This window comes from Bosea beijingensis (assembly GCF_030758975.1).
Taxonomy (GTDB): domain Bacteria; phylum Pseudomonadota; class Alphaproteobacteria; order Rhizobiales; family Beijerinckiaceae; genus Allobosea; species Allobosea beijingensis.
In genome coordinates this window covers 1963768-2075179 of sequence record NZ_CP132359.1, presented here as the reverse complement: position 1 = coordinate 2075179, position 111412 = coordinate 1963768, and the positions used below count along the sequence as shown (strand labels likewise).

General features: G+C 67.0%; 111 protein-coding genes and 1 tRNA gene (2 of these 112 running past the window's edge). 50 read left to right on the top strand and 62 right to left on the bottom strand.

Annotated features, from left to right (window positions below; all coding sequences use genetic code 11):
• The 5 genes from Q9235_RS10020 to Q9235_RS10000 form a co-directional block, all read left to right on the top strand.
• On the top strand, positions 1-377 hold the 3' portion of the coding sequence (locus tag Q9235_RS10020) for a hypothetical protein (RefSeq protein WP_306226802.1). Its footprint begins 178 nt before the window's first position; 377 of the gene's 555 nt are visible here — the last part of the coding sequence; its start codon lies off the left edge, out of view; the stop codon is at positions 375-377.
• A gap of 41 nt (positions 378-418) precedes the next feature.
• Positions 419-1528 (top strand): isobutyryl-CoA dehydrogenase, encoded by a 1110-nt coding sequence (locus Q9235_RS10015; RefSeq protein WP_422678359.1) that lies wholly within the window; start codon positions 419-421, stop codon positions 1526-1528.
• Between the two features lie 138 nt (positions 1529-1666).
• Positions 1667-2554 (top strand): 3-hydroxyisobutyrate dehydrogenase, encoded by an 888-nt coding sequence (gene mmsB / locus Q9235_RS10010; protein WP_306226798.1) that lies wholly within the window; start codon positions 1667-1669, stop codon positions 2552-2554.
• A gap of 43 nt (positions 2555-2597) precedes the next feature.
• Positions 2598-3554 carry an NAD(+) diphosphatase gene (gene nudC / locus Q9235_RS10005; RefSeq protein WP_306226796.1) on the top strand — a complete coding sequence of 319 codons (957 nt, stop codon included), beginning with the start codon at positions 2598-2600 and terminating at the stop codon, positions 3552-3554.
• A 28-nt stretch (positions 3555-3582) separates the two neighbouring features.
• Entirely contained in the window at positions 3583-4029 is a 447-nt protein-coding gene (locus Q9235_RS10000; RefSeq protein ID WP_306226793.1) for a PaaI family thioesterase, read from the top strand.
• Positions 4030-4056: 27 nt separating this feature from the next.
• Here Q9235_RS10000 and Q9235_RS09995 read toward each other — a convergent pair whose 3' ends face one another.
• Together Q9235_RS09995 and Q9235_RS09990 are read right to left on the bottom strand one after the other, a co-directional pair.
• The gene (locus Q9235_RS09995) at positions 4057-4911 is read right to left on the bottom strand and encodes a prephenate dehydratase (RefSeq protein ID WP_306226790.1); all 855 of its coding nucleotides are present in this window, start codon (positions 4909-4911) and stop codon (positions 4057-4059) included.
• Between the two features lie 56 nt (positions 4912-4967).
• Positions 4968-5702 (bottom strand): 3-deoxy-manno-octulosonate cytidylyltransferase, encoded by a 735-nt coding sequence (locus Q9235_RS09990; protein WP_306226787.1) that lies wholly within the window; start codon positions 5700-5702, stop codon positions 4968-4970.
• Between the two features lie 203 nt (positions 5703-5905).
• On the opposite strand from Q9235_RS09990, the gene Q9235_RS09985 reads away from it, so the two are divergent.
• From Q9235_RS09985 to Q9235_RS09960, 6 genes are all read left to right on the top strand, one after another.
• Positions 5906-6448: a c-type cytochrome gene (locus Q9235_RS09985; protein WP_306226785.1), complete on the top strand. Its 543-nt coding sequence runs from the start codon at positions 5906-5908 to the stop codon at positions 6446-6448.
• Between the two features lie 177 nt (positions 6449-6625).
• On the top strand, positions 6626-8494 hold the full coding sequence (locus Q9235_RS09980; RefSeq protein WP_306226784.1) for an extracellular solute-binding protein: 1869 nt from the start codon (positions 6626-6628) through the stop codon (positions 8492-8494).
• Between the two features lie 7 nt (positions 8495-8501).
• A complete protein-coding gene (locus tag Q9235_RS09975) occupies positions 8502-9590 on the top strand; it encodes a microcin C ABC transporter permease YejB (RefSeq protein ID WP_306226783.1) in 1089 nt (362 codons plus the stop codon).
• Between the two features lie 2 nt (positions 9591-9592).
• Positions 9593-10768, top strand: coding sequence for an ABC transporter permease (locus tag Q9235_RS09970; protein WP_306226782.1), 1176 nt, complete (start codon positions 9593-9595; stop codon positions 10766-10768).
• A complete protein-coding gene (locus Q9235_RS09965) occupies positions 10765-12393 on the top strand; it encodes an ABC transporter ATP-binding protein (RefSeq protein ID WP_306226780.1) in 1629 nt (542 codons plus the stop codon). The genes Q9235_RS09970 and Q9235_RS09965 overlap by 4 nt, the downstream gene beginning before the upstream one ends.
• A gap of 2 nt (positions 12394-12395) precedes the next feature.
• The gene (locus tag Q9235_RS09960) at positions 12396-13613 is read left to right on the top strand and encodes a phosphopentomutase (protein ID WP_306226777.1); all 1218 of its coding nucleotides are present in this window, start codon (positions 12396-12398) and stop codon (positions 13611-13613) included.
• Between the two features lie 3 nt (positions 13614-13616).
• Here the strand turns inward: Q9235_RS09960 and Q9235_RS09955 are convergent, their stop codons facing one another.
• Both Q9235_RS09955 and Q9235_RS09950 read right to left on the bottom strand, forming a co-directional pair.
• Positions 13617-15074: a methyl-accepting chemotaxis protein gene (locus tag Q9235_RS09955; RefSeq protein WP_306226774.1), complete on the bottom strand. Its 1458-nt coding sequence runs from the start codon at positions 15072-15074 to the stop codon at positions 13617-13619.
• A complete protein-coding gene (locus Q9235_RS09950; protein WP_306226771.1) occupies positions 15071-15445 on the bottom strand; it encodes a hypothetical protein in 375 nt (124 codons plus the stop codon). Before Q9235_RS09950 ends, Q9235_RS09955 begins: the two co-directional genes overlap by 4 nt.
• A 178-nt stretch (positions 15446-15623) precedes the next feature.
• Here Q9235_RS09950 and Q9235_RS09945 point away from each other — a divergent pair, with 178 nt between their 5' ends.
• Complete coding sequence (locus Q9235_RS09945) at positions 15624-16052, top strand: TadE/TadG family type IV pilus assembly protein (protein ID WP_306226767.1); 429 nt, start codon at positions 15624-15626, stop codon at positions 16050-16052.
• A 35-nt stretch (positions 16053-16087) separates the two neighbouring features.
• On the top strand, positions 16088-17824 hold the full coding sequence (locus Q9235_RS09940) for a pilus assembly protein TadG-related protein (RefSeq protein ID WP_306226765.1): 1737 nt from the start codon (positions 16088-16090) through the stop codon (positions 17822-17824).
• 6 nt (positions 17825-17830) lie between these two features.
• On the opposite strand, the gene Q9235_RS09935 is transcribed toward Q9235_RS09940, so the two are convergent.
• The 6 genes from Q9235_RS09935 to Q9235_RS09910 all read right to left on the bottom strand — a co-directional run bounded on the left by Q9235_RS09935 (position 17831) and on the right by Q9235_RS09910 (position 22204).
• Positions 17831-18235 carry an arsenate-mycothiol transferase ArsC gene (locus Q9235_RS09935; protein ID WP_306228187.1) on the bottom strand — a complete coding sequence of 135 codons (405 nt, stop codon included), beginning with the start codon at positions 18233-18235 and terminating at the stop codon, positions 17831-17833.
• A gap of 41 nt (positions 18236-18276) precedes the next feature.
• Positions 18277-18765: a UPF0262 family protein gene (locus tag Q9235_RS09930; protein WP_306226763.1), complete on the bottom strand. Its 489-nt coding sequence runs from the start codon at positions 18763-18765 to the stop codon at positions 18277-18279.
• A gap of 103 nt (positions 18766-18868) precedes the next feature.
• Complete coding sequence (gene hisD, locus Q9235_RS09925; protein ID WP_306226760.1) at positions 18869-20161, bottom strand: histidinol dehydrogenase; 1293 nt, start codon at positions 20159-20161, stop codon at positions 18869-18871.
• Between the two features lie 38 nt (positions 20162-20199).
• Positions 20200-20646 (bottom strand): DUF2948 family protein, encoded by a 447-nt coding sequence (locus tag Q9235_RS09920; protein ID WP_306226757.1) that lies wholly within the window; start codon positions 20644-20646, stop codon positions 20200-20202.
• A 45-nt stretch (positions 20647-20691) separates the two neighbouring features.
• Positions 20692-21981 carry a UDP-N-acetylglucosamine 1-carboxyvinyltransferase gene (murA, locus tag Q9235_RS09915; RefSeq protein ID WP_306226756.1) on the bottom strand — a complete coding sequence of 430 codons (1290 nt, stop codon included), beginning with the start codon at positions 21979-21981 and terminating at the stop codon, positions 20692-20694.
• Positions 21982-22042: 61 nt separating this feature from the next.
• A complete protein-coding gene (locus Q9235_RS09910) occupies positions 22043-22204 on the bottom strand; it encodes a hypothetical protein (RefSeq protein ID WP_306226754.1) in 162 nt (53 codons plus the stop codon).
• A 425-nt stretch (positions 22205-22629) separates the two neighbouring features.
• Between Q9235_RS09910 and Q9235_RS09905 the strand changes: the two genes are divergently transcribed.
• The 4 genes from Q9235_RS09905 (at position 22630) to Q9235_RS09890 (ending at position 29068) form a co-directional block, all read left to right on the top strand.
• Entirely contained in the window at positions 22630-23571 is a 942-nt protein-coding gene (locus tag Q9235_RS09905; protein WP_306226751.1) for an enoyl-CoA hydratase-related protein, read from the top strand.
• 147 nt (positions 23572-23718) lie between these two features.
• On the top strand, positions 23719-26055 hold the full coding sequence (locus Q9235_RS09900; protein WP_306226747.1) for a putative bifunctional diguanylate cyclase/phosphodiesterase: 2337 nt from the start codon (positions 23719-23721) through the stop codon (positions 26053-26055).
• A 107-nt stretch (positions 26056-26162) separates the two neighbouring features.
• Positions 26163-27608 (top strand): FAD-dependent oxidoreductase, encoded by a 1446-nt coding sequence (locus Q9235_RS09895; protein ID WP_306226744.1) that lies wholly within the window; start codon positions 26163-26165, stop codon positions 27606-27608.
• 11 nt (positions 27609-27619) lie between these two features.
• The gene (locus tag Q9235_RS09890) at positions 27620-29068 is read left to right on the top strand and encodes a sensor histidine kinase (RefSeq protein ID WP_306226741.1); all 1449 of its coding nucleotides are present in this window, start codon (positions 27620-27622) and stop codon (positions 29066-29068) included.
• A gap of 10 nt (positions 29069-29078) precedes the next feature.
• On the opposite strand, the gene Q9235_RS09885 is transcribed toward Q9235_RS09890, so the two are convergent.
• Positions 29079-29708 carry a S24 family peptidase gene (locus tag Q9235_RS09885; protein ID WP_199089264.1) on the bottom strand — a complete coding sequence of 210 codons (630 nt, stop codon included), beginning with the start codon at positions 29706-29708 and terminating at the stop codon, positions 29079-29081.
• Positions 29709-29874: 166 nt separating this feature from the next.
• On the opposite strand from Q9235_RS09885, the gene Q9235_RS09880 reads away from it, so the two are divergent.
• Together Q9235_RS09880 and Q9235_RS09875 are read left to right on the top strand one after the other, a co-directional pair.
• A complete protein-coding gene (locus Q9235_RS09880) occupies positions 29875-30219 on the top strand; it encodes a DUF952 domain-containing protein (protein WP_306226738.1) in 345 nt (114 codons plus the stop codon).
• A complete protein-coding gene (locus Q9235_RS09875) occupies positions 30216-31304 on the top strand; it encodes a quinone-dependent dihydroorotate dehydrogenase (RefSeq protein ID WP_306226736.1) in 1089 nt (362 codons plus the stop codon). The genes Q9235_RS09880 and Q9235_RS09875 overlap by 4 nt, the downstream gene beginning before the upstream one ends.
• 3 nt (positions 31305-31307) lie before the next feature.
• On the opposite strand, the gene Q9235_RS09870 is transcribed toward Q9235_RS09875, so the two are convergent.
• From Q9235_RS09870 to Q9235_RS09860, 3 genes are all read right to left on the bottom strand, one after another.
• Positions 31308-31562 (bottom strand): DUF6460 domain-containing protein, encoded by a 255-nt coding sequence (locus Q9235_RS09870; protein ID WP_306226733.1) that lies wholly within the window; start codon positions 31560-31562, stop codon positions 31308-31310.
• A 103-nt stretch (positions 31563-31665) separates the two neighbouring features.
• Positions 31666-32346, bottom strand: coding sequence for a response regulator transcription factor (locus Q9235_RS09865; protein ID WP_306226732.1), 681 nt, complete (start codon positions 32344-32346; stop codon positions 31666-31668).
• Between the two features lie 147 nt (positions 32347-32493).
• Entirely contained in the window at positions 32494-34131 is a 1638-nt protein-coding gene (locus tag Q9235_RS09860) for a cisplatin damage response ATP-dependent DNA ligase (RefSeq protein WP_306226730.1), read from the bottom strand.
• A gap of 107 nt (positions 34132-34238) precedes the next feature.
• On the opposite strand from Q9235_RS09860, the gene Q9235_RS09855 reads away from it, so the two are divergent.
• A complete protein-coding gene (locus Q9235_RS09855; protein WP_306226729.1) occupies positions 34239-35021 on the top strand; it encodes an SGNH/GDSL hydrolase family protein in 783 nt (260 codons plus the stop codon).
• 7 nt (positions 35022-35028) lie between these two features.
• On the opposite strand, the gene Q9235_RS09850 is transcribed toward Q9235_RS09855, so the two are convergent.
• Complete coding sequence (locus Q9235_RS09850; protein WP_422678357.1) at positions 35029-36093, bottom strand: ligase-associated DNA damage response exonuclease; 1065 nt, start codon at positions 36091-36093, stop codon at positions 35029-35031.
• Positions 36094-36122: 29 nt separating this feature from the next.
• Between Q9235_RS09850 and Q9235_RS09845 the strand changes: the two genes are divergently transcribed.
• The 4 genes from Q9235_RS09845 to Q9235_RS09830 all read left to right on the top strand — a co-directional run bounded on the left by Q9235_RS09845 (position 36123) and on the right by Q9235_RS09830 (position 40693).
• Positions 36123-37082 (top strand): methyltransferase domain-containing protein, encoded by a 960-nt coding sequence (locus Q9235_RS09845; protein WP_306226726.1) that lies wholly within the window; start codon positions 36123-36125, stop codon positions 37080-37082.
• A gap of 234 nt (positions 37083-37316) precedes the next feature.
• Positions 37317-39803: a ligase-associated DNA damage response DEXH box helicase gene (locus Q9235_RS09840; protein ID WP_306226724.1), complete on the top strand. Its 2487-nt coding sequence runs from the start codon at positions 37317-37319 to the stop codon at positions 39801-39803.
• 41 nt (positions 39804-39844) lie between these two features.
• Positions 39845-40507 carry a ligase-associated DNA damage response endonuclease PdeM gene (gene pdeM, locus Q9235_RS09835; RefSeq protein WP_306228185.1) on the top strand — a complete coding sequence of 221 codons (663 nt, stop codon included), beginning with the start codon at positions 39845-39847 and terminating at the stop codon, positions 40505-40507.
• Between the two features lie 111 nt (positions 40508-40618).
• Positions 40619-40693, top strand: a tRNA-Thr gene (locus tag Q9235_RS09830).
• Between the two features lie 469 nt (positions 40694-41162).
• Here Q9235_RS09830 and ggt read toward each other — a convergent pair.
• Complete coding sequence (gene ggt / locus Q9235_RS09825) at positions 41163-42770, bottom strand: gamma-glutamyltransferase (protein ID WP_306226723.1); 1608 nt, start codon at positions 42768-42770, stop codon at positions 41163-41165.
• Between the two features lie 25 nt (positions 42771-42795).
• A complete protein-coding gene (locus Q9235_RS09820) occupies positions 42796-44025 on the bottom strand; it encodes a metal-dependent hydrolase family protein (RefSeq protein ID WP_306226721.1) in 1230 nt (409 codons plus the stop codon).
• Positions 44026-44215: 190 nt separating this feature from the next.
• On the opposite strand from Q9235_RS09820, the gene Q9235_RS09815 reads away from it, so the two are divergent.
• The 6 genes from Q9235_RS09815 to Q9235_RS09790 are packed head-to-tail and all read left to right on the top strand — an operon-like array spanning position 44216 to position 50099.
• A complete protein-coding gene (locus Q9235_RS09815; protein ID WP_306226719.1) occupies positions 44216-45064 on the top strand; it encodes an ABC transporter permease in 849 nt (282 codons plus the stop codon).
• Positions 45064-46161 (top strand): ABC transporter ATP-binding protein, encoded by a 1098-nt coding sequence (locus Q9235_RS09810; RefSeq protein WP_306226718.1) that lies wholly within the window; start codon positions 45064-45066, stop codon positions 46159-46161. Before Q9235_RS09815 ends, Q9235_RS09810 begins: the two co-directional genes overlap by 1 nt.
• Before the next feature lie 42 nt (positions 46162-46203).
• Positions 46204-47250 (top strand): ABC transporter substrate-binding protein, encoded by a 1047-nt coding sequence (locus Q9235_RS09805; RefSeq protein WP_306226716.1) that lies wholly within the window; start codon positions 46204-46206, stop codon positions 47248-47250.
• 4 nt (positions 47251-47254) lie between these two features.
• On the top strand, positions 47255-48109 hold the full coding sequence (locus Q9235_RS09800; RefSeq protein WP_306226714.1) for an ABC transporter permease: 855 nt from the start codon (positions 47255-47257) through the stop codon (positions 48107-48109).
• A gap of 13 nt (positions 48110-48122) precedes the next feature.
• Positions 48123-48842, top strand: coding sequence for a GntR family transcriptional regulator (locus Q9235_RS09795; protein WP_306226712.1), 720 nt, complete (start codon positions 48123-48125; stop codon positions 48840-48842).
• Between the two features lie 45 nt (positions 48843-48887).
• Positions 48888-50099 carry a M24 family metallopeptidase gene (locus tag Q9235_RS09790; RefSeq protein WP_306226711.1) on the top strand — a complete coding sequence of 404 codons (1212 nt, stop codon included), beginning with the start codon at positions 48888-48890 and terminating at the stop codon, positions 50097-50099.
• A gap of 372 nt (positions 50100-50471) precedes the next feature.
• Here Q9235_RS09790 and Q9235_RS09785 read toward each other — a convergent pair whose 3' ends face one another.
• Positions 50472-51257: a hypothetical protein gene (locus tag Q9235_RS09785; RefSeq protein WP_306226709.1), complete on the bottom strand. Its 786-nt coding sequence runs from the start codon at positions 51255-51257 to the stop codon at positions 50472-50474.
• A gap of 473 nt (positions 51258-51730) precedes the next feature.
• Positions 51731-52729 carry a helix-turn-helix transcriptional regulator gene (locus Q9235_RS09780; protein WP_306226708.1) on the bottom strand — a complete coding sequence of 333 codons (999 nt, stop codon included), beginning with the start codon at positions 52727-52729 and terminating at the stop codon, positions 51731-51733.
• A gap of 385 nt (positions 52730-53114) precedes the next feature.
• Between Q9235_RS09780 and Q9235_RS09775 the strand changes: the two genes are divergently transcribed.
• On the top strand, positions 53115-53504 hold the full coding sequence (locus tag Q9235_RS09775; RefSeq protein ID WP_306226706.1) for a RidA family protein: 390 nt from the start codon (positions 53115-53117) through the stop codon (positions 53502-53504).
• On the opposite strand, the gene Q9235_RS09770 is transcribed toward Q9235_RS09775, so the two are convergent.
• From Q9235_RS09770 to Q9235_RS09760, 3 genes are read right to left on the bottom strand one after another with little or no spacing between them, the layout of a single operon-like run.
• Positions 53483-54700 (bottom strand): cyanate transporter, encoded by a 1218-nt coding sequence (locus tag Q9235_RS09770; protein ID WP_306226704.1) that lies wholly within the window; start codon positions 54698-54700, stop codon positions 53483-53485. The two genes, Q9235_RS09775 and Q9235_RS09770, sit on opposite strands and share 22 nt — an antisense overlap.
• Before the next feature lie 4 nt (positions 54701-54704).
• Positions 54705-55178 carry a nucleoside deaminase gene (locus tag Q9235_RS09765; protein ID WP_306226702.1) on the bottom strand — a complete coding sequence of 158 codons (474 nt, stop codon included), beginning with the start codon at positions 55176-55178 and terminating at the stop codon, positions 54705-54707.
• A 13-nt stretch (positions 55179-55191) separates the two neighbouring features.
• Positions 55192-55785, bottom strand: a complete 594-nt coding sequence (locus Q9235_RS09760) for an ankyrin repeat domain-containing protein (protein ID WP_422678305.1) — start codon at positions 55783-55785, stop codon at positions 55192-55194.
• 270 nt (positions 55786-56055) lie between these two features.
• On the opposite strand from Q9235_RS09760, the gene Q9235_RS09755 reads away from it, so the two are divergent.
• Complete coding sequence (locus Q9235_RS09755) at positions 56056-56913, top strand: LysR family transcriptional regulator (RefSeq protein ID WP_306226700.1); 858 nt, start codon at positions 56056-56058, stop codon at positions 56911-56913.
• A gap of 6 nt (positions 56914-56919) precedes the next feature.
• Here Q9235_RS09755 and Q9235_RS09750 read toward each other — a convergent pair whose 3' ends face one another.
• The 9 genes from Q9235_RS09750 to Q9235_RS09710 form a co-directional block, all read right to left on the bottom strand.
• Entirely contained in the window at positions 56920-57804 is an 885-nt protein-coding gene (locus Q9235_RS09750; RefSeq protein ID WP_306226699.1) for a DMT family transporter, read from the bottom strand.
• Positions 57801-59090, bottom strand: a complete 1290-nt coding sequence (locus Q9235_RS09745; RefSeq protein ID WP_306226697.1) for an ArgE/DapE family deacylase — start codon at positions 59088-59090, stop codon at positions 57801-57803. Before Q9235_RS09745 ends, Q9235_RS09750 begins: the two co-directional genes overlap by 4 nt.
• 27 nt (positions 59091-59117) lie before the next feature.
• The gene (locus tag Q9235_RS09740; protein WP_306226694.1) at positions 59118-60725 is read right to left on the bottom strand and encodes an ABC transporter ATP-binding protein; all 1608 of its coding nucleotides are present in this window, start codon (positions 60723-60725) and stop codon (positions 59118-59120) included.
• An 8-nt stretch (positions 60726-60733) separates the two neighbouring features.
• On the bottom strand, positions 60734-61570 hold the full coding sequence (locus tag Q9235_RS09735; RefSeq protein WP_306226692.1) for an ABC transporter permease: 837 nt from the start codon (positions 61568-61570) through the stop codon (positions 60734-60736).
• 157 nt (positions 61571-61727) lie between these two features.
• Entirely contained in the window at positions 61728-62705 is a 978-nt protein-coding gene (locus tag Q9235_RS09730) for an ABC transporter permease (protein WP_306226691.1), read from the bottom strand.
• 165 nt (positions 62706-62870) lie between these two features.
• Positions 62871-64439, bottom strand: coding sequence for an ABC transporter substrate-binding protein (locus Q9235_RS09725; RefSeq protein WP_422678304.1), 1569 nt, complete (start codon positions 64437-64439; stop codon positions 62871-62873).
• Positions 64440-64562: 123 nt separating this feature from the next.
• Positions 64563-65357 carry a bestrophin-like domain gene (locus Q9235_RS09720; protein WP_306226690.1) on the bottom strand — a complete coding sequence of 265 codons (795 nt, stop codon included), beginning with the start codon at positions 65355-65357 and terminating at the stop codon, positions 64563-64565.
• Positions 65358-65471: 114 nt separating this feature from the next.
• Positions 65472-66080, bottom strand: coding sequence for a helix-turn-helix transcriptional regulator (locus Q9235_RS09715; RefSeq protein ID WP_306226689.1), 609 nt, complete (start codon positions 66078-66080; stop codon positions 65472-65474).
• A 153-nt stretch (positions 66081-66233) separates the two neighbouring features.
• Positions 66234-67004 (bottom strand): GntR family transcriptional regulator, encoded by a 771-nt coding sequence (locus tag Q9235_RS09710; protein ID WP_306226687.1) that lies wholly within the window; start codon positions 67002-67004, stop codon positions 66234-66236.
• Positions 67005-67063: 59 nt separating this feature from the next.
• On the opposite strand from Q9235_RS09710, the gene Q9235_RS09705 reads away from it, so the two are divergent.
• Complete coding sequence (locus tag Q9235_RS09705) at positions 67064-68002, top strand: PfkB family carbohydrate kinase (RefSeq protein ID WP_306226684.1); 939 nt, start codon at positions 67064-67066, stop codon at positions 68000-68002.
• 123 nt (positions 68003-68125) lie between these two features.
• Positions 68126-69265 carry a helix-turn-helix transcriptional regulator gene (locus tag Q9235_RS09700; protein ID WP_306226682.1) on the top strand — a complete coding sequence of 380 codons (1140 nt, stop codon included), beginning with the start codon at positions 68126-68128 and terminating at the stop codon, positions 69263-69265.
• 369 nt (positions 69266-69634) lie between these two features.
• On the opposite strand, the gene Q9235_RS09695 is transcribed toward Q9235_RS09700, so the two are convergent.
• From Q9235_RS09695 to pyrF, 3 genes are read right to left on the bottom strand one after another with little or no spacing between them, the layout of a single operon-like run.
• Complete coding sequence (locus tag Q9235_RS09695) at positions 69635-69943, bottom strand: DUF1330 domain-containing protein (RefSeq protein WP_061965366.1); 309 nt, start codon at positions 69941-69943, stop codon at positions 69635-69637.
• Between the two features lie 2 nt (positions 69944-69945).
• Positions 69946-70233: a DUF1330 domain-containing protein gene (locus Q9235_RS09690; RefSeq protein WP_306226679.1), complete on the bottom strand. Its 288-nt coding sequence runs from the start codon at positions 70231-70233 to the stop codon at positions 69946-69948.
• Between the two features lie 42 nt (positions 70234-70275).
• Complete coding sequence (pyrF, locus tag Q9235_RS09685) at positions 70276-70983, bottom strand: orotidine-5'-phosphate decarboxylase (RefSeq protein WP_306226678.1); 708 nt, start codon at positions 70981-70983, stop codon at positions 70276-70278.
• 179 nt (positions 70984-71162) lie between these two features.
• Here pyrF and Q9235_RS09680 point away from each other — a divergent pair, with 179 nt between their 5' ends.
• Positions 71163-71933, top strand: coding sequence for a sulfite exporter TauE/SafE family protein (locus Q9235_RS09680; RefSeq protein ID WP_306226676.1), 771 nt, complete (start codon positions 71163-71165; stop codon positions 71931-71933).
• An 11-nt stretch (positions 71934-71944) separates the two neighbouring features.
• Here Q9235_RS09680 and Q9235_RS09675 read toward each other — a convergent pair whose 3' ends face one another.
• The 3 genes from Q9235_RS09675 to epmA are packed head-to-tail and all read right to left on the bottom strand — an operon-like array spanning position 71945 to position 74752.
• Positions 71945-72607: a DsbA family oxidoreductase gene (locus Q9235_RS09675; RefSeq protein ID WP_306226674.1), complete on the bottom strand. Its 663-nt coding sequence runs from the start codon at positions 72605-72607 to the stop codon at positions 71945-71947.
• Positions 72608-72623: 16 nt separating this feature from the next.
• Positions 72624-73691, bottom strand: coding sequence for a lysine-2,3-aminomutase-like protein (locus tag Q9235_RS09670; RefSeq protein ID WP_306226672.1), 1068 nt, complete (start codon positions 73689-73691; stop codon positions 72624-72626).
• Positions 73688-74752, bottom strand: coding sequence for an EF-P lysine aminoacylase EpmA (epmA, locus tag Q9235_RS09665; RefSeq protein ID WP_306226670.1), 1065 nt, complete (start codon positions 74750-74752; stop codon positions 73688-73690). The genes Q9235_RS09670 and epmA overlap by 4 nt, the downstream gene beginning before the upstream one ends.
• A 116-nt stretch (positions 74753-74868) precedes the next feature.
• Here epmA and efp point away from each other — a divergent pair, with 116 nt between their 5' ends.
• The 3 genes from efp (at position 74869) to Q9235_RS09650 (ending at position 76541) form a co-directional block, all read left to right on the top strand.
• Entirely contained in the window at positions 74869-75438 is a 570-nt protein-coding gene (gene efp / locus Q9235_RS09660; protein ID WP_306226669.1) for an elongation factor P, read from the top strand.
• A gap of 89 nt (positions 75439-75527) precedes the next feature.
• On the top strand, positions 75528-76046 hold the full coding sequence (locus Q9235_RS09655; RefSeq protein ID WP_306226668.1) for a DUF1993 domain-containing protein: 519 nt from the start codon (positions 75528-75530) through the stop codon (positions 76044-76046).
• 15 nt (positions 76047-76061) lie between these two features.
• The gene (locus Q9235_RS09650; RefSeq protein WP_306226665.1) at positions 76062-76541 is read left to right on the top strand and encodes a GNAT family N-acetyltransferase; all 480 of its coding nucleotides are present in this window, start codon (positions 76062-76064) and stop codon (positions 76539-76541) included.
• A gap of 292 nt (positions 76542-76833) precedes the next feature.
• Here the strand turns inward: Q9235_RS09650 and Q9235_RS09645 are convergent, their stop codons facing one another.
• The 10 genes from Q9235_RS09645 to Q9235_RS09600 form a co-directional block, all read right to left on the bottom strand.
• A complete protein-coding gene (locus tag Q9235_RS09645) occupies positions 76834-77487 on the bottom strand; it encodes an MBL fold metallo-hydrolase (protein WP_306226662.1) in 654 nt (217 codons plus the stop codon).
• Positions 77488-77517: 30 nt separating this feature from the next.
• A complete protein-coding gene (locus Q9235_RS09640) occupies positions 77518-77841 on the bottom strand; it encodes a hypothetical protein (protein ID WP_306226661.1) in 324 nt (107 codons plus the stop codon).
• On the bottom strand, positions 77838-79454 hold the full coding sequence (locus Q9235_RS09635) for a fumarate hydratase (RefSeq protein ID WP_306226659.1): 1617 nt from the start codon (positions 79452-79454) through the stop codon (positions 77838-77840). Before Q9235_RS09635 ends, Q9235_RS09640 begins: the two co-directional genes overlap by 4 nt.
• Before the next feature lie 130 nt (positions 79455-79584).
• Complete coding sequence (gene ptsN, locus Q9235_RS09630; protein WP_257733829.1) at positions 79585-80046, bottom strand: PTS IIA-like nitrogen regulatory protein PtsN; 462 nt, start codon at positions 80044-80046, stop codon at positions 79585-79587.
• An 86-nt stretch (positions 80047-80132) separates the two neighbouring features.
• Positions 80133-80717 (bottom strand): ribosome hibernation-promoting factor, HPF/YfiA family, encoded by a 585-nt coding sequence (gene hpf / locus Q9235_RS09625; protein ID WP_306226657.1) that lies wholly within the window; start codon positions 80715-80717, stop codon positions 80133-80135.
• A 131-nt stretch (positions 80718-80848) separates the two neighbouring features.
• Positions 80849-82378 carry an RNA polymerase factor sigma-54 gene (gene rpoN, locus Q9235_RS09620; protein ID WP_306226656.1) on the bottom strand — a complete coding sequence of 510 codons (1530 nt, stop codon included), beginning with the start codon at positions 82376-82378 and terminating at the stop codon, positions 80849-80851.
• A 160-nt stretch (positions 82379-82538) separates the two neighbouring features.
• Positions 82539-83393 carry an LPS export ABC transporter ATP-binding protein gene (gene lptB / locus Q9235_RS09615; RefSeq protein ID WP_306226654.1) on the bottom strand — a complete coding sequence of 285 codons (855 nt, stop codon included), beginning with the start codon at positions 83391-83393 and terminating at the stop codon, positions 82539-82541.
• Positions 83394-83430: 37 nt separating this feature from the next.
• Positions 83431-84120: an LptA/OstA family protein gene (locus tag Q9235_RS09610; protein ID WP_306226652.1), complete on the bottom strand. Its 690-nt coding sequence runs from the start codon at positions 84118-84120 to the stop codon at positions 83431-83433.
• Between the two features lies 1 nt (position 84121).
• The gene (gene lptC, locus Q9235_RS09605; protein ID WP_306226651.1) at positions 84122-84898 is read right to left on the bottom strand and encodes an LPS export ABC transporter periplasmic protein LptC; all 777 of its coding nucleotides are present in this window, start codon (positions 84896-84898) and stop codon (positions 84122-84124) included.
• A gap of 158 nt (positions 84899-85056) precedes the next feature.
• Positions 85057-85671, bottom strand: a complete 615-nt coding sequence (locus Q9235_RS09600) for a ribonuclease D (RefSeq protein ID WP_306226649.1) — start codon at positions 85669-85671, stop codon at positions 85057-85059.
• 238 nt (positions 85672-85909) lie between these two features.
• On the opposite strand from Q9235_RS09600, the gene Q9235_RS09595 reads away from it, so the two are divergent.
• From Q9235_RS09595 to Q9235_RS09585, 3 genes are all read left to right on the top strand, one after another.
• Positions 85910-86338, top strand: coding sequence for a DUF805 domain-containing protein (locus Q9235_RS09595; protein ID WP_306226648.1), 429 nt, complete (start codon positions 85910-85912; stop codon positions 86336-86338).
• Positions 86335-87546: a succinyl-diaminopimelate desuccinylase gene (dapE, locus tag Q9235_RS09590; RefSeq protein WP_306226647.1), complete on the top strand. Its 1212-nt coding sequence runs from the start codon at positions 86335-86337 to the stop codon at positions 87544-87546. Before Q9235_RS09595 ends, dapE begins: the two co-directional genes overlap by 4 nt.
• A gap of 68 nt (positions 87547-87614) precedes the next feature.
• Positions 87615-88199, top strand: a complete 585-nt coding sequence (locus Q9235_RS09585; protein WP_306226646.1) for a hypothetical protein — start codon at positions 87615-87617, stop codon at positions 88197-88199.
• A gap of 12 nt (positions 88200-88211) precedes the next feature.
• On the opposite strand, the gene truA is transcribed toward Q9235_RS09585, so the two are convergent.
• From truA to def, 3 genes are all read right to left on the bottom strand, one after another.
• A complete protein-coding gene (truA, locus tag Q9235_RS09580; RefSeq protein ID WP_306226644.1) occupies positions 88212-88964 on the bottom strand; it encodes a tRNA pseudouridine(38-40) synthase TruA in 753 nt (250 codons plus the stop codon).
• 162 nt (positions 88965-89126) lie between these two features.
• Entirely contained in the window at positions 89127-90056 is a 930-nt protein-coding gene (gene fmt / locus Q9235_RS09575) for a methionyl-tRNA formyltransferase (RefSeq protein WP_306226643.1), read from the bottom strand.
• A 147-nt stretch (positions 90057-90203) separates the two neighbouring features.
• A complete protein-coding gene (def, locus tag Q9235_RS09570) occupies positions 90204-90740 on the bottom strand; it encodes a peptide deformylase (RefSeq protein ID WP_306226641.1) in 537 nt (178 codons plus the stop codon).
• Between the two features lie 114 nt (positions 90741-90854).
• On the opposite strand from def, the gene Q9235_RS09565 reads away from it, so the two are divergent.
• Positions 90855-92039 (top strand): DNA recombination protein RmuC, encoded by a 1185-nt coding sequence (locus Q9235_RS09565; protein WP_306226640.1) that lies wholly within the window; start codon positions 90855-90857, stop codon positions 92037-92039.
• A 381-nt stretch (positions 92040-92420) separates the two neighbouring features.
• Complete coding sequence (locus Q9235_RS09560) at positions 92421-94289, top strand: methyl-accepting chemotaxis protein (RefSeq protein WP_306226639.1); 1869 nt, start codon at positions 92421-92423, stop codon at positions 94287-94289.
• Between the two features lie 46 nt (positions 94290-94335).
• Here the strand turns inward: Q9235_RS09560 and Q9235_RS09555 are convergent, their stop codons facing one another.
• The 5 genes from Q9235_RS09555 to Q9235_RS09535 form a co-directional block, all read right to left on the bottom strand.
• Complete coding sequence (locus Q9235_RS09555; RefSeq protein WP_306226638.1) at positions 94336-94851, bottom strand: OsmC family protein; 516 nt, start codon at positions 94849-94851, stop codon at positions 94336-94338.
• 41 nt (positions 94852-94892) lie between these two features.
• Complete coding sequence (locus Q9235_RS09550; RefSeq protein WP_306226637.1) at positions 94893-95492, bottom strand: ATP-binding cassette domain-containing protein; 600 nt, start codon at positions 95490-95492, stop codon at positions 94893-94895.
• Positions 95493-95762: 270 nt separating this feature from the next.
• Complete coding sequence (locus tag Q9235_RS09545) at positions 95763-96545, bottom strand: ABC transporter ATP-binding protein (protein WP_306226636.1); 783 nt, start codon at positions 96543-96545, stop codon at positions 95763-95765.
• An 8-nt stretch (positions 96546-96553) separates the two neighbouring features.
• Entirely contained in the window at positions 96554-97384 is an 831-nt protein-coding gene (locus tag Q9235_RS09540; RefSeq protein WP_306226635.1) for an ABC transporter permease, read from the bottom strand.
• A 15-nt stretch (positions 97385-97399) separates the two neighbouring features.
• Complete coding sequence (locus tag Q9235_RS09535; RefSeq protein ID WP_306226634.1) at positions 97400-98362, bottom strand: aliphatic sulfonate ABC transporter substrate-binding protein; 963 nt, start codon at positions 98360-98362, stop codon at positions 97400-97402.
• Between the two features lie 302 nt (positions 98363-98664).
• Between Q9235_RS09535 and Q9235_RS09530 the strand changes: the two genes are divergently transcribed.
• The 3 genes from Q9235_RS09530 to Q9235_RS09520 all read left to right on the top strand — a co-directional run bounded on the left by Q9235_RS09530 (position 98665) and on the right by Q9235_RS09520 (position 102753).
• Positions 98665-101433 carry a [protein-PII] uridylyltransferase gene (locus Q9235_RS09530; protein ID WP_306228179.1) on the top strand — a complete coding sequence of 923 codons (2769 nt, stop codon included), beginning with the start codon at positions 98665-98667 and terminating at the stop codon, positions 101431-101433.
• Positions 101434-101525: 92 nt separating this feature from the next.
• Positions 101526-102128 carry a nucleotide exchange factor GrpE gene (grpE, locus tag Q9235_RS09525; RefSeq protein ID WP_306226633.1) on the top strand — a complete coding sequence of 201 codons (603 nt, stop codon included), beginning with the start codon at positions 101526-101528 and terminating at the stop codon, positions 102126-102128.
• A 4-nt stretch (positions 102129-102132) separates the two neighbouring features.
• Positions 102133-102753, top strand: a complete 621-nt coding sequence (locus tag Q9235_RS09520) for a trimeric intracellular cation channel family protein (protein ID WP_306226631.1) — start codon at positions 102133-102135, stop codon at positions 102751-102753.
• Here Q9235_RS09520 and Q9235_RS09515 read toward each other — a convergent pair.
• The 3 genes from Q9235_RS09515 to Q9235_RS09505 all read right to left on the bottom strand — a co-directional run bounded on the left by Q9235_RS09515 (position 102750) and on the right by Q9235_RS09505 (position 105334).
• Positions 102750-103373: an alpha-ketoglutarate-dependent dioxygenase AlkB family protein gene (locus Q9235_RS09515; protein WP_306226630.1), complete on the bottom strand. Its 624-nt coding sequence runs from the start codon at positions 103371-103373 to the stop codon at positions 102750-102752. The two genes, Q9235_RS09520 and Q9235_RS09515, sit on opposite strands and share 4 nt — an antisense overlap.
• Before the next feature lie 2 nt (positions 103374-103375).
• Positions 103376-104182, bottom strand: coding sequence for a 4-hydroxy-tetrahydrodipicolinate reductase (gene dapB, locus Q9235_RS09510; protein ID WP_306228177.1), 807 nt, complete (start codon positions 104180-104182; stop codon positions 103376-103378).
• A gap of 162 nt (positions 104183-104344) precedes the next feature.
• Complete coding sequence (locus tag Q9235_RS09505; RefSeq protein WP_306226628.1) at positions 104345-105334, bottom strand: Tim44 domain-containing protein; 990 nt, start codon at positions 105332-105334, stop codon at positions 104345-104347.
• A 193-nt stretch (positions 105335-105527) separates the two neighbouring features.
• On the opposite strand from Q9235_RS09505, the gene Q9235_RS09500 reads away from it, so the two are divergent.
• Both Q9235_RS09500 and Q9235_RS09495 read left to right on the top strand, forming a co-directional pair.
• On the top strand, positions 105528-105827 hold the full coding sequence (locus Q9235_RS09500) for a hypothetical protein (RefSeq protein ID WP_306226627.1): 300 nt from the start codon (positions 105528-105530) through the stop codon (positions 105825-105827).
• A 593-nt stretch (positions 105828-106420) separates the two neighbouring features.
• Entirely contained in the window at positions 106421-107560 is a 1140-nt protein-coding gene (locus tag Q9235_RS09495; protein WP_306226625.1) for an extensin-like domain-containing protein, read from the top strand.
• A gap of 9 nt (positions 107561-107569) precedes the next feature.
• Here the strand turns inward: Q9235_RS09495 and mepA are convergent, their stop codons facing one another.
• A complete protein-coding gene (mepA, locus tag Q9235_RS09490) occupies positions 107570-108508 on the bottom strand; it encodes a penicillin-insensitive murein endopeptidase (RefSeq protein ID WP_306226623.1) in 939 nt (312 codons plus the stop codon).
• A 117-nt stretch (positions 108509-108625) separates the two neighbouring features.
• On the opposite strand from mepA, the gene Q9235_RS09485 reads away from it, so the two are divergent.
• A complete protein-coding gene (locus Q9235_RS09485; protein WP_306226622.1) occupies positions 108626-109606 on the top strand; it encodes a Bug family tripartite tricarboxylate transporter substrate binding protein in 981 nt (326 codons plus the stop codon).
• Between the two features lie 91 nt (positions 109607-109697).
• Positions 109698-109868, top strand: a complete 171-nt coding sequence (locus Q9235_RS09480; RefSeq protein WP_306226621.1) for a DUF3309 family protein — start codon at positions 109698-109700, stop codon at positions 109866-109868.
• Positions 109869-109887: 19 nt separating this feature from the next.
• On the opposite strand, the gene Q9235_RS09475 is transcribed toward Q9235_RS09480, so the two are convergent.
• The 3 genes in view from Q9235_RS09475 to Q9235_RS09465 are tightly spaced (at most 37 nt apart) and all read right to left on the bottom strand, a layout consistent with a single transcriptional unit that may run on beyond the window.
• Positions 109888-110184: a hypothetical protein gene (locus Q9235_RS09475; protein ID WP_306226620.1), complete on the bottom strand. Its 297-nt coding sequence runs from the start codon at positions 110182-110184 to the stop codon at positions 109888-109890.
• Positions 110185-110221: 37 nt separating this feature from the next.
• The gene (gene lhpI, locus Q9235_RS09470) at positions 110222-111169 is read right to left on the bottom strand and encodes a bifunctional Delta(1)-pyrroline-2-carboxylate/Delta(1)-piperideine-2-carboxylate reductase (protein ID WP_306226619.1); all 948 of its coding nucleotides are present in this window, start codon (positions 111167-111169) and stop codon (positions 110222-110224) included.
• Positions 111169-111412: the 3' portion of a LapA family protein gene (locus tag Q9235_RS09465; protein ID WP_306226616.1), read on the bottom strand. The gene runs 95 nt beyond the window's last position; only the last 244 of its 339 coding nucleotides appear in the window; its start codon lies off the right edge, out of view; the stop codon is at positions 111169-111171. Before Q9235_RS09465 ends, lhpI begins: the two co-directional genes overlap by 1 nt.

The following is a 111412-nucleotide window of genomic DNA, read 5'->3' as shown; positions in this document are numbered from 1 at the left end:
TCTGGCAGGAGCGGCTGCAGGCGGCGCGGGAACGCAGCCGGATTTTCCACGAACAGGCGGTCGCGGAACGGGAGCAGCGGCGCGCTGAAACGGCCAGCCGGACGCCGCGTTCGGCAGCGCCGGTGACCGTCGAGACCTTCCTGCGCCTCGGCGACGTCGCCTATGGCGACGTGGTGGTGACCGACAAGGGGCCCCGCGTCTTCGTCGGCAAGACCGGGGAGCCGGCCACGGCGCAGGACTTCGTCGCGCTCGATTCGCCACGGTCCCCGCATCGCAGCCGAGCCGGGGCCTATGACGGGGCCTACCCGCAGCCCCAACGCCCCCAGGCCGCGAAGCCGCGGCCCGCCGCCCCCACCCAGCAGGAGCGCAAGCCTTGAGCCCGTTTTCCCTGACCGAGGACCAGATCGCCATCCGCGACATGGCGCAGGACTTCGCCGCCGAGACACTGGCACCCCATGCCGCGCGCTGGGACGAGGAGAAGCATTTTCCGGTCGAGGAGATGCGCGCCGCCGCGGCGCTCGGCATGGGCGGCATCTATATCCGCGACGATGTCGGCGGCTCCGGCCTGACCCGGCTCGATGCGGCGCTGATCTTCGAGGCGCTCTCGACCGGCTGCCCGACGGTCGCCGCCTATATCTCGATCCACAACATGTGCGCCTGGATGATCGACCGCTACGGCTCCGACGAGCAGCGCCAGCGCTTCCTGCCGAAGCTCTGCACCATGGAGCATCTGGCGAGCTACTGCCTGACCGAGCCCGGCGCCGGCTCCGACGCCGCCGCGCTGAAGACCAAGGCCGTGCTCGACGGCGACCACTATGTCCTCGACGGGCAGAAGCAGTTCATCTCGGGCGCCGGGGTCTCCGACATCTATGTCGTGATGGCGCGGACCGGCGAGGCCGGCCCCGGCGGCATCTCGACCATCGTCGTCGAGAAGGACACGCCCGGCCTGTCCTTCGGCGCCAACGAGAAGAAGATGGGCTGGAACGCCCAGCCGACGCGCGCCGTGATCCTCGAGAACTGCCGCGTGCCGGTGGCGAACCGGCTCGGCCCGGAGGGGATCGGCTTCAAGATCGCCATGGCCGGGCTCGATGGCGGACGGCTCAATATCGGCGCCTGCTCGCTCGGTGGGGCGCAGGGCGCGCTCGACCGCTCGCTCGCCTATGCCAGGGAGCGCAAGGCCTTCGGCTCGGCCATCGCCGATTTCCAGGCCCTGCAGTTCAAGCTCGCCGACATGGCAACCGAGCTGGAGGCGGCCCGCAGCCTGCTCTGGCGCGCGGCGGCGGCGCTCGACGCCAAGACGCCGGATGCGACCAAGCTCTGCGCCATGGCCAAGCGCATCGCCACCGATACCGGCTTCGAGGTCGCCAATCACGCCCTGCAGATCCATGGCGGCTACGGCTATCTCGCCGATTACGGCATCGAGAAGATCGTCCGCGACCTGCGCGTCCACCAGATCCTCGAAGGCACCAACGAAGTCATGCGCATGATCGTCGCGCGCGGGCTGGTCGGCCGGTCGAAGGGGAATTGACCGAAGGCGGTCATCCCGGACGCCGAAGGCGATCCGGGATCGCATGACGAGAAAGCGCTTTTTTCTGATGACGATCCCGGGTCTGCTCTTCGAGCAGCCCAGGATGACACCAAGAACGACGATAAGAGGAAACGCAACATGACCAACATCGCCTTCATCGGTCTCGGCAACATGGGCGGCCCGATGGCCGGGAACCTCGTCAAGGCCGGGCATAGCGTCAAAGCCTTCGATCTCGTGCAGGCCTCGAAGGATGCCGCCGCCGAGCTAGGCGTCGGCATCGCAGGTTCCGCCAAGGAGGCCGTGGCCGATGCAGAAATCGTCGTCACGATGCTGCCGGCCGGCAAGCATGTGCTCGCGGTCTGGGCCGATATCCTGCCGGCCGTGAAATCCGGCACGCTGCTGATCGATTCCTCGACGATCGATGTCGAGAGCGCCCGCAAGGCCCATGCGCTGGCGGCCGAGCGCGGCTGCCTCTCGCTCGACGCCCCGGTTTCGGGCGGCACAGGCGGCGCCAAGGGCGCGACGCTGACCTTGATGGTCGGCGGCAGCGAGGATGCCTTCGCCAAGGGCGAGCCGATCCTCGCCAAGATGGGGCGCAAGATCGTGCATTGCGGCGGCGCCGGCAACGGCCAGGCGGCCAAGATCTGCAACAACATGATCCTGGGCATCTCAATGATCGGCGTCTCCGAGGCCTTCGTGCTGGGCGAGAAGCTCGGCCTGTCGCATCAGGCGCTGTTCGATGTCGCCTCGACCTCGTCGGGCCAGTGCTGGTCGCTGACGACCTATTGCCCGGTGCCCGGCCCGGTGCCAACCTCGCCCGCCAATAACGAGTACAAGCCGGGCTTCGCCTCGGCGCTGATGCTGAAAGACCTGAAGCTTTCGCAGGAAGCGGCGCAGGCCGCGGGCGCCTCCACCCCGCTGGGCGCGGCCGCGGCGCAGCTCTTCGGACTGCACAATGCCTGGGGCGAAGGCGGCACGGATTTCTCCGGCATCATCCACCTTCTGCGCGGACGCGGGCAGGCGTGAGACGCGCTTGCGCGGCACGGCGTCGCGGGTCTAGACCCAAGGCATGAACGACGCTCTGCCTCGCCGCGAACGCTCCTCCTTCACCGGCTTCGCGATCAACCGGCTCGACCGGCGCGAAGACCTGCGCAACAAGTCCGATGCGGTGACGGCACTCCGCCGCCGCTCGGACACGCGGATCGCGGTCGTCGCCGGCGAGACGCCGATCCTGAAGCGCCTCGACGGCGAGGCGGTGACGGTCTGGTTCAGCCATGGCGAGACCGAGATGCTCGGCCCGGCGGCCGAAGAAATCTTCATGGGAATGGCCGAGGACGGAGCGCCCCGTTTCGGTCGCCTCATCGATAAGGCGCTCGCCGAGCCGTTGAAGGAGCGGGCCGAGCTGTTCGTCACCGACCTGCGCTCGGTCGCACTGAAGCGCATCGTGCCGGAGGACGAGGTCGGGCCGCTCGGCGAGGCCAAGGCGGTGCTCGACTGGCATGCCCGGCATCGCTTCTGCGCCCAGTGCGGCGGGCAGACCGTGGCCGGCGCTTCCGGCTGGCGGCGTGAATGCACCGCCTGCGGCGCGCTGCATTTCCCGCGCACCGACCCGGTCGTGATCATGCTGGTGACGCGCGGCGATGCCTGCCTGCTGGCGCGCCAGGCCCGGTTCGCGCCGGGCTCGTATTCCTGCATCGCCGGTTTCGTCGAGCCGGGCGAGACGCTGGAGGACGCGGTCAGGCGCGAGAGCTGGGAAGAGGCCGGGCTCAGGGTCGGCGCCGTCCGCTACCTCGCCTCGCAGCCCTGGCCCTTCCCGTCCTCGATCATGGTCGGCTGCATCGCCGAGGCGCTGGGCGACGAGATCACGCTCGACATGACCGAACTCGAAGATGGCCGCTGGTTCCCGCGCGCGGAGGTGCTGCAGATGCTGGAGGGCAAGCATCCCGACGGGCTGAGCTGCCCGCAACATATCGCCATCGCCAACACGCTGTTGCGGGCCTGGGCGCTGGACGGCGAACGGATCTAGCCCGTCACGCTAAGCTGGGGAGCCGGACATGACCTCTGATCTGCATGCGATCGAGGAGCGCATCCGATCGAGCTTCGCCAAGCAGGGCCTGATGGCGACGCTGGGAGCCAGTCTCGGCACCGTGGCACCGGGACGGATCGAGATCGTCCTGAGGCCCAGCCCGGCCGTGTCCCAGCAGCACGGCTTCGTCCATGCGGGTGCGGTCAGTGCCATCGCCGATTCCGCGGCAGGCTATGCGGCCTTGAGCCTGATGCCGCCCGGGCGCGGCGTGCTGACGACGGAGTTCAAGATCAATCTCGTCGCGCCGGCGATGGGCGAGCGGATCGTCGCGCGCGGCGAGGTGGTGAAGAGCGGCCGGACACTGACGCTGGCCCAGGCCAAGGTGTTCGCCGAGCCCGGCGGACAGGAGAAGCTCGTCGCCCTGCTGACCGCGACATTGATGGCCATCGAGGGCCAGGTGGGCGTCAGCGACTGACGCCCACGGTATTCCACGACATGGTCCTCACTCGCCGGCTTCCTCGATCGTCGAGCGGAAGTCGTTGGCAGGATAGACGCCCATGATCTTCATCTCCTTCGAGAAATAGGAGAGCTCGTCGAGGGCGCGCCGCAGCGCCGGGTCGTCGGGATGGCCCTCGACATCGGCATAGAACATCGTCGCCGAGAAATGGCCGTCGACCATGTAGCTTTCCAACTTGGTCATGTTGATGCCGTTGGTGGCGAAGCCGCCCATCGCCTTGTAGAGCGCAGCCGGGATGTTGCGGACACGGAACATCAGCGTCGTGACGGTCCTGGCGCCGCCCTGGCGGGCATATTCCGGATATTTCGAAAGCACGACGAAGCGCGTGGTGTTGTGCTTCTCGTCCTCGATATCCTCCATCAGGATGTCGAGGCCATAGACCTCGGCCGCGATACGCGGGGCGATGGCCGCGCGCGTCGGATCGTTGGCCTCGGCGACCTGGCGGGCGGAGCCGGCGGTGTCGGCGGCGACCTCGGCCTTGAGGCCGAGCTTGCGGATGATCTTGCGGCACTGGCCGAGCGCATGGATATGGCTCTGGACGGTCTGGATCGTGGCGAGCGTCCCACCCTTCGCCGCCATCAGATGGAAGCGGATCGGCAGGAAGTGCTCGCCGATGATGTGCAGGCCCGAGCGCGGCAGCAGGTGGTGGATATCGGCGACGCGGCCGGCGATCGAGTTGTCGATCGGGATCATGCCGTAGCGGGCCTTGCCGTCGCTGACGGCCGAAAGCGCATCCTCAAACGTGGCGCAAGGCAGGAGCTCGCAGTCCGGAAACACCTGGAGGGCAGCCTGCGAGGAGAAGGCCCCGGGTTCACCCTGATAAGACACGACGAAGGACATGGGACGACTTCAGGCTCCTCGGCTTCTTGTTGTGATGCGGCTCGGCCAGGCCGGCCTCAGCGCGACTTCAGGATCGCGCGGGCGCGATCGAGATCGGGGGGCGTGTCGACGCCGCGCGGCACATGGTCGATGACCATGACGTCGATGCGCATGCCATTCTCCAGCGCGCGCAATTGCTCCAGCTTCTCGCGCAGCTCCAGCGGCGATTGCGGCAGGCTGACGAAGCGGTCGAGCGCGGCGCGGCGATAGGCGTAGAGACCGACATGGTGATAGAGCGGCCCCTCGCCCGTCGGCGCCGTCGCCCGGGTGAAATAGAGCGCGCGCATGTGGCCCGGCGCGATCTCGCTGCCGATGAGCTTGACGACGCTCGGCGCCGTCTTCTCGTCCTCGTCGTCGATCACGCCCGCCAGCGTCGCGATATCCACAGCCGGATCGGCGAGCGGCTTCACCGCCGCGGCGATGGCGGAAGGCGCCAGGGTCGGAAAATCGCCTTGCACATTGACGATGATGTCGTAGTTCCGCTCGGGGTCGAGGATATCGGCGGCTTCCTTGATCCGGTCAGAGCCGGTCTGGTGGTCGGCACTGGTCATCACCGCCTTGCCGCCGGCGGCTTCGATCGCAGCCGCGATTTCCGGCGCATCGGTCGCGACCGCGACGTCTCCTGCTCCGGATTCGACCGCACGGCGCCAGACATGGACGATCATCGGCTCGCCATGGATATCGGCAAGCGGCTTGCCGGGCAGGCGCGTCGCCTGCATGCGGGCCGGAATCAGGATCAGCGGATTGGCCATTTTCTGAAGCGTGCTCGGCTGGGCTGCAGCCGGTGAAAGCCGGCGGCGGCAAAAAGTCTCAAACGGTGCGTGCTTATACGAGTTGCAATGAAGCGCGCAAAGCGGTTAAGCAACGGCGGAAGCTGGAGCCTTTCAAGACTCCAGCCAAGCGCTATCTCGTCTCCCGCGCCTTGGGCCGCGGAGGGCACCAGGGTTCGGACACGATGAATATCGAAGCCAACAAGATTGCCGGCGCGGTTCTCTCCACGCTGCTCGTCGTGATGGGCCTCAGCATGACGGCCGGCATCGTCTTCGCGCCGAAGAAGCCGGTCGTACCGGGCTTCGACCTGCCGAGCGAGGAGCCCGCCGCTGCCGGTGGCGCCGCCGCTGCGCCGGTAGCCGAGGAGCCGATCGCGGTGCGCCTCGCCAAGGCCGACCCTGCCAAGGGCGAGAGGGCAACCGCCGCCTGCAAGGCCTGCCACACCTTCGAGAAGGGCGGCGCCAACAAGGTCGGCCCGCATCTCTTCGAAGTCTATGGCCGCAACGAGGGCTCGGTCGCCGGCTTCGGCTACTCGGCCGCGATGAAGGGCCGCAGCGACAAGACCTGGGACGCCGAGGCGCTCGACCACTTCCTGAAGAGCCCGAAGGCCTATGTCCCCGGCACGATCATGGCGTTCGCCGGCATCGCCAAACCCGAGACCCGCGCCGATGTCGTCGCCTATCTGAACTCGCTGGCCGATGCACCGAAGCCGCTGCCGAAGCCCTGAGGCATCAGGCGAACGGCCAACACGCGATCACGAAGCCGGGCTTTGCCCGGCTTTTTCGTTTCTTCGCCTTGCTCCCGCCCCGCGCAAGCCCGCACAATCGTACTCCTGCCAGCCATTGCCGTAACCTTGCGCGCAGGCGACACAGGACAACGGCGAATCAGACGGAGACGCGAAACGATGGCGATGCGCATCACACGCCGCAGTTTGCTGGAAGCCGCAGGTACCGCGACCGTCGCGGGCGCCCTGCCCCAGCTTCCCGGAGCGGCGCTGGCGCAGGATGCCGAATCGCACGGGCTCTCGACCTTCGGCGAGCTCGCCCTGCCACCCGACTTTCCGCATTTCGCCTATGTGAACCCCAAGGCGCCCAAGGGCGGGTACATCGTCCAATCGATCAAGCGTGGCGGCGGAAACCAGAATCTTGAGACCTTCAACACGCTCAACATCTTCGTCTCGAAAGGCGACGGCGCGGCCGGCATCGATGCCTGTTTTGACAGCCTGATGGCCGGCTCCGGCGACGAGCCGGGCGCGCTCTATGGCTTGCTGGCGAAGAGCGTCTCGGTCTCCGCCGACAAGCTGACCTATCGCTTCCGCCTGCGGCCGGAGGCGCGCTTCCATGACGGCTCTCGTGTCAAGGCACAGGATGTCGCCTTCTCGCTGAACATCCTCAAGACGAAAGGACATCCGATCTATCGGATGATCCTGCAGGAGATGCTCTCCGCCACGGCAGAAGGCGACGACCTCGTCACCGTCAAGCTTTCGCCCCGCCGCAGCCGCGACCTGCACCTGATCGTCGCCGGCATGTCGATCTTCTCAGAGACGTTCTGGTCGACGCGGGACTTCGAGGCATCCACGCTGGAAGCGCCGCTCGGCTCGGGTCCCTACCGGGTCGGGCGCTTCGAACAGGGTCGCTATATCGAGTTCGAGCGCGTCGCCGACTACTGGGGCAAAGACCTGCCGGTCAATGTCGGCACCAACAATTTCGACCGGGTTCGCTGGGAGTATTTCCGCGATCGCAATGTCGGGTTCGAGGCCTTCAAGAGCGGCGTCATCACCTATCACGAGGAGTATACCTCGAAGCTTTGGGCGATCGGCTACGATTTTCCGGCCCTCAAGGAAGGCAAGGTCAAGCGCGAGATGCTACCGACGACGGAGCCCGTCGGCACGCAGGGCTGGGTCTTCAATCTCCGCCGCGAGAAATTCTCCGATCCCCGCATCCGCGAGGCGATCGGCCTGTGCTTCGACTTCGAATGGACCAACAAGAACGTCATGTACGGCCTGCGCGCCCGGACGACGTCCTATTTCGAGAACGCGGATTCGAAGGCTGTCGGCAAGCCTTCCCCCGAAGAACTCGCGTTGCTCGAACCCTTCAGGGGCAAGGTTCCCGAGGAAGTCTTCGGCGAACCCTTCGTTCCGCCGGTCAGCGATGGCTCGGGCAGCGATCGGAACCTGCTGAGGCAGGCGGATGAACTGTTCAGGAAAGCCGGCTGCAAACGCGACAAAGGCCGGCTCCTGCTGCCGAACGGCCAGCCCTTCGAGATCGAGTTCCTCGACCGCGAGGCCGCACTTCAACCTCATACGCAGCCTTACCTGGAGAATCTCGGGAAGCTCGGCATCAGGGCGCAATCGCGACTGGTCGACCCTTCGCAGCATCAACGCCGGCTCGACGAGCGCGATTTCGATGTCGCGATATCGTCCCTGACGGGCTCCGTCATACCCAGCGACAGCCTGCGCATCATCTACGGTTCGGAAGCGGCCAAGACGGCCGGGACCCGCAATATCGGCGGCATCGCCGACCCGGCGATCGACGCCATGATCGAGAGGATCGGGCGGGCGGACAGCTATGCCGAGGTCGTCGTGGCCGCCAAATGCCTCGACAGGCTGCTTCGGGCCGGCCGTTACTGGGTGCCGATGTGGTACAGCCCGAACGAGCTGGTGGCCTATTGGGACATGTACGACCGGCCGGCGACCAAGCCGAAATACTCCTCGGGCGCGCCGGGCATCTGGTGGTACGACCCCGAGAAGGCCAAGCGGATCGGAAAGGCGTGACCCGGGCATGCTGAGCTATATCGCCCGGCGCCTCGCGCTGATGGTGCCGACCCTGTTCGGCATCCTGCTCGTCTCCTTCGTCATCGTGCAGTTCGCGCCGGGCGGGCCGGTCGAGCGCGTGATCTCGCAGCTCCAGAACCCGAACAGCGGCGGCGCGGCCGACCGCGTCGGTGGGGGTCAGGGCGGCGATGCCGGCGCGCAGGGCGACGGGTCGGCCTATCGCGGCGCGCAGGGTCTCGATCCCGCCTTCATCAAGGAGCTGGAGAAGCAGTTCGGCTTCGACAAGCCGGCGCATGAGCGCTTCCTGAAGATGCTCGGCGACTATGCCCGCTTCGATTTCGGCCGCTCTTATTTCCGCGACGCGCCGGTGCTGCAGCTCATCAAGGAAAAGCTGCCGGTCTCGATCACGCTCGGGCTCTGGATGACGCTGATCTCCTATGCGATCTCGATCCCGCTCGGCATCCGCAAGGCGATGAAGGAGGGCTCGCGCTTCGACACCTGGACGAGCGCGGTCGTCATCATCGGCTACGCCATCCCGAGCTTCCTGTTCGCGATCCTGCTGATCGTGCTCTTCGCCGGCGGCTCCTTCTGGCAGATCTTCCCGCTGAGAGGCCTGACCTCCGACAACTGGGCGGAGCTCAGCCTGTTTGGGAAGGCCAAGGACTATCTCTGGCACATCGCCTTACCGGTGCTGGCCATGGCGCTCGGCGCCTTCGCGACCTCGACGCTTTTGACCAAGAACTCCTTCCTCGACGAGATCCGCAAGCAATACGTCCTGACGGCCCGGATGAAGGGTCTTAGCGAGCGGCGCGTGCTCTATGGCCATGTCTTCCGCAACGCGATGCTGATCGTCATCGCCGGCTTCCCGGGCGCCTTCGTCCACGCGCTCTTCGCGGGGTCGCTGCTGATCGAGACGATCTTCTCGCTCGACGGACTCGGCCTCCTCTCCTTCGAGGCGATCGTCAACCGCGACTATCCCGTGGTCTTCGCCAATCTCTACATCTTCTCGCTGATCGGCCTCGTCGTGCATCTGATCACCGACCTGACCTATAGCTGGGTCGACCCCCGCATTGATTTCGAGAGCCGGGAGGCGTGAGCATGAGCGACACGCTGATCGACGCTCCGCCGCCTGCCCTGCGCAGCGATATTCCGCTGGCGCCGGCCGAGGCCAAGCAGGGCTGGCTCAAGCTCTCGCCGATCAACCGGCGAAGGCTGAACAACTTCAAGGCCAACAAGCGCGGCTGGTGGTCGCTCTGGCTCTTCCTTGCGCTGTTCGTGCTCTCGCTCTTCGCCGAGTTCATCGCCAACGACCGGCCGCTTGTCGTGCGCTACAAGGACGAATGGCTGTTCCCGGTCGCGGTGAACTATCCGGAAGAGAAGTTCGGGGGCTTCCTTGCCACCACCGATTACCGCGACCCGGTCATCGCCAAGGAGATCGCCGCCAATGGCTTCGCGATCTGGCCGCCGATCCGCTATTCCTACCGCACGCATAATCTCGACCTGCCGGTGCCGGCTCCCGCGCCGCCGACCTGGCTGCTCAAGGACGAGCAGTGCAAAGCGATCGCGGAACGCAGCGGCGGCAAGACCTGCCGCGACCTCGAGTGGAACTGGCTCGGCACGGACGACCAGGGCCGTGACGTGGTGGCGCGCCTGATCTACGGCTTCCGCATCTCCGTGCTGTTCGGGCTGATCCTGTGCGCCTTCTCCTCGGTGATCGGCATCGCGGCCGGGGCTATCCAAGGCTATTTCGGCGGCTGGACCGACCTGATCTTCCAGCGCCTGATCGAGATCTGGACCTCGATTCCGGCGCTCTACCTGCTGATCATCGTCGCCGCGATCATCACGCCGAGCTTCTTCGTGCTGCTCGGCATCCTCCTGCTGTTCTCCTGGGTGGCGCTGGTCGGCGTCGTGCGCGCCGAATTCCTGCGGGCGCGCAATTTCGAGTATGTCCGGGCGGCCCGCGCGCTCGGCCTCTCCAACCGCACCATCATGATCCGGCACCTGCTGCCGAACGCGATGGTGGCCACACTGACCTTCCTGCCCTTCATCCTGAACGGCTCGATCACCACCCTGACCTCGCTCGATTTCCTCGGCTTCGGCCTGCCGCCGGGCTCCCCTTCGCTCGGCGAATTGCTGGCGCAGGGCAAGGCGAACCTGCAGGCGCCCTGGCTCGGCCTCTCCGGCTTCATCGTGATCGCGCTGATGCTGTCGCTGCTGATCTTCATCGGCGAGGCCGTGCGCGACGCCTTCGACCCGCGGAAGACCTTCGCATGACCGCGCCGCTACTCTCCGTCGAAGACCTCTCCGTCGCTTTCCGCCAGGGCGGGCGCGAGACGCTCGCCGTCGACCATGTCTCCTTCTCGATCGCCAAGGGCGAGACGCTCGCGCTTGTCGGCGAGTCCGGCTCGGGCAAATCGGTCTCGGCTCTGTCGATCCTGAAGCTCCTGAACTATCCGGCGGCGCATCATCCTTCCGGCAAGATCCTGTTCAACGGGCAGGATCTGATCGCGGCCGACGAGGACGCGATGCGCAAGGTGCGCGGCAACGACATCACCATGGTGTTCCAGGAGCCGATGACCTCGCTCAACCCGCTGCATACGATCGAGCGGCAGATCGGCGAGATCCTCGAACTGCACAAAGGGCTGCGCGGCGAGAAGGCCCGCACCCGCACGCTGGAGCTGCTCGACCTCGTCGGCATCCGGGATGCGGCGAGCCGGCTCGATGCCTATCCGCACCAGCTCTCGGGCGGGCAGCGCCAGCGCGTGATGATCGCGATGGCGCTCGCGAACGAGCCCGAACTGTTGGTCGCCGACGAGCCGACCACCGCGCTCGACGTCACCGTGCAGGCGCAGATCCTGAAGCTGCTCAAGGAGCTGCAGGGCCGGCTCGGCATGGCCATGCTGTTCATCACGCATGACCTCGGCATCGTCCGGCGCATCGCCGACCGGGTCTGCGTGATGCTGAAGGGCAAGGTCGTCGAGCATGGGCCCGTCGCCGAGATCTTCGCCAACCCGCAGCACGACTATACCAAGCGCCTGCTCGCGGCCGAGCCGAAGGGCCGCCCTGCCCCCGTCCCGGCGGACGCGGCGACGCTGCTGGAGGCCGGGCCGGTCAAGGTCTGGTTCCCGATCAAGTCCGGCCTGCTGCGCCGCGTCAGCGGCCATTTGAAGGCTGTCGACGGCATCTCGGTCAAGGTGCGCGAGGGCGAGACGCTGGGCGTCGTCGGCGAATCCGGCTCGGGCAAGACCACACTCGGCCTCGCCATCCTCAGGCTGATCTCGTCGGAAGGGCCGATCGTCTTCCTCGGCGACCGCATCGACGGGCTCTCCAGCAAGCAGGTCCGGCCGAAGCGCAAGGATCTGCAGGTCGTCTTCCAGGACCCCTACGGCTCGCTCTCGCCGCGCATGTCGGTGGCCGAGATCGTCGCCGAAGGCCTCGCGATCCAGCAACCGAACCTGAGCTATGAGCGGCGCCGCGAGATCGTGGCGCAAGCGCTCGCCGATGTGGGGCTGGACCCTGCAGCGATGGATCGCTACCCGCACGAGTTCTCGGGCGGCCAGCGTCAGCGCATCGCGATCGCGCGGGCCATGGCGCTCGATCCCAAGTTCGTGGTGCTGGACGAGCCGACCTCGGCGCTCGACATGTCCGTGCAGGCACAGATCGTCGAGTTGCTGCGCGGGCTGCAAGCCAAGCGCAAGCTGGGCTATCTCTTCATCAGCCACGACCTCAAGGTCGTGAGGGCGCTGTCGCATCGGGTCGTGGTGATGCAGAACGGCAAGGTGGTCGAGGAAGGCCCGGCCGAGGCGATCTTCGCCCAGCCACGCGAGGCCTATACCCAGGCGCTGCTGGCGGCGGCCCTCAACCTCGACACCGCCAGCACCACCGCGGTGAAGGACTGAGCATGGCCCGCGCGCTGCTCATCGTGCTGGACTCGGTCGGCTGCGGCGGCGCCGCCGATGCGGCCGCCTATGGCGATGCCGGCTCCGACACGCTCGGCCATATCGCCGAAGCCTGCGCCGATGGACGCGGCGACCGCGAAGGCCTGCGCAGCGGACCGCTCAAGCTCCCAAACCTCGTGCGGCTCGGCCTCGCCCATGCCTGCGAGGCCTCGACCGGCCGGTCGCTGGCCGGTGTCACGAAGCCAGCCAAACCCGAAGGGCGCTGGGGCTACGGTGTCGAGATCAGCCAGGGCAAGGATACGCCGTCCGGCCATTGGGAGATCGCCGGCTGCCCGGTGCCGTTCCAGTGGGGCTATTTCACCGATCTGGAGAATTCCTTCTCGCCAGAGCTGGTTGCCGGCATCGTCGCGCAAGGCGCCCTGCCCGGCATCCTCGGCAACAAGCATGCCTCGGGCACCGCGATCATCGACGAACTCGGGCCGGAGCATATCCGGACGGGCAAGCCGATCTGCTATACCTCGGTCGATTCCGTACTGCAGATCGCGGCGCATGAAGAGCATTTCGGGCTCGACCGGCTCTATGCCCTCTGCAAGGTGGCACGCGGCCTCGTCGATCCCCTGCGGATCGGCCGCGTCATCGCGCGGCCCTTCGTGGGCTCGCCGGAGGAAGGCTTCACCCGCACCGGCAATCGCAAGGATTTCGCCATCCCGCCGCCGGACGAGACGATCCTCGACCGCTTGACGGCGCAAGGGCGCACGGTCGTCACCGTCGGCAAGATCGGCGACATCTTCGCCCATCGGTCGACCGGCGCCGAGATCAAGCCCTTCGGCAATGCGGCCATGCTCGACGCGGCGCTGGAGGCCTGGGACGGGCTGCCGGATGGCGGGTTCTGCTTCGTCAATCTCGTCGATTTCGACACCGAGTTCGGCCACCGGCGCGACATTCCGGGCTATGCGGCGGCACTGGAAGCCTTCGATCGCCGCCTGCCGAGTATCGAAGCGGTTCTGAGGCCGGGCGACATCGCCGTCATAACAGCCGATCACGGCAACGATCCGAGCTGGCCCGGCACCGACCACACGCGCGAGCATGTGCCGATCCTCGCCTTCGGTCCCGGCATCGGCACCGAGCCGCTGGGGCGCCGCGGCAGTTTCGCCGATATCGCGGCGAGCCTCGGCAGCTTCCTCGGAATCGGGCCGGTCGGCCCCGGCCGCCCCTGGTAGACCTCAGCCCGTAGCGACCCGGCCGCAGAAGCTCGCCACGTCCTGGCGGATCTCCTGTGCCTGCTGCGCGAGCGCGCTGGCGGCGCTCTGCAATTGCTGGGCGGCGCCATGGGTCTGGCGGGTCATGACCTCGAAGCCGCCGGCGACATCGGCGCTGCGCTGCGCGCCCTCGAAGGACAGGCGGACCTGATGGGCGATCTCGGCCGTGGCACGGCTCTGCTCGTCAACCGAGAGCGCGATCGCATTGGCGACGCTCTCGACCTCGCCGATCGCCTCGACGATGTCGCGGATCGCCTTCAGCGAGCGCTGCGAGGCCTGCTGCATCGTGCCGATCTGCTGCGACACCTCGTCGGTCGCCTTGGCGGTCTGGGCCGAGAGCGTCTTGACTTCGCTGGCCACGACCGCGAAGCCGCGCCCCATCTCGCCGGCGCGCGCCGCCTCGATCGTGGCGTTGAGCGCGAGCATGCTGGTTTGCGCGGCGATGCCGCGGATAATCTCGACGACGGCGCCGACATTCTCGCTGCTCTGGGCGAGATGCTCGATCTCGGCGCTGGCGCGGCGGGCAAGCTCGGCGGCGATCTTCGAGCCATCGGCCGATTGCCCGGCATTGCGGCCGATCTCGCCGATGGAGGCGACGAGCTCGGTGCTGGCGGCCGAAAGATGATCGATGCTGTCCATCGTGCCGGCGGCGGAATCGGAGACCATCGCGGTCTGGCGCCGGACATGGTCGGAGGTCTCGGTCAGCGCCCCGGCCTCGGTGTTCATCGCCGCGGCAGAGTTGTCGAGGACGGCCATCGCCTGCTCCATCTGTGCGCGGAAACCGGCAACGACATCGCGCAGCATCTCGGCGCGCTGTCCGAGTTCCTCGGCGAGATTGCGCTCCTTCTCGCCGGCGGCGCGCTCGCGCTCCGCCACTTCCTGCGCCCGCGCCAGGTTCTGCTCGTTCACCGCGAACATGCGCTGCAGCGCCACGGCGAAGATCGACAGGAACGCCGTCTCGATGATGACGATCACCGCATGGAGCATCACGCGCCACAGGTTGCCGCCCTGATAGAAGACGGCCGCAGGCAAGGCGTATTGCAGCACGAGATGATGCGCGGCCGTCAATGTCGCGCCCATCAGGATCGGCCGCCAGTCGCAGAAGCCGGCGAGCAGCGCCAGGATCGCGAAATAGTACATGTGGATGTCCGGCTGCCAGGGGTGGCCGGCAAAGCTGAACACCAGGATCGAAACCTGCCCGATCAAGACGGCGGCGATGACGAGCTGAGTCACGATGGCCGGGCCGGCCAGGCGATAGACGAGCACGGCCGCAAGCGCCGCCAGCGCCGCCATCAGCACCGGGACGACGCCTGACGCGCCGTTGGCCCAGAAGCCCAGCGCGAGCAACGGCACATGCAGCAGCCCGAGCGCCAGCAGGGCCTGCGTGACCCTCTGGCGTACCGCTGACAGGGTCCAGTTCATGACGACGCTTCCGTTCGGCCGGGATTATCGAGGCATCCGGCAAGGCCCGCCAGAACGAGGGAGAACCACGCGCCTTTCGGCACGGCGGGTGCCTGCCCGTTCGATGTCGGCGCCACGACGACGACCGAACTCAACCGGCCACTGCGCAGAACGCGATGACCGGCCGCGAAGCTCAGCGCCACGGCTTCCGCACCATCGGTCCAGGGTGGAAAGATGATCGCGACCGGCTCGGTGCCGTCGGTCGCGCGCGGCAGGCTCGCGAGAGCTCCGAAGCTGACCAGCAGACAGACCAATCCAACGAGGACGCCGCCAGCGGGCGACAACCGCTCGGCGCGCGCCGCTTCGGGTTCCGCTGGAGATATCGAAGGCATTGGCGGGGATCACTCGGGGCAACGGCGACGTACAGCCGAAGCAACCGTAGCCGCGTAAAATTTTACTTAAGCCGTTCACCGGGGCTGAACGGCGATTGCTCGCCCAAGACCGCATTTACCTTTCATCAATAGGCGAGATTTACAACTTTTAGTTGTGTCTACTTACCGAGGAACGGCCATGCCGCCTGCCCTGTCCCGCTTCTCCCGGAACCAGCGCGCGACCACCGCCATCGAGTTCGCTTTCGTCGCGCCGATCCTGCTGCTGCTGCTCGTCGGCATCATGGGCTATGGCTATGTCTTCGGCATCTACCACAGTATCCAGCAGATCGCAGCCGAAGCGGCGCGCTCATCCGTTTCGGGCCTGAACGACACCGAGCGCTCCCAGATCGCCCAGGACTTCATTGCGGCCCATGCCGGCTCCTACGCTTTCATCGATCCCGCGAAGCTGAGAGTCCGGACCGGCCAGACCGGCCCGCAGATGCAGAGCTTCGAAGTCGCCGTCGCCTATGACATGAGCGGCTCTGTCTATGACAGCCTCAGCCGCCTGGCGTCGCTTCCACAACCAATGATTGAGCGTCGAGCCATCGTCCAGCGCGGTGGATATTGAACAGGTTTCGCGATTTCGCGGCCAGGAGGGCATGCATGCTCAGGCTCAGGAACTTCGTCGGAGACCAGCGTGGCGGCGCCGCCATTCTCTTCGCCGTTTCGGCGACTATGCTGTTCGGCTTCGGCGCCATGGCCGTCGATGTCGGCAACTTCTTCTACGAGAAACGCAAGCTCCAGACCGCCAACGACCTCGCCGCGCTCGCAGCGGCAAGCGATCTGCCCCGCGCCCAGGCCGCGGCCGGGGCCAGCACCATCCAGAACGGCTTTCCCCGCAACGCGATCCAGGCCTTGCAGACCGGCGTGTATACGCCCGACCCGAATCTGGCGCCCGGAGCGCGCTTCGTTCCCAGCTCGGCCACGGTCGCGAATGCGGTCAGGGTCGACATGCGGACAACCGCGCCGCTGCTGCTCGGCCGCGTGCTGACCTCGTCAACGGCCTCCGCACCAACGTCCGGCACCGTTCCGCGCCCTGCCGGCAGCACGCCGGCCGTGGCCAGCCTCAGCAGCGGCGACGTGCCGATCGGCTCCAGCGCCATCGCCTTCCAGGATTCCCAGGCCTCCTTCGCCGTCGGCTCCCGCCTGCTCAGGCTCGATGGCGGCCTGCTCAACAGCCTGCTGGGCGGCCTGCTCGGGGGCGGCGTATCGCTCTCCGTCATGGATTACGACGCACTGATCAAGGCGCGGGTCGACCTGTTCGACTTCTCGAAGCGCCTCGCCACCCGCCTCAACCTGACGGCGGCGACCTATGACGATGTGCTCAAGGCCGATGCCCGCCTCGGCGACGTGCTGGCGGCGATCGTCGACGCCTCCCGCGACCACGATACGCGCAGCGGCACGGCCACCGCGGCGCTGGGGCGTCTCGCATCCGCGTCCGCGAGCAACCTGCCGGTCAATCTGGCCTCGCTTATTTCCTTTGGCCCGGCCGGCGACAAGCCGCTTTCCGGGCCAAAGCCGCTCGCGGCCTCGCTCTCGGCGCTCGACATCGTCTCGGCCGTCGCCCAGATCGCCAATGGCAACCGCCAGGTCGATGTCGGGCTCAACCTCAACCTACCCGGCGTCGCGGCGGCCTCGCTCAAGCTCGGCATCGGCGAGCGGCCGGTCGGCACCAGCCTGGTGCGGGTCGGGCGCGCCGGATCGAGCGTGCATACGGCACAGACGCGCCTCCTGCTGACGGTCGATCTCGTCGGCTCGGGCGCAGCCTCGCTGGTCAGGGTGCCGCTCTATCTCGAGCTCGCCGCCGCCACGGCCCGGATCACCGGCATCCAATGCTCGCCCGGCGACGTCTCGACCTCGCGGGTCACGCTCGGCGTGACGCCGGCCGTGGTCGACGCCTGGATCGGGCAGGTCTCGATGGCGGAGTTCAACAATTTCAGCAGGGCGCCGAACCCGCCCGCCGCGGCCCTCGTCAACGCGGCCGGGCTCGCCAAGGTCACCGGCCGCGCCCATGTGACGATGACCAATCTCTCCGAGGCCACCGTCAGCTTCAGCTATCCGGAGATCCAGCGCAGCGAGAAGAAGACGACCTCGACCCGCAATTTCGTCGCCACCCTGCTGGGGCGGCTCGTCGGCGACCTGGAGCTGCGCGTGGAAGCGCTGGGGCTCGGCCTCGGCTTGCCCGGCCTGGATGGGCTCGTCAGCGGAATCATCGGCAATGCCGCGACGCCGCTCGACCAGATCCTCAACGGCGTGCTCGGCACGCTCGGGATCGGGCTCGGCCAGGCCGATAGCTGGGTCAGCGGCGTGCGCTGCGGCGGGGCCGTGCTGGTGCGATAAGTTCCGTCAGCTCTGGAGACGCTGCTTGATCCGCTTGATCAGGCCGTCCCTGACGTCGCGATAGGCGTCGAGCTTCTGCTCGCGCGAGCCCTGGAACACGGTGGGATCGACGGTCGGCCAGTATTCCACCTCGGCGGCATGGGTCCGCGTCAGGTCCAGCGCCTTGTGATGGGCCTCGGGCGAGAGCGTGATGATCAGGTCGAAATTCAGCCCTTCCCACTCCTCCAGCTCCTCGATCGATTTCGGCTTGTGGCGGCTGAGGTCGATGCCGATCTCGTCGAGAACCGTCGACACGAAGCCATCGATCTCGCCTTTGCGGGCTCCGGCCGACTGGACATAGATCGACTTGCCGAAAAAGTGCTTGGCCAGGGCCTCTGCCATGGGCGAGCGCACGGCGTTCATCGCGCACATGAAGAGCACGCTCTGGACCTTGCGCGGGGGCTCCAAGCGCGTCAGCCCTTCCAGTGTAGGGCATAGATCAGGGTGAAGAGGCGGCGCGCCGTGTCGAAATCGACCTCGACCTTGCTCGCCAGCCGCTCGGCCAGGATGCCAGCAGCCTCGTCATGCAGGCCGCGCCGGCCCATGTCGATCGCCTCGATCTGCGTCGGCGTCGAGGTCCTGATCGCCGCGTAATAGCTGTCGCAGACCAGTTCGTAGTCCTTGATGATGCGCCGGAACGGGCTGAGCGAGAGATGATGCGTCACCACCGGCGCGCCATCGGCCTGCTTGATCTCGAAGACGAGGCGCCGCTCGACCATGGCGAGATGCACGAGATACGGCCCGCCGTCATGCTCGGGAATGACGAAGCTGTTGCGCTCGATCAGGTCATAGATCGCGACGGCGCGCTCATGCTCCTGATCGGGCGTGCCGCGGCCAAGGGAGCTCTCGTCGAGGGTCAGGCCGACCAGGCGCTGGTTGGTGGCAGTCGAGACGTCGGACATCGCTCCTCCGGCCATGGCGCCGCCTGTCGGACGGAGCCGAGATCACTAAGCATGAGAGTATTGCTCTTGCGAAAAACCGGTTCCCACTTTTTCGCGCAATACTCTAGCGATTGAGTCTGATCGTCACGGATCGGCCGTGCGCCTGCAAGCCCTCTGCCTCGGCCAATTGCGTGGCGGCGGACGCGAGCGCGCGCAGGCCCTCGGGGCCGCATTTCAAGAGCGAGGTCCGCTTCATGAAATCGCCGACGCCGAGCCCCGAAGAGAAGCGGGCGGAACGGGCCGTCGGCAGGACATGGTTGGGGCCACCGACATAGTCGCCGATCGCCTCCGGCGTGTGGCCGCCCAGGAAGATCGCGCCGGCATTGCGGATCAGCCCCGCGAGCCGCTCGGGATCGGTCGTCATGATTTCGAGATGCTCGGGCGCGAGCCGATCGACCAGCGGCACGGCGGCTTCGAGATCGGCGACGAGCAGGATCGCGCCAAATTCCTGCCAGCTCTTGCCGGCGATCTCCGCGCGCGGCAGCGTCGCGAGCTGGGCGGCGACCGCCTTCTCGACCTCGGTGGCGAGCGCGGCATCGTCAGTCATCAGGATCGACTGGGCAGAGACATCATGCTCGGCCTGAGCCAGCAGGTCGGCAGCGATCCAGTCGGGATTGGCGCTGCGGTCGGCGATGACCAGCACTTCGGAAGGGCCGGCGATCATGTCGATGCCGACCTGGCCGAAGACGCGGCGCTTGGCGGCGGCGACATAGGCATTGCCGGGGCCGACGATCTTGGCGACCGGCGCGATCGCAGCCGTGCCATAGGCCAGCGCCGCGACGGCCTGCGCACCGCCGATGCGGTAGACCTCGTCGACGCCGGCAAGGCGGGCGGCGGCGAGTACGAGCGGGTTGGTTTCGCCGCGCGGCGTCGGCGCGACCATGACGATGCGCGGCACGCCGGCGACCTTGGCCGGGATGGCGTTCATCAGCACCGAGGAGGGATAGCTCGCCGTGCCGCCGGGAACATAGAGCCCGACCGCCTCGATCGCACTCCAGCGCCAGCCGGCGCCGACGCCCGCCGCATCCTCGACCCAGGAATCGGCCGGCTTCTGGCGGCGATGATAGGTCTCGATGCGCTCGCGCGCCGTTTCCAGCGCGGCCAGCAATTCGGGCGAGCAGGCGGCGACCGCCGCGTCGATCTCGGCCTCGGAGACGCGCAGGGTCTGTGGCGTCAGGTCGAGCGCGTCGAAGCGGGCGGTGTAGTCGATCAGCGCGGCGTCGCCCTTCTCGCGGACATCGGCAATGATGTCGGCGGCAACGCGATCGACCTCCTCCGAGACCTCGCGCTTGGCGGAGAGCAGCGCCGCGAAGCCCGCGGCGAAGCCGGCATCCCTGTCGTCGAGCCTGATCGGCATCGCTTGTCCTTGGATATCGTCGAGAAAGGGCTGGAGGTTCAGGCGCCGTCGGGATGGCCGGGCGTCGCCACGGCTTCCCAGACCGGGCCGAGATCCTTCATCTGGGCCTCGATGCATTCGACCGAGAGACGGATCGCCGCCCCTTCCGAGAAATGCAGGGTCACGTCGCCGGCCGGATCCTCGCCCAGGTCGAAGGTGACGGCGAGAAGGTTCAGGACCTTGTCGGGATCGTTCTTGTCGAGCTTGGCGCTGCGCACGGCCTGGACACGGTCGAAATGCAGCGCGGTCAGGCGGCGCCGGCGCTGGCCGCGCTGGGCACCTTCCCAATCGAAACGGCGCAGCGCGAGCGCGAAGCGCTTCTCGCGCGGGAGATAGACGAGGTCGGCCGCCTTCAGCACCGCATCCTGGAGATGGGCTGAGACAATCGCGAGGTCATCGGCATCGAGCGCGATGAGCTTCAGGGGATCGGCGGCATCGTCTGACATGGTCTTGTTCTGACGAGCCGCCCCGAGAAAATCAACCGCCGAGAATCAGCCGCTGATGCGCTCGACCAGCGCTCCGCAGCGGCCGAGCTTGGCCTCCAGCGCCTCGAAGCCGCGATCGAGATGGTAGACGCGGTTAATCGTGGTGTCGCCCTCGGCGGCGAGCCCGCCGATGACCAGCGAAACCGAGGCGCGCAGGTCGGTCGCCATCACCGGCGCGCCGGTCAGCTTCTCGACACCCTCGACATGGGCGACATCGCCGTCCAGCCGGATCTTCGCGCCGAGCCGGGCGAGTTCCTGCACATGCATGAAGCGGTTCTCGAAGATGGTCTCGCGGATGCGCGAGGTACCCTTCGCCCGGGTCATCAGCGCCATGAACTGCGCCTGCAGGTCGGTCGGGAAGCCCGGGAAGGGATCGGTGTCGATATCGACCGCCGTTAACCCGTGCCCGTTGCGGCGCACGCGGATGCCTTCATTGGTCGAGTCGACCTCGACCCCGGCCCTGGTCAGCACGTCGAGCGCCGATTGCAGCAGCTCGGGCCGAGCGCCTTCCAGCAGCACGTCGCCGCCGGTCATCGCCACCGCCATGGCATAGGTGCCGGCCTCGATCCGATCGGGCAGCACGGCATGATGCGCACCGCCGAGACGCGCGACGCCTGTCACGACGATGCGCGGCGTGCCGGCGCCCTCGATCTTGGCGCCCATCTTGACGAGGCAGGCGGCGAGGTCGGTGACCTCCGGCTCGCAAGCGGCGTTCTCGATCACGGTCGTGCCCTGGGCGAGGACGGCTGCCATCAGCGCGGTATGCGTGCCGCCGACCGTCACCTTCGGGAAGACGATCTCGCCGCCCCTGAGGCCTTTGGGCGCCCGTGCCAGCGCGTAGCCGTTCTCGATCGCTATCTCGGCGCCGAGCTTCTCCAGCGCCATCAGCAGCAGGTCGACCGGGCGGGTGCCGATGGCGCAGCCGCCCGGCAGCGAGACCTTGGCCTCGCCCATGCGCGCCAGGATCGGCGCGATCACCCAGAAGCTCGCGCGCATGGTCGAGACCAGTTCATAGGGCGCGCAGGTATCGACGATCTGGCGGGCGGTCAGCGCGATGGTCTGGCCGGTCTCGGCCGACTGGCCGATGCGCTTGCCGGCAACGGTGCGGTCGACGCCCTGGTTGGACAGGATCCGCGAGAGCGCGGTCACATCCGAGAGGCGCGGCACATTGGTCAGCGTCAGCGTCTCGTCCGTCAGCAGGCTCGCGATCATCAGCGGCAAGGCGGCGTTCTTGGCGCCGGAAATCGGAATGGCGCCATTGAGGCGCTGGCCGCCGGTGATGCGGATCTTGTCCATCGTCGGGTCCTGCTCGGCCGGCCAGGCTCAGGGCCGGCGGCGCGTGGGAGAATAAGGGAGTTCAGGTCCGGGAGTTGTCGGCCTGAGTGGGCGGCGCCGGCTCACGCGCTTGCGCTTCGTCCGAACGGCGAGCGCGAGCCTGGGCCTTGCGGCGCTTCAGGTTCTCGCGGAGCGCGGCGGCAAGGCGCGCCTGCTTCTCGTCCTCGGCTGTCTGGCGGGTCACGATGTCAGCTCGGTGTGGGGTGTTTGAACGCGGGAACGCGGCGAATTCGCGGCGGTATCGTTAGACCCTGAGCCGCCGCCGGACAAGCATGACGATGGCGGCGCGGCCCCTGCCCACGGCAGGGCGAAATCGTGCCGGAGCAGGCCAGCCCCGGACCCTGCCTCGGAGCGCGGGAATGATCCTTCCCTCTCAGACCGCTGCCGCTTTCCACTTGTTTCCCGGTCACAGCCTCTCCGCGAAATTTTCACTCCGACAGCCGCGGTGCGGCTCTTGCCTTGCCGGCAGTCCGGACGTTGGCAAGCGTCAGACCTGACGCTTGGTAAGGCAAAAAACCTTAATGCTATTAACCATTTCCGCGGGATTTCGTTTACACTTTGTTAAGCTCGTTTACGCTGCCGGCATCAAGGAGTTTGTGGGGTAGCGTCATGTTGCAGTCCTTGAAGTTGGGAGCCGGGGGCCTCGCGCCGACCCTGCTGGAGAGTTGCGAAGTCATCGATGCGATCCGCTACAAGGCAGGCTTCCTGCCGGAGGTGGAGATCGCCTATGAGCCGGATATCAAGACGCTGTGGGTCACGATCCGGCCGGAGCTGAAGCCTGTCTTCACGCTGCAGTTGCTGGACAGCCTGGTGAAGATCCAGAGCGCGATCGTGGCGCTCTGGGGCGCGCCGGACCAGTATCACCGCGCGCCGGTGCGCTTCCTCGCCTTCCGGGGCACGGGCCCGTTCTTCACGCTCGGCGGCGATCTCGATTTCTATCTGGACTGCCTGGCCAAGAACGACCGCGCCGCGCTGACGGAATATGCAAGGCTCTCGGCGGAAGGGGCGATCTTGAACTCCGGCGGCCTCAGCGGGCTGGTGGTGACGCTCTCGACGATCCACGCCAAGGCGATCGGCGGCGGCATCGACGCGCCGCGCTCATGCAATGTGATGATCGCCGAGGAACAGGCCTCGTTCGTCTACCCGGAGATCAAGTTCAACCACTTCCCGATCACGGCGGTGGCAATCCTGTCGCGGCGCATGGGCCAGCGCGCGGCCGAGCAGATGCTGCTCTCCGGCGAGGAGATGAGCGCGCAGGACTTCATGGCGGCGGGCGGACTCGAAGCGGTGGTCCCGACCGGCACGGGCGAGGACTGGATCCGCAAGTACTGCGCCGACTCCCTGCCGGTCCACGCCGCCAAGACAGCGCTGTTCTCGGCCTTCAACCGCCGCCATGGCGATCTGCGCGAAGAACTCGGCCATCTCGGCGAAATCTGGACGAATTGCATGCTGCGCCTGAGCCCGAGCGCGATCTCGAAGCTGCAGCGCATCGCCCAGACGCAGGACCGGATGCTGGCGCGCGTCTACCAACGCCACCTCGCGCCGGTCTGACGGGCGGCGGGTCGCTCGCCGCTCTGTCCACCGCCCCCGGAAAACCACACGAAGCATTTACCTCTGCTCTCGTACAACGCTCTGGCATGATGCGCGACGTGTGGATGTCGCGCATTGCGCCGTGTGGGGCGGCAAAGGCAGGAGTAGATGGCAGGCGCGCTCAAGCGACCGACGACGGCTGGCGGACGCGAGCAGGGCGAGGATATCGACCTGACCGGCTATACGCTGCTGGTCAGTTCGCTGTTCTCATCGCCGGCCTCGATCATCCCCGGCGGAATCGCGGGCATCTTGACGCCGTTCCTGTGCTGGGTCTCCACCGGCATGGACATCTTCATGAGCCTCACCATCCTGGTGACGCTCATCGTCATCCTGCGCATCATGACGGTGATCGCCTATCGCCGGCGCAACCACGCCCAGGACAGCTACGCGCAGACCCGCCGTTGGGACCGCGACTATTTCATCGGCGCGACGTTGTTCAGCGCCGTTCTCGGCTATAGCTGCTATGTCGCGCTGGTCCAGACGGACGACCCCGCCGCGCATATCACCTCGGTCGCCTCGACCATCGCGCTGGCCTCGGGCTATGTCGCGCGCAATGCCGGACGGCCGAAATTCGTCGCGGTGCAGCTCCTGACCTTCTGCATCCCGATGGCGATCGGCCTGATCGGCGCTCATAACCCCTATTACCGCTATATCGGCTATTTCGCCTTCCTCTACGTGGCGGCCAATATCGCGATCACAAACTCGCTGCACCGGAACCTGCTCGCGCTGAGCGACGCCAACAAGCAGTCCAAGGCGCTCGCCTCCGCCCTGCATTCGCAGAACCTGACGCTCGACGCAGCGCTCAACACGATGATCGACGGGCTGGCGATGTTCGACCGCAGCCTCAAGCTCGCCGTCAGCAACGCGCCGCACAGCACGCTCTACGGCCTGCCCGAGACGCTCGCCCTGCCCGGCACGCCCTTGACGGCGATCGCGCGCTTCCTGGTCGAGCGGCAGGTTATCAGCCAGGAGCAGTTGCGCGACATCCGCGCGGCGCTGTCGGAAGTCCAGGCGACCCAGCAGGCCACCAGCCGCGAACTGGTGACGCGCGGCGGGCTCGTCCTCGTCGTCACGCTCGCGCCTGCGGCCGAGGGCGGTATCCTGATGCTCACGGAGGATGCCACCGAGCGCAAGGCGACGGAGGCACGCATCGAGCAGATGGCGCGCTTCGACGAACTGACCGGGCTGGCGAACCGTTTCGAATACACCACGCAGATCGCCGAAACCTTCGCCAAGCTCGAGCGCACGGGCGACGGTTTCGCGCTGCTCTATCTCGATCTCGACGGCTTCAAGCAGGTCAATGACAGCCTGGGCCACGATATCGGCGACCATGTGCTGATGGAGACCGCGAGCCGCCTGCGCAGCGCGATCCGCAGCAACGACATGCTCGCCCGTTTCGGCGGCGACGAGTTCCTGCTGATCCTGCCCTCCGCGGACCATCTCGTCGTCACCGCCATCGCCCAGCGCATGATCGACGTGATGGCGCGGGCCTTCGATGTCGACGGCAAGACCGTCTACGTGACCGCCAGCATCGGCATCGCCATGGCGCCGCTCGACGGCGCCAATCCGGCCGACCTGCTGCGCCATGCCGACACGGCGCTCTACAAGGCGAAGTCCGCCGGCCGGAACATGCTGATGTTCTTCAACCCGGCCATGGCCGAGGAGATGATGGAGCGGCACGAGATCGAGGTCGATCTTCGCAAGGCCTGCACCGACGGCTCGCTCGAGCTCTACTATCAGCCGATCATCGACCTCAAGACCCAGAAGGTCGTGTCGCGCGAGGCGCTGATGCGCTGGCGCCACCCCACCCGCGGCATGGTTCCGCCGGGCGTCTTCATCCCGATCGCCGAGCAATCCGGCCTGATCGCCGGCATGGGCGACTGGGCGATCCGCCAGGCCTGCCGCGACGCCGCGAGCTGGGAGCCGGGCATCGGCGTCTCCGTCAACGTCTCGCCCCTGCAGTTCCGCGAGCCGCGCCGGATCGTCGAGACGGTCAAGGACGCTCTCCTCGCCTCGCAGCTCGAATCGCGGCGCCTGATGCTCGAAGTCACGGAATCGCTGCTGATCGAGGACGACAAGCTGGCGCTCTCGGTGCTCGACGAGTTGCGCGCGCTGGGCGTGACCTTCGCGCTCGACGATTTCGGCACCGGCTATTCCTCGCTCGCCTATCTCTCGACCTATCCCTTCGCACAGGTGAAGATCGACCAGAGCTTCGCGCGCGAGGTCCATACCAACGAGGCCTCCAAGGCCGTCATCGAAGCTGTCTGCCAGCTCGCACGCCGACTCCAGATGAACGTCGTGGTCGAGGGCATCGAGACCGAGCAGCAGCGCATCGCCGTACAATTACTGGGCGCCCATCGCGCCCAGGGCTTCCTGTTCGGCCGTCCGGAAGCGCTGGCCAGCATCAAGAGCCGCAACGGCAGCGGCAATCGCAGCGTTGCCTGAGCAGGCCTGCGTGTCGCTTTAATTCGGAAGCGGCTGCGCAACGGCCTTGATTCCGCCGGCCCGGCAACGCATCAGCGATCAGGGACGACAGCGAAACGGGACATCCGGTGAGCGACGGCACGGCCAAGGCGGCGAAACCAGCCGCGTTGACACCCGATATCTGCGTCATCGGCGCGGGCCAGAACGGCATCGCGCTGGCGATCGCCGCAGCGGCCTTCGGCGTTCCCGTGGTCCTGATCGAGCGGGACGCTACCGGCGGGGACATCGGCCCGCTCACCGCCCGCGCGCTGATCGAGATCGGAGCGCGCGCGCAGGCGCTGCGCGATGCCGGGCGCCTCGGCCTCTCGGCAGCGGAGCCACAGCCGCACCCGGCCGCTATCCACGATCATGTCCAGCGCGCACTGGCGGGCGACCGTGCCAATCACGCGGTCGAGCGATTGGCCACGCTCGGCATCACCGTTCTTCACGGCGAAGGCCGCTTCACCAGCCGCAGCACGGTCACCGTCGCGGGACAGCCGGTCAAGGCGCGCCGCTTCGTCATCGCCACCGGCGCGCAGGTCGTTCTGCCCGCAATACCGGGGTTCGATTCGGTGCCCGTTCTCTCTGCAGCCGATCTCGCCGGCCTGACCCGCTTGCCGGAGCGGCCGATCATCCTCGGCGGCGCGGGCGCCGCGCTGGCCCAGGCCCTGCGCCGCCTCGGCTGCGCCGCGACGCTGATCGCGTCTGAGGACTTGATAGCGGGCCATGACGACGAAGCCGCGGCGATCCTGCGGCGCCGGCTGCTGCGCGACGGGCTGGAGCTTCACGAGAAGGGCGAGCCGCTGCGGGCGGAGCGTGCGCGCTCCGGCCTTCGACTCGTCGTCGCAGCGCCTTCCGGCGAGGCGACGGTCGAGGGATCGCATCTCATCCTCTGCGGCCCGCGTCGACCCGCGATCGAGCAGCTCGACCTCGATCTCGGCGGCATCCGCCATGACGCCTCCGGGATCATCGTCGATCGGAGCCTGCGGACGAGCAATCGCCGCGTCTACGCCCTGGGAGCCTGCGCCGGCGGCGCGGCAACCGCTCCTTCCGATCGCGCCGGCGACGACCATGTCGGGCTTCTGCTGCGCGGCATCCTGTTCCGCCAGCCGGTGAAGATCGAGCCGCGAAGCGAGCCGCGCGTCGCCTGGAGCCAGCCACAGGTCGCCTCGATCGGACTTTCGGAGGCGGAGGCCCGCAAAGCGGCCGGGCAGATCCGCGTGCTGCGCTGGCCCTTCTCCGAGAATGCCGCCGCGCGGGCCGAGGGAGAGACCGAGGGCTTCGTCAAGGCGATCGTCGATCGCAAAGGCCGTATCCTCGGCATCACCATCGTCGGCGACGCGGCTGGCGAGTCGATCGCACCCTGGTGCATCGCGATGCGGGCGGGGCTCGGCGTCAGCGATGTCGCCGGCATGCCGCTGCCCGCCGCCGCGCGCTCCGATGCCTCGCGCCGCGCCGCGCTCGCGTTCCACGCGACATTGACCACGCGGCCGGGCTTACGCCGCCTCATCGGCTTTCTGCGGCGTTTCGGCTAAGATCGCCGACGATGCATGCTCCCAAGCCAGCCCTGTCGGTCAGCCAGCCGCGTGGCCTCACGCGCCTCGGCCTCTCGGCCAAGCTGCTGCTCGTCACCGTGCTCTTCGTCATGCTGGCGGAGGTGCTGATCTATCTGCCCTCCATCGCAAATTTCCGGCGCAACTGGCTGAATGACCGGATCGCCGCCGCGCAGGTCGCGGCGCTGGTCCTGGAAGGAGCGCCTGAAGACGGCCTGCCCGAGGGCAGCGAGAATCGCTTGCTGATGGGCGTGGGCGCGCGTGCGATCGCGGCCCGCGTCGGTGGAGCACGGCGCCTGCTCAGCCTCGATTCGATGCCGCCGCCGGAGGTTTCGCGTTCGATCGACCTGCGCAACCTGAGCTGGATGAACGCGATCGAAGAGGCGCTCGCCGTGCTCGTCTCACCTGCGACCATGCCGATCCGCGTGGTCGGCGAGGCCGTCGGCGGGGCCGATTTCGTCGAGATCGTCATCGACGAGGCCCCGCTGCGCCGGGCGATGCTGAAATTCTCCTGGAGCCTGCTGCTGATCTCGCTGCTGCTCACGGGCCTCACCGCGCTCGCCGTCTACATCGCGCTCAATGCGCTGATCATCGGGCCGATCCGGCATCTGGCGGCGAATGTCATGGAGTTCGAGGCCGATCCGGAAAACCCCCGGCGGATCATCGAGCCTTCGTTGCGAGCCGACGAGATCGGCGAGGCGGAACGCGCACTCGCACGCATGGAAGCGACGCTCGCCGACGAATTGCGCACCAAGAAACATCTCGCCGAGCTCGGCCTCGCCGTCTCCAAGATCAATCACGACCTGCGCAACATGCTGGCTGCGGCACAGCTCATGTCCGACCAGTTGATCGAGACCCGCGACGCCAAGATCCGCCGCTTCGCGCCACGCCTGATCGCGACGCTGGGGCGCGCTATCGATTTCTGCCAGGCCACCCTCGCCTATGGCCGCGCCGCCGAGGCGACCCCCGCGATCCGCGACGTACCCTTGCGCCAGCTCGTCGCCGAGCAGGCGGAGATGCTCGGCCTCGGCGAAGGCAAGCAGCCGCGCTTCGAGAATCGGGTGCCGCCCGAATTGTCGGCGCCCTGCGACCCCGACCAGATGGCGCGCGTGCTGACCAACCTGATGCGCAATGCGATCCAGGCGCTGACACGGGCGGGGGCAGAACCCGGCGACCTGCCAGTACTGACGGTCACGGCCGGGCCGGAGAACGGCTCGGTGGCGCTGCGCATCATCGACAACGGCCCTGGTGTGCCGGAGCGGGCGCGTGCCAACCTGTTCCAGGCTTTTCGCGGCTCGGTGACGCCGGGCGGGACCGGGCTCGGGCTCGCCGTCGCGGCCGAGCTGGTCCGGCTCCATGGCGGCTCGATCGCGCTGGAGCCTTCGGTCAAGGGCGCGGTCTTCGCGGTGATGCTGCCGGCGCGGCGCGCCAACGGGCACTGATAGGCGGCGCCTACTGGCTCGCCCAGATCACGCGCGCCATGAAGGCGATCTCGGCATTGTTCAGCACGCGGTCGGCATGCTCGGGGTTGAGCGAGGCGAGCTCGACCGTCTTGGCCGTCTGGCGCTTGAGCTGCTTGGCGAGCACCTCGCCCTCCACCGTCTTGACCACGACCCGGTCGCCACGCCGGACCGTCGCGGTCGGCGAGACGATGATGGTGTCGCCGTCACGGTAGAGCGGCAGCATCGAATCGCCGGAGATTTCCAGCGCATAGGCCTTCTCGTCGGCGACGCCGGGAAATGCGACCTCCTCCCAGCCCGTGCCGACCGGAAAGCCGCCATCGTCGAAGAAGCCGCCCGAGCCGGCCTGGGCGAAGCCGATCAAGGGAATCGTGCGGGCCGGGGCCGGCTCGCGCCGCAGTACCACGCTCATGAACTCGTCGAAGGAGGCGCCGGTCGCGACCAGGATCTTTGAAATCGATTCGGTCGAGGGCCAGCGCTCGCGCCCGTCGGGGGCGACGCGCTTCGAGCGATTGAAGGTGGTGGCATCGAGCCCGGCCTTGCGCGCCAGGCCCGAAGCGGTGAAGCCGTAGCGCTGGGCGAGCGTATCGATCGCCCCCCAGATCTGGTCATGTGACAGCATCGCGCAGGCCTCGCTTCGCTCTTGCCGTGGGGCGGGGATTGAAGATAGGAAATATCCCCTATCCGATAAGATTTCAATCCGAATCTCGCCGCAATCAGACAACGGCTTGCGGAATCCTCCTGCCAGTGATTAAGCCGATGATCGACATGTCCGCGCGAGAGTTCCGGTGCCCCTGATCTACAAGATATGCCCCGCCGCGCTCTGGTCGGAAGCCGAGGCCAAGGGCCGTTTCGACGGCGCTCCCGTCGATCACGCCGACGGCTTCATTCATTTCTCCACGGGCACCCAGGTCGCCGAGACCGCGGCAAAGCATTTCGCCGGACAGGACGGGCTCCTGCTCATTGCCATCGACGATGAGCGCCTCGGTTCGGCCCTGCGCTACGAGCCGTCGCGCGGCGGCGCCCTGTTCCCGCATCTCCATGCCCCGCTCGATCCAAAGGTGATCCGCTGGATCGCCCCCATGCCGCTGAAGGGCGACGGCAGCCACACCCTACCGGAGACGCTCGCATGATCGGTGGCCTGTTCAACCTCGCCCGGCCGCTGATCCACCGCATGGATGCGGAAACGGCGCATCGCCTGTCAGTCACGGCACTTGCCACGGCACCCGCCCTCAAGCCGGGCGCCGACGATCCCGTGCTCGCGACGGAGGCGTTCGGGCTGTCCTTCTCCAATCCGGTCGGTCTCGCCGCCGGCTTCGACAAGAATGCGGAGGCGATCGACGGCGCGCTGGGGCTCGGCTTCGGCTTCGTCGAGGTCGGTGGCGTGACGCCGCTGCCGCAACCCGGCAACCCCCGCCCCCGCGTCTTCCGCTTGCTGGAGGACGAGGCCGTCATCAATCGCTACGGCCTCAACAGCGAGGGCATGGAGGCGGTGGCGAAACGGCTGCAGGCCCGCCTGCGCCGCAATGGGCTCGTCGGCGTCAATCTCGGCGCCAACAAGGAATCGGCAGACCGCGCCGCCGATTATGCGACGCTGGCGCGCCGTCTCGCCCCTCTCGCCGACTTCCTGACGATCAATGTCTCCTCGCCGAACACGCCAGGTCTGCGCGACCTGCAGGCGGAAAGCGCGCTCGACGACCTCGTGGCGCGCACGCTCGCGGCGCGGGATGAGGTCGCGACCGTTGGCCAACGCACGCCGATCCTGATCAAGATCGCGCCGGACCTGACCCTGCCCGAGCTCGACGGCATGATCGCCGTCGCGCGCAAGCGCAATATCGACGGGCTGATCGTTTCGAACACCACGATCGCGCGCCCGGACAGCCTGCGCAGTGCCAGCAGGGCTGAGACCGGCGGGCTTTCCGGCAAGCCGCTCTTCACCGCCTCGACCCGCATCCTGGCCGAGGCCTTCCTGCGGGTCGAAGGGCAGTTCCCGCTGATCGGCGTCGGTGGCGTCGATTCGGCTGAGACCGCCTTCGCCAAGATCCGCGCCGGCGCGACGCTGGTGCAGTTCTACTCGGCGATGGTGTTCAAGGGGCCTGGGCTCGCCAAGGAGATCAAAACCGGCCTCGCTACGCGGGCACGGCGCGCCGGCCTCACGCGCCTGACCGCCCTGATCGGGCGTGATGCGGCTGCGATCGCGCGCGGCGAAAGGCTCTGAGGCTTACTTCCGCGCCGCGAAGAGCCGCATCAGCAGCCAGAGCGGCACGACGATCAGCGCGCCGGCGATGACCCATTGGCCGAGCTCGCGCACTGCGCCGAAGCCGAGCCCGGTGATCGAGCGCAGGAAGCGCGCGGCGGCCTCGTAGAGGCTATGCGGTGAGAGGCCGAGAAAGGCCATGGCCGCGCCGACCAGAAGCGAGATGAAGATCAGGCGGACGAGGACGCTGAGAGGCGAGCCGCCGAGAAACCGTTCCATGGAAGCAATCGTCATCCTGTTGCGCCCCATGACGATCCGGGGCGCTTCCGCGCTGTCTTACCCTGAAACAGGCCGCGCTTGAACGGGGACTGAACGGATAGCTTCAGGCGGTCGCGGAGGCGCCCGCCGTAGCCCAGGCGGTGCCAGCGATCTTCGAGGCGGCGATTACGGCCTGCGTGCGGCTGTCGACATCGAGCTTGGTCAGGATCGCCGAGACATGGGCCTTCACCGTCGCCTCGGAGACGCCGAGCTCATAGGCGATCTGCTTGTTGAGAAGTCCCTCCGACAGCATCATCAGCACACGCACCTGCTGCGGCGTCAGCGTCGACATGCGGCGGACCATGTCGGCGATCTCGGCATCGACCGGGGCGGAGAGATCGACGCCGGGCGGCGTCCAGACGCCGCCGTCGAGCACGACGCGGATCGCCTCGCCCATCTGCGCGACGTCCGCGGTCTTGGGCAGGAAGCCGAGCGCGCCGAACTCGATACAGCGGCGAATCACCGCCGGATCATCATTGGCGGAGACGACGATGACCGGGATTTCAGGATGGTCGGCGCGCAGGAAGAGCAGACCGGAAAAACCCTGCACGCCCGGCATGGTCAAATCGAGCAGGACGAGATCGGCATCGCCGCCGCTGGCCAGAGCCTCGGTCAAAGCCTCGAGCGAGCCGACCTCGCTGACCTCGGCGCCGCCGAGCGCGCTCGACACCGCCTGACGCAGCGCGCCGCGAAACAGCGGATGATCGTCCGCGATGACGATCCGCGTCGAAGGCTGCTTGCTCATCGCCCCACTCCTTAAAGCCTGCACCGTCCCCCGCCCGATAACGCGTGTCCCGCTTCGGGCCGGTGCATTCGTCCGACCCGGACATTTTGCCTCAGGCCGGCCGCGCATCACAAGCACTGCAAGCGCAAGGCTGCAACCCATTCCGCTTCAACCATTGGTCGGCAACAGCGCTTCGAGCACTTCGATATGGTCGGCCTCACGCGGCGGCTTGTCCCAGCGGATACGGTTGATCCGGGGAAAACGCATGGCCAGACCGGATTTATGCCGCGTCGAGCGCTGCAAGCCCTCGAAGGCGACTTCAAAGACGAGGCCGGACCCAGCCTCATGCGTGACCTCGCGCACCGGGCCGAAGCGATTCAGCGTGTTCTTGCGGACATATTTGTCGATCTCGATCAGTTCCTCGTCGGTGAAGCCGAAATAGGCCTTGCCGACCGGCACCAGTTCCTGCCCGCCATCCTCGCCCACACGCCAGACGCCGAAGGTATAGTCGGAATAGAAGGAGGAGCGTTTGCCATGGCCGCGCTGGGCATACATCAGCACGCAGTCGACGAGCCGGGCATCGCGCTTCCATTTCCACCAATAGCCCTTGGGGCGGCCGGGCAAATAAGGCGAATCACGACGCTTGATCATGCAGCCTTCGACCGCTTCCGCATCGGCGTCCGCCCCGGCCCCGGCCGGATCGGCGCGGGCCGCCGTCAGTTCGTCCCATGAGGCGAAGGGAATGACTGGTGAGAGATCGAAGCGGATGCTGGCGAGGCGCGAGAGAAAGGCTTCAAGCCGCTGGCGCCGCTCCTCCAACGGCAGGTTCCGGATATCCTCCTCGCCGTCGACGAGCAGGTCGTACACGCGGATATGAGCGGGGAACTCGCCCAGCATCTTCGCCGTGACGGTCTTGCGGTTGAGCCGCTGCTGGAGGGTGTTGAAGCTCTGGACGGCACTTTCGCGCATCACCAGCAACTCGCCGTCGAGCGCGCCGTCGATCGTCAGTTCCTCGACGAGATCGGGAAAGGCGCCGGCGATATCCTCGCCGGTACGGGAATAGAGCCGGGTCACGCGAGTGCCGTCGGCCTTGCGGCCGCTCACCGCCTGGACGCGGATGCCGTCCCATTTCCATTCGGCAGAGAATTCGGCCGGGTCGAGCTTGTCGAAATCGTCGTCCTCGATCGGATGCGAAAGCATGACCGGGCGGAACGGCGCGGGATCACGCGCCTCGGGCCGGGCGCCCCTGCCCTCCAGCCAGGCGAAAAGCTCGGCATAGGGCGGCTCCAGCCCATGCCAAACCTGCTCGACCTCGTCGGGTGGTACGCCACCGAGGCTGGCGGCCGCCGTCTTGGCGAGCCGCGCCGAGACGCCGATGCGCAAGGCCCCGGTGATGAGCTTGAGCAGGGCCCAGCGACCGGTCTCGTCGAGCGCATCGAGCCAGCCGGCGACGAGACGCGGCAGATCGGTCTTGCCGGCCTCTCGGAGGCTTTCGACCACCTCCGGCAGATGCGGCACCGCGTTGGCGCCGTGCCGGGCCGGCCATATCAGCGCGACCGTCTCCGAGAGATCGCCGACATAGTCATAGGACAGTGCGAAGAGCACCGGGTCGGTGCGCTCGGCGATCATGGTGCGGATCAGCCCGGCCTTGGCGTTACGGAATACGAGGCCGCCGGTCATCGCCGCCAGCGCATAGCCGCGATCGGGATCGGGCGTGGTGCGCAGGTAATTGGCAATCAGCGCGATCTTGGCATTGCGCCGCGGTTCATAAGCGAGCCGATCGAGCAGCCAGGCGAAGCGGTTCATGCTGTCGCTCCCGCGCCACACCCTGCTGGTTCGTTCGTGTTGCAGCGCATCGTTCAGATACCGTTCATGAAGCAAACCTTAACGGCAGCGCAGTAGCTGGGAGAGCCATGCCGATGCGCGCTGCGATGCGGTTTCTTGCCTTTGCCTTGCCTGTCATCGCTGCCACGTTTTCGGTCGGAGCTCCCGCACAAGCGGCGAGCTTCTCCTGCCGCGAGACGCCGATCGTGCGCTCGAACGCCGGGCTTGCGCCGCTTTCCACCAAGGTCTCGCAGGGCAAGGCGCTGACGATACTCGCGATCGGCTCGTCCTCGACCGAAGGCGTCGGCGCCAGCGCCAAGGACAAGACCTATCCCGCCCGTCTCCAGGCGCTGCTCGCCAAGTCCTGGCCGAACTCGCAGGTCGAGATCGTGAATGCCGGCATCGGCGGCGAAACCGCCCCGCAGACGCTCGCGCGCCTGAAGTCGGCGCTGGCCGCGCGTCCCTACGACCTGGTGATCTGGCAGGTCGGCACCAACGATGCCGTCAGGGGCGGCGATCTCGACGCCTTCAAGGCAATGATCGGCGAAGGCATCGCGCTCGTCCGCGATTCCGGCCCGGCGCTGACCATTCTCGATCCGCAGTTCTTCCCCTCGGTGCGCGATCCGCAGCGCTACGGCCAGTATGTCGAGGCCGTCGGCGAGGTCGCCCGCCGCGAGGCCGTGCCGGTCTTCGGGCGCTACGACGCGATGCGCGAATGGCATCGCTCCGATGCCGAGGCCTTCAAGGCCGCGCTCTGGACCGACGGTTTCCATATGAGCGATGCGGGCTATGACTGCCTCGCCCGCGACATGGCCAATGCCATGGTCGGCATGGCCGCGCCCGCGCGCCCGGTCGTCGCGGCTTCGCGCTGATCGGCTCTCAGGCGGAAGCTGCATTAGCCGCCTCCTCGACCGGATCGGCCTCGTTCTCGTCGCCATAGCCGACGAGATGCAGCGGCTTGGCCTTGAGGCCGGCCGTGCCGCACCAGTGGACGAGCGCGTCGGCCTCGCCATGTGTCACCCAGATCTCGCCGGCCTGGACCTCCTTGATCGTCGCGAGCAGGTCGTCCCAGTCGGCATGGTCGGAGATGACGAGCGGCAGTTCGACGCCTTTCTGGCGCGCCCGCGCCCTGATCCGCATCCAGCCCGATGCGAAGGCGGTAACCGGGTCCGGGAAGCGGCGCGCCCACAAGTCCTGCGTCGCACTCGGCGGGCAGATGACGATCTCGCCGCCCAGCGTCTTGCGATCGGTTTCCGAGACGAGCCTTATCTCGCCAAGCGGGATGCCTTCGGCTGCATAGAAGGCGGTGATCTTCTCGACGGCGCCATGGATATAGATCGGCCTGTTGTAGCCGGCCTCGCGGATCAAGGCCATGACGCGCTGCGCCTTGCCCAGCGAATAAGCGCCGACGATATGCGTACGCTCCGGGAAGAGCCTGACGGATTCCAAGAGCTTTGCCACCTCCCCCGCCGCCGATGGATGGCGGAAGACCGGCAGGCCGAAAGTCGCCTCGGTGATGAAGATGTCGCAAGGCACGGGCTCGAAGCCGGCACAGGTCGGGTCGCGCTCGCGCTTGTAGTCGCCGGAGGCGACGATGCGCAGACCCCGGCTTTCGACGGCGATCTGGGCGGAGCCGAGGACATGGCCGGCGGGCACGAAGGTGAAATCGACCTCGCCGATGCGGATGGCCTCGCCGGGCACCGCGACCTGCTGCGAGCCTGTAAAACCCTCGCCATAGCGCAGCGCCATGATGGCCAAGGTCTCGCGTGTCGCCAGCACGGCACCATGGCCGGCCCGAGCATGATCGGAATGGCCGTGCGTGATCAGCGCCCGCGCCACAGGGCGGACCGGATCGATATGGATATCGGCCGGCGGGCAATAGAGCCCGGCCGGCGTCGGCAGCAGCAATTCGGAGGGGCGCCAGCGGGCGCTTTGTCTGGCCAGCGTCACACTCCTCGGCTAGACCCGTAGTTATGACCGATACAGGCTCGACCACGCATTTCGCCTCGTCCGGCGACCCCGTGCTCGACCGCCGCTATGGCTGGGCCGAGGCTGCGCTGAAGGACGGGGACGCGCAAGCGGCCGTCGAAATTCTCGACCAGACGCTGTCGCAAGCCTACCATTTCACCGCAGCCTGGCATCTCTACGGGCTGGCGCAGGAAGCGCTCGGCCACAAGGAGGACGCTGCCACCGCCTGGCGGCAATGCCTCGACCTCGACCCCAACGACCATTTCGGCGCGCGGCTCGACCTCGCCCGCATCGGCGCCTTGCCGGCCGAGCAGGCGACCTCGGAGAATTTCTCCGGCGCGCTGTTCGACGCCTATGCCGACCGTTTCGACAGCCATCTCACGCAAACCCTGCATTACAACGCGCCCGACCTGCTGAAGGCGGCACTCGTCCGCTGCTGCAGCAACGCCGGCCGGCCCTTCCGGTTCGACATCGTCTACGATCTCGGCTGCGGCACCGGCCTGATGGGCGAGGCGATCCACGAGCAGAGCGGCTTCATCGCCGGCTGCGATCTCTCGCCGCGCATGATCGAGCGCGCACGGACCAAGCTCGCACCCGACGGCACGCCGCTCTACGACAAGCTCGCCGTCGCGGGGCTGACGGCGTTCCTGACCAGCCGGCCGGACGCCTCCGCCGATCTCGTCGTCGCGGCCGATGTCTTCGTCTATCTCGGCGAGCTCGCGCCCTGCTTCGCCCAAAGCGCGCGCGTGCTGGAACCGGACGGGCTGCTCGCCTTCACGGTCCAGAGCCATGACGGAGAAGGCGTGGTGGTCGGCGATGACAGGCGGTTCGCGCATGCGGAAAGCTGGCTGAGGGAGCGGCTGGTCGAAGCAGGGCTCCCCCCCGTACTCGTCGAGCCCGCCAGCACGCGGCAGGATCGCGGCGCGCCTGTGCCGGGGCTGCTGGTCGTGGCGGAGAAGCGGTAAAGGCAATGAGCCTTGGTGATCAGGTGTGAGAGACCCGGCCGCAAAGGGGTGTTCGCGACCGGGTCAGCCCCAAGATGCGGCTTTGAGGCGGGGCCACACCTCATTGGGTGTACGCGGCGACTGTGCGTTTGGATGCATGACGACAGCAACACGCTGACGCTTTGAACCGACCGACTGAAGCAATGGCTTCATTCCCCTTTCGTTCCCCCTCCCGACCACCTATCTTCGGCCGGCATGGTCGCCCCCTCCCCGCTCCCTCCCGCTTTCGAGGCTTGGTTCACTGGCCGCGGCTGGAGCGTGCGGCAGCATCAGCTTGCGCTGCTGGAGGAGGCTCGCGCCGGACGCTCGACGCTGCTGGTCGCGCCGACCGGCGCCGGCAAGACGCTAGCCGGCTTCCTGCCTTCGCTGGCCGAACTGGCCGAACGGGAGGGCAAGCATGACGGCCTGCACACGCTCTATATCTCGCCGCTGAAGGCGCTGGCGGTCGACATCGCCCGCAATCTCGAAGCGCCCGTGCGCGAGATGGATCTCCCGATCACCATCGAGACGCGCACCGGCGATACCTCCGCCGCCAAGCGCACCCGCCAGATCCAGCGCCCGCCCGATATCCTGCTGACGACGCCGGAGCAGCTTGCTCTGCTGGTCTCGCATCGCGACGCCGCACCGTTCTTCTCGTCCTTGCGCCGCATCGTGCTCGACGAATTGCACGCGCTGGTCACCTCCAAGCGCGGCGACCTGCTGGCGCTCGATCTCGCGCGCTTGAAAGCGCTGGCGCCGCAGGTCTCGGCGGTCGGTCTCTCTGCAACGGTGCGCGAGCCTGCCGATCTGCAGCGCTATCTCGGCGGCGCCGAGACGCCGGCAGGGCTCGTCACCGTCGCGGGTGGGGCAAAGCCGCGCATCGGCATCCTCGATACGGAACGCCGCCTGCCGATCGCAGGCCATACGACCCTGCATGCGATGGCCGAGGTCTATCAGGCCATCCGCGCGCACAAGCTGACGCTGGTCTTCGTCAACACGCGCATGCAGGCGGAATTCGCCTTCCAGGCCCTGTGGAACCTCAACGACGACAACCTGCCGATCGCGCTGCATCACGGCTCGCTCGATGCGCAGCAGCGCCGCAAGGTCGAGGCGGCGATGGCGGATGGGCGGCTCAAGGCCGTAGTCTGCACCGCGACGCTCGATCTCGGCATCGACTGGGGCGATGTCGACCTCGTCGTCAATCTCGGAGCTCCCAAAGGGGCGAGCCGCCTGATCCAGCGCATCGGACGCTCCAACCACCGCATGGACGAGCCTTCGGAGGCGCTGCTGGTGCCTTCCAACCGCTTCGAGCTGCTGGAGTGCCGCGCTGCGCTGGAAGCCGTCCACGAGGCCGCGCAGGACACGCCGCCGCCACGCATCGGGGCGCTCGACGTGCTCGCCCAGCACGTGCTCGGCGTCGCCTGCTCGGATGGGTTCCAGGCCGATGCGCTCTACGAGGAGGTTTGCACCGCCTCGCCCTACGCCGATCTCACCCGCCCGGATTTCGACGCCGTCGTCAATTTCGTCGCGACCGGCGGCTATGCGCTGAAGAGCTACGAGCGCTTCGCCAAGCTGCGGCAGGACAAGGCCGGCCTCTGGCGCGCCAGCCATGCCCGCGTCATCCAGCAATACCGCATGAATGTCGGCACGATCGTCGAGGCGACGATGCTGAAGGTCCGGCTCGGCCGGGCGCGCGCCGGCAAACCTGGCCAGCCTGGCATAATCACGCGCGGCGGGCGCGTGCTCGGCGAAATCGAGGAATATTTCGCCGAGACGATGGTGCCGGGCGACACCTTCATCTTCGCCGGCGAGGTGCTTCGCTTCGAGGGGATCGTCGAGAACGAGGCGGTCTGCTCGCGCGCCGCTGCTGGCACCGATCCGAAGATCCCTTCCTATGACGGCGGCAAGTTCCCGCTCTCGACCTTCCTCGCCGCCCGCGTGCGCGCCATCCTGGCCTCGCCCAGCCTCTGGCACACGCTGCCGGAGGAGGTCTCGGCCTGGCTTCACGCGCAGAAGCGGGTCTCGCGCCTGCCCCAGCCCGGCGAGCTTCTGGTCGAGACTTTTCCGCGCGGCGGACGCTTCTATCTCGCCGCTTATCCGTTCGAGGGCCGCCTTGCCCACCAGACGCTCGGCATGCTGCTGACGCGGCGGCTGGAGCGCGCCCGGATGCGCCCGCTCGGCTTCGTCTGCAACGATTACGGCATGGCCTGCTGGACGCTCGGCGATATGAGTGCGGCGATCGCGCGCGGCGCGCTCGATCTCGACGAGCTCTTCGCGCAGGACATGCTCGGCGACGATCTGGAGGACTGGATGGCGGAATCGGCGCTGATGAAGCGCACCTTCCGCTCCTGCGCCATCATCGGCGGGCTGATCGAACGCCGCTTCCCCGGTCAGGAGAAAAGCGGGCGGCAAGTGACGATCTCGACCGATCTCGTCTACGACGTGCTGCGCCGGCACGAGCCCGATCATATCCTGCTCAAGGCAGCGCGGGCCGATGCGGCGACGGGCCTGCTCGACATTCGCCGGCTTGGTGAGATGCTGACACGGATCAGCGGCCGAATCGTGCATCAGCCGCTCGACCATGTCTCGCCGCTCGGCGTCTCCGTGATGCTCGAGATCGGGCGCGAGGCGGTTTATGGCGAGGCGGCGGACGAGATCCTGGCGGAAGCAGAAGCGATGCTGACGGAAGAGGCGATGGCGTGACGGCTGCAGCGGCAGTTCCAGCGAAGACGAGCGAGGCCTTCATGCTGGGCCGGCTCGCGCTCGTGCCCGATCTCTCGGGCGCGCTCTGGCTGCCGGAGGAGCGCACGCTCGTCGTCGCCGACCTGCATCTGGAGAAGGGCTCGGCCTATGCGGCGCGCGGCGTGATGCTGCCGCCCTATGATTCGAGCGCGACGATCGCCGCGCTTGCCACCACGATCCGGCGCCATCAGCCAGCCCGCGTCATCGCGCTCGGCGACAGCTTCCATGACCGCGATGCCGAGAACCGGCTGGCGCCGGAGATGCGCGCCGCGCTTGCCGCCCTGCAGCAAGGGCTCGACTGGCTCTGGATCACCGGGAACCACGACCCGGCGATCAGCCATGCCATGGGTGGCGAGAGCGCTGCGGAGATCGTGCTCGCGGGCGTGACCTTGCGCCATGAGCCGACAACTTCCGGAGGCGGCCACGAGATCGCCGGGCATCTGCACCCTGCCGCCAAGGTCAGGATGCGTGGGCGGGCGATCCGGCGGCGCTGTTTTGCGCTCTCGGCGCAGCGTTGCGTGATGCCGGCGATGGGCGCCTATGCCGGTGGCCTCAACCTGCGCGACGCCGCTTTCCGGCCCTTGTTCCGCGAAGGATTGAGCGCGCATCTCCTCGGCGACGGCCGGCTCTTCCGGATCGATCCACGGTTATTGCTGCCGGATTGATCGAGCGGGTTGCGTCCGTCCCAAGGTTGTGGCATCAGGGCGCCGCTTCGGAACGACGCCAGCGCCCGCAACCGCCTCAGAGCAACCGCGAACGCCCCGGCCGCCGGACCTGCTGCGGTAGCTCAGTGGTAGAGCACTCCATTGGTAATGGAGAGGTCGAGAGTTCAATCCTCTCTCGCAGCACCAGCGCCTCGCCGCAACAATCCTATGGCTCGAATAAGGGTTCACGCCGCCTAGGGCGAGCGTCCGCTTCCGGGCGGGACGCCAAGGTCGGCTTGTGGCGCAAACAGCAATCCTGAGCGGCGTGATGTGCGCTAGGCATCCGAAGCCTCTCGACACGCGAGCACGAATAAACCTTCGCCTCACGGCGCGGCGGGCGAAACCGCAGTGCCTGATATTGATAAGCACGGGAAACAAGATGCCGGGTGAGGTTCGGCAGCGCATGCCGGTGACTGCCAAGGCCGAAGGCGACGAGGTCCGCCTGTATGTCGACGTTCGCCGCCTACTCCTTGCTAGGCTCAGCATATCTCCAGACCTCGATCAGGATGGCAGCCTCGGTGGCACCGAGGTTGGAAGGTGCATCCCTTGAGAGCACTTAACCTCAATATTGCGAGCCGGACATAAGATCGGCGGAGGCTTGTCAGAATCGAACGGCTCAGACCGCGATCGCCATGCCGTCGCGCTGCGGATCGGCTCCGCCCGACCAGCCTGCGCCATCGACTTTGACACCGTGCGGCGCGCCAAAGGCGAAGGACTGGTAGGACCGGACGACTGGATAGCCTGTCGCCTCGAGTTCGGCGGTGACGCGGCGCTCGATCCTGTTCGAGACGTCGATCGTGTCGCTGAGGCAGACGATGCGCGGCGCGGCCACCGCTTCCGCCATCGTCATCCCGAAATCGATGACATTGCTCAGCGCCTGCGCAAGCGCCGGCACGATGAAGGTGCCGCCGGGCGCGCCGATGGCGATGACCGGCTTGTCGTCCTTGAAAACGATGGTCGGAGCCATGGCGCTGCCGCGCGCCTTGCCCGGCGCTATCGAGGCGGCGCGCCCGGGACGCGGGTCGAAGCCGCTCATCGTGCCGTTATACATGAAGCCTAGCCCGTTGGTGATCGCGCCCGAGGGCTGGCCTAGCGTGTGGGTGATCGTCACCGCATTGCCGTCCTCATCCATGACGCAGGTGACCGTCGTGTCCGGCGGGTCCCTGACGAGCTCGGAGCGCGGCACGCTCGCCTTCTCACCGGCGCGGATGCGGGCGGCACGCTCGGCCGCATGCTCCCGCGACAACAGCATGTCGATCGGCACATCGACGAAATCGGGGTCGCCCATATGGGCGTCCTTGTCGATCGTCATCCACTTCATCGCCTCGGCCAGGAGGCGCACATGCTCGGTCGAATTATGCGCCAGCGCGGAGAGATCGAATTCCTGCAGGATATGCAGGAGCTCGATCAGCGAGACGCCGCCGGCAGCCGGCGGATTGCCGGCGATCCCGAACCCGCGATAGGAGCCCCAGACCGGCGCCTTCTCGCGCACCTGATAGGCGGCGAGGTCGTCCATGCCGATCAGGCCGCCATGGGCGGCCATGTCGGCGGCAATCTCCTGCGCGATTTCGCCGGTATAGAAGATGTCCGGGCCGTGTGCGGCGATGCGCTCCAATGTGTTGGCGAGATCGGGGTTCGCGACGCGGTCGCCCGGCCGCTTCAACGTGCCGTCCGGATGAAAATAGATCGCCCGGCCGGTCTCGCTGAGCCTCAGCTTGTCCTCGGTGTTGACCTGGCCCGTGGCGCGCTGGTCGATCGTCCAGTAATAGTGGACGTAGGGGCGCAGCATGAAGCCCTCGCGCGCCTGGCGGATCGCCGGCGCCACCACATCCTTCAGCGTCATCGTGCCGAACCGCGCCAGCGCATCCGCATAGCCCTTGACGTTGCCGGGAGTACCGGCCGCGAGATGGCCGAGTTCGTTGGCGTGGTCCCGGAGCAGGAAGACGAAGCCGTCGCGCGTTTGACCCACAAAACGGTCGGCCCACATCTCGGCGGTCGCCGCCAGCGGCGCGCGCGCCAGGAACTCCAGCACGGTATGGACGCCGCGCCGGGGCATGCTGATCTGCATCGCACCGAAGCCGCCGATCCCGCACATCTGCGGGTCGACCACGCCCTGGCTGAAGGCACAGGCGATGGCCGCATCGACGGCGTTGCCGCCGCGCCGCAGGATTTCCGCGCCGACCTCGGCCGCTTCCGGCTGGGCTGCGACGATCATTCCCCGCATCGTCTCGTCTCCCCGTCCGGCTGCCTCAATGCAGCTCGTTCTTGAAGAACCGGCCGCCGCGCATGATCGCGCGCAGGGCCCGCCCATCATTCTGGAACAATGTCGCGTCGCGAGTCGGGTCGCCATCGACCACGAGCAGGTCGGCATAGGCGCCGGGTACGAGCGCGCCGATCTCTCCCTCCATCCGGCAGAGCTTCGCCGCCACGCTGGTCGCCGAGGCGAGAACCTCCGGCAGCGGCAACACCTGGGCGCGCAGCTCGAATTCGAGCGTCTGATATTTCTGGAGCTGCCCGAGCAGGTCCGAGCCATAGCCCATCGGCACCCCGGCATCGCGCATATAGGACAGCGATTCGATGCCGCCCTTGCGCACCGTCTCTATCTTCGCGGCGGATTCCGGCCTGAGCCCGAAGGCCGTGCCCTCGCGCGCCAGGCCTTCATAAGCGGCGAGCGTCGGCACTGCGAAGCAACCGGCGGCCGCGGCTTTCTTCGCGGTGTCCGGCTGAATCAGGTTGCAGTGCTCCAGCGACAGCACACCGCATTCCACGGCCCGCGCGATGGCCTTGTCGGTATAGAGATGGGCGGCGACATAGGTGCCGGCATTCTCGGCCTCCTCCACCGCCGCCTTGATCTCATCGCGCGAGAAGCCGAGCGCGTGGATCGGATCGTTCGGCGAGGCGACGCCGCCATTGGCCATGATCTTGACGAAGGTGGCCCCGGCGCGAAGCTGCTCGCGCGCAGCGAGCCTGACCGCGTCGACGCCGTCGCAGAGCTGGCCAACCTGGCCGAGCCGGCCGGTATAGAGCGCGCGGGTCTCCGAGCGGTCGCGCGGATCGGAATGGCCGCCGGTCTGGCTCAGCGCCTTGCCGCAGATGATCAGGCGTGGGCCTTCGATCAGCCCTTCCTCTACCGCGATGACGAGGCCGAGATCGGCGCCGCCGAGATCGCGCACCGTGGTGAACCCACGCATCAACATGGCATTCATGGTGCGCGCCGTGCGCAGCGCGACGAGCGAAGACGGGGTCATGGCGTTCTGCACGCCGTTCACCACCGCCGAGACGACATGGACATGCATGTCGATCAGTCCCGGCATCAGCGTCCGGCCCTTCAGCTCGATGCGCGAGGCCGAAGCACTGGCGATCGGCTTGTCGGAAACCTCGCGAATGCGGTCGCCCTCGACCAGAACCTCGACGCCGTCGACCAGCCTGTCGCAGCCGGGATCGAGGAAGCGACCACCGGTGAAAAGCAGCAGGCTCATGGGCGTCTCTCCGAAAGGCACGGGCGGGGGCAGCATCGGCCGGAGCCGCCACCGGACGCAGGCTTCCACAGAACATTACATAAGACAATTGCATATTGGCGATTTTATCCAATTGACAGGAAGCGGCATTCCTTCTCTCTTTTGTGCTGTTCGGAGGAGGAACGGCGTGGCGGTGGCACAGCATACGGCGATGACGGACTCCGCACCGGCAGGCCCCGCTCCGGCCCCGGCAGGCAGCGTTGCGGCAATGACCGGCCTCGTGCGGCTTCTCGTCTGCATCGGCGTCGCGCTGATGCTGATCCCGCTGCTGATGACCGCCTATATGAGCCTGTTCGCCGACGGCGTCGTCACCTTCCCGCCCAGCGGCTACACCCTGTCCTGGTACGGCAAGCTCGCGGAATTCCCGAAATTCGGGCAGGCGCTCGGAACCAGTCTGCGCGTGGCCGCGCTCTCTACCATCTGCGCGCTGCTGATCGGCGTGCCGGCCTCGATCGCGCTGGTGCGCTACAGCTTCCCGGGCCGCGGCCTCCTCAACGTGCTGCTGCTCTCGCCGCTGACGGTCCCCGGCGTCGTGATCGGCCTCGGCCTCTACGTCCTGATGGTCGATATCGAGATCCGCAGCCAGATCCCGCTGATCGGCTCCGACTGGGTGCTCATCCTGGCCCATCTGCTCATCACCACGCCCTGGGTGGTGCGGCTCTGCGTCGCCAATCTCGTGCAGCTCGACCGCTCGATCGAGGAGGCCGCGGCCAATCTCGGCGCCTCGCCCGGCCGCGTGCTGTGGAGCGTGACCTTGCCGATGATGCGCCAGGGCATCGTCGCCGCCGCGCTCTTCGCGTTCATCGTCTCGTTCGAGAACATCGAGATGACGCTGTTCCTGATTAGCCCGGGCATGATCACTTTCCCGATCTCGGTGCTGCAATATCTCGAATACCGTTTCGATCCGCTCGTCGCCTCGGTGGTGGTGGTCCAGACCGCCGTCATCGCGCTGCTGCTGCTGGCGATCGACCGTTACGTCAAACTGAGCAAGGTCGTCTGATGAGCGCTGCCTCCCATCTCCGCATCGAGGGCCTGACCAAGATCTACGGCAGCACCGCCGCGGTCGAGGACGTGAACCTCGATGTCCGGCAGGGCGAGATGCTGGTGCTGCTCGGCCCCTCAGGCTGCGGCAAGACCACGACGCTGCGCCTCGTCGCCGGTTTCGTCGCGGCCACGCGCGGTCGCATCCTGGTCGAGGACAAGGACTACGCCGCGCTGCCGCCCTATCAGCGCGAGATGGGGATGGTGTTCCAGAGCTACGCGCTGTTTCCGCATCTCACGGTGGCGCAGAACGTCACCTTCGGCCTGCGCATGCGCAAGCTGCCCAAGGCCGAGATCGACCGCCGGCTCGATGAGACCCTGGCCATGGTCAAGCTCGACGCGATGGCGGACCGCTATCCGCGGCAGCTCTCGGGCGGCCAGCAGCAGCGCGTCGCCCTGGCCCGCGCACTGGCGATCCGGCCCAAGGTGCTGCTGCTCGACGAGCCGCTCTCCAATCTCGATGCCAACCTGCGCCAGTCCGTCGCCCGCGAGATACGCCAGCTCCAGAAGGCCGCCGGCCTGACCGCGCTGATGGTCACGCATGACCAAGACGAGGCGATGACCATGGCCGATCGGCTCGTGCTGATGAATGACGGCAAGGTCCAGCAGGTCGGCACGCAGGAGGAGCTTTACGAGCAGCCGCTCAACCCCTTCGTCGCCCGGTTCATCGGCCACAGCAACCTCATCGAGGGCGAGCTCGTCGATGCCGACGTCTTCCGCCTGCCGGGCGGCGCGGTTCTGAAGCTCGCCAACCGCTACGCCGCGCGTGGCGCCCATACGCTGGCGCTGCGGCCCGAGCGGGTCCGGTTGCACACGCAGGCCGAGGCCGCCGCGCCGCGCGCCAGCGCGACGGTCGAGGACGCGACCTATGTCGGCGGCCATATCGACTATCTGCTCGGTTTCCAAGGCGGCGGTGCCTTCGTTCTGCACGACCCGACTGGCACCAGCGGGAACCCGCGCCGGGCCGCCGGCGAAAGGGTCGACGTGACCTGGGACGGGATCAACGAGCGCCTGTTCGACGCAAACCACGCAACCGTTGCCGCCAGCGCGGCCTGAGCCGGCCGCGTCATATCCAACCATAACCAAGGGGATCACGACATGACCGACCTGTTCAAACCAACCCGACGAGGCCTTCTGACGCTTGCGGCCGGCGCCTCCGCCGCGCCGATCTTCGCACCTGCCATCCTGCGGGCGCAGACCGCCTCCGGTCAGGTCGTGATGAGCACTTGGGGCGGCGACTACGGCAAGCTGCTCGCGCAGAACATCGAGGAGCCCCTGCTCAAGCCCAAGGGCATCGAGACGGTGCAGGATGCCGGCACGGAGCCGACGCGCGTCGCCAAGTCGATCGCCCAGCGCCGCCTGCCGCGCGGCAGCGTCGACGTCATCTCGGTCCAGGCGCCGGCCGCCTACGACCTCGAGGATGCCGGCATGCTGGAGCCGCTCGACGAGGGCAAGGTTCCCAACCTGAAATACGTCCAGCCGACCTTCGCGACGCCTTACTCGATCCCGCATATCTACAGCCCTCAGGTCATCGCTTACAGCCCCGAGCGCGTGAAGACGCCGCCGAAGAGCTATGACGAGATGGAGGCCTATGGCGGCAAGGTCGGCATCCTCGACAACAGCTATATCTGGGTCGCGATGGCCGCGGCGCTGAAGCAGCAAGGCAACCCCGGCAAGATCGCAGAGGTCAAGGCGAGCCTGGAGAAATTGGTGAAGGCCGGCGCCAAGGTCTACACCTCGACCGAGGCCTTCGCCCCCGGCATCAAGTCCGGCGAGATCGACGTCGGCCTGGTCTGGCATGCCCGCGTGTTGTTCTGGTCGAAGGGCGGAGTCGCCATGGCCTCTTCCTTCCCGGCGGAAGGCTGCATGACCTATGTCTCCAGCATGTGCGTGCTGAAGAACGCGCCGAACAAGGCCGCGGCCTTCGCCTATATCAACGCCGCGCTCGAGCCGCAGGCACAGCGCGCCTTCGCCGCGACGATGGGGTATCAGCCGACCGTCACCAATGTCACGCTCGAAGGCGAGGTCGCCAAGAACCTCACCCTGCCTGAGGGCACGAAGCTTCTTCCCGCGCCCTACCCCCAGCTCAGCGCCGTCCGCGACGACATGAACGACTGGTGGCGCCGCACCCTCGAAAGGCGCTGATTCCATGACGCGTCGCCGGCCCGAGGGGCTTACAGCTTCGCTGCTCATCGGGCCGGCGACCATGGTCGTCATGCTCTCGCTGGTGCTGCCGCTGGCACTGCTCGCCCGCTACAGCCTGAACAAGTACGATCGCCGCACCTTCATGGTGGATGCGTTCACGCCGGAGAACTATCTGCGCTTCGTCACGGACCCCTTCTATACGGGCGTCCTCTGGACGACGTTCAGCATCGCGATCATCACGACCCTGCTCTGCCTGATCCTCGGCTTTCCGATCGCCTACAAGCTGGCGCGTTCGCAGAGCCGCTGGAAATCGATCGGCGTGCTCCTCATCATCCTGCCGCTGTTCATCGGCTCCACCGTGCGCGCCCTGGGCTGGATGGGGGTGCTGGCGAAGGGCGGCATCATCGACGCGCTCTATACCGCGTTCGGCGGCCCCGGGGTTTCGCTGCTCTACACCTCCTTCGCGGTGGCGCTCGGCATTCTCTCGATCAACCTGCCCTACATGATCCTGACGCTGCAGAGCGTGATCGAGGGCATCGACGCCAGGCTGGAAGAGGCCGCCGACAGCCTGGGGGCCGATCCGGCGCGGCGCTTCGGGCATGTGGTGCTGCCGCTCGCCTTGCCGGGCATCGCGACCGGCGGCATCCTATGCTTCATCCTGGCGATGAACGCCTATGCGACGCCCTTCCTGCTCGGCGGCGCGCGCTTCCAGATGATGGCGCCGATGCTCTACCGGGAGTTCGCGGTCAACAACAACTGGCCCTTCGCGGCGGCAATCGCCTTCATCCTGATGCTGACGACGCTGACGCTCACCGCCATCTCCGGGCTGCTGGTCCAGCGGCGCTACAAAGCCCAATGAACGAGCGAGCGCGATGAACGCCAGCGGCCCGATACGAGCGACGCTACCCCAGTTTCGGCAGACCGTGGCCGGCGCGGCGGTGAACGAGCTGCGCCGGCGCATCCTCTCAGGCGCGGTCGCGGCGGGCGAGGCCTTGCGGCAGGACGCGCTGGCGCGCGAGTTCGGGATCAGCCGAATTCCGATCCGGGAGGCCTTCCGCCAACTGGCGGCCGAGGGGCTGGTGACGCTGCATCCGCATCGCGGCGCCGTCGTCACGGCCCTGTCGGCCCTCGACATCGCCGAGCTGTTCGACCTGCGCGCCATTCTCGAGCCTGATCTGATCCGCCGCGCCGTGCCGCGGCTGTGCGAAGGCGACTTCGCGCGGGCCGAGGCCCTGCTGGCGGACTATTCCGCGGCGATCGCGCGGGGCGACACTGAAGCCTATGGCGAGCTCAACCGCGAATACCACCTGTCGCTCTACGGCGCTTCCGGCCGCACGCAGACGCTCGAACTGGTGCGGATGCTGCTCGCCAACACCGATCGCTACACCCGCGTCCAACTCGCCATGTCCGACGGTGCGACGGCCCGGGCCAAGCACGAGCATGCCGCGCTGCTCGCCTACTGCCGTGCCGGGAATGCCGAAGAAGCGGCAAGGCTGACCCTCGAGCACGTGCTCGCCGTGCGGCACGACCTGCTGCACCTGCTGCAGGGCGACGCGGATGGACCAGCCCAGGCGCAGGCGCCAGCCGCCTGAAACCGACGCCAAGCCTTTTCACACGACCAGACGGGGACGACGCATATGACCATCGGAGTGGGCGGATCGAGCTTCGAGGCGGAACTCGCCAAGTTGAAGCCGATGACCGACGGCATCGAGCCGATTGCGGTCAAGGAATTTAAAGACCGCATCGCCAAGGCCCAGGAATTGCTACGCGAGCAGGGCCTGCAGGCGCTATATCTGGATACTTCGACGAGCCTCGCCTATTTCACGGGCATCCAGCTCGGCCTGACCGAGCGGCTACACGGCGCGATCATCCCGGTCGAGGGCGAGATCGTCTATCTCAGCCCGACCTTCGAGGAACCAAAGACGCGCGAGTACATGAAGTTCGGCGACCAGGTGCGTTGCTGGGAAGAACACGAGGACCCGACTGAGCTCGTCGTCGAGACGATCCGCTCCATGGGCTATGAGAGCGGCCAGATCGCGCTCGACCCGCACACGCCGTTCTATACGGTCGACGGCCTGCGCAAGGCCGGAAACCGCTTCTCGTTCACCCAGGGCGGCAGCATCACCGCCACCTGCCGGCAACTGAAATCCGCCGCCGAGATCGCGCTGATCCAGCGCGCCATGGACATCACCATGGAGGTCCACAAGGCCGCCGCCCGCGCGCTGCAGGTCGGCGTCACCACGGCGCAGGTCAAGATGTTCCTCGACCAGGCGCATCGCAAGCTCGGCATGAACTGGACCAGCGGCGCCGCGCAGTTCGGCGAAGCAACCGCCTACCCGCATGGCGTGCCCTATGAGCAGACGCTGGCCGATGGCGACATGGTGCTGATTGACATGGGCACCAAGGTCGGCGGCTACCGCTCCGACATCACCCGCACCTATGTTTTCGGCGAGCCGAGCGCCCGCCAGCGCGAGATCTGGGACTTGGAGAAGCGGGCGCAGCTCGGTGGCTTTGCCGCCGCCAAGCTCGGCGCCCCCTGCGAGAACGTCGATTTCGGCGCCCGCGGCGTGATCGAGGCTGCAGGCTACGGGCCCGGCTACAAGGTGCCGGGCCTGCCGCACCGGACCGGCCACGGGCTCGGCCTCGACGTCCATGAGGAGTCCTTTATGGTCAAGGGCAACAAGACGCCACTCCAGGTCGGCATGTGCTTCTCGGTGGAGCCGATGATGTGCATCTACGGCGAATTCGGTGTCCGGCTCGAGGACATCGCCTACATGGCCGAGGATGGCGCGCGCTGGTTCACTCAACCGGCGCACAGCATTGACGACCCCTTCGCTCGCGAGCCCTGAGAGGCACCTTCCGCATTGGGAACGGCGGCGTGCTGCTGGACCATATGACCGAGAGCGAGGATCTGCGGGTGGAGGTTGGGGGCCTCCCCTGAAACGGATGGCGACACCATCAACGACCTCCACGTCGCCATCTCTTCGGCCAATCCTCAGCCGGCCAGCTTCTACAGGAGAAGCTCGCCAAGATTCATGACCTCTCGCATACGATCGTGGAAGTCGAGCCCCGGAGTTCGTGCAATCTCAATCAGCGCAACTTTCCAAATCGGCTGTAACGATCCGCCTCTGCCCCTTCAGTGAATTTAGCTTTCGACCTGCCCGCAAATGTCCGATTCCGGGCTAGGCCCTGATGTCGGCGATTGGAACTGCGCGGCTCAGCTAGAGGGAGGAACTCTTCGCCCAATCGCCCACGGCGGCCTCATCCTCGAACACCGGAATGTTCAGGGTCCAGCGAGGAATAGTCCGCATATCATTCAACCCAGCGAAAACGTTGGCGAAACTGCCGCCCGGCACAGTCTCCCGCAAGGCGGCATCGAGTTCCTCGCCGAAGCCGCGAAATCCTTCCGCGACCACCTCGCTGAGGTGGATCTGGTTCCAGGTCGCGACAAGCGAAGGATCCTGGAACATGACGGCGGCCGTCTCCATCGATCTGAACGTCCCCAGCTTGTCTAAGGCGACAAGCTTCGCCGCCGCAGGTCCGATATGGCGACGCATCATATCCCGGTAGTCCGCCAGTCGGGATGGATGCACGTCGAGGTACTCGATCGAGGGTCTGCGGCCGGGGCGATGCGACGAGCCCGCCCAGTTCGTGGGAACCACGAAAGACGCCGGCGTCGTGAGCAGGATTTCGGCGCGCAGAAGCACTACGCCTGGAACCGGAGGCGACCGGACGAGCCGATCGATCACATCGCCTGGTATGAAATCCCGGAAGTAGGTGAACTCGACATGGCTCCAGACGGCGGCATCGGATTGCCCTCTGAAAATCGAGTCGTGGCGGTATAGACCCCGGCCGAGGCAAGTGCTGCCGAGCGGACGCCACTCTCTTGCTTCCTGTTCGAGAGCGCGCTTCGCTTGCTCCGACGATGCATCCAAAATCCGAGCCAGCACAACCAGACGATCGCCAGGCTCGATCGCGATAATCCGCGGATCCTTGTCCCCCGTCATAGATTACATGCTCCCGTCTATCATCCGCAGTTGCGCCGGAAACGGCGCCACTCGGGAGTTATGGCGCAATTGAACTACGGCCAGAATGGAATGTCCGCTTCCCGCCAGCCAGTCCGTGTCAGCTATCGGCGCAAAGCGTTGGCCTCACCATCAATTCGGTAGTTTCAACCGGCCGCCACGATTTAGGACAGCACGCGTCGAAGTGACGATATCGGGCGCAACTCGATCTGTGGCGACATTTGAAGTTAGGATTAGGTTTCAACGTTCGACACTTCGTGCGAGTCGCCATGGATTGCAAACTTCTTGAAATCAAAGCGCTTTTCGCGATGTCCGGTTTCTGAAGCCCCTGCTACCGGATGCAGAAATATTGCGGCAGAATGCACCTAGTGCGGCACATTTCTGACACGCACGATCGTGCTCTGCTCTCTACGTTCCCGCGCTCCGAAGTTTCTCGGCAACCCGGTCAGCCATGGTCAACTCATATTGACCAGCAAGAGCATCAGCTCCGCCTGCCGTGACGTCCCGGTCTTCTGGAAGATCGTCTTCAACCGCGTCCGCGCAGTCCCTTGGGTGATGCCGAGCTTGTCTGCAGCTTCGGCAATCGTCTCGCCCAGCAGCAGGCGCTTGCAGAAGGCGATTTCCGACTGCGTCAGGCCGAAACCTCCGGCGAGGGCGTCCAGGTTGCCGGCGCTCAATCCCCTCGAGCCGAGATCGGTGACGAGCACCAGCACCATGCGCCGGGGCGGCAGCAAGGCGAGGCGCGCTCCCCCTGGGGGCTGGGCAACCGGAAGCGAAGCGAGCGATAGCTGCCAAGCCCCGGTCGCGGTACGAAAACCGATCCGCGAGATCGGCGTGGGCTCTCCCCGGGACAGCGCTTCCAGCGCCGATGCGAAGCGAGCATCCGCAGTCGCATCCCCGAGATGGCAGCGACCATGCCGAACCGCCACCCCATGTCCCGAGGCGAAGAGCCGTTCCGCAAGCCGGTTCGCTTCGCGCAGGCGCCGATCGCCATCGATGATGAAGGCCGCGCAGCGACCACGCTCCACCAGCGCCGCTTCGGCAACCGCGGTTTCAACATCCGCGCGCAGGAGGCGGGCCAGGTTGACCGAGCGCTCCAGATTGCCGCGGATATTGGTCAGGATTTTCACCGTCGCCGTGTCGTAGACCTCGGATCTGGAGAGCGGATAATGCACGAGGAGGTTCACGACCTCGCCGCTTTCGCCGACGAGTTTCATGCCGGCTGCGGCCACCGCGCGATTCTGCGGAAGTAGCCAGTCGTTATAAAATTCCGTCTTGATGAAATTCTGCGCCGGAGAGACTTCTTCCGAGGCGGCGATCGTGGTCCCCTTGATGCGGCCCCAATAAGCGTTCCAGGGATTGATAGCGGCGAAATGCCCCGCATAGGCGGCTGCAAAGGCCGGCTCCATATTCTGGAGCGACAGGAAGTTGAGGCGGCTTTCGGAGAAGTTCATGTTGGCGAGCCCGCCCCAGGAACCCGGAAAGGCCTCGCTCAGGATCGCAGGCACCTCGTCCCATGATCCCTCGCCGAAGGTCGCGGCATCGATCGCCGCAGCCAGGTTCCGGCTGATGACCGAAATGCGGTCCTCGTCATAGGCGTCCAGCGATACCCAATCCATTCCCGATGCGTCCCAAGCGTTCGGCGGTGGCTGCTCTGCCACGGCTGTCCGACCCGGCCTGCATCCAATTTAGTCAATCGGAGGCGCGAGAGAAGAGATATTGCAGAATACTGCGGTGACGATGGCCGAATGAGCGGCGTGACTTACACCGTTTCCCGAACGCTGCATTCCGCCGGGTGCGTCCAGTCGCTAGGGTGACCGCCCGTCGACGGAGCCTGCCATGCCCAAGCGCATCATCACCTCGGACCGCATCCACAAGGGCCGCCTGCCCTTCGCCCAGGCCACCGTCGCCGGCGGCTTCATGTTCGTCTGCTGCGTCGGCACCGACAAGGACGGCGCGCTCGCGATCGGCGATCCCCGCGCCCAGACCCAGCAATGCATCGACAATATCAAGGCGCTGCTCGAGGAGGCCGGCGGCAGCCTCGACGATGTCGTGAAATGCACGGTCTACGTCACCGACCGCGCCTATTGGGAGCCGATGAACGAGGTCTATTTCGCCAATTTCGCCGAGGCGACGCCCCATCGCGTCTCCTGCATCGTCAACGGGCTAGGCTCGCCGAACTGCCTCGTCGAGATCGACGCGACCGCCTATCTCGGCGACAAGGCCTGATCGGCCTTCGGCATCAACCGCATCGCGCGGGCATAACCGCGCGGCGCGAAGCGCAGCGCCATCAACCCCGCCAGCACGGCGCAGGCCAGATGCAGGAGCCAGCCGGCGGTGAAGCTGCCGCCGGCATCGCGCAGCAGTGCGACGATCAAGGGCGGGACGGCGGAGATCAGAAAGCCGCCGCCCTGCATCAGCGCCGACAGCGCCCCGGCATTTGCGGGATTGTCGATATGGTCGAGCGCCACGATCAGGAACAGCGCGAAGCCGGCGCCTAAACCGGCGCCGATCGCAATCGCCCAGCCGGTGGGCGCAGCAAGCGGCCACCAGGCCAAGCCGGCAAAGCCGACGGCCTGACAGGCCAGTGCAAGCCAGATCCAGAATCGGCGATCTGGATTGCGAGCCGCCAGCGCGGGAATAACCAGCGCTGCTAACGCCTGGCTCCCCGCCATCACCGCCAGCACGCCACCGCTCTCGGCCCCCGACCAGCCCATCGCCTGATAGGCCGGCGCCAGCCAGGCGACCACCGAGGCATAGCCGCCATTTACCAGCCCGAAACAGACCATCAGGAGCCATGTGCGCGGGCGGCGCAGAAGGACGAGCGCCGGCAGTCCGCCGCCCTGCCCCGATCGGCCGGACGGTATCGCCACCGCTGACACGAGCATCGCCAGCGCGGCCGGCAGGGCGATCCAGCCGAGGCCGAGATGCCAGTTCCCGGTCTGTTGAGCGATCAGTGGCGAAAGCTGCGCGCCGAGAGCGCCGCCGCCCATCAGCATGGCCGAATAGAGCCCCATGACCAGCGCGACCCGGTCGGGGAATTCGGCCTTGACGATGCCGGGGAAGACCGACTGCACCACCGCGACACCAAGCCCGCAGAAAGCCGCCGTCGCGATCAGCGCCTCGCCGCTCGTGGTGACCAGCCGCAGAGCCGCAGCAGCACAGAGAATGCAGAGCGCGCCAACCACGGCCGTTCGCGCGCCGAGCATGCGCTGGAGCCAGGGACCGGCGAAAGCGCAGATGCCCATCAGCAGCATGGGCACCAGCGTGAACAGCGAGAGGCTGCCATAGCCGAGACCGGTCGCAGCCTGGACTTCCGCCGCGAGCGGGCCGATGCCGGTCAGGAAGGGCCGCAGATTCAAGCCGACCAGCACCACGGCCGCGAGCAGAAGCGCCCGTGAAGCGCCGGATCGAGCAGGATTCATCGCTTCAGGCCGTCTTAGGCTGGCGCCGCTTCCATTCGGCATAGAGATCGGGCCCGGTTTCGAGGCGAACGGGCACGTAAGCGATCTTCATCGACTGCTCGGCGAAGGGCTTGGCCAGATCGGCATAGATCGTCGCCGTCGACAGGCCGAAGGGCGCGCCGTCGTCGTTGGAATAGGCGTAACAGACCTCGCTGATTCCTGAGAGCCGCATCGCCGCCATGCACATTGGACAGGGATGGCCGCTGGCATAGACGGCGCAGCCGGCAAGGCTTGGCGAGCCGAGCTTGCGGCTCGCCGAGCGGAGCGCCATCATCTCGGCATGGGCGGTCGGGTCGTTGGTCGCAACGGTCTCGTTGACACCGGTAGCAAGGACCTCGCCATCCCGGACGATCACCGCCCCGAAGGGCCGGCCGCCCTTCTCCATATTGGCTTGCGCAAGCTCGATCGCCTCGCAGAGAAAACGCTGTGCCTGGCTCATGCTCGCCTCCCGTTCAGCGGCCGCCGGCGGCGAGCAGGATCTGCTGCATCTTTGTCTGGCCGCGGCTGCGCGCATGCTGGAGCGGGGTGACGCCATCGCGGTCGGCGAGGTTCACATCGGCACCGGCGGCGAGCAGGTCCTTGACGACCTGCTGATGCTTCTCGCCGCCATCGCTGAGGATGATCGCCTCCAGAAGGCCGGTCCAGCCGAGATTATTGATGTGGTCGACCTTGACGCCGGCCGCGATCAGGATGCGGACCGTCTCGACATGGCCGCGTTCGCAGGCCGGAATCAGCGCCGTGCCGCCATAGCGATTGGTGCTCTTCAGGTCCGCGCCATGCTCGAGCGTGAGCTTGAGGATGGCGAGGTGGCCGCGCGCACCGGCATAGAGATAGGGGCTGTCGTTCATCCCGTCCTTGGCGTTGACGTCTGCTCCGGCCTCGATCAGGGCGCGGGCGGCGTTGACGCGGTTCTCATGGGTCGCGACCAGCAGGGCGGTCTGCGCCCGACCATCGCGCGTATCGACGGCGACGCCCTCGGCGAGAAGCCGCTTGATCGCGACGACATCATCCTTGGCCGCGGCGGCATGCAATCTGGTGTCGGTCATGGCTTGTCCGAAGGTTGTCTGAGGGCCGAAGGCCAGCATGAGGAAAACGAAGGCGAGGATCGGCGAAAATCGGGTCAATTCCGTCTCCCTTGGAGGCGCGGGCGACATCGGACTCGCGCAGCGCCATCCCTGTCGATCAGGCAAGCAAGCCTGCCTTGATCTCCAATTAAAGGCCTCGGCGTCCATCTGAAAATTAAATATCTGGATATCGTCCAGTCGCTTTGCGAATATGCATGGCATCCCTGCTTCAGACCTGCACCACCCGCTCCGATGCTCGATCCCCGCCTGCTCCGCTCCTTCGTCGCGATTGCCGATACCGGCAGCTTCACCCAGGCGGCCGAGCGCTTGAACATGACGCAGTCGACCATCAGCCAACAGCTCGCGCGGCTGGAGGAAGCTGTCGGGCGCGGCTTGATCGACCGCGTCGCCCGCCCCGTCCGCGCCACGGCTTCGGGCGAGCGGTTGCTCGGTTATGCCCGGCGCATCCTGACGCTGCAGCAGGAGGCCGAGACCATGCTCGGCGATTCCGCTGGCACCGCTTCGATCCGCATCGGCGTGCCCGACGATATCGTCACCGGCAACATGGCGCAGGTCTTCGCCGGCTTCACCCGGCAGCATCGCGAAGTCCGGCTCGACGTGGTCGCGGGCTTGAGCCGCGAACTGACGCGGCGCTACCGGGCGGGTGAATTCGATATCGTCATCGTCAAGGAGGCCTCCGCGAGCTCCGACCATCGCGCCAGCTATCCCGAGGCGATGGCCTGGTTCGAGAGCATCGACGCGCCCGGGTCCTGGCCGGAGCCGCTGCCATTGGTGACCTTCCCGCCCGGAGGCCTCTATCGCGACGCGATGTTCGAGCGGATCGAGCGCGAGCGGCACCGCTGGTACATCGCGCTGTCGAGCAGCAATCTCTACAACGTCATCGTGGCGGTCGAGGCAGGGCTCGGCCTCTCGCTGCTTCCGATCGGGACCACGATCGGCCGCCGGGTCCGGCCCTACGTGCCCTTCGGCATGGAGCCGGCGATGGTCGTCTCGATCTATTCCTGGGAGAAGGGCGGCCTCATCGCCGAACTCGTCGGCGCGATGAGCGCGGTGCTGGCGCGGCGCTATGCCATCCCCGGCCAGAGCTGAGCCGCGTCAGCCGCGACGGGCCGGGATCAGGATCGCGCCGGAAGCGGCGATCACGAGGCAGAGGCCAAGCCAGTCGGTCGCCGTCGGCCGCTCGCCGAGCAGCAACACCGAACCGAGCACGCCGATCGCCGGCACCATCAGCGTGCCGAGACTCGCTATGCCTGCTGGCAGGCGCGCCACCACCGTGAACCAGAGGAAATAGGCGAGCGCCTGCGCGCCGATGATGTGGAAGCTCAGTGCCGTCAATACGCGCTGCGACAAGAGTTTCGGCACCGGCACGCCTTCGAAGACCAGCATGCCGATGCCGGCGACGCAGCCCCCGATCAGCAGTTGCCAGGCAGCGATCGTCAGTGCCGGGGCCGAGACCGGCCAGCGCTTGGTGACGATCGTGCCGAAGGCCCAGCTTACCGCCGCGCAGAGCGCCAGCATCAGGCCGAAGGAAAGCTGCCCGGCCAGGATCAATGGCAGGCCGAGGCAGACGAGGCCGGCGATGCCGAGCGCGAGCCCCGCCAGACGCCGACCGTCGAAGACCTCGCCCAGCACGAAGCGCGCGAGCAGCGTCGCCCAGATCGGCATGGTGAAGGTCAGGATCGCGGCGCGCGAGGTCGGCGCGGCGAGCTGCGCGAAGGCGAGCAACACGTTGAAGGCGGCGATCGAGAGAAAGCCGGCGACGACCAATCGCGGCCACTGTGCGCGCGGCACGGCGAGCGGGACGCCCCGCACCAGCGCGATGCCGACAAGCACAAGCCCGGCGAAGCTCATGCCGGCGGCGCGCAAGGTCCAGGGTGCGATCTCGGTCAGCGAGATCCGCACCGCCGGCCAGTTGAAGCCCCAGAGCAACCCGAGCAGCGGGACCAGAAGCAGGGCCCGGCCCGGCGTCGTCGCACTCACCCCTCGATGCTTTCGAGCCCGCACCATTCGGCGACGAAGAGCGCCATGGCACCGGTGATGCGCTTCACAGAGGCAAGGCTGACGCGTTCGTCGAAGGCGTGGATGTTCTCGCCCATCGGGCCGTAGCAGAGCGCCGGGATCTTGTCGTAGAGCGCATGGACGCGGGTATCGAGATAGGCCGCCGTCATGAAGCTCTTGAGCGGCTTGCCGAGCGCCGCCTCATGGGCGCGGGCGAGCACGGCTTCCGCCTCGCTGCCCGGCTCCAGCACATAACCCTCGGCCCAGAAGCCGTTGAAGGTGACCTTCGGCGGGTTGTTCGCCAGGAAGGAATCGCCACGCGCGGCCTCGCGAATGCAGTCCTCGATGCGCTGCGCCGTCTCTTTGGCAGTGACGCCCGGATAGAGGCCGACGCGGCAGTCGACCCGGCACCAACAGGGCACGGAGGAAGCCCAGTCGCCACCCTCGATCTTGCCGATGTTCAGGTTGATCGGATGCGGATCGTTCTCGAAATGCTCGCGGCCGGCCTTCTCGAGATTGAACTGTTCCTCGAGTTTGCGGAGCGCTCCAACGACCCGATAGGCGGCGTCGATCGCATTGGCGCCGGTGCCCATCTCGCGGACATGGGCGGGGATGCCGCGCACCTCGAACTGGAACCAGAGCACGCCGGCATTGGCGCGCGCCAGCATCTCGTATTCCGGCTCGGGGATCAGCGCTGCCTCGGCGCGATAGCCGCGCAGATGCGTCATCAGCGCGCCGTTGCCGGTCGATTCCTCCTCGACGACGGATTCGACATAGACCGTCGCCGCCGGCTGCATGCCGATGCGGCGCAGTGCATCGAGGCAGAAGAGATTGGCGGCGGAGCCAGCCTTCATGTCGGCGCTGCCACGGCCATACATCCAGTCGCCTTCGATCACGGGGTCGAAGGGCGCATGCTTCCACTGATCGGCCGGGCCGGCCGGGACGACGTCGACATGGGCCTGCAGGATGAGGGAGCGGCCCTTCTCCTCGCGGGGGCGATGGATGCCGACGACGATCGGGGCCTCGGAATGCGTATCGGAGAAAGGCGCTCCGCCCGGATGGGCCGCGATCGCCTCCCTGTCCATGGCGAAGCGGTCCATGATGAAGCCGCGCTGCTTCATCGCCCGGAAGATAAAATCCTGGACCGTGTGCTCCTGCCCGCGGGTCGAGGCGAAACGGACCAGTTCCTGCGTATAGGCGACCTGCTCGTCGAAGCCCGCCTCGACGGCGGCGAGGATTTTTTCGCGCAAGGCGGGATCGAGAGGCATGGGCAGGCTCCGGCTGGGGGTCGTCTATTAGTGCCCGAAGCGCCCGCCGCCCGGCACCGCCGCCAGCAGTTGCCGCGTATACGCGTGCTGCGGGTCGGCGAAGATCGCGGCGGTCGGGCCTGCCTCGACGATGCGCCCGCGCTGCATCACCGCGATGCGGTCGCAGATCTGCGCGGCGACGCGCAGATCATGGGTGACGAAGAGGATGGCGAGGCCGAGCCGGCTCTGGATATCCTTGATCAGCTTGAGGATCTGGGCCTGCACGGAGACGTCGAGCGCCGAGACCGCCTCGTCCGCCACGAGCACGTCGGGTTCGAGGGCGAGCGCTCGGGCGATGCCGACGCGCTGGCGCTGGCCGCCCGAAAATTCATGCGGATAGCGGTCGATCGCATTGGCGGAGAGGCCGACGAGTTCCAGCAGTTCCTTCGCCCGCGCCAGCGCCTCCTTGCGCGGCGTGCCATGGGCGACGGGGCCGTCCGATATGATGCGGCCAACCGTCTGGCGCGGGTTGAGCGAAGCGAAGGGGTCCTGGAAGACCATCTGGATGCGCTTCCGCTGGCGGCGCAGCTCGGCGGGCTTCAATTCGGAAAGGACGAGGTCGCCGAGCGCGATGCGGCCGCGATCAGGTTCGATCAGGCGCAGGCAGCAGCGGCCGACGGTCGACTTGCCGGAGCCGGATTCGCCGACGAGGCCGAGCGTCTCGCCGCGAACCAGCGCGAAGGAGATGTCGTCGGCCGCCTTGACCTCGCGCGCGACGCCGAAGAGCGAGCGCTTGCGATAGGTCTTGCCGAGCCCCTCGACACTGATCACCGGCGCGGTGTCCGGCAGCGGCGGCAGCGCGGCCGGCGTCAGCGACGGCACGGCGGCGAGCAGCTTCTGCGTATAGGGGTGGCGGGGAGAGCCGAGCACCTGATCGGCCGTGCCCTCCTCGACCAGCACGCCCTTCTCCAGCACGGCGATGCGGTCGGCGATCTCGGCGACCACGCCCATGTCATGGGTGATGAAGAGCACGGCCGTGCCGTGGCGATGACGCAGGTTGTCGATCAGCTTGAGTATCTGTGCTTGCGTGGTGACGTCGAGCGCGGTCGTCGGCTCGTCGGCGATCAGGAGCTTGGGTTCGAGCGCGAGCGCCATCGCGATCATCACGCGCTGGCGCTGGCCGCCCGAAAGCTCGTGCGGATAGGCCTTGGCGAGGCGCGGCGGGTCGGGCAGGCCGACCTCGGTCAGGAGTTCTATGGCGCGAGCCCGGCGCGTCGCCTTGTCGTGCAGGCCATGGGCCTCGAAGGTCTCGACGATCTGGTCGGAGATGCGCATGACCGGATTGAGCGAGGTCATCGGCTCCTGGAAGATCATCCCGACCTCGCGGCCGCGCACCTCTTGCATCGCCTGCTCGTCGAGGGCGAGAATGTCGCGGCCCGCGAGCCTGATCGCGCCGGCGACCGGCTTCACCGCCTTGGGCAGGAGGCCCATCACGGCATGGGCGATCATCGACTTGCCGGAACCGGATTCGCCGACGACGCAGAGCGTCTCGCCCGGCTGGATGGCGAGCGTGACTTTCTCGACCGCGTTGGCGCGGTCGGCCATCGCAGGCAAGGCCAGCGTCAGCCCTTCGATGGAGAGCGCAGGCGTTGTCATTCGCGCCGTCATTCCCGCCCCCTGGCGAGGCGCGGGTTCAGGGCATCGTTCAGCCCCTCGCCGGCGAGATTGAGCGCGAGCACCGTCAGGAAGATCGCGAAGCCCGGGAAGAACGAGATCCACCAGGCGTCGAGCAGGCGCGTGCGGCCGGCACCGACCATGTAGCCCCAACTCATCAGGTTGGGATCGCCCAGCCCGAGGAAGGAGAGCGAGGATTCCAGCAGGATCGCCGAGCCGATCATCAGCGAGCCCATGACGATGATCGGCGCGATGGTGTTGGGCAGTACCTGGCTGAAGATGATCCGCGGCGTCGACTGGCCGATGGTGACGGCCGCCTGGACATACTCGCGACTTCGGAGCGAGAGCACCTCCCCTCGCACCAGCCGCGCCACCGGCGGCCAACTGACTACCCCGATCGCGAGCACGATCGAGCCCAATTGCGGCTGCAGGATCGCAACCAACACGATAGCGAGCGCGAAGGACGGAATGGTCTGGAAGAACTCGGTGAAGCGCATCAGCGCATCGTCGACGAAGCCCCCGGCATAGCCGGCGACGGCACCGAGCGGCACGCCGATCACCAGCGCAACCAGCGTCGAGACCACGCCGATCATCAGCGAGACGCGCGCGCCATGGACGAGGCCGGAGGCGAGGTTGCGGCCGAGCGTATCGGTGCCGAGCAGGAAGCGCTCGTTGACGAACGGCGCAAGGAAGGGCCGCGCCACCGGGCGCCAGGGCGATTGCGGATAGAGCGTCGGTGCCAGAATCGCGAAGGCGATGACGGCGAGCAGGATGACGATGCCGATGACGGCGCCGCGATTGCGGACGAAGCGCTTGAGGAAATTCATGCCGCGTTTTCCCCACAGCCCTCATCCTGAGGAGCAGCCTTCAGGCTGCGTCTCGAAGGATGGTCCAGATGGTTCCAGAGCCTCCTGGAACATCCTTCGAGACGCCGCTGACGCGGCTCCTCAGGATGAGGGCTCGGGTTGGATGGAGGACGAGATCTCATGCGTGCGCCTCGATGCGCGGATCGACGATCCGGTAGACCAGATCGGTCGCGATATTGAAGCAGACGACCATCGCCGAGGAGACGAAGAAGACGCCGAGCAGGACAGAGTAGTCGCGCTGCACCAGCGCATCGAACATCAGGCGGCCGATGCCGGGCCAGGCGAAGACGGTCTCGGTCAGCACCGCGCCGCCGACGAGTTGGCCGGCCTGGAGGCCGGCCAGAGTCACCACCGGCAGGATGGCGTTGCGCGCCACGTGCCGGCGCCAGACTCTGGCCTGCGAGACGCCCTTGGCCCGCGCCGTCTTGACGAAATCGGCGCCCGCCACCTCCAGCATCGAGGCCCGCATCATCCGGGCATAGAGCGCAGTGAAGAACAGGCCGAGCGTCAGCGAAGGCAGGATGAGGTGATGGGCGATGTCGAGCGCCCGAGCGAGGCCGGTATAATTCGCGCCGATGGTTTCATAGCCGACATTCGGCACGAGCCCGAGTTTCAGCGCGAAGACGATCTGGCTCATCAGCGCGATCCAGAACAGCGGCGTCGCGTAGAAGGCCAGCGCCAGCGTGGTGATCAGACTGTCCGACCATTTGCCGGCGCGCCGCGCCGCCAGCGCACCCATCGCCGTGCCGACGACGAGCGAGACGATGAAGGCCGCGCCCGTCAGCAGCAGCGTCGCCGGCAGGCGCTCCATGATCAGGCTGAGCACCGGCTGCTGCTGGCGATAGCTGAAGCCGAGATCGAAGGTGAGATAGCCCTTCAGATAGATCCAGAGCTGGGTCAGGAAGGGCTGGTCGAGGCCGAAGCGGGCGCGTAACTGTTCGAGCAGTTGTGCATCCGCGGCGCCGGCCTCGCCAGCGAGCACCTGCGCGGGATCGCCCGGCGCGGCACGGATCAGCAGGAAGTTCAGCACGGCGATCGCGAAGAGGACGATGATCCCCTTCACGAGCCGGCCGGCGAGGAATTGCGCGAGGTTCATTCAGGACTTTCGTGAAGCCTGCCATCCCGCGTCTGCGCGGCGCGAAGTGCCGCCGCGCAGACGCGGGACCGTCGTCAGGATGGGGCGGCCCTGGAACCCGACCCCGATACGATCCCGGATCGCCGCTTCGCGGCGTCCGGGATGACGCGCTCCTTCGAGCTCGCCCTACTCCTTCCAGGCGTCGCGGAAGCCGTCGTTCACGCCGACGCCGGTCGTGACGAGGTTCTTGACGTTGCAGCGGTAGATGGTCGGGAAATCCATCTCCAGCAGCCAGAGCACCGGCAACTCGTCGGCGAGGATCTTCTGGATCTTGGTGTAGAGCTCCTGGCGCTCCTTGTCGGTCGGCGCGATCGCCGCATCGGCGAAGAGCTTGTCGACCTCGGGATTGGAATAGCCGCCGACATTGGCGAAGGGATTGCCCTTGGCGATGTTGGCGGAAATGTAGGAGCGCGCCACGCCCATGGCGGGGTCGCCGAGCTGGTAGAGGAAGTTGAAGTTCAGGTCGAAATCCCAGTTCGACGCCTTCTGCGTCCAGCCGGGCACGTCGGTGTTCTCGATCGTGACCTTGACGCCGACATCCTCGAGGTTCTGCTTGATCGCCTCGGACCAGCGGCTCCAGGTCTCGCCATAGGGCAGGTTGAGCAGTTTGATCGTCTCGCCCTTGTAGCCGGAGGCCTTGATCAGCTCCTTCGCCCTGGCGGGGTCATAGGTGTATTTCGGCACATCGGCCGAATAGAACTTGGTCTTGGACGAGATCGGCCCGGTCGGCAGCTTGCCGAGGCCGCCCCAGACCACGTCCTTCCCGAATTCGCGATCGATGGCGTACATCAGGCCCTGGCGGAACTGCTTGTTGCCGAGAATGCCGTTGCGCACGTTGGGCGTGATCCAGGCATGGGGGGCGAACATCTCCCAGCCCTTGGTCGTCATGCAGGTATTGGGCAGCTTCGACAGGCGTGCAACGTCGTAGACATCGACCGAGCCGCCGGTCAGCACGTCGACCTTGCCCGTCTCATAGGCAACGGCGCGGGCGGCTGCATCGGGAATGATCTGCCAGTAGATCTCGTCGAGGTTCGGCTTGCCCTTCAGCCAGTAGTCCTCGTTCTTGACGAGGTGGATATAAGAGCCCTTCTTCCACTCCTTGAGCTTGAAGGGGCCGGTGCCGATCGGCGTGTTGTTGGCGGGGTTCGCCCGGTAATCCGTGCCGTCATAGATGTGCTTGGGGATCATCGGCGCGGAGGCGACCTCCTGCGTCATGATCATCGGGCCGAAGGGCTGCTTCAGCGTGATCTTCACGGTGAGATCGTCGACCTTCTCGATCTTCTCGACCTGGGCATTGACGATCGGGCGCCAGCGCGGATGGACCTCGCGCAGGAACTTGTCGAGGGTGAAGACGACGTCATCGGCCGTGAACGGCTTGCCGTCATGCCATTTGACGTTTTCCTGGAGCTTGAAGGTGTAGACCTTCGCGTCCGGCGAGATCTCCCAGCTCTTGGCGAGCGAAGGCTGCGGCTCGAGCTTCTCGTTATAGCGCAGCAGCGACTCGTAGATGTTGCCCGCGACCATGTTGGTCGGGCCGTTCTGGTTGAGGCCCTGCATCAGCATCGGCGGCTCGGGCTGGACGACGACATGAACCGTCCCGCCCTTCTTCGGCTCCTGTGCCTGCGCGGCGCCCAACACCAGAACCGACGCAGCCAACGCCAGACTCAACCGCAATCCCGTCATCCCACGCACCATCTGCTCGTTCCCCCGTCTCGTATCGAGATCGTATCGTTTGAATCGGGCCTATTCGGACCGTCGGATGCCATCGCACCCGATCGCGCGTCTCTTGGCAAGCGCCGCGCCAACGGCCCGGAGGCCTCAGCGCACCATGCCCGCCAGCGCATCGCGCATCGAGGTGCTGGAAATGCCGAACAGGCCGCCATAATGCGTCTCGAGATCGGTGATCACGAACATCACGGTCGAGATCGAGACGATGCCGATCGCCAACACGATCGCCGCGAGGCGCTTGCGCGGAATCTGCAAGCCGAAGCTCAGGAAGACCAGCATCAGCCAGAAGGTCATGACGCTGGTGAACAGCGGCGAGACCGGGCCGCGCACATCCTCGATCACCGCCCAGCGCCGCTGCTGCACCCGCTGATAGGCCACCCGGCACTCGGACGCGAGATTGCTGCGCAGCGTATCCGCCGGGGCGAGGCCGTTAACCGCCCGGCCGATGCGCGTGATGAGGGCGCCGAGCGCGGGATCGGCACCTTCGCGCGCCATGGCAGCGGTATCGGGATAGGAGGCGCCGGCGGGTTTCGGTTCCTGCGGCCAGGTGCTGGCGATCACGCCCGCGGTATAGCTGCGCAGGTCGAGGCGGATCGGATCGGCCTCACTGCCATAGCCGCGCAGGCATTCGTCGAGCTGGGCGAGCCCGGCCGCATCGGCATTGCGGTCACGATAGGCCTGGTCGAAAGCCCCTTTGACACTGGAAAGCTGCAGGCTGAGCACGAGAGCGGCGAAGGTGACGAGCAGGCTCGTCACCAGCCGGATCGCCTCCATGGTGCGCTCGGAGAGATGCTCTTCCGAAAGCCAGCCGCGCAGCTTGACGCCGAAGATGGCGCTTCCGCTCAAGAGCGCACAGAATATGAAAGCGGACAGCGTCTCGGCCATGATCGCGATCGCCCCCGGGCGGATGCGGCGCTTCCGCATACCGGCCCAGATGGGCGTGCAATGGCAAGCTATGTCAACGGTGCGAAAGCGGCCTCCGCCCCTGCGTTCGCGCGGTCAGCGCATCTCCTCGACATAGGTCGCGACGAAGCGGACGAGTTCGCTCTGCCGGGCCGTGCCGGTCTTGGCGAATAGGCGCTGGAGATGCGTGCGGGCCGTTGTCGGCGCGATGCCGAGCCGCTTGGCGGCGATGATCGTGTCGAGCCCCTCGACCATCAGCACGAGCATGCGCTCCTCGGTCGGCGTCAGGCCGCAGGCCTCGCTGACCCGGGCGATGTTGCGGTCGATCGCGCTTTCGGGATCGTCCACCGTCAGGACGAACAATTCGATGCTGGCGAGATGGACGGCATCCACGGCGATCTGCCGGCCGCTCCGGAGCACCAGCGGCAGCCGCGTCTCGCCAGCCGCGCTGCCATTGCGGCAGCGCTTCAGCCAGACCTGCAAACGCGCCATGAAATCCTTGTCATAGGCGGTGAAGCGATCGAGACCGCCGAGCCCGTCACGGGCGAGCGCCTCCGCGCCGCGGTTGCCGAAGCGCTGGTTCAACTCGGCATCGATGACGAAGACCGGCCGGGAAGCGCGCCCGAAGGCCTCGGGGGCCACGTCGTGGCGCGGGGGAAACGGGGTGTAGCTCGTCCTGCCGACAATCGAGACATGAAGCGACATCGCAATATCCATCCCTGCAATCCGCGGATCGCCGCACCTGGATGCAGTTCCGCCTCCTTTAGTCGCAGCGAGCCTCGGGCAGGTTCAATGCCTCTTTCGGATTTTGGACTGGTATTGGACATCGATCCCGGTTTCCCGCGGGGTCGTGGGCCGTCAGGCGGTCAGTGTCAGCCGATAGGTATAGGTATCGCCGCGGAACAGGCCCTCGACATATTCCAGCATGTCGCCATCGGCGCCATAGCTGCGCCGCTTGATCAGCAAGCAGGGCACGGGGGCATCGAAGCCGAAGATGGCGCATTCCTCGACGGTCGGCGCCGCCGCCTCGATTGTCTGGTCGCAGCGCGTCAACGGCAGGCCGAGCTCCGCGAGCCGGGCATAGACCGAGCCGGAAAGGTCGCCCTCGGCCAGCTCGGGCGCGCGCTCCAGATTATACCAGGCGACCTCGCGCGACATCGGGATGTCGTCGCCTGAACGGACGCGGACCAGCTTGAGAAAACGCGCATGCGAGGACAAGCCGAAGATCGAGGCGATCGAGCGGTCGGTGACCACGGCGCGCTCGATGATGCGGGAGGACGGCACGCGGCCGAGTTCCTTCATCTCTTCTGTGAAGCCCTTCAGCCGGTCCATGCCGGAATGCAGCCGCGGCCCCGTGCCCTGGACGATCGAGCCCAGGCGCCCCTGCGCGCTCAGCAGCTTGCGCTCGCGCAAGGCGTTGTAGGAGCGCTGCACGGTGGCGCGGCTGATGCTGAGCCGCTCGGCAAGCTGGCGCTCGGCCGGCAGGGTCGTGCCAGGGGGCAGCGTACCGTCGCCGATCAATTGAATCAGCTGGTCCTCAAGCTGCTGGTAGAGCGGCTTGGCGGTATCGGTGCGCAGTTCCAGCAGGTCCTGGAAGGGCGGTTTCGTATTCTGCTTAGGCACTGTCATCGTTGGCATGAGCGTGACACAACCCGCGTAGCAGTTCGAGATTGTGGAAATCAAATTCTATGATTGGGAAACCCATCTTCGTGCTCGGAAGCTTCGTCGTCGCGTGTTCGGCGAAGGTCGCCCGCTTCCCGCGCCCGGGTGAATCGCTCGCTGCCGAAACCGTGACGATCGAGCCGGGCGGCAAGGGGTTGAACCAGGCGATCATGGCGCGCCGCCTGGGCGCCGCGGTCGACGGCCTGCTCGCGGTCGGCGACGATCTCGCTGCCACCTTCGCCCCGCCGGCGCTCGAACGGGCCGGCCTGCCGCCGTCGATGCTGGTCCGGCTCGCCGGCAGCACCGGCAGCGGCATCGGCTTCACGGATGCGGGCGGCGAGACCTGCCTCGCCGTCGCCTCCGGTGCCAATCTCGCCCTCACGGCCGGGCATGTCCAGGAGCGGGCACAAGCCATCGCCGATGCCGCGCTGGTGATGGCCCAGTTCGAGATCAGCGACGCCCCGATCGAGGCAGCCTTCCGCCTGGCCCGGCAAGCCGGCGTTCCGACCCTGCTCAACCCCTCGCCCTATCGGGCGATTCCCGCCGCCATCCTGGCGCTGACCTCGATCCTGATCATCAACGAGACCGAGGCGCGCGGCCTCGCGACCGCGCTTGCCCTGGAACCGGATGGACCCACCGAGCCAAAGCGCTTTGCAAGGGAGCTCGGTCCGGCGCTTCTGGAACGGGGGCCGCGCCTCGTCGTCCTGACCCGCGGCGCGGCCGGCGCCTTGGCCATCACACCGAATGCTCCTCTTGTCATGCAAGCGGGCTTTCCGGTCGAGGCGATTGATTCGCTCGGCGCGGGCGACGCCTTTGCGACAACCCTCGGCGTCCACCTGGCGATGGGACGCTCTTTGCCGGACGCGTTGCGCGACGCCGCCGCGGCCGGCGCCCTGACCACCACGCGGCACGGCGTCTTCGACGCGCTGCCGACGACCGACGCCATCGCAACGATGAGCCGTTGATGAAGCGGCGCGGGATCGATAAAAAACTTTGGATTGTTTTTGGACTTTTCCTGAGCGGTCCATACTGCTAGTTTCGACAGGGCGCATCACGCATGCGTCTTCCGTGGCCAGCCGGGACCTCTCATGCCGCGCCTCGACGTCGATACCGTGATGTCCGCGATCGACCAGTTGCTGGTCGGGGCGATGGACGAAGGGCAGATGCAGGCCGCCGCCGAAACGATGCGGCAGCTTTTCAACGGCTCGAAGGCCTGTTTCGCCGGGTTCGGGCCCAGCCCCGAGGACTGGGCCTGCTACACGACCAATCCCGACCCCGCGCTGCAGGAACGTTGCTTCGGCGAACTCGCGCCCGACTTCATCGATATGGGCGGTGCGCTGCGCGATATCCCGCTCGGAGAAATCTATCACGACCATGACGTGTTCGGCGCGGAGACCCTGCGTAATTCGCGCGTCTGGCAGGAATGGATGCGCCCGCAGGACATGTATGGCGGCATGGCCTGCCGCCTCGCCAGCAACGGGGAGGCCTTCTGGTTCTTCGACGTGCAGCGCGGCCGGCGGCAGGAGGGATTCGACTCGGAAGATGTCGCCGTGCTCGAAAAACTCTATCCGGTGCTGCGGCGCGTCGTCGAATTGCGCCGTCATATAGGCCGGGTGATCATCCAGCGGGACGAGGCGCGCAGCGCTCTCGACCAGATCGCGATGGGCATCGCGATCCTCGACCCGGATATGCGGATCACCTACGCCAACGAAGGTGCCGACGAGATCCTGTCCGATCCCGAGAGCGCGCTCGGCCTGCGGCAGGGACGCCTGTACGCGCGCCGGCCGGGTGATCAGCGCCAACTCAGGCAATTGGTCGAAGGGGCCTTGCGCAGCGCGCAGGACCCGCTCGCCCCGGGCCAGGCCAGCATGATCCTGCATGGCGAGGACGGTTCTCATTCGCTTTCGGCCTGCGCCATGCCAGCGCCCCCCTCCGTCACACAGGCTCACGCGGGTGGAAAGGCGCTGATCGCGCTGCGGCGCCTGGAGACGGCGACCAATATCGTCGCCTGCGCGCGCCAGCTCTTCGATCTCACCGATACCGAAGCCAAGTTCGCCTCCGCCCTTGCGAGCGGATCATCCCTGACCGAGGCTGCCGAGGCCCAGGGCGTCCGGATTTCGACCGCACGCACGCATCTGGCGCGCATCTTCCAGAAGACGAACACCCGACAGCAAAGCCAGCTCGTTTCACTGCTGCGCAGCGCGGCGCTCCCCCTTCGGCCGCGCTGAATCCTCGGCCTTCCTGATAGAGCCGTACACAACCCGCACGCTCTTCAGCCAGCCTGCCCGATTTCCGTTCGGGAGGGCCATGAAAGGCAGCCTAGAAGAGGCGGAAGGATACTTTCGTCATCCAAATGACGGAGATGTTTCAACCAGATAACGAAGCCATGCCGGAACGGCGATCGCGCGCCTGGTCGTGGACGGGCGACCAAGTCACCGGTCGATCGCGCCCTCTTGAACCTGTTTCATTTTCGTGGAGATACGCCGTCATTCCGGACAAGCCGCGGAAGCGACGCCGATCCGGAATCCATCGAAGGGCACGGTGCCCTGCGATGGATCCCGGGGCAAGCGCGGGATGACAGCGGAGGAAGCCGCCGTCTATTCGCCCGGCTGCGGGCCATCATAGCCACCGATGATGACGAGATCGGACTGGCCGGCGCTGCTGAGATGCTTCACCGCCTCTTGATATTCAGGGGAGGCGTAGCAGGCGCGGGCCGTCTCCTCGTCCTTGAACTCGATGACGACGTTATGCTTGCGGCCCTCGCCGCGGGCGAGCTTGTACTCGCCGCCGCGGACCAGGAACTTCGCCCCGTATTTGGCGAAGGCGACGGCATTGAGCGAGCGGTACTTGGCGTAGGCCTCGGCGTTCTCGACGTCGACGCGCGCGATCCAGTAGCCCTTGGCCACGGTCAGAGCCCTTCGACGGCGACGAGATCGATCTCGCCGGCGCCTTCGCGCAGCTTGCGGGCCTCGGCATACTCCGGCGAGAACAGGTAGGCGCGGGCCGTCTCGAAATCCTTGAACTCGAGAATGACGTTGCGGGCGCGGCCCTCGCCCTCGCCGACCGTCATCTGGCCGCCGCGCACGACAGGCGTGCCGCCATATTGCTTGATGACCTCGGAGGCCTTGGCGGCATAGCTCGCCCATTTGGTCGCGTCGGAGACCTTGGCGCGGCCGATGACATATCCCTTGGGCATGGTGCAGTCCGTTGGCTGAATCGGGTTTGCGATCGAGGAAGCTTACGAAGCCGCGACGATCTCGTCCATGACCGCGCCCGCCGCCGCACGCGGGTCTGCCGCGCGGATGATGGGACGCCCGACGACGAGATGGTCGGCGCCGATGCGGATCGCCTCGGCCGGGGTGAGCGTGCGCTTCTGGTCGCCCGCCGCGCTGCCGGAAGGGCGAATGCCGGGCGTGACGATGACCATGTCCTTGCCGATGACCTCGCGCACGATCTCGGCCTCGGCGGCCGAGCAGACGATGCCGTCGATGCCCGCCGTGCGGGCCTGCTCGGCGCGCAGGCGCACGAGATCGCGCACAGCGAGCCCGTAGCCGGCATCGCGCAGGTCGCCATCGTCATAGGAGGTGAGCGCCGTCACAGCGAGCAGCTTGAGAGCAGCGTCGCCGCGCCCCTCGACCGCGCCGCGCATGGTCTGCGGATAGGCATGGACGGTGAGGAAGGTGACGCCGAGCCTGGTCAGCGAATCCACGCCCTCGGTCACGGTGTTGCCGATGTCGTGCAGCTTGAGGTCGAGGAAGACCTTCTTGCCTTCCGAGACGAGCTGGCGCGCGAGATCGAGCCCGCCCGCGAAGGCGAGGCGATAGCCGATCTTGTAGAAGGTGACACCGTCGCCCAGCGTCGAGACGAGGCGGTAGGCATCCCACACGGTCGGCACGTCGAGGGCGACGATCAGGCGGTCGCGGACATCGTTGATCTTCTGGTTCATCAACCGGCTCCCTGAGTTTCGAGGGAAGGCGCACGATTCGAAGCGGGATGCAAGCGCGGGCGCGGGGGCAGGAGCGCGTAGAACATCCTTCTGCGCATCGACGCCTTGCCGAGAAATCTATTCCCGCATTCGGGCCAATCCTCTAGGCCTCACGCTCCGCTTCCTCGGAGACGCCGACCATGTCCCTGGCCGCCCTGATCGGCTTTCTGCTGCTGACCGGCATGGCAGCCTATGTGCAGACGCTGACCGGCTTCGCCTTCGGCCTGATCGCGATGGGCGGCGTTGGCCTGACCGGGCTGCTCTCGCTGCCGGATGCGGCGATGCTCATCAGCGCACTCACCCTCGTCAACGCGACGCAGATGCTGCTCAAGGGCTGGCGCGATGTCGACTGGCGCAAGTTCGGGCTGGTCCTGGTCGCGAGCTGGCCCTTCGTCTTCATCGGCTTCCACCTGCTGGAATGGCTTGCCGCCAGCCGGGCCGATCTGCTGCGGCTGGTGCTCGGCTTCGTGATCATCGTCTCCAGCCTGCAGTTGGCGCGGAAGCCCGATCCGCTCAAACAACCGTCAGGCGCGCCCAGCTACCTGTTCTTCGGCAGCATCGCGGGATTGATGAGCGGAATGTTCTCAACTGGCGGCCCGCCGCTCGTCTATCATTTCTACCGCCAACCCATGCCGCTCATCGTGGTCAGGGAAACGCTGGTGACGATCTTCGCGCTGAACGCCCTGTTCCGCACGGGGCTGGTCATCGCCACCGACCAGATCCCTGCGCCATCCACTCTATCAGGCCTTTTCGCCATTCCGGCGGTGATGCTGGGGACGCATCTGGCGCGGCGCTATCCGCCGCCGCTCACGCAGGCGGTGATGCGCCAGATCGTGTTCCTGCTGCTGTTCCTGTCCGGCGTTTCGCTGGGCGCGCCGGCCGTCGCCCATCTGCTGAAAGGCGCGTTCTGAGGCCCCTCGCCTCAGAACTGCGGCTCCTGCGGAGCCTGCGCGGCGAAGACCTGCTGGAAGACCTGCCCCCAGACCTCCGGCGGCTGTGCGCCCGAAACGGCGAGCTTGCCGTCGACGATGAAGAAGGGCACGCCGGTGACGCCGACCTTTCGGGCGTGGTCCTCCAGCCCGATCACCGTCTCGCGCAATTCGTCATTTGCGAGCTCGTCGCGCGCGGCCTGCTCGTCAAAACCCTGCTCCACCGCGATCTGGATCAGGGTTTCGAGATCGCCGATATCGCGCCCGTCCTGCCAATAGGCCTTGAACAGGGCCGCCGTCATGTCGCCGCCGCGCTGCACGGTCGAGGCCGCCGCGACCAGCATATGGGCCATACGGGTGTTGACGCTGCGCGTCACCTTCGCCCAGTTGAAGGTCACGCCGCTCTCCAGCGCCGCTTCCGACAGCCGGACCTCGATCTCCTTGCGCTTGCCGGGGCCGAACTTGCTTTCGAGATACTGCGTGCGATCCATGCCCTCCGCCGGCATCTCCGGGTTCAGCTCATAGGGCAGCCAGGTGATGGCGAAGCGGTCGCCCAGGCCATAGCGCTCCAGCGCCGTCTCCAGCCGGGCCTTGCCGATGAAGCACCAGGGGCAGGCGATGTCGGAGACGATCGCGAGCGGCAGCTTGTCCTGCATGTCATGTCCTCAGGTATCAGGCCGGCGGGTAGCGATGCTGCCCGCCATGACGGTCTTCGGCGACCGCTTCCCCGCCCGGCGTCTCGCAACCGGAGAGGAAGGCGGGGCCGACCGGAATCTTGCCGGCACCGCCGGGGATGTCGAGGATATAGGTCGGCTGGCACAGCCCGGAAAGGTTGCCGCGCAGGCTTTTGACCAGCGCCTGCCCCTCTTCCAGCGTCAGGCGGAAATGCGCGGTGCCGGGCGCGAGATCGGGGTGGTGCAGGTAATAGGGCTTGATGCGGTTCTCGACGAAGGTACGCATCAGGGCGCCGAGCGTCTCGACATCGGCGTTCACGCCCTTGAGCAGGACCGACTGGCTGAGCAGGACATGGCCGGCATCGGCCAGCGTCGCGATCGCCGTGCGCGCGTCCTCGGTGAATTCGCGCGGATGGTTGGCGTGGATGGCGATATAGCTCGCCTTGCCGGGGATGCGCAGCGCCCGCGCATAATCCGGCGTGATCCGGCCGGGGTCGACCACAGGCACGCGGGTATGCCAGCGCGCGACCTTGATGTGCGGGATGCTGGCCAGGCGCTTCGCCACCTCGCGCACCCGGCGCGCGGAGAGGATGAAGGGATCACCGCCCGTCATGATCACCTCCCAGATCTCGGGATGGGAGGCCAGATAGGCGAGCGCTGCGTCGAGCCTGGCGCCGGTCAGCGCGTCTCCGCCGGGACCGACCATCTCGCGCCGGAAGCAGAAGCGGCAATAGACCGGGCAGGCATGGACGAGCTTGAGCAGTGCGCGGTCGGGATAGCGATGGACCACCCCCTCGACCGGCGAATGGGCATCGTCGCCGATCGGGTCGGCAAGTTCCTGCGGCAGCGTCGTGAGCTCGGCCGCATCGGGAATGAACTGGCGCGCGATCGGATCGGCCGGGTCAGCCGGATCGATCAAACCTGCGACGGCTGGCGTCACCGAGACGGCATAGCGCTCCGCCACCTTCTTCAGCGCTTCGCGACGCGCAGGCGCGGCCAGGCCGGCCTCGACGAGTGCGTCGATGCTGCGCAAAGGCTGGCCGCCGGGGGGCTGGTGAACGGTCATGCCCCTCCCCTGCCCGGTTCCGCGACCGGCGTCCAGAGCACATCCTCGATCCGGCGCGCACCCACGCAGAGCATGACGAGCCGGTCGAAGCCGAGCGCGATGCCGGACGCTGCCGGCATCAGCGCCAGCGCCTCCAGGAAATCCTCGTCGACAGGATAGCGCTCGCCATAGATGCGCTCCTTCTCGTCCATGTCGGCCTCGAAACGGCGGCGCTGCTCGGCCGGATCGGTGAGTTCGCCGAAGGCATTGGCAAGCTCGACGCCGCACGCATAAAGCTCGAAGCGTTCGGCCACGCGCGGATCGCCGGGCTTCGGCCTTGCGAGCGCAGCCTCGCTGATCGGGTATTCGCAGAGGATCGTGGCGCGGCCACGGCCGAGATACGGCTCGATGCGCTCGGAGAGCACGCGGCTGAAGATGTCGGACCACGTGTCGTCCTCGGCAACCCGGATGCCGGCCTCGATCGCGTCCGCGGCCAAACCACCGCGATCGAGCTCTTGATCGGCTGTCACCGTCCGCAGCAGGTCGATCCCGGCATGACGCTTGAAGGCCTCCTGCAAGGTCAGGCGCTCGGGCTCGGCAAAGGGATCGGCCTCGATATCGCGCCAGCGCAGCGCGGCGGCACCGGCGGCGCGCGCGGCTTCAGCCATCAGCGCCGCGCAATCCTGCATCAGCGCGTCATAGTCCTCGCCGGCGCGATACCATTCCAGCATCGTGAATTCGGGATGGTGCAGGGCGGTGCGCTCGCGATTGCGGAAGACGCGGGCGAAATCGAAGATGCGGGTCTCGCCGGCCGCCAGCAGCTTCTTGGCTGCGAACTCCGGCGAGGTGTGCAGGTAATAGGGGTGCAGCTCGGCGGCGTTGTCGATCAGCGTCGTGCCGAAGCCGTGCAGATGCGTCTCGTTGCCGGGCGAGCGTTGCAGGATCGCCGCCTCGACCTCGGTGAAGTCACGGACCTCGAACCAGCGCCGTAGCGCAGCCTTGATCCGCCCCCGCGCCAGCAGGGCCGGGCGGCGGTCGGCATGAACATCGGGCCGCCAGAACGGCGTCGGGGACGAACTCATCGAATCTCGCGTCGAATGCGTCGGAAAGCTTTCGTTTCGCGCGCGAATGCGGTAGTTGCGCGGCGACAGAATTCGCATAGCGCGGCGGAACGCCGCGCGCCAGCAAGGACATTCACGTGGTCAAGGTCATCGCCTCTTCCGTCCGCAAGGGCAACGTCCTGGATCTGGACGGACATCTCTGCACCGTCATCTCGGCCGAGAGCTTCTTCCCCGGCAAGGGCACCCCGACGACGCAGATCGACATGCGCCGCATCTCCGACGGCACCAAGATGACGCAGCGCTACAAGACGACCGAGCAGGTCGAGCGCGCCTATGTCGAGGACCGCGACTTCACCTATCTCTACCAGGACGGCGAGCAGTACGTCTTCATGAACCCGGAGACCTACGACCAGATCCCGGTCGACAAGGACGTGATCGGCGACGCCGCTCCCTATCTCCAGGAGAACATGAAGGTCTCGCTCTCGGTCTTCGAGGACAAGGCCGTCGCGATCGAACTGCCGCAGCGCGTGACGCTCGAAGTCGTCGAGACCGAGCCGGTGACCAAGGGCCAGACGGCCTCCTCCTCCTACAAGCCCGCGATCCTGTCGAACGGCGTGCGCAGCGCCGTTCCGCCGCATGTCGGCGTCGGCACCCGCGTCGTCGTGATGACCGCCGACGGCTCCTATGTCGAGCGCGCGAAGGATTGATCTGCCAGCGCAGAGCGCCGCAGAAAAATCTCCTCTATAGATTCACGCAGCGGGCCCCTTCCGGGCCCGTTGTCGTTTCCGAGGACATCATGACGCTCACAGTCAAGGCCGCCGCCCTTTCCGGCTTCGTGCAGACGCTCAAGGCGCTCGACGCCATTCTCGACAAGGCCGTGGCACAGGCCGAGACCCGCAAGATCCAGCCGGAGGTGCTGCTCTCGGCCCGGCTGGCGCCGGACATGCTGGCCTTCACCCGCCAGATCCAGCTCTGCTGCGACTTCGCCAAGAACGCGGTCGCGCGTCTCTCCGGTGGCGAGAACCCGCGCTTCCCCGACGAGGAGAAGAGCTTCCCGGAACTGAAGGAGCGCATTGCCAAGACGCTGGCCTTCGTCGCTGCGGCCGATGGCGCAACGCTCGATGCCGGGCTCGCCCGCGAGGTCACCTTCCCGCGCGGCCCCTCGGCGACCGTGACGATGACCGGCGAGGCCTATCTCACCCGCTTCGCCATCCCGAACTTCTATTTCCACGCCACGACGGCCTACGACATCCTGCGCCAGAACGGCTTCCAGATCGGCAAGCAGGACTTCCTGCTCGGCGTCTTCGACGCCTGAAGCCAGTCTCCCGGCATGAGCGCGACGCCTGCCATCGCGATCGAGCACGCCTCTCCCCGGGATGCCGGGAAGATCGCCTCGCTCTATCTGGCGTCGCGCGCGGCGGCCCTGCCCTGGCTGCGCCGCGTCCATGGCGACGATGAGGTCAGGGACTGGATCACGCATGTCAGGCTCGCTACCGGCGAGACCTGGGTCGCGCGGGAGGCCGGGCGCATCCTCGGCTTCCTCTGCCTCGACGGCGAGGATCTCGACCAGCTCTACCTGCTGCCGGGCGAGTTCCGGCGCGGCATCGGCTCATCGCTCCTCGCGAAGGCGAAAGAGCGCAGCCCGGAGCGGCTCCACCTGTTCACCTTCCAGCGGAACACAGCCGCGCGGGCCTTCTACGAGCGCCACGGCTTCCGCCTCGTCGATCTCAACGACGGCGAGCGCAATGAAGAGGGTGAGCCCGACGCGCTCTACGAGTGGCGCCAATCTTTTTCGGACGGGGCCTTGTAATCGGGAACGGGCGTTCCCATTTCAGGCTCACGACGATGTCGAGAGCGTTCCACCGCTCTCCAGCGCCGTTGAAGACGGCCATGAGCCGAACGTTTGACGCCGGATGTACGCGCACCCGTTCAGGACATGGCCGTTGGTTCATTCCGAGGCCCGTAGCGGACATCCGCTGCGGGTCTTTTCGTTTCCGCCTTCCGCCCGGCGGGGCTGGCCCCGACCATCGCATCTTCATCGATGCGGGGCGGGTACGAGACGTGGAGGCTCGCCACAAGGGCGAGCATGACGGCGCGGTCTTTCACCCCTGCAGGAACGGATTGTTCTGCCGCTCCTCGCCCAGCGTGCTCGCCGGGCCGTGGCCGGGCAGGAACTGGACGTCGTCGCCGAGCGGCAGGAGCTTGGTCTTGATCCCCGAGATCAGCGCCTCGTGGTCGCCATAGGGGAAATCGGTGCGGCCGATCGAGCCGGCGAAGACGGTGTCGCCCGCCAGCAGGAAGCGCAGCTCCTTCTGGAAGAAGGTGACATGGCCCGGCGAATGGCCGGGCACATGCGCGACCGCGAAGGTCAGGTCGCCGAGCGAGACCGTATCGCCCTCCTTGAGCCAGCGCGTCGGCACGACCGCCTTCATGCCGAGGATGTCGAAGCGCAAGCCCTGTTCCGGCAAGGCGTCGAGCAGGGGCTTGTCGCCCTCATGCGGCCCGATGATCGGGATCGAAAGCGTCTCGGCCAGCTCGGTGGCGCCGCCAGCATGGTCGAGATGGCCATGGGTCAGCCAGATCGCGACCGGCGTTACGCCGAGCTGCTTCAACGCGCCCAGGATCTGCGGGACGTCGCCGCCGGGGTCGACGATCGCGGCCTCGTTCGACTTCGGCTCCCAGACGATCGCGCAATTCTGCTGGAACGGCGTCACCGGCACGATGGCGATCTGAAGCGGCGGCTGCTGGTCGGTCATGAAAGGCCTTTCGATTGTCCGGGAAGGCTCTTAACGCCCGCCACAGCGATTGGCGATCAAAGCGCGATAGTTCACCAGCTCGGAATCCATCTCCGCGACATTGCGCGCGCGCTCCGGCTCCCCCTGGCAAGTGGCGAAAACCGAGCGGGCCTTCTGGAGATAGGCGACATGCTCGCGAAAGGCCCGGCATTGCGTCGCCTGGTCGGCGCTCGCGACGGCGGCGAGCCGCGCCTGCTGCTGGCGGAAACCGGCCTCGTTCAGCAGGAGATCGCGCGAGCAGGTCGCCGGGCGCGGCTGCTGGGCCAGCGCGGGAGCGGCCAGCAGAAGCGCTGCCAGGGTCAGGGCGAACCTCATCCGAGGTTCAACTCCTTGAAGAAGTCGTTGCCCTTGTCGTCGATGACGATGAAGGCCGGGAAATCCTCGACCTCGATCCGCCAGACCGCTTCCATGCCGAGCTCGGGATATTCCAGGACTTCGACCTTGCGGATGCAATCCTGCGCGAGCCGCGCCGCCGGCCCGCCGATCGAGCCGAGATAGAAGCCGCCATGGGCCTTGCAGGCCTCGCGCACCGCCGCAGAGCGATTGCCCTTGGCCAGCATCACCATCGAGCCGCCGAAGGACTGGAACTGGTCGACGAAGGAATCCATGCGGCCGGCGGTCGTCGGGCCGAATGAGCCCGAGGCGAAGCCTTCAGGCGTCTTGGCCGGGCCGGCGTAGTAGACCGGGTGGTTCTTGAAATAGTCGGGCATGCCCTCGCCGCGCTCCAGCCGCTCGCGGATCTTGGCATGGGCGAGGTCGCGGGCGACGACGATCGTGCCGGTCAGCGACAGCCGGGTTTTGACCGGATGCTTGGACAGCGTCGCGAGGATCTCGCTCATCGGCTGGTTGAGGTCGATCTTGACGACCGAGCCGCCGAGCGCGGCTTCATCGACATCCGGCAGGTACTTGGACGGATCGGTCTCCAGCGCCTCCAGGAAGATGCCGTCCCTGGTGATCTTGCCCTTGGCCTGGCGATCGGCCGAGCAGGAGACGCCGAGCCCGATCGGCAGCGAGGCGCCATGGCGCGGCAGGCGGATGACGCGGACGTCGTGGCAGAAATACTTGCCGCCGAACTGCGCGCCGACGCCGAGCGCCTGCGTCATCCTGTGGACCTCTTCCTCCATCTCGATATCGCGGAAGGCATGGCCGGAGGGCGAACCCTTCGTCGGCAGCGCGTCGAGATATTTGGTCGAGGCGAGCTTCACCGTCTTGAGGTTCTGCTCGGCCGAGGTGCCGCCGATGACGATGGCGAGATGATAGGGCGGGCAGGCGGCGGTGCCGAGCGTCAGGATCTTCTCCTTCAGGAACGCCATCATACGGTCCTTGGTGAGAAGCGAGGGCGTCGCCTGGTAGAGGAAGGTCTTGTTGGCCGAGCCGCCGCCCTTGCAGACGAAGAGGAATTTGTAGGCGTCCTCCCCCTCGGCATAGATGTCGATCTGCGCCGGCAGGTTGGTCGCCGTGTTCTTCTCCTCGAACATCGAGAGCGGCGCGAGCTGCGAATAGCGCAGATTGCGCTTGAAATAGGCGTCCGCGACGCCCTCGCCCAGCGCGGCCTCGTCCTCGCCATCGGTCCAGACCTTGCGGCCCTTCTTGCCCATGATGATGGCGGTGCCGGTGTCCTGGCACATCGGCAGCACGCCGCCGGCAGCGATATTGGCGTTCTTCAGCAGGTCATAGGCGACGAACTTGTCGTTCGAGGTCGCCTCGGGGTCGTCGAGGATCTTGCCGAGCTGGGCGAGATGGCCGGGGCGCAGCAAATGGTTGATGTCGATGAAGGCCTGTTCGGAGAGCTGGCGGATCGCCTCGCGCGAGATGCTCAGGACCTCGCGGTCGCCGATCTTCTCGACGCTGACGCCATCGCTGCCAAGCTTGCGATAGGGCGTCGTATCCTCGCCGAGCGGGAAGAGATCGACATGCGTATAGGCCATGACCAGCGGCTCCAAAACAGGGTGCGCCGCGATCAGGACATGGAAGACGCGACGCCGATCCAGCCGGGGTCATAGCCCGTCGGCCGGGATCGTCCAAGCAGTCTTTAATGCGTTTAAGCCGAGAACGGGCCTAGGCGGCCTGCGCGGCCGATTCGGCGAGGATTGCGTAGATCGCCGAGGGATCGCGGACCTTGCGGACCTGTTCCAGAACGGATTGGTTGCGCAGCACGCGGGCGACGCGGGCGAGCGCCTTGAGATGGTCGGCGCCGGCGCCCTCAGGCGCGATCAGCACGAAGATGATGTCGACCGGCTGACCATCGAGCGCGTCGAAATCGATCGGCTTCTCGGTGCGCGCGAAGAGCCCGACGAGGCGCTCTATTCCGGGCATCCGACCATGCGGGATCGCGATGCCCTCGCCGATGCCGGTGGAGCCGAGGCGCTCGCGCTGAAGCAAGGCTTCGAACAGCTCCCGGTCCGGCAGGCCCGTCAGCGTGGCGGCATGCTGGGCAAGCTCCTGCAGAGCCTGCTTCTTGCCGTTGGCCCGCAGCGGCGAAATCACCGCGGCGGGGCTCAGAAGATCGGTCAGCGTCATTCGCCCGTCCATGCATGTCCCGTGCCGGCCGAAAAGCCGTCGGCACGGGTCAGGTTCGACGGCCGGAGCGGATCGCCCGCCGGCCTTCAGGACAGCGATGCCGGCGGGTCGATCCAGCCGATATTGCCGTCGCCGCGGCGATATACGATGTTCATGCGGCCATTGCCAGCGTGCCGGAAGACGACGACCGGCGCGCCGGTCAGATCGAGCTCCGCAACGGCATCGCTCACTGTCCTGACATGCAGGGATTTGGTCGATTCCGCGACGATCACCGGGTTGTCGCCGGTCGAAGCACCGTCGAAATCCTCGATATCGTCATCGGGGGCCGCGATCACATAGCTGGGGATTTCGATCCCGGCTTCGCGGCCATTGCTCGCCGAACGGTCCTTCAGCCGGCGCTTGTAGCGTCGCAGCCGCTTTTCGATGCGCTCAGCCATCTTGTCGAGGCTGGCATAGGCGTCGTGGGCGGTGGCGGAGGCTTCCAGCGTGATCCCGGAGGAGAGGTGCAGGACGCCATCGGTCCGGAAGGCAGAGCCATCCTTGTCGACCGTGACGTGGCCCTGATAGCCACCCTCGTAATATTTGCTGACCGCCGCAGCGACCCGCTCTTCAGCCTGGCCACGCAGGGCCTCGCCGACGTCGAGATTCTTGCCGGAGATTCGCAAGCTCATGGAGTGCTTCCCCTTGGTTTAGCCATGGCCCGTGTGCGGCCATCTCTAGGAGCTAAGAACCGGGAGTCGGGGTTGTCAATGAGCCGGCGCAATCATGGCGCGCATGCAGTAGCGCTTTGGAACAAAATCGCTCAGCGATCCGCGGCCGCCATCGCGACTTTCTCGCGCCTGCGCTCCATCGACGACGGAATTCTGAGGGATTCGCGATATTTCGCCACGGTGCGCCGGGCGATGTCGATACCGCCCTCCTTCAGACGGGTGACGATGGCATCGTCCGAGAGCACCGCGGACGGCCTCTCGTCGTCGATCATCTGCTTGATCCGGAAGCGCACGGCTTCCGCCGAGTGCGCCTCGCCATAACCGGTCGCGGCGATGGCGGCCGAGAAAAAATATTTCATTTCGAAGACCCCGCGCGAGCAGGTCAGGTATTTGTTCGACGTGACGCGCGAGACGGTCGATTCGTGCATGCCGATCGCGTCGGCCACGGCCTTGAGATTGAGCGGGCGCAGATGCTCGACGCCATGGGCGAAGAACCCGTCCTGCTGGCGCACGATCTCGCTCGCGACCTTCAGGATCGTCCGGGCGCGCTGCTCCAGCGAGCGGGTCAGCCAGTTAGCCGTCTGCAGGCATTCGGCGATGAAGGCTTTGTCCACGTCGTTGCGGGCGGCCCTGGAAACGCGCGCGTGATAGGTCTGGTTGACGAGCAGGCGCGGCAAGGTGTCGGGGTTGAGGTCGATCAGCCAGGAACCATCAGGCGCGGCGCGGATGAAGACATCCGGCACCACGGTCTCGGCGGCCGAGCCGCCGAAGGCGCGGCCTGGCTTGGGGTCGAGACGGCGGATCTCGCCGACCATATCGGCGATATCCTCGTCATCGACGCTGCAGAGGCGCTTCAAGGCAGCGAAGTCGCGCTTGGCGACGAGGTGGAGATTCGCCACCAGCGCCTGCATGGCCGGATCGAAGCGGTCGCGGTCGCGCAACTGGATGGCGAGGCATTCGGCGACGTCGCGGGCCGCGACGCCTGAGGGGTCGAAGCCCTGGACGACGCGCAGGACCGTCAGGACCCTGTCGATGGCGACGCCGAGACGCTCGGCGATCTCCGCGAGAGGTTCACCGAGATAGCCGCTGTCGTCGACGGCATCGATGATGTGGCGGCCGATGATGCGCTCAGCCGGTTCGATGACGGCGAGGTCGAGCTGCGCGACCAGGTGATCATGCAGCGAGGCTTCCGCAGTCAGGCCGCTTTCAAATCCCTCTGGATCGCCGTCGAAGGAGCCGCCCGTCGCGCCATAGGCGCCTCCGACGATCGGCAGACTGTCGGCTCCGGCGCTGTCGCTGCGCGCAGCGGTCGGCTGCTCGTTCTGGAAGACATTGTCGAGGCCGGTGCCGAGCCGGCCTTCCATGCCCTCCTGCGTATGCAGGCTCTCCGCCTTGGCGAAGCTCTCGGCATCGGCGGCATGAAGGCTGTTGGCGTCATCGGAGCGGGCCGGCGGCTCGCTGGCCTCGTCGCGCTCCAGCAGCGGATTGCGCTCGAGCTCGCCCTCGACGAAATTCTGGAGCTCGAGATGCGAAAGCTGCAGGAGCTTGATCGCCTGCAGCAACTGCGGCGTCATTACCAGGGATTGTCCCTGGCGCAGCTCCATGCGCGGCATCATCGCCATACGCGAAAGGCCCTTCCCGCCCGCGCGCCATCGGCACGCTTCTTGCTTGTGGAAAGGACACTAGCGCCGCCTCCACGCCGCGTCAAAGGCTCAGCCATGTCTGCGGCCGGAAAAATGACGCACCGCAGCAAAACCGCGGCGGCGCGCAGGAGCGGCAGCCTCAGAGGCGGAAATCCTCGCCCAGATAGACGCGCCGGACATCCGGATTGGCGATGATCTCGGCCGGCGAGCCTTCGGTCAGCACGCGCCCGGAATGGATGATATAGGCGCGGTCCACGAGGCCGAGCGTCTCGCGGACATTGTGGTCGGTGATCAGCACGCCGATGCCGCGATCGGTCAATTGCCGCACCAGCGCCTGAATGTCGCCGACCGCAATCGGGTCGATGCCGGCGAAAGGCTCGTCGAGCAGGATGAAGGAGGGCTTGCCGGCGAGCGCGCGCGCGATCTCGCAGCGCCGCCGCTCGCCGCCCGAAAGCGCGATCGAGGGCGCCTTGCGCAGGCGGGTGATGGTGAATTCCTCCAGCAACTGGTCGAGCTGGCGCTCGCGCGCCTTGCGGTCGGGCTCGACCACCTCCAGCACCGAGCGGATATTGTCCTCGACCGAGAGGCCGCGGAAGATCGAGGCTTCCTGCGGCAGGTAGCCGATGCCGAGGCGGGCCCGCTGGTACATCGGCAAGGCGGTGATGTCGTTGCCTTCGAGCGAGATGATGCCGGCATCGGCCGCGACGAGGCCGGTGATCATGTAGAAGATCGTGGTCTTGCCGGCGCCGTTGGGGCCGAGCAGGCCGACAGCCTCGCCCTGGCGCAGCGAGAGGCTCGCATCCGAAACGACGGCGCGCCCGCCATAGCTCTTGCGCAGGCCCTCGACCGCGAGGATGCCCGCCCCGCCGATCGCCGCAGCCGTGAGCGGCGCCTGGCGGGCCTCCCCCTCGCCGCGATTGCCGAACAGACCGCGCAAACGGCCGAAGACGCCCGGCTGCTGCGGGCGCGGAGCCGGCCGCGCCGGCGCGGCCATGGGACGAGGCGCTTCGGAAACGGTCACTGCGGCACGATCAGTTGGTCGGCTTCGGGGCCGGCTTGCCGGCATCGGTCTTGGTGGCGTCACCCGAATTGGGAACGAAGAGCCCCTGCACGCGCCCGCCCTGCACATTCGCGATGCCGGTGGTCGTGTTGTAGATCAGCTTCTCGCCGCGGGTCACGTTCGGCCCGTCATTGAGGGCGACGTTCCCGGTCATGATGACGAGGTTGTTGGCGCGGTCGAACTCGGCATTGTCCGAGGTCGCGGCCTGCGTCTTCGAGACCACCGTGACCGGCCCCTTGCACAGGATGCGCTTGATCGAGCTGTCATTGCCCTGGCCGCTCGCGCCCGTCGCTGCGGGAGCTGGGGCGGGGGCCGGCGTCGCAGGGCGGCCGGCGGTTCCGCCCGGGCCGCCACGGCCCTCGTAGAGCACGGTCATCACGGTGCAGCGGACCGTCGTCTCGCCCTGCACGGCCACGACATTGCCGGAGAAGACGGCCTTGTTCTCCTTGTCGAGCACATCCAGCTTGTCGGCGTCGATCTTGATCGGCTCTTTGCTGTCGCCGCCGAGCCCGCCCAGGGCCGAGGACGCGCCCCGCGGCTTGGCCGGGGCAGACTGCGCGAAGGCCTCCTGCGGCGCGCCGAGCAGCGCGAAGCCCGCAGCGAGGAGCAGCGCGGCGTCGCGGGCCTGCACGAAACGGAGCATCTGGCCAGTCCTGGTCATGTCACTGTCTCTTCCCGTTACCGGCATCGCCTGCCGGCACTGCATTCGCGGGGGGAACCCGATTCGCGTTCAGCAGTTCCAGCATCGGCTTGCTGCCCTCGCGCTCGGGGCCTGCGATCGTACCTGCTGGCGCGTTCCGGATGAAGACCCGGACCCGCCCCTCGAAAGCGATCAACTCGCCATTGTTCTTCACGTCAAGTGTGTCGGCATCGACCGTGGTCTCGCCGAGGCTGACCTTGACGGGCTCCTTCGATACCACCGTGCCGGATTTGAAGTCGACATCGGCCGTCTTCATCTGCATGTCGTGACCGTTCTCGGTGCGGATCTTGACGTCGTCGACGAGGCGCAGCTTCTCCTTCTGCGTATCGAACAGACCCGTCTTCGCGTTCACCGTCACCCAGCCCTCGCGCTCCATCTGGATGCGGGCCGTGAGGGTCTGGAGCTCGACCTGCGTCGGGTTCCTGATCTCCTGGAAAGCGTTCTCAGCCGTGACCTGATAGGGCCGGTTATCCTTGCGGTAGCCGGAGAGCTTCGGCGTCTCCATCCTGACCTTGCCGCCGGTGATGCCGACGGAGCTGATCGAGACATTGGCGAGCTTGCCGCCGAGCGGCGCGAGGAAGGGAATCACGACGAGCGCCAGCACAAGCGCCACGGCGGCGACCGGAATCACGCGGCGCAGGAGATGCACCAGCCGCGTATGACGCCGCGCCGCGCCGAAGGCCGCGCGACGGCGCGCCGCCTGCGCGGACAGCCCCGCCGCCGGGTCGTTGAAGGTCATTGCCAAAGTCATGCCCCGCGCAATGGCAGCCGCTCACGGCATTTTCGTGTCACGGAACGGGCCGCATCGCGCCCCCGCGCGGCTCGTCCAGGAAGGCCCGATCGCCCAACCGCGCGCTCAGCCTGCGCGCAGACTGACGCAAGAAGCCTTCTAAATTGTCAAGTGTGCGCGAAGATGTCGGTCTCGTCCCAGCCGGCGAGATCGAGCTCGGCACGATAGGGCAGGAATTGGAAACAGGCCTGGGCGAGATGCCGGCGCCCTTCACGCGCGAGCATGGTCTCCAGCTTCTCGTGCAGCGCATGGAGATGCAGGACATCGGAGGCAGCGTAGGCCAACTGTGCCTCGCTCAAAGTATCCGCGCCCCAATCCGAGGATTGCTGCTGCTTCGACAATTCGACGCCGAGCAGCTCGCGCACGAGATCCTTGAGCCCGTGCCGGTCGGTATAGGTGCGGGTCAACTTCGAGGCGATCTTGGTGCAATAGACCGGCGCCGTAACCACGCCGAAGGCATGCTTGAGCACGGCGACGTCGAAGCGGGCGAAGTGGAAGAGCTTCAGCACGCCCGGATCCTCGAGCAGGCGGATCAGGTTCTTCGGCCGCTCGCCGCCCTTCGGAATCTGCACGACATCGGCGGTGCCGTCGCCACGCGAAAGCTGGACGACGCAGAGCCGGTCGCGATGCGGGTTGAGGCCGAGCGTCTCGGTGTCGATCGCGACGCTCGATCCGGCGTCGTAGCCGTCCGGCAGGTCGCCGCGATGGAAACGGATGGTCATGCTCGAAACCTCACTCGGGCCGCGCGAACGCGCCCTTCGACTGCACTTCACGGAAACGGGAAAAGTCAGGCCGCGCGCTGAAAAGCGCCGCGCCTTCCGCAGCTAACGGCCAGCCCCGCCCCGTTCAAGCCTTTTTCTCCACCGAGATAAACTCTTAGGCGCCCCATTAACCCTTTATTGACCATAAGCTTCAACCCCGAAGCTGACCATGCGACAACCGCCCATCGGAGCCCGCAACATGTCCCTGGTCCGCCTGTTCACTGACTTTCACGGCCGCATCGGCCTGCGGACCTTCTGGCTCGGCAGTATCGCCGTTGCGCTGACGCTGCTCGCGACCGAGCGCACCGTCCTGCTCCTGGCGGATCATCACAACGCGGCGATGGTCATCGCCTTCATCAAGGCCTTCGCCCTGTTTCCCTGGGCAGCGCTGGCGGCGAAGCGCGCCAGCGACCGCGGCAGCACCCCTCTGTTCGGCATCCTGCTGATCTGCGCCATCGTGCTGCCGGAGCAGTTGCGGCCCTTCCTGTCGATCGGCTGGCGCCCGTCACTGGAGGCGATCGCGACCATGGCCTGGGTCGTCGCCTTCATCGATCTCGGGCTGCTGCCATCGGCGAAGGCGCGGGAGGGGGTTGCGGCCGACCCGGCTGGTGCTAAAGCGGCGGAATGAGCGCCGCACCGACCTCCTCCGCCCCTGCCCTCTCCTTCGATCCGACCGATCCCGTCGCGCTGACGCAGGCTCTGGTCCGCTGCCCCTCGGTGACGCCCGAGGAAAGCGGAGCGCTCGCATTGCTCGATGCCGTGCTGTCGGCGGAAGGCTACGCGGTGTACCGCCCCGCCTTCAGCGAGCCTGATACGCCGGATGTCGAGAATCTCTATGCGCGCATCGGCAGCACAGCTCCCGTCTTCGTGATCGCCGGCCATACCGATGTCGTTCCCGTCGGCGACGCCGCCGCCTGGACGCGCGAGCCCTTCGGCGGCGCGATCGAGAACGGCACGCTCTATGGACGCGGCGCCTGCGACATGAAGGGCGGCCTCGCCGCCATGGTCTCAGCCGCGATCCGCTACCGACGCGACAATCCCGATGCGCCCGGCTCGATCGTCTTCCTGGTCACCGGCGACGAGGAAGGCCCCTCGCTCAACGGCACGGTCAAGCTGCTGGCCTGGGCGCATGAGCGCGGCGAGCGCTTCGACCATTGCATCCTCGGCGAGCCGACCAATCCGGCTGCGATGAGCGACATGATCAAGATCGGCCGGCGGGGCTCGCTCACCGGCAAGCTGACCGTACAGGGCACGCAGGGCCATGTCGGCTATCCCCATCTCGCCGACAACCCGATCCGCGGCATGGTCCGCCTGCTGGCGGCTCTCGACGCGACGCCGCTCGACGGCGGCACGCAGCATTTCGACCCGAGCAATCTCGAAGTGACCACGCTCGATGTCGGCAACCCCGCGACCAACGTCATCCCGGCGCAGGCGAAGGCGGCCTTCAACATCCGCTTCAACGATACCTGGACGCCGGAGACGCTCGCTGCCGAGCTGGAGCGGCGCCTGCGGGACGCCGCCGGCAACCAGGTGCGCTACACGCTCGAGGTGCAGCCGACCAATGCCGTCGCGTTCCTGACCGAGCCCGGCCCCTTCGTCGCGCTCGTCGCCGACGCCGTCGAGGCCGAGACCGGCAAGCGCCCGGCGCTCTCGACCACGGGCGGCACGTCGGATGCGCGCTTCATCAAGAACTATTGCCCCGTCGTCGAGTACGGCGTCGTCGGCAAGACGATGCATCAGATCGACGAATGCGTCGCCGTCGCCGACCTTCTGTCGCTCGAACGGATCACGCATCGTTTACTCGCCAGCTATTTTGCGGCGCAGCATCCGGCTTGACGCCCCGGAACAAGGGTCCATTATCTCCGTTAGACGAAAGTCTAACACCGCAGATCATGGAGACCGTGATGAGGCTGGCAGCCGATGACGTCGCGCGTTCGCTGCGCGGCTCCTGGCACCTGATGACCCGCGGGGCCGAGGCCCTGCCGGAACTCGACCTGACCCGGGACGGGTTCTGGCGTTCCTTCCTCGCCTTCGCGCTGATGCTGCCGGCGACCATCGCCATTCTCGCCGCAGCACGGCTCACCGCCGGGCTGCCGAACAGCAGCGGGCTCTTCACCGCCCCGGCTCTCGCTCTGTCCGTGATCGCCGCGCTCGCCCTGACGATCCTGGCAGTGCCAGCCCTGCTGATCGCCTTGCGTCCGGAGCTCGCGCAGAGCCCGCGCTTCACCAGCTTCGTCATCGCCTGGAACTGGGCCGGCATCGTCTCGGCCAGCCTGATGGCTATCCCCGCGGCGATCTTCGCGATCGGCTGGGCGCCGCCGGCGCTGGCGATCGTGCAGTCGCTGTTCTTCGGCGTGATCGTGCTGCGGCTGCGCTATTGCGTGGCGCGGGCCGTGTTCGGGGCGGAGAGCCGCGCCATCGCCATGACGCTGGTCGTCGCCAGCGTGATGCTCGACTACGGCGTCACCCGGCTGTTCGGCCTGTTCTGACGAAGCTGGGCTTCAGCCCGTCTGTTCGACGTAGTCGACGCCGGCGAGATAGAGCCCGCAGGACGGCGCCAGAGCCGCGCATTGCGAGCGGTCGCGCGCGGCCAGGACCTTGCCGACCTTGTTCTCCGGCCACCTGCCCATGCCCACCATCTTCAGGCAACCGACGATCGAGCGCACCTGATGATGCAGGAACGACCGGGCATGGACATAGACGACGATCTCCGAGCCCTCGCGGCGGACATCGCAGCGGTCGAGCGTGCGGATCGGGCTGTTGGCCTGGCACTCGGCGGCGCGGAAGGTGGTGAAGTCGTGCTGGCCGAGCAGCGCCTTGGCGGCACGGTCCATCGCCTCGTGGTCGAGCTTGACCGGCACATGCCAGACGCGCTCGCGCTCCAGGGCCGGCTGAGCCCGGCGGTCGAGGATACGATAGACGTAATAGCGGCGCCGCGCCGAGATGCGGGCGTCGAAAGTGTCGGGCACCAGCTCGGCGCTGAGCACGGCGACCGGAATCCGCTTCAGCCGGGCATTGGTCGCGTCGCGCACGACATCGGTGCGCCACTCCTTGTCGATATCGACATGGGCGACCTGATGGGTGGCATGGACGCCGGCATCAGTGCGGCCGGCACAATGCAAACGAACGGGGTGGCCGCAGAAGGCCTCGACCGCCTCCTCGACGCTCTGCTGCACGGACGGGCCGTTGAGCTGGCGCTGCCAGCCCGAGAACGGCGTGCCGTCATATTCGATGACGAGCTTGTAGCGCGGCATCAGGCGACCTTCCCCACCCCTGCGCCGTCATCCCGGACAAGCGGCGAAGCCGCGCCGATCCGGGATCCATGCCGGAGCATCGTCGATGAGGGTTCCGGCATGGATCCCGGGTCTTCGCTGCGCTGCGCCCGGGATGACGGCGTGAAGGATGAGATCATCGATTCAGAGCTTGGCACCGGCTCCGAGCCGGGCGCCGCGCAGGAACTCGGCCCCGCTCATCGGCGCCTTGCCGGCGCGCTGGACCTGAAGCAGCTTCACCGCCCCGACGGCGCAGGCGACGGTACCCTCGTCGTCGAGCAACGTGCCGGGCTCGGCCGCGCCGCCGGCACGAGCCGTGCGCAGGATCTTCAGGCGCTCCGGTCCCTTGCCGAGATCGATCTCGGCGAAGGCACCCGGGAAAGGCGAGAGGCCGCGCACGAGGTCATGGACCTGCTGCGCCGGCAGGGCCCAGCTCAGCTTCGCCTCGGCATTGGCGATCTTGCTGGCATAGGTCACGCCCTCTTCGGGCTGCGGCGTGAACTGCAGGCCGCCGCGCCCGAGCGCCGCCAGCGCGCGCACCATCAGGTCGGCGCCAAGGATGCTCAACTGGTCGTGCAGTTCGCCGGCCGTCATGTCCGGGCCGATCGTCAGGTTCTCGACCATGGCGACGGGGCCGGTATCGAGACCGGCTTCCATCTTCATCACGCAGACGCCGCTCTCGGCATCGCCGGCCATGATCGCGCGCTGGATCGGGGCGGCGCCACGCCAGCGCGGCAGCAACGAGGCATGGAGGTTCAGGCAGCCGAGCTCGGGCAGATCGAGGATCGCCTGGGGCAGGATCATGCCATAGGCGACGACGACGGCGACATCGGCCTGGTGCGAGGCGATGATCTCGGCCTGCTCCGGCGTCTTGAGCGTAGCGGGGGTGAAGACCGGAATGCCGAAGCGCTCGGCTGCGCGATGCACCGGCGAGGGCTTCGTTTCGAGGCCGCGGCCGGCCTGCGCCGGGGCGCGGGTATAGCAGGAAACGACCTCATGCCCCTGGCCGACGATCTCGGTCAGCACCGGCACGGCGAAATCCGGCGTGCCCATGAAGATGACGCGCAAACTCATACGCTCGACCTTACCTAAAAACGAATGTCATCCCGGGCGACCGCAGGGAGGCCCGGGATCCATGCCCGAACCTCTCCTGCCGACGCGCCGTCATCCCGGATCTGCGCTTCGCTCCGTCCGGGATGACGGCGCGCGGATTGGAAAACCTCAGGCCGCCGAACGCTTGGCCGCCTTGGCGAATTTCTTGGTGACGCGCTCGCGCTTCAGGCGCGAGAGATGGTCGATGAAGAGCACGCCGTCGAGATGGTCGATCTCGTGCTGCAGGCAGGTCGCGAGCAGGCCATCCGCCGCGATTTCCTGCGTCTTGCCGTCGAGATCCAGGTAGCGGACCTTTACCTCGGCAGGGCGCTCGACCTCCTCGTAATATTCGGGAATCGAGAGGCAGCCCTCCTCGTAGGCGCTGAACTCGTCCGAGGACCAGGTGACCTCCGGATTGATGAAGACCTGCGGCTTCTTCGGCTCGGGCTCCTCGCCCTCCTTCGCCTCGGGCTTCGACAGGTCGATCGTCACCACGCGCAAGGGCACGCCAATCTGGATCGCCGCGAGCCCGATACCGGGCGCGTCGTACATCGTCTCGAACATGTCCGCGACCAGCGCCTTGATCTCGGGCGTGACGGCCTCGACCGGCTTCGAGACGAGGCGAAGCTGGGCGTCGGGCAGGATGACGAGCGGGCGAACGGACATGGGATTCCAAGGGAAAAGAGCTGTTGAGCCCGGGACATAAGCATTTGTGGAGGAGCGGTCAAACTGTTCCGCTTTCGTTCGCAATTCCCCATCGAATCGGCTAGGCTCCTGCGCATGAACGAGATCGCCTTCACCCTGCTGGAGCGCCCGGTGACCTGGGCCGAAGCCGCACTCGGCTTCGGGGCCCTGAGCTTCGCCCTGCTCTTGATGGCGGTGATCGCCGGCTGGCGCGGCGGCAAGAGCCGCGCGATCGAGGCCGCGATGGCCGCCGAGCGCGCCCGCGAGATGGACGACAAGGTCGCGGAAATGAACCGCCAGCAGGCCGAACTCGCCGGCCGGATGCAGTCCATGGCCGAGATCCTGTCGACCCGGCAGGGCGATCTCGCGCGGCTCGTCGCCGACCGGATGGACGGCTTGAGCCACAAGGTCGGCCAGGGGCTCGAACGCAATGTCCAGCAGACGACCGAAAGCCTCGGCAAGCTGCAGGAACGGCTGGCGGTCATCGACCATGCCCAGAAGAACCTGACCGATCTGACCTCCGAGGTGGTGACCCTCCGGGATGTGCTCGCCAACAAGCAGGCGCGCGGCGCCTATGGCCAGGGCCGCATGGAAGCGATCATCCGCGACGGCCTGCCCGCCGCCTTCTTCGCCTTCCAGCCGCAGCTCTCGAACGGCAAGCGGCCGGATTGCCTGGTCACCCTTCCCGGCGACGGGCGCGGCCTCGTCATCGACGCGAAGTTCCCGCTGGAGAGCTTCACGCTGCTGCGCGAGGCGCGCGGCGACGACGCCAGGAAAGCTGCCGGCCAGCGCGTGCGCAGCGATGTCGGCGTGCATGTGAAGGACATCGCCGAGCGCTATTTCCTGCCCGGCGAGACGCAGGACGTGGCGCTGCTCTTCGTGCCCTCGGAATCGATCTATGCCGACCTGCACGAGCATTTCGACGATGTCGTGCAGCGGGCTCATCGTGCCCGGATCATGATCGTCTCGCCCTCGCTGCTGGCGCTGGCGATCCAGCTCATGCAGTCGCTGGTGCGCGACGCCCGGATGCGCGAGGAAGCGCAGGTGATCCAGAGCGAGGTCGGCAAGCTGCTCGACGATGTCAGGCGCCTCGGCGAGCGCGTCGACAAGCTCGACACTCATTTCCGGCAGGCGCAGGACGATGTCGGCCAGATCAAGACCTCGGCCGGCAAGGTGACCAGCCGCGCCGAGAAGATCGGCGCGCTCGATTTCGACGACGAGAAGAGCGAGCCGAAGCTGCCCTTTGCCAAGGGTCTGGAGCTGAAGCGAGCGGCCGAGTAGGTACCAGCGCTTCCGCGCCCGCGGATCTGCCGCTGCGAAAGTGCCATTCATGCCCGGGCAGCCCGCCCGCTACGGCATTAGAACAGTTTTAAGCATTATCTGGAAGAACTTCAGGCGCTATCCACCACCCAATACGATCGAATGCCGGCCCTGATTAGGCATCTCGAACACGCCTGCAGCCTAAAACCTATGTGTTGCCGGCGGCGCGCCACTCCGTAGCCGCCGCACTGCGTCGTTCTTCCCGAGAGATCGCCCTTCATGCTGAAACTGTCTTTTCTGCGACTTCCGATCGCGACACGTCTGGCGATATTGGCCGTATTGATTGTCGGTATTGCCGTTGCCGCCTCGGTCGGGGTGTCGCTTCGCGCGGCCGAGAAGGCCATGAGGGAGCGAGCCCAGTCGAGCCTCACGGTCAACATCAACCTTCTGCGGGATATCCTTCTGACCAAGGGCGAGCCCAGGTTCGATGGCGGCAAACTCATTTTTGGCAACGAAACCGTCAACGGGAACTTCGCCGCGGTCGACAAGGTGAAGGAGCTTTCCGGCGGCACCGCCACCGTCTTCATGGGCGACACGCGGGTGACGACCAATGTCATGAAGCCGGACGGCACGCGGGCTGTCGGCACCAAGCTGGCGCCGGGCCCGGCCTATGATGCTGTCCTCAAGGAGAAGCGGACCTATTCCGGCGCAGCCGATATTCTCGGCGTGCCCTATTTCACGATCTACGAGCCGATCATCCAGAAGTCGGATGGGAGCGTCATCGGCATTCTCTATGTCGGCATCAAGCAGGAAGAATTCCTCGCCGTCATCGGCGAGATGATCCGCGACAACATCGTTGCCGGCCTGGCGATTGCGGCCGTCGCCGCGGGACTGCTGTTCTGGCTGGTGCGCCGCATGATGAAGCCGCTCGCCGTCTTGAGCGCGGCTCTGAAGCGGCTCGCTCAAGGCGATCTGGACACGCCCGTTCCCGCTTTCGGCGGCGACAGCGAGTTCGGTGCCATGGCCAACGCCGTCGAGGTGTTGCACCACGCATCCGTAGAGAAGATCCGATTGGAACAGGATGCTGCCGCGCAGGCTGAACTGATGGGCGAAACCCGCCGCCAGACAGAGGCGCAGCGGCAGATTGCGACGCGCGAGCAGATGGAGCAGGCTCAGGAGCTGGAACGGGTCGTCGACGCGCTGGCCAAGGGGCTTGCCGCCCTTTCGGAGGGGGATTTGCGCCACCGCATCGAGGCTGACATGCCCGCCGCCTATGCCAAGTTGCGCGACGACTTCAACGAGACGGTCGACCGCCTCTCGGACACGGTCGCCACGATCCAGACGACCTCGGCCGATGTCGGCCTCGCCGCCCGCGAGATCAGCATGGGCGCCGACGACCTGTCGAAGCGCACCGAGGAGCAGGCCTCCTCGCTGGAGGAGACGGCCGCCACGACCGAGGAGCTCGCCGCTTCGGTGAAGGCCTCGGCCCAGGCCTCCCGCGCCGCGGCGACCGCTGCGGACGAGGCCGCCAGCGCAGCCCGCTCGGGCGGCACGATCGCCGGCCAGGCAGTCGACGCCATGGCCCGGATCGAGACGGCATCGCAGAAGATCTCCGACATCATCCGCGTGATCGACGACATCGCCTTCCAGACCAACCTGCTGGCGCTCAACGCCGCGGTCGAGGCGGCGCGCGCCGGCGATGCCGGCAAGGGCTTTGCCGTCGTCGCCTCCGAGGTTCGCACGCTGGCGCAGCGCTCGAGCGAGGCGGCCAAGGACATCTCGACCCTGATCTCCTCGTCGAATGCCGAGGTCGCCGACGGCGTCCAGCTCGTCCGCAAGGCCGGCGAATCCCTGACGCAGATCCTCGCGGCCTCGCAGAAGGTCGCGGCGACGATCGCCGACATCTCGGCAGCCTCCGGCGAACAGGCCAACGGCATCGACGAGATGAGCCAGGCGGTCGCGCATCTCGACGAGATGACGCAGCAGAACGCGGCCTTGTCCGAGCAGAGCGCGGCCTCGGCCGGCTCGCTCTCGGGCCGGATCGAGCAGCTCAACACGCTCGTCGCGACCTTCCGGACCAATCAAGGTGGCGGTGCCGCGTCGCGCGCGCCGGCCGCCGCCACGCCGGCTGCGTCCGAACCTGACCGTTTGCGCCAGCTCGCCGAAGCAGCCTTCCAGCAATCGCGGCGCCCGGTTGCCGCGGCCAAGCCCGCGCCCGCCCAGCGTGCGGTGAACGCCCGCAACGGCACCACGGGCTGGGAGGAGTTCTAGCTCGCCCTCCCGTCCAACCCTGTTCTCAGGCGCCTCCTGACCCGTGTCAGGAGGCGTTGCTTTGCAGGGTCGCCGACAATTCCGGCTTCACGTTCAGCGTCTGGAACACCACGCAATAGCGCTCGGTGAGCTTGAGCAGCGTGTCGAGCTTCTCCTGCGACGCGTCGCTCTCGACGTCGAAGAACAGGCGGATCGCCTTGAAGCCGACCGCCGCATCCTTGGCGACGCCGAGCGTGCCACGGAAGTCGAGATCGCCCTCGGCGCGGACCACGCCCTTCTTCAGGTCGATCTCCAGCGCCGTCGCGACCGCCTTGAGCGTCACGCCGGCGCAGGCGACCAGCGCCTCCAGCAGCATGTCGCCGGAGCAGAGCTCGGCGCCCGAACCGCCGGTCGCCGGGTGCAGGCCGGCAAGCGCGATGGCGCGGCCGGTCTCGACCTTGCAGGCGATATGCTGGTCGTCGAGCTCGCCATGAGCCTTGAGCGTGATGACCGCCGCCTCGGGATTGGTGCGGTATTCGTCCTTGAGCGGAGCCTGCAAGGCGCGCAGCGCGGTGACGTCCATGATTGAATTCCTCCTAAGGCAGCCGCCGGCTTGTAACCGCTTCAGGCCGCCACCTCCACGTCCGGCACGGCATGCCGGCTTTCCTTTTCGAGCGCCCGGCGCAATTCGCGGCGCAGCGTCACGAAGCCGACGGAGCCCTCCTGGCGCGGCCGCGCCAGCAGGTTGTCGAGGCTGAAGGCAACCGGTCCCGGCTCTCGCGGCAGGACGTGGATGCGATCGGCCAGGCGCAGGGCCTCCTCGACCGAGCCGGTGGCGATGACGACGGCAGGGCGCGCCTGCGTACAGAGCTCCGGCAGGAAGGCGGCGAGCCGGGCACGCGCCTCGGCATCGAGCGCCGCAAAGGGCTCGTCGATCAGCAGCAGCCGCGGCCTGACCAGCAGGAGGCGGGCGATGGCGAGCCGGAGCAGCCCCTCGGGCGAGAGCTCGGCCGGCCGCTGCTTCGCCTGCCCGGCGAGGCCGAGGCGGACCAGCACATTGGCGATCAGGCCCTCGCGCTCGAACGGTGTCGCCTTCGGCAGGGCGAAGGCCAGGTTTTCGGTGAGGTCGAGCCAGGCAAAGAAGCGCGGCCGGGCACAGAGCAGGCCGATCTCAGCGGTCGGGATCGCTCCATCGTCGGCCTTCAGGCCGGCGAAAGCCCGCAAGCTTGCCCCCCTCACGTCGGAAGGACCGAGCAGGGCGATAACCTGGCCAGCGCTGGGGCGCGCCGGCGCATTCTCAGGAGAGCGGGAGAAATCGTGAAGAGAGGCCGACATCGCTGGCTCCATCCATAGACAAGGCGGAAGGAGCGCCGACGGCATCAGCCGTCCCGTCGTCCCGCGCTTTAGCTGCATTTGTTTCGCGCCCGCAAGCTGAGGCTCAAATCGGCGCGTATCCTCTTTTAAGGTCCGTACGTCCGTTTTGTCAAACGATACTCACCACCACATCCCGGCGGTTTCGGCCGCCTTCTCCTGATGCGGGGCTTCGTCGCGCAAGGAGCGGTCGAGCGCGCGCAGAGCCTCGCGCTTCGCCGCCTCGAAGGCGGGCGAGAGCCGGTCGCGCGGCCGGGCCAGGGGGTTGTCGAGCTCGTCGAAGATGCGGCCGGGCTTGGGCTGCATCACCACGATGCGGTCGGCCAGGGTCACGGCCTCCTCGACATCATGCGTGACCATGACCACCGTCGGGCGGCTCTCCTGCCAGAGCGCCAGGAGGTGGCCGTGCAGGCTCGCCCGCGTCGTGGCGTCGAGCGCCGAGAAAGGCTCGTCCATCAGCAGGAGCTTCGGCTTCGTGACGAGGGCACGGGCGATGGCGACGCGCTGCTGCTGGCCTCCGGAGAGCTCGCGCGGCCAGCGCTTGTCATGTCCGGCGAGGCCGACGCGGATCAGCGCATTGCTCACCAGCCCCTCGCGCTCGGAAGTCGGGAGATGCGACAGGCCGAAGCCCGCATTCTCGGCGACGCTGAGCCAGGGGAAGAGCCGCGGCTCCTGGAAGATGACGCCGACATCGGCGCGCGGCTCAGCGATCACTTCCCCATCGAGGCGGATCGCGCCTTCGCTCGGCCGGTCGAGTCCGGCGACGAGGCGCAGCAAAGTGGTCTTGCCGCAGCCGGAACCGCCGAGCAGGGCGACGATCTCGCCGCGCCCGACGTCGAGCGTGATCGCCGACAGAGCGCGCGTGCCGTCGGCATAGATCTTGGAGAGCCGGTCGAAACTCAGCACGATAAGCCTCAGAGCTTGTCGCGCGCCGTATCCTGCCATGTCAGGAAAGGCCGCGTGATGGCGACGAGCAGGCCGTCCGCCAGCTTGCCGAGCACGGCGAAGCTGATGATGGCCGCGATGATGGTGTCGGGACGGCCGAGCTGCTGGCCATCCACGAGCAGATAGCCCAGCCCCTCGCTCGCCCCCATGATCTCGGCCGCGACGACGAACATGAAGCCGAGGCCAAGGCCGGAGCGCAGCGCGACGATCCAGGCGGGCAGGATTGCCGGCAGCAGGACACGTCGGACCATGGCGAGGCGCGAGAGGCGGAAGACCCGGCCGACCTCGACGATCTTGCGGTCGATGCCCTGGATCGCGGCGGCGACGCCAAGATAGACCGGGAAGAAGACGCCGACCGCGATCAGCGCCACCTTCGAGGCCTCGAAGATGCCGAGCCAGAGGATGAAGAGCGGCACCCAGGCGATCGAGGGGATCGCGCGCAGCGCCTGCAAGGTCGGGTCGAGCAGGCTGCGCGCGACGGGCAGCGCGCCCGTCAGCGCGCCGAGCACCGTGCCGGCCAGCGCGCCGAGGCCGAAGCCGGCGGCGACCCGCCAGAGCGTCGCCCCGGCATGGATCAGGAGCTCGCCCGAGGCAGCGAGGCCCCAGAGCGTGCGCCCGACGACGCTGGGCGGCGGCATCAGGCGGCCATTGGCGATACCGGCCGCGACGAGCCATTCCCAGAGGACGGCCAGCACCACCGGCACGACGAAGCCGACGATCGCGAGGCCATAGGAGCGGCGCGGAGCGGCGGGGCGCCGCTCCGGCTCGTCGATGGCGGGCGCGATCTCCAGGACGCTCATCGCCTCGGGTTGCCGTCAGTTGGTGGCGGCGAAGCGCCGGTCGAGCAGTGCGTCGACCGCGGCCTTCACGTCGGTCGAGGCCGGCAGAACCCCTGCCTCCTTCAGCGCGAGGCCGGCGGCAGTGATGCCGTCGATCTGAGCCTGGCCGATGGTGGAATGGGTCAGCTCGGTGCGGGTGAGCTGGCGCTCGATCACGGCGTCGGAGAGCTTGGTCGCATCGACCAGCACCTTCTTCACTTCGGCCGGATTGGCGAGGGCGTAGGCGCGGGCCTGCTCGTAGGCCGCCAGCACCTTTTTCACCAGCGCGGGGTTCTCGTTGGCGAAGGCCTCGCGGACATTGAGGATGCCCCAGGTGTTGTCCTCCGGCTTGCGGTAGAACAGCTTCGCGCCGCTCTCGACCTCGGCTGCGGCCATCATCGGGTCGAGCCCGGCCCAGGCATCGACATCGCCGCGCTCCAGCGCGAGGCGGCCATCGGCATGCTGGAGCAGGACGAGCTTGACGTCCTTCTCGGTCAGCCTGGCATCGGCCAGGGCGCGGACGAGGAAGATATGCGGATCGGTACCGCGCGTGACGGCGACGCGCTTGCCCTTGAGATCGGCGACCTTGGTGATCTCGCTCTTGGCGCCGGTGACCAGCGCCGTCCATTCCGGCCGGGAATAGACATAGATCGACTTGATCGGATTGCCGTTGATCTTGCCGATCAGGGCGGCGGCGCCGGCGGTCGAGCCGAAATCGATCGACCCGGCATTGAGGAATTCAAGCGCCTTGTTCGATCCGGCGGACAGAACCCAGCGGACCTTGACGCCGTCGGCCTCCAGCGCCTTCTCGAGGAAGCCGCGCTCCTTCAGCAGGAGGCTGACGGGATTGTAGGTCGCATAATCGAGCCGGATCTCCTTGGGCGCCTGCGCAAAGGCCGGCGCGGCGAGGCCGGCGGCAGCGACGAAGGCGAGCGCGAGGCGGCGGGTGATCTTGGTCATGATTGGTCCCTCTGGTGATGCGAGGGATCGGGACGGGTGGCGTCCTTGGCCCCACGCTTTAGCTGCACTTGTTTCGCGCCCGCAAGCTGGTGGCTCAAATCGGCGCGTATCCGACTTTTAGGTCCAATCGTTCGTTTTGTCAAACAATACAGGCCATAGTGTTTTTTTCTACAAACCACATTGATGAGTGTTTAATTTTACTCTCTCCCTGCCCTCTCCTCCATGGTACGAAAGGGAATGTCCGCCGGAACGGAGCCTTCGTGACCGCGCCTCCCGCCAAGCCTGCCCTGCCGCTCGCCGAGATGCTGAACAATCCCGACGCGGGCGTCGCGCGGCTGTTCGAGACGATCAGCCGGCGCGACAAGACCAGGATGCGGCAGGCGCTCATTGCCGGCCTCCGGCAGATTCTCGACGAAGGCCATGCCTCCGCCCGGACAATCCTGGCCGGGCCACGCGGTGGTCTTGCCTGCGCGCACCGGCTCTCGGCGGTGATGGATGCCGTGGTACGGGCGCTGCACAACGCCGCGACCCATTATTTCTACCCGGCCGACAACCCCTCGCAGTCCGAGCGGATCGCGGTCGTCGCCGTCGGCGGCTATGGGCGCGGCACGCTGGCACCGGGCTCGGATGTCGACCTGCTCTTCCTGTTCCCGCACAAGCAGACCGCCTGGGGCGAGAGCGTGGTCGAATCCATGCTCTATCCGCTCTGGGACCTGAAGCTGAAGACCGGCCATTCCGTGCGCTCGATCGACGATTGCGTGCGCGAGGCCCGCGCCGACATGACGATCCGCACCGCTCTGCTGGAAGCACGCTTCCTGGTGGGCGACCGCGCGCTGTTCGACGAGATGGTCAGCCGCTTCGATGCCGAGGTGGTGGAGGGCACGGCCCAGGCCTTCACCGAGGCCAAGCTCGCCGAGCGCGAACTCAGGGTGCAGCGGGCCGGCGCCTCGCGCTATCTGGTCGAGCCGAACGTCAAGGACGGCAAGGGGGGCCTGCGCGACCTCAATACACTGTTCTGGATCGCCAAATACGCCTACCGCGTCCAGGACGTGCGCGAGCTGGTCGAGGCCGGGCTGTTCGACCAGCAGGAACTGCAGATGTTCCAGCGCTCGGAGGAATTCCTCTGGCGCGTGCGCTGCTGGCTGCATTTCATCACCGGCCGGGCCGAGGAGAGGCTCTCGTTCGACCTGCAGAGGCAGGTCGCGGCCGAGATCCGCTATGCCGGGCGCAGCGGGCAGGCGCCGGTCGAGCGTTTCATGAAGGCCTACTTCCTGATCGCAAAGGATGTCGGCGACCTCACCGCCATCGTCTGTGCCGCACTGGAGGCACGCCAGCAGAAACCGCGCGCGACGCTGTCGCGGCTGTTCGACACGCTTGCCAAGCGCAAGCGCGAGCGTTCGCTCGGCCACACCGATTTCAAGCTGACCAGCCAGCGCCTCGATGTCATCGACGACAGCGCCTTCGAGCGCGATCCCGTCAACCTGCTCCGGCTCTATGCCATCGCCAGCCGCGAGGACCTCGCCATCCATCCGGATGCCAGCCGCCTGGTGACGCAGTCGCTCCGGCTGGTCACGACCGGCCTGCGCAACGATCCCGAGGCCAACCGCATATTCCTGGAGATCCTGACCGGACGGCGCTCACCGGAAGTGGTGCTGCGCCGGATGAACGAATCCGGGCTGCTCGGCCGCTTCGTCCCGGATTTCGGCCGCGTCGTCGCGATGATGCAGTTCAACATGTACCACCACTACACGGTGGACGAGCACCTGATCCGGGCCATGGGTGTGCTGGCCGAGATCGATGCCGGCGTGCTGGAGGCCGAACATCCGCTCGCCAACGAGATCATGCCGACCATCGCCAACCGGCGGGCGCTCTATGTCGCGCTCTTCCTGCATGACATCGCCAAGGGCCGCCCGGAAGACCATTCGATCGCCGGCACGCGGATCGCCCGCAAGCTCGGCCCGCGCCTCGGTCTGACGCCGGCCCAGACGGAGACCGTGGCCTGGCTGGTCGAGCACCATCTCGATATGTCGACGGTGGCCCAGAGCCGTGATCTCGGCGACCCCAAGACGATCGAGAGCTTCGCCGCGACCGTGCAGACGCTGGAGCGCCTGAAGCTGCTCCTGATCCTCACCGTCGCCGACATCAAGGCGGTCGGACCCGGTGTCTGGAACGGCTGGAAGGGCCAGTTGCTGCGCACACTCTACTACGAGACCGAGCTCGTCCTCACCGGCGGGCATTCGGCGGTCGAGCGCAAGGCGCGCGTGGCGATGAAGCAGGACGAGTTGCGCCGGCGCCTGCCCGATTGGGAGGAGGCGGAGCGCGACGCCTATGTGGCGCGACACTACCCGGCCTACTGGATCAAGGTCGATCCGGAACAGCAGGAGAAGCATGCCCGCTTCCTGCGCGAGGCCGAACAGGCCGGGCGCACCACTGCGACGATCGTCGAGACCGACAAGTTCCGCGGCGTGACCGAGCTCACCGTGCTGGCGCCCGACCATCCGCGCCTGCTCGCGATCGTCACCGGCGCCTGTGCGGCGGCCGGCGGCAATATCGTCGACGCGCAGATTTTCACGACCAGCGACGGTCTGGTGCTCGACACGATCTCGGTCTCACGCGCCTTCGACCGCGACGACGACGAGTTGCGCCGGGCCGAGCGCATCGCCGCGGCGATCGAGCGTGCCTTGAAGGGCGAGATCAAGATCGCCGATCTCGTGGCGCAGCGGCGTGCGCCGCCGCCGCGCGGGCAGACCTTCCAGGTCGAGCCCGAAGTCGTGATCGACAACGTGCTCTCGGCCCGCCACACGGTGCTGGAAGTGTCCGGCCTCGACCGGCCGGGCCTGCTCTACGATCTCACCACCGCGATCGGTAAGCTCAACCTCAATATCGCCTCGGCCCATATCGCGACCTTCGGCGAGAAGGCCGTCGACGTGTTCTACGTCACCGACCTGACCCATGCGAAGATCGTCTCGACCGGCCGGCAACTGACGATCCGAAAGGCGCTCATAGACGTCTTCAAATTCGAGGCCGAGAAGCCGGCCCAGACGAAGGCGAAAGTGCCGGCCCGCGCTTGATTTAACCGACCATAAGGCCGATATCCGGCACGAACGCGGCTGTGCTCCGGGATGACCGGCACAGCCTGCCAGGAAAGGGACGTGACGATAAAATGACGCAGAACCCTGCGACGGAAGACCCCAACCTCGAAGCCGGCGCGGACGCGCCCGAGCAGGCGGCCACCGCCGAGGCAGGCCTCGCGGCGCAGCTCGCCAAGCTCCAGGCCGAACGCGACGACCTCAAGGACAAGCTGCTGCGCACGCTCGCCGAGATGGAAAACCTGCGCCGCCGCACCGAGCGCGAGATCGCCGATGCCAAGGCCTATGCGGTGACCAGCTTCGCGCGCGACATGCTCGGCTCCTCCGACAATCTGCGCCGGGCGCTGGAAAGCGTGCCGGCCGGCGCGATGAAGACGGCTGACGCCGCTGCGAAGGCGCTGCATGAAGGCGTCGAGCTGACCGAGCGCGAACTGCTCAAGACGCTGGAACGTCATGGCGTGCGCCAGATCGATCCGCAAGGCGAGAAGTTCGACCCCAACCTGCACCAGGCGATGTTCGAAGCTCCCGACGCCACGATCGCCAAGGGGCTGGTCTCGAAGGTCGTGCAGATCGGCTACAAGATCGGCGAGCGCGTGCTGCGCCCTGCCCTCGTCGGCGTCTCCGCAGGCGCCCCCAAGGCGCCGGAAGCGCCGGCCGGCGAACCGACCCAGCACTGACGCCGTGTTCGAGGTCGCCGGCGTCGCCATCTTCGCGCTGACCGGCGCCCTCGTCGCCGCCCGCAAGGGCATGGATCCGTTCGGCTTCATCCTGCTGGCGGTCGTGACCGGCGTCGGCGGCGGCACCTTGCGCGACGTCCTGCTCGGGCGCGGCATCTTCTGGGTGCGCGATCCCAGCGACGTCATCACCTGCACCGTCGTTGCACTCGGCTGCTGGCTGCTCGCCTATCTCCGCCCCGGCGTCCTCGAAGGCTGGGGCGGTCGCAAGCTCCTGATCTGGGCCGATGCCGCCGGCCTCTCGCTCTTCGCCGTCATCGGCACGCTCAAGGGCCTGGACGCCGCCGTGCCGGTGCTCTCGGCCGTCGCGCTCGGCGCGATGACCGGGACCTTCGGCGGCATTCTGCGCGATATCCTGGCCGGCGACCGGCCGATGGTGCTGTGGAGCCGCGATTTCTACGTCACCGCCGCAACGGCGGGCGCCGGCATGACGGCCCTGCTTGTCGGGCTCGGCTTTTCCGGCCCGCTCGTGATGTTCGGCGGCCTTGCCGCCTGCTTCGGCCTGCGCGCGGGATCGTTGCTGTTCGGCTGGTCGTTCCCGAGCCTGCCGCGCAAATCGGCCGACTAGGGCTTCGGCTTCGTCACCCGCCTCAGCGTCAGGTTGATCCGCCCGCCCTCGGGCAGCAGCGTGGATGAGCCGGTCAGGATGCGGTCAATGCCGTGATAGGCCAGCCGCGCCTCGCCGCCGAAGAGCAGCACGTCGCCCGATGCCAGCTTGAGCGAGGTGGTCTTGCCACCGCGCGTCGTGCCGCCGATGCGGAAGAGCGCAGCGTCGCCGAGCGAGACCGACAGGACGGGAGCATCGAAATCCTGCTCGTCGCGGTCCTGATGCAGACCCATCTTGGCGCCGGCCGCATAGAAATTGACGAGGCAGGCCTCGGGCGGATGCGGATAGCCGGCCAATTCCCGCCAGAGATCGAGCAGCGGCGCCGGCATGATCGGCCAGGGCTCGCCGGTCTCGGGGTGCTCGGGCTGATAGCGATAGCCACGCTCGTCGGAAACCCAGCCGAGCGAGCCGCAATTGGTCATGCGGACCGAAAACGGCGTGCCGGTCTTCGGCATGCGCGGCTGGAAGAACGGCGCCTTGCGCGCGACCGCCCTGAGCTCCGCCACCAGCGCCGCCTGCTCCTCCGGCGCCAGCTTGCCCGGCCAGTGGACCACGCCCGGCGCGACGGTGACGCGGGTCATGGTCAGAGCGCGTCGAGGCCGAGCACGTCGGCCATGGAATAGAGGCGAGGCCCACGTCCCCTGCCCCAGAGCGCGGCCTTGACCGCGCCTTGGGCGAAGAGGCTGCGATCCTCCGCGACATGGGCGAGTTCGAGCCGCTCGCCTGCACCTGCGAAGATCACCTTGTGATCGCCGACCACGGTGCCGCCCCGGAGCGCAGCAAAGCCGATCGTGCCGGGCTCGCGCGCGCCGGTGATGCCGTCGCGGCCGGCAACGCGTGCCTTCGCGAGATCGACGGCGCGGCCCTCGGCCGCCGCCTCGCCGAGCAGGACGGCGGTCCCTGAGGGCGCATCGACCTTCATGCGGTGATGCATCTCGACGATCTCGATGTCCCAGTCGGTGCCGAGCGTCGCCGCGACCTTCCGCACCAAAGCCGCAAGCAGGTTGACGCCGAGGCTCATGTTGCCGGAGCGGATGATCGGCGTGCGCTTGGCCGCCTCGGCCAGCTCTGCCAGGTGCCTGGGCTCCAGCCCGGTCGTGCCGACCACATGCAGGATGCCGGCCTCGGCCGCGAGCTTCGCAAAGGCGACCGTCGCGTCGGGCGCAGTGAAATCGAGGACGCCATCGGCGGAGGCGAAGGCCGCGGCGGCATCGCTGGTCACCTTGACGCCGGACGCCGGCAGGCCGGCCAGAATGCCGGCATCATCGCCAAGCGCGGCGGAGCCCAGGCGCTCGATCGCGGCCACGAGCGTGCAACCCTCAGCCTGATCGATCGCGCGGATCAGCATCCGGCCCATCCGCCCGGCGGCACCGACGACGACGAGACGCATGTCACTCATGGAAGGCGGGCTCCGGTCTGGCTCTGTAGCGAAAGCAGATGCCTTCGCCAGTAACCCAATAGGCCGAGCTCCGCCAGCCGAACACCCGAAAGCCGCGCATAGCAAAACGGCCGGGTTGCCCCGGCCGTCTCGTATTCCTCGCGCTGTCGAGGCTCAGGCCGCCTGCTGGATGCCCGAGAGCTTCCAGGCGCCGCCGCGCTCGCGCAGGAAGGTCCAGTACTCGCTGACCTCCTGGGTCTGCGTGGCATTGCCATCGACGACCTTGCCGGACTTGCGGTCATAGACCGCGTTGATCAGGCTGAAGCGCATCGCAACCGTCGCGTAATCGGCATTCCCTTCCTTCCAAGCCTGCGACAGGTCGCCCTGCAGCAGCTTGACGTCGGAAACGCGGTCGACCACGCCGCGGCCGGCATTGTCGCTGAGATCCTCGTCGAAATAGCCGAACATCTCGGGTGTCGTCCGCTGACGCAGACCAGCCTCGTCCTCGTTGGAATAGGCGGTGTTGACCTCGCCGAGCAGGCGCTCGAAGGCGTTGAAATCCTCGCCCGTGAGTTCGAGCGGCTGCGGCTGCGCGGCAGCAGCGGCGCCACCACCGAAACCGCCCATGCGAGCCATGGCAGGCTGCGACTGCGGAGCGTCATGGCCCTGGCGGGCATAGGGCGCGCCCGCGCCGGCGAGCTGCGGCTCGGACCGGCGGCGGAAGAAGCGGATGGCGAGCATGATGATGCCGGCGATCAGGCCGATCTGCAGCAGGAAGCCGAGCATGCCGGCGAGCGAGGCCAGACCACTGAAGAAGCCCGAGCCCGAGAGCATGCCGAACAGGCCCGCGCCGAGCAGGCCGGCGCCGATGCCCATCATCATGTTGCGCGCGAAGGACGGGCGCGCGGCCTGCGCCGCTGCACCGGCGGCCGCAGGACCCGCCATGGACGGCGAAGCCGGCGAGGCCGGAGCCGAGCGCTGGAAAGTCTGGGCGCCGCCGGGCGTCGTATTGGTCGACGGCGGCGCGCTATTGGTGAACGACCCACGGCTGCCCGAGCTGCGGCCGCCACCCGGACGGGCTTCGGCAACGAGCGGCACGAGCAACAGGGCCCCGGCAACCAGGGCGACGGCACGTCCACGACGGGCGAGCGAAATCAGAGACATTGTTCCTCCCGGAGCCCTCCATGGGCCCACTTCCCGACAATATGGAGAGAGCCGGCATTCCACGCAAGGCCCCTTCCGGCTAACAGACTGAAACTCCTGACTATTTCAAATCGACACATAATTTTTCGTTGCAATCGGGCCGATATGCTAAGCTGGCGCGCCGCCTCGCCCTGCGAGGCGCGGGAAGAGAGCCATGACCGGATCCGGACCGAGGCCTCACCGACACCGCGTGCTGAGCTGGATGCTCGCGCTCGCCGTGCTGTTCCTGATCAGCGAGGCTGCAGCGGCCGGCGAGCCGGCGATCGCACTCGACAAGCCGCGACTTGCCCAGGCACCGGAGCCGCTCTGCTTCTGCTGGAACGACGGCCGCAAGATCGCGGAAGGCTCCAAGTCCTGCATCAGGACCTCGCAGGGTCGCAGGGTCGCGACCTGTGGGCGGGTGGTCAACATGATGTCGTGGGAAGTGACGGAAACCGCCTGCCCCGAGAGCTGAACGCTCCAGCCCGACGCTATCCGCTTCAACAGAAACGCCGCCGGGAGTTCTTCCCGGCGGCGTTGTTGTCATTGCTCTTGTGGTCCTAGCGACTTCGAGACTGACCCGTTGTCAGAACGCTCCCAGAACGATCGCCATCATGAAAACGAAGGCCGCACCCATGATCAATCGGTCGAGACGTAGCGTGACACTCATCACACCCTCCTGTGTCATTGACCTGTCGTGGAAGCTACCAGAACTGACGAAGGCCGCAAGGGGGCTGCATCGTGGCGACCCTGGGTCAGAGGCTAAATCACCCTTAATCATCGGTTAAATCGTTGATTAGATTTGGGGATATTCCTGCCTGCGAAAATTCGTCGCGAGCCCTCTCCAGCGCTCCGCCACAGCTTCGCCACGGTTCAACCGGCGATCCCCGCGGACTGATCTTACCGACATCTGAGGCAAGGTCCACGACGGCTGAACCGGCCTCGGTTAAGGCCGGATTCGGCGCATTAAGGCGCGATTCACCACGGCGCCAAAGTTAATCCGCCTGTGGCGACCTGGACGCAGTCGGTTGAGAAACCGTTCACCAAGCGGTTCGCATTTGATTGGTCATGCGACGCGCTCATCTAGCCCTCATCGCACTCGGCATCGTCGGCGCAACCGGCCTTGCGGGCTGCGGCAAGTTCCAGAAGCCCCAGCGCGCCGCCTGGCGCGACCAGGCGGAAGCGGCCTGCATGGCCTCGCGCCAGGTGCAGATCTCGTCCTATGTCAGCCTGCGCGGCAAGGCGATCGACGGGCCGGGGACCTGCGGCATGCAGCAGCCGTTGAAGGTCTCGGCGTTTTCCAACGGCGGCATCGGGCTGACCAGCTCGGCCACCCTCTCCTGCCCGGTCGTCGCGACCACCGACAAATGGCTGGCGGAGGTGGTGCAGCCGGCTGCGATGAACGTGCTCGGCGCCCAGGTCATCGAATTGCGGGCGGGCTCCTATTCCTGCCGGGCGATGAACAACGGCACCGCGACGACGCGAACCTCGGAGCATGCCTACGGCAATGCCGTCGACGTCTTTTCATTCCGGCTCAACGACAACCGCGTGATCACCGTCAAGGACGGCTGGCGCGGCTCGCCCGAGGAGCAGAATTTCCTGCGCGAGGTCTTCGTCGGCGCCTGCCAGAATTTCTCGACGGTGCTCGGCCCTGGCGCCGACCCGGTGCATTACGACCATTTCCACATCGACCTGGCGCGGCGTTCGAAGGGCCAGCCTATCTGCAAGCCAATCATCAAGTACACGCCGAACTACAACCTGCCCCCGCCGGACCGGACGCGGCCCTATTCGATGGCCCAGCCGTTGCCGCGCGGTTCGGCGCCGCCGGCCGGCACAACAGTCGCAGGCGGCGGTTTGCTGCGCCAGCCGAGCGACGGCATCCGGCCGCCCGGCGCGGTCCAGGGCGGCTACCCTGTCGCGAGCTATGGCCGGGGCCAGACTCAAGGGCTCGATGCGCAGCAACGCTTCCTGGAGCAGTACGACGCGCGCCAGCGGCAGGGGCAGTTCCAACCGCAGCCGCTGCCGAGCGAAAACCGCGGGCCGTTGACGCTGCCGGGCGCCGTCGAGCCCTCGGAGGAAGAGGCCGCGTTCGGCGATGCCGGCGGCTCCGGCGTCATGGACCAGCAGGACTCAGAGGAAGCGTTGCCGATCAATCCCCGGAACGATCCCTTCGCCTACAGCTCCGGACGCGTGCCGCCGCGGCGCTGAGCGGTCCGCTCAGCGCGAGACCAGCACCTGCCGGCATTCCGGCGGCAGGGCATCGAGCGACATCGGCGGCTTAGGCTTGGGCTTCGGTCCCGGCTTCGGCTTCGGCGGATTGAAGATCGCGTTGTGCTGGCGCTCGATCCAGCCGCTGAGCTCCGCCCCGCAGCCATCGCCGAAATTCGGCGGCTCCTGCCCCTGGCAACTCGCCATGCCGGCGGGGCAAGCCAGCCGGATATGGAAATGGTAGTTGTGGCCCCAGATCGGCCGCACCTTTTCCAGCCAGCTCTTGTCGGCCCCCGCCTCGCGGCAGAGCGCGACCTTGAGCGCCGGATTGACGAAGATGCGCTCGACCTTCGGCTCGGCCGCCACGGCACGGATCAGCCGCGTATGGGCCGGGGTCCAGTTGCGGGGATCGATGTCGCGCCAGTCGGAGCGGACCATGTTGACCGCCGACATGTTCTCGCGCTGCTCACGGTCGAGCCGGCCGCGCGGCATCGGTGTCAGCCAGATATCGGCATCGAGCCCGATCTGGTGCGAGGCATGGCCGGTGAGCATCGGCCCGCCGCGCGGCTGCGACATGTCGCCGACGAGGAGACCTGCCCAGCCGGTGATGCGCGGCACGTCGCGGGCGAGCTTCTCCAGATAATCGATGAAGATTGGATGGCCCCAGTTGCGGTTGCGGTTGAGCCGCATGACCTGCCAGCTCGGCCCGTCGACCGGCAACGCCTCGGCGCCAGCCAGGCAGCCGCGGGCATAGGAGCCGATGGCGCGGGCCTGCATGCTCGCCGGCTCGGTCTTCTGGCCGAAGAGGGAGCGGGCTGCGTCGGGCCAGGCCGCGATATTGGCGGCGCGGGCCTTCGCCTCCTGATCCGCGGTCGACTGGGCCTGGCCGGTGGCGGGCAGGAGGGCGAGCGGCACAAGAAGGGCCGCGATTCGGGAGATGCTGCGCATGATCAGAGAATCGCCGCGCCTCTCCCCGGCGGTCAAGCGCGATGGCTGGACAAGCGGCGCGGTGAATCGCAGCCTTGCGCGATGGCGCCGCAAGACGCGCCCCTCAGGGAGATATCGATGATGGCCATGATCGACCGCCGCAGCATTCTCGCGGGCACGGGCGCCCTTCTCGCAGCTCCAACGGCCGGCCTCAGTCAGCAACCCTGGCCACAGGGGCGGCTGCTCAAGCTCGTGGTGCCCTTCCCGCCGGCCGGCGCGACCGACGTGCTGGCGCGCCTTGTCGCCGACAAGCTCGGCCAGACCTGGGGCAACAACATCGTCGTCGAGAACCGGCCGGGCGCCGGCGGCAATATCGGCACCGATGCCGTCGCCAAGGCCGAGCCGACCGGCGACACCTTCCTGATCGTCTCGGTCGGCATGGCGACCAACCAGTATCTCTACCAGAAGCTGAGCTACGATCCCGCCAAGGACCTCGCGCCTATTACCATGGTCGCGATGGTCCCGAACCTGCTGGTGGTCAACAAGACGGTGCCGGCGAACAACGTCGCCGAGCTGATCGCCTATGCGAAAGACAATCCCGGCAAGCTCACCTATGGCTCCTCCGGCGTCGGCACCTCGGTGCATCTCTGCGGCGAGCTGTTCCAGAAGCTCACCGGCACCAAGATGGTCCACGTCCCCTATCGCGGCACGGCGCAGGCGACGCAGGACCTGATCGGCGGGCGCATCGACCTGATCTTCGACAATATCCCGCAGGCGCTGCCGCATGTGCGTGCCGGCTCGATCCGCGGCTTCGGCATCACCACGGCGAAGCGCTCGCCGACGGCGCCGGACTTCGCGCCGATCGCCGATACCGTGCCGGGCTTCGACGTGTCGTCATGGTTCGCGCTGTTCGCGCCGGCCAAGACGCCGCCCGCCGTCATCGCCAAGATCCAGGCGGACACGAAGGCGGGAATCGCCGATCCGGCGGTGCGCGCCAAGATGGATGCACTGGCGGCCGAGCCCGTCGGCAACAGCCCGGAAGAGCTCGGCGCCTTCCTGCAGGCGGAGATGAAGCGCTGGGGCGACCTGATCAAGGAGGTCGGTCTCAAGGTCGAGTGATCCGAAGCTCCCGCAGCGGAACCGAGGGTTCGGAGCCGGCGTTTCCCGCTAGACCTCGCCCGCAACGGGCGCATTTCTACGGGAGTTCGCCATGTCCACCGTGCTCATCATCGTGCTGCTCATCCTGCTTCTCGGCGGCGGCGGTTATTATGGCCATCGCAGCTATGGAAACGCAGGGCTTGGCGGCGTGCTCGGCCTCGTGCTCGTGATCGTCCTGATCCTCTGGCTGCTCGGCGCCGTCGGCGGCGCCCGGATCGCCTGACGAAACCAGCCGCAGCCGGTCAGGCCGCGTCAGGCCGATCGGTTGCGGCAGGCTCGGCTGCAATCTTGGCGCAGATCGACTTGAACACCGCCGCAGAGCGGCACTGGCTGTGAATCCACCACAGATTGAGCGCGACCAGGCAGGCCAGGGCGAGCGCGACCGCCGTGACGTCGCCGATCGCCACGCCATAGGCGCCGAAAAGCGCGACCGGCGCGATATAAGGCAGGGACGACAGGAAGGCCGGCAGAAAGCCGGCGTCTGTCGAGGCCGCCTGCGCGACATAGTTGCGTTCTTCGTCCGTCAGATCGATCGCCACCGGCTATCCCTCCCGGACTGAAGAAGCCCTTGTCAGCTTACGCGCGGCGCTCCCAGACTGCGACGGCGGCAGCCAGATCCTCAAGCGCCACACCGACCGACTTGAACAGCGTGATGCCGCCGCCCTCGACCGGGCCGGCGATCCGGCCATGGCAGAGATCGGCCAGCGTGCCCGCCACCTTGTCGGCGCTGTAGCTGCCTTCAGCGATCGCGACCGCAACATCGCCGCCCTCGTCGATCGCCTTGCTGGAATCGACGATGACGCGGGCGCGATGCAGCGCGTCGGCATCGGCCTCGCGCATCTGCATGGTGAAGCCGCCGATCAGGTCGAGATGGGCCTCGCGCTTCAGCCAATGGCCATGGATCAAGGGCTCGGTCGCGTTGGTCGCGCAGGAGATGATATCGGCGGTGCGGGCCTCGCCTTCGAGATCGGTGGTGGCGCGGGCCTCGATGCCGTCCTTCGCCAGCTCGGCGACGGCCGCCTCGGCGGCTTCGGGCCGCCGGGCCCAGATTGCGATATCCGTGAGCGGCCGCACCGAGCGATGCGCCTTGATGATGAAGGGCGCGAGCGCGCCGGCCCCGACCATCAGCATGCGGCTGGCTTCGGGGTTCGACATGTAGCGCGAGGCCAGCGCGGAGGCTGCCGCGGTGCGCCAGGTCGTCAGTCGGTTGCCGTCCATCACCGCGAGCGGCTTGCCGCTCGTGCCATCCATCAGGAGGTAGGCGCCCATGACGCCCGGCAGGTTGCGCTTGCCGTTACCGAAGAAGACCGAGACGATCTTGGTGCCGATATAGGGATTGGCGACATCCGGCCCGCTCCAGGCCGGCATGGTCAGCAGGATGGCATCGGCCTCGACCGGGCGCTGGATCGCGTACTGGCCGCGCTTCGGCGCAATGACCTCGCTGCGAAAGGCGTCGTCGAGGATCTCGATCAGGCCGGGATAGCTCAGGGCCGCATCGATCTCGGCTACGTCGAAAAGTCGCATCAATTCCGTCCGTTGGTCAGTGCCGGCAGCGCGGAGTCGGGCACGGCCGAGCGCAGCGCCTGGGTTTCGGAGCGCAGCGACTCCGCCTCGCGGCGGTTGCGGCGCGCCGCCTTGCGGTGCTTGCCCTGCGCGAGCCAGGAGGCCAGGCCGCCGACGAGCACACCGACGGCGATCGCCGCGAGCACCACTGCGAAGAGCGGCAGCTCGATGGAGAATACGGGCAAGTCACGGCTGAAAGGATCG

Excerpts from the sequence above, each read along its gene's own strand:
- Q9235_RS10015 (WP_422678359.1), top strand. The coding sequence starts at position 419 with ATGGCGCAGGACTTCGCCGCCGAGACACTGGCACCCCATGCCGCGCGC.
- mmsB (WP_306226798.1), top strand. The coding sequence starts at position 1,667 with ATGACCAACATCGCCTTCATCGGTCTCGGCAACATGGGCGGCCCGATG.
- nudC (WP_306226796.1), top strand. The coding sequence starts at position 2,598 with ATGAACGACGCTCTGCCTCGCCGCGAACGCTCCTCCTTCACCGGCTTC.
- Q9235_RS10000 (WP_306226793.1), top strand. The coding sequence starts at position 3,583 with ATGACCTCTGATCTGCATGCGATCGAGGAGCGCATCCGATCGAGCTTC.
- Q9235_RS09995 (WP_306226790.1), bottom strand. The coding sequence starts at position 4,911 with ATGTCCTTCGTCGTGTCTTATCAGGGTGAACCCGGGGCCTTCTCCTCG.
- Q9235_RS09990 (WP_306226787.1), bottom strand. The coding sequence starts at position 5,702 with ATGGCCAATCCGCTGATCCTGATTCCGGCCCGCATGCAGGCGACGCGC.
- Q9235_RS09985 (WP_306226785.1), top strand. The coding sequence starts at position 5,906 with ATGAATATCGAAGCCAACAAGATTGCCGGCGCGGTTCTCTCCACGCTG.
- Q9235_RS09980 (WP_306226784.1), top strand. The coding sequence starts at position 6,626 with ATGGCGATGCGCATCACACGCCGCAGTTTGCTGGAAGCCGCAGGTACC.
- Q9235_RS09975 (WP_306226783.1), top strand. The coding sequence starts at position 8,502 with ATGCTGAGCTATATCGCCCGGCGCCTCGCGCTGATGGTGCCGACCCTG.
- Q9235_RS09970 (WP_306226782.1), top strand. The coding sequence starts at position 9,593 with ATGAGCGACACGCTGATCGACGCTCCGCCGCCTGCCCTGCGCAGCGAT.
- Q9235_RS09965 (WP_306226780.1), top strand. The coding sequence starts at position 10,765 with ATGACCGCGCCGCTACTCTCCGTCGAAGACCTCTCCGTCGCTTTCCGC.
- Q9235_RS09960 (WP_306226777.1), top strand. The coding sequence starts at position 12,396 with ATGGCCCGCGCGCTGCTCATCGTGCTGGACTCGGTCGGCTGCGGCGGC.
- Q9235_RS09955 (WP_306226774.1), bottom strand. The coding sequence starts at position 15,074 with ATGAACTGGACCCTGTCAGCGGTACGCCAGAGGGTCACGCAGGCCCTG.
- Q9235_RS09950 (WP_306226771.1), bottom strand. The coding sequence starts at position 15,445 with ATGCCTTCGATATCTCCAGCGGAACCCGAAGCGGCGCGCGCCGAGCGG.
- Q9235_RS09945 (WP_306226767.1), top strand. The coding sequence starts at position 15,624 with ATGCCGCCTGCCCTGTCCCGCTTCTCCCGGAACCAGCGCGCGACCACC.
- Q9235_RS09940 (WP_306226765.1), top strand. The coding sequence starts at position 16,088 with ATGCTCAGGCTCAGGAACTTCGTCGGAGACCAGCGTGGCGGCGCCGCC.
- Q9235_RS09935 (WP_306228187.1), bottom strand. The coding sequence starts at position 18,235 with ATGTGCGCGATGAACGCCGTGCGCTCGCCCATGGCAGAGGCCCTGGCC.
- Q9235_RS09930 (WP_306226763.1), bottom strand. The coding sequence starts at position 18,765 with ATGTCCGACGTCTCGACTGCCACCAACCAGCGCCTGGTCGGCCTGACC.
- hisD (WP_306226760.1), bottom strand. The coding sequence starts at position 20,161 with ATGCCGATCAGGCTCGACGACAGGGATGCCGGCTTCGCCGCGGGCTTC.
- Q9235_RS09920 (WP_306226757.1), bottom strand. The coding sequence starts at position 20,646 with ATGTCAGACGATGCCGCCGATCCCCTGAAGCTCATCGCGCTCGATGCC.
- murA (WP_306226756.1), bottom strand. The coding sequence starts at position 21,981 with ATGGACAAGATCCGCATCACCGGCGGCCAGCGCCTCAATGGCGCCATT.
- Q9235_RS09905 (WP_306226751.1), top strand. The coding sequence starts at position 22,630 with ATGTTGCAGTCCTTGAAGTTGGGAGCCGGGGGCCTCGCGCCGACCCTG.
- Q9235_RS09900 (WP_306226747.1), top strand. The coding sequence starts at position 23,719 with ATGGCAGGCGCGCTCAAGCGACCGACGACGGCTGGCGGACGCGAGCAG.
- Q9235_RS09890 (WP_306226741.1), top strand. The coding sequence starts at position 27,620 with ATGCATGCTCCCAAGCCAGCCCTGTCGGTCAGCCAGCCGCGTGGCCTC.
- Q9235_RS09885 (WP_199089264.1), bottom strand. The coding sequence starts at position 29,708 with ATGCTGTCACATGACCAGATCTGGGGGGCGATCGATACGCTCGCCCAG.
- Q9235_RS09875 (WP_306226736.1), top strand. The coding sequence starts at position 30,216 with ATGATCGGTGGCCTGTTCAACCTCGCCCGGCCGCTGATCCACCGCATG.
- Q9235_RS09870 (WP_306226733.1), bottom strand. The coding sequence starts at position 31,562 with ATGGAACGGTTTCTCGGCGGCTCGCCTCTCAGCGTCCTCGTCCGCCTG.
- Q9235_RS09865 (WP_306226732.1), bottom strand. The coding sequence starts at position 32,346 with ATGAGCAAGCAGCCTTCGACGCGGATCGTCATCGCGGACGATCATCCG.
- Q9235_RS09860 (WP_306226730.1), bottom strand. The coding sequence starts at position 34,131 with ATGAACCGCTTCGCCTGGCTGCTCGATCGGCTCGCTTATGAACCGCGG.
- Q9235_RS09855 (WP_306226729.1), top strand. The coding sequence starts at position 34,239 with ATGCCGATGCGCGCTGCGATGCGGTTTCTTGCCTTTGCCTTGCCTGTC.
- Q9235_RS09845 (WP_306226726.1), top strand. The coding sequence starts at position 36,123 with ATGACCGATACAGGCTCGACCACGCATTTCGCCTCGTCCGGCGACCCC.
- Q9235_RS09840 (WP_306226724.1), top strand. The coding sequence starts at position 37,317 with ATGGTCGCCCCCTCCCCGCTCCCTCCCGCTTTCGAGGCTTGGTTCACT.
- pdeM (WP_306228185.1), top strand. The coding sequence starts at position 39,845 with ATGCTGGGCCGGCTCGCGCTCGTGCCCGATCTCTCGGGCGCGCTCTGG.
- ggt (WP_306226723.1), bottom strand. The coding sequence starts at position 42,770 with ATGCGGGGAATGATCGTCGCAGCCCAGCCGGAAGCGGCCGAGGTCGGC.
- Q9235_RS09820 (WP_306226721.1), bottom strand. The coding sequence starts at position 44,025 with ATGAGCCTGCTGCTTTTCACCGGTGGTCGCTTCCTCGATCCCGGCTGC.
- Q9235_RS09815 (WP_306226719.1), top strand. The coding sequence starts at position 44,216 with ATGACGGACTCCGCACCGGCAGGCCCCGCTCCGGCCCCGGCAGGCAGC.
- Q9235_RS09810 (WP_306226718.1), top strand. The coding sequence starts at position 45,064 with ATGAGCGCTGCCTCCCATCTCCGCATCGAGGGCCTGACCAAGATCTAC.
- Q9235_RS09805 (WP_306226716.1), top strand. The coding sequence starts at position 46,204 with ATGACCGACCTGTTCAAACCAACCCGACGAGGCCTTCTGACGCTTGCG.
- Q9235_RS09800 (WP_306226714.1), top strand. The coding sequence starts at position 47,255 with ATGACGCGTCGCCGGCCCGAGGGGCTTACAGCTTCGCTGCTCATCGGG.
- Q9235_RS09795 (WP_306226712.1), top strand. The coding sequence starts at position 48,123 with ATGAACGCCAGCGGCCCGATACGAGCGACGCTACCCCAGTTTCGGCAG.
- Q9235_RS09790 (WP_306226711.1), top strand. The coding sequence starts at position 48,888 with ATGACCATCGGAGTGGGCGGATCGAGCTTCGAGGCGGAACTCGCCAAG.
- Q9235_RS09785 (WP_306226709.1), bottom strand. The coding sequence starts at position 51,257 with ATGACGGGGGACAAGGATCCGCGGATTATCGCGATCGAGCCTGGCGAT.
- Q9235_RS09780 (WP_306226708.1), bottom strand. The coding sequence starts at position 52,729 with ATGAACTTCTCCGAAAGCCGCCTCAACTTCCTGTCGCTCCAGAATATG.
- Q9235_RS09775 (WP_306226706.1), top strand. The coding sequence starts at position 53,115 with ATGCCCAAGCGCATCATCACCTCGGACCGCATCCACAAGGGCCGCCTG.
- Q9235_RS09770 (WP_306226704.1), bottom strand. The coding sequence starts at position 54,700 with ATGAATCCTGCTCGATCCGGCGCTTCACGGGCGCTTCTGCTCGCGGCC.
- Q9235_RS09765 (WP_306226702.1), bottom strand. The coding sequence starts at position 55,178 with ATGAGCCAGGCACAGCGTTTTCTCTGCGAGGCGATCGAGCTTGCGCAA.
- Q9235_RS09760 (WP_422678305.1), bottom strand. The coding sequence starts at position 55,785 with ATGACCGACACCAGATTGCATGCCGCCGCGGCCAAGGATGATGTCGTC.
- Q9235_RS09755 (WP_306226700.1), top strand. The coding sequence starts at position 56,056 with ATGCTCGATCCCCGCCTGCTCCGCTCCTTCGTCGCGATTGCCGATACC.
- Q9235_RS09745 (WP_306226697.1), bottom strand. The coding sequence starts at position 59,090 with ATGCCTCTCGATCCCGCCTTGCGCGAAAAAATCCTCGCCGCCGTCGAG.
- Q9235_RS09740 (WP_306226694.1), bottom strand. The coding sequence starts at position 60,725 with ATGACAACGCCTGCGCTCTCCATCGAAGGGCTGACGCTGGCCTTGCCT.
- Q9235_RS09735 (WP_306226692.1), bottom strand. The coding sequence starts at position 61,570 with ATGAATTTCCTCAAGCGCTTCGTCCGCAATCGCGGCGCCGTCATCGGC.
- Q9235_RS09730 (WP_306226691.1), bottom strand. The coding sequence starts at position 62,705 with ATGAACCTCGCGCAATTCCTCGCCGGCCGGCTCGTGAAGGGGATCATC.
- Q9235_RS09725 (WP_422678304.1), bottom strand. The coding sequence starts at position 64,439 with ATGGTGCGTGGGATGACGGGATTGCGGTTGAGTCTGGCGTTGGCTGCG.
- Q9235_RS09720 (WP_306226690.1), bottom strand. The coding sequence starts at position 65,357 with ATGGCCGAGACGCTGTCCGCTTTCATATTCTGTGCGCTCTTGAGCGGA.
- Q9235_RS09715 (WP_306226689.1), bottom strand. The coding sequence starts at position 66,080 with ATGTCGCTTCATGTCTCGATTGTCGGCAGGACGAGCTACACCCCGTTT.
- Q9235_RS09710 (WP_306226687.1), bottom strand. The coding sequence starts at position 67,004 with ATGACAGTGCCTAAGCAGAATACGAAACCGCCCTTCCAGGACCTGCTG.
- Q9235_RS09705 (WP_306226684.1), top strand. The coding sequence starts at position 67,064 with ATGATTGGGAAACCCATCTTCGTGCTCGGAAGCTTCGTCGTCGCGTGT.
- Q9235_RS09700 (WP_306226682.1), top strand. The coding sequence starts at position 68,126 with ATGCCGCGCCTCGACGTCGATACCGTGATGTCCGCGATCGACCAGTTG.
- Q9235_RS09690 (WP_306226679.1), bottom strand. The coding sequence starts at position 70,233 with ATGCCCAAGGGATATGTCATCGGCCGCGCCAAGGTCTCCGACGCGACC.
- pyrF (WP_306226678.1), bottom strand. The coding sequence starts at position 70,983 with ATGAACCAGAAGATCAACGATGTCCGCGACCGCCTGATCGTCGCCCTC.
- Q9235_RS09680 (WP_306226676.1), top strand. The coding sequence starts at position 71,163 with ATGTCCCTGGCCGCCCTGATCGGCTTTCTGCTGCTGACCGGCATGGCA.
- Q9235_RS09675 (WP_306226674.1), bottom strand. The coding sequence starts at position 72,607 with ATGCAGGACAAGCTGCCGCTCGCGATCGTCTCCGACATCGCCTGCCCC.
- Q9235_RS09670 (WP_306226672.1), bottom strand. The coding sequence starts at position 73,691 with ATGACCGTTCACCAGCCCCCCGGCGGCCAGCCTTTGCGCAGCATCGAC.
- epmA (WP_306226670.1), bottom strand. The coding sequence starts at position 74,752 with ATGAGTTCGTCCCCGACGCCGTTCTGGCGGCCCGATGTTCATGCCGAC.
- Q9235_RS09655 (WP_306226668.1), top strand. The coding sequence starts at position 75,528 with ATGACGCTCACAGTCAAGGCCGCCGCCCTTTCCGGCTTCGTGCAGACG.
- Q9235_RS09650 (WP_306226665.1), top strand. The coding sequence starts at position 76,062 with ATGAGCGCGACGCCTGCCATCGCGATCGAGCACGCCTCTCCCCGGGAT.
- Q9235_RS09645 (WP_306226662.1), bottom strand. The coding sequence starts at position 77,487 with ATGACCGACCAGCAGCCGCCGCTTCAGATCGCCATCGTGCCGGTGACG.
- Q9235_RS09640 (WP_306226661.1), bottom strand. The coding sequence starts at position 77,841 with ATGAGGTTCGCCCTGACCCTGGCAGCGCTTCTGCTGGCCGCTCCCGCG.
- Q9235_RS09635 (WP_306226659.1), bottom strand. The coding sequence starts at position 79,454 with ATGGCCTATACGCATGTCGATCTCTTCCCGCTCGGCGAGGATACGACG.
- ptsN (WP_257733829.1), bottom strand. The coding sequence starts at position 80,046 with ATGACGCTGACCGATCTTCTGAGCCCCGCCGCGGTGATTTCGCCGCTG.
- hpf (WP_306226657.1), bottom strand. The coding sequence starts at position 80,717 with ATGAGCTTGCGAATCTCCGGCAAGAATCTCGACGTCGGCGAGGCCCTG.
- rpoN (WP_306226656.1), bottom strand. The coding sequence starts at position 82,378 with ATGGCGATGATGCCGCGCATGGAGCTGCGCCAGGGACAATCCCTGGTA.
- lptB (WP_306226654.1), bottom strand. The coding sequence starts at position 83,393 with ATGGCCGCGCCGGCGCGGCCGGCTCCGCGCCCGCAGCAGCCGGGCGTC.
- Q9235_RS09610 (WP_306226652.1), bottom strand. The coding sequence starts at position 84,120 with ATGACCAGGACTGGCCAGATGCTCCGTTTCGTGCAGGCCCGCGACGCC.
- lptC (WP_306226651.1), bottom strand. The coding sequence starts at position 84,898 with ATGACCTTCAACGACCCGGCGGCGGGGCTGTCCGCGCAGGCGGCGCGC.
- Q9235_RS09600 (WP_306226649.1), bottom strand. The coding sequence starts at position 85,671 with ATGACCATCCGTTTCCATCGCGGCGACCTGCCGGACGGCTACGACGCC.
- Q9235_RS09595 (WP_306226648.1), top strand. The coding sequence starts at position 85,910 with ATGTCCCTGGTCCGCCTGTTCACTGACTTTCACGGCCGCATCGGCCTG.
- dapE (WP_306226647.1), top strand. The coding sequence starts at position 86,335 with ATGAGCGCCGCACCGACCTCCTCCGCCCCTGCCCTCTCCTTCGATCCG.
- Q9235_RS09585 (WP_306226646.1), top strand. The coding sequence starts at position 87,615 with ATGAGGCTGGCAGCCGATGACGTCGCGCGTTCGCTGCGCGGCTCCTGG.
- truA (WP_306226644.1), bottom strand. The coding sequence starts at position 88,964 with ATGCCGCGCTACAAGCTCGTCATCGAATATGACGGCACGCCGTTCTCG.
- fmt (WP_306226643.1), bottom strand. The coding sequence starts at position 90,056 with ATGAGTTTGCGCGTCATCTTCATGGGCACGCCGGATTTCGCCGTGCCG.
- def (WP_306226641.1), bottom strand. The coding sequence starts at position 90,740 with ATGTCCGTTCGCCCGCTCGTCATCCTGCCCGACGCCCAGCTTCGCCTC.
- Q9235_RS09565 (WP_306226640.1), top strand. The coding sequence starts at position 90,855 with ATGAACGAGATCGCCTTCACCCTGCTGGAGCGCCCGGTGACCTGGGCC.
- Q9235_RS09560 (WP_306226639.1), top strand. The coding sequence starts at position 92,421 with ATGAGGGAGCGAGCCCAGTCGAGCCTCACGGTCAACATCAACCTTCTG.
- Q9235_RS09555 (WP_306226638.1), bottom strand. The coding sequence starts at position 94,851 with ATGGACGTCACCGCGCTGCGCGCCTTGCAGGCTCCGCTCAAGGACGAA.
- Q9235_RS09540 (WP_306226635.1), bottom strand. The coding sequence starts at position 97,384 with ATGAGCGTCCTGGAGATCGCGCCCGCCATCGACGAGCCGGAGCGGCGC.
- Q9235_RS09535 (WP_306226634.1), bottom strand. The coding sequence starts at position 98,362 with ATGACCAAGATCACCCGCCGCCTCGCGCTCGCCTTCGTCGCTGCCGCC.
- Q9235_RS09530 (WP_306228179.1), top strand. The coding sequence starts at position 98,665 with ATGCTGAACAATCCCGACGCGGGCGTCGCGCGGCTGTTCGAGACGATC.
- grpE (WP_306226633.1), top strand. The coding sequence starts at position 101,526 with ATGACGCAGAACCCTGCGACGGAAGACCCCAACCTCGAAGCCGGCGCG.
- Q9235_RS09515 (WP_306226630.1), bottom strand. The coding sequence starts at position 103,373 with ATGACCCGCGTCACCGTCGCGCCGGGCGTGGTCCACTGGCCGGGCAAG.
- dapB (WP_306228177.1), bottom strand. The coding sequence starts at position 104,182 with ATGCGTCTCGTCGTCGTCGGTGCCGCCGGGCGGATGGGCCGGATGCTG.
- Q9235_RS09505 (WP_306226628.1), bottom strand. The coding sequence starts at position 105,334 with ATGTCTCTGATTTCGCTCGCCCGTCGTGGACGTGCCGTCGCCCTGGTT.
- Q9235_RS09500 (WP_306226627.1), top strand. The coding sequence starts at position 105,528 with ATGACCGGATCCGGACCGAGGCCTCACCGACACCGCGTGCTGAGCTGG.
- Q9235_RS09495 (WP_306226625.1), top strand. The coding sequence starts at position 106,421 with ATGCGACGCGCTCATCTAGCCCTCATCGCACTCGGCATCGTCGGCGCA.
- mepA (WP_306226623.1), bottom strand. The coding sequence starts at position 108,508 with ATGCGCAGCATCTCCCGAATCGCGGCCCTTCTTGTGCCGCTCGCCCTC.
- Q9235_RS09485 (WP_306226622.1), top strand. The coding sequence starts at position 108,626 with ATGATGGCCATGATCGACCGCCGCAGCATTCTCGCGGGCACGGGCGCC.
- Q9235_RS09480 (WP_306226621.1), top strand. The coding sequence starts at position 109,698 with ATGTCCACCGTGCTCATCATCGTGCTGCTCATCCTGCTTCTCGGCGGC.
- lhpI (WP_306226619.1), bottom strand. The coding sequence starts at position 111,169 with ATGCGACTTTTCGACGTAGCCGAGATCGATGCGGCCCTGAGCTATCCC.